Consider the following 115,343-nt stretch of genomic DNA (forward strand, 5'->3'; position numbering starts at 1 on the left):
GCCGGCGTGCGTCAAGCGCTTGTCATCGACCGGACGGACGAGCGGGGGCAGAAATATTTGTGCGGGTATGTCGTAGCGGATTCCAGCTTCGATCTGGAAGGGTTTGTGGCCCATCTGGACGCCGCGCTGCCTTCCCATATGGTGCCTTCGCGCATCATGCGCCTGGATCAATTGCCGCTTACGCCGAACGGGAAGATCGACCGTAAAGCGCTGCCTGTACCGGAAGGAAGCATTCGTGCCGAGGCTGCATACACGGCACCTCGTACTCCTGCCGAGCAAGCACTTGCGTCGGTCTGGCAGTCGGTGCTGGGCATGGATCAGGTCGGCACGATGGACAATTTCTTTGCGCTCGGCGGCGATTCGATCAAGGCCTTGCAGGTATCGTCCCGTCTTTTGCAAACGGGGTACAAGCTGGTCATGAAAGATTTGTTCCATTACCCGACGATTTCCGCCCTTAGTTTGCAGCTGCAAACGGCGGAGAGAACGGCAAGCCAGGCCGAAGTGACGGGAGAGGTCATCTTGACCCCGATTCAGCGCTGGTTCTTTGAACAAAATCCGGCCGACGTGCATCACAGCAACCAGGCGTTCATGCAGTTCTCCAAGCAAGGGTTTGATGAAGAAGCTTTACGCCAAGCGGTGCGTCAGCTTGTCGTGCATCACGATGCTCTCCGTACGGTTTACCGCCAAACCGAGAATGGCTATATCGCCTGGAACCGCGGCGCCGGGGAGAACGAAGCGCTGTTCGATCTGAAAGTTGTCGATTTCAAGGGAGTCGGCGATGTGAAAGAAGCGGTAGAGGCTAAGGCGAATGACATTCAAGCGAGCATCGATCTGGAAAACGGTCCGCTGGTGAAGCTCGGCTTGTTCCGCTGCGACGACGGCGACCACCTGCTCATCGCGATCCATCACTTGGTCGTAGACGGCGTATCCTGGCGGATTCTGCTTGAGGATTTTGCTGCCGGCTATGAGCAGGCGCTGCAAGGGCAGCCGATCCGTCTGCCGCTCAAAACGGATTCATTCCAAACGTGGGCGAAACAGCTCGCTGATTATGCGAACGGTCCGGCGATGGAAAGCGAGAGAGAGTACTGGCAGCATATCGAGCAATTGACCTATGAGCCGCTTCCGAAAGATTTTGAACAAGGCAGATCCAAGCTGAAGGACAGCGGGCTCGTGACCGTTCGCTTGACGGCGGAGGAAACCGAACAGCTGCTGAAGCAGGCACACCGTGCTTACCATACGGAAATGAATGATTTGCTGCTTGCCGCGCTTGGCCTCGCGATACAAGCTTGGAGCGGCCGGGAACGCGTGCTGGTGAATCTCGAAGGCCACGGCCGGGAAGATATTTTGCCGGATGTGGACATTACGCGCACGGTAGGCTGGTTTACAAGCCAATTCCCTGTCGTTCTGGAGCCGGGTCACGCCCAGGCGCTCGGTCATCAGGTGAAACAGGTTAAAGAAAGCTTGCGCCGCATTCCGAACAAAGGAATCGGCTACGGCATCCTGCGTTATTTGTCGGCGCCGCGTGACGGCGAGCGCTTCGCTTTGGAGCCGGAGATCAGCTTTAACTATTTGGGTCAGTTCGACCAGGATTACGAAAGCAGCGGCTCGCGGCCGTCTCCGTTCAGCCCGGGCTCCGATTCAAGTCCGAATGCAGTGATGGATTATGTCCTCGATATCAACGGTATGGTGTCGGAAGGAGTGCAGGAACTCACGATCCGTTATGGGGAAACCCAGTATAAACGGGAAACGGTAGAGCGCCTGGGCACCCTGCTTCATTCGAGCTTGCGTGAAGTCATCAGCCATTGCGTATCGAAAGAGCGGCCGGAGCTTACGCCTAGCGACGTACTGCTTCAAGATGTGACGGTGGAGGAACTGGAGCGGCTGGCTGAACATACGGCGGCGCTCGGCGAACTGGAGAATGTATACACCCTGACTCCGCTGCAAAAAGGGATGTTGTTCCACAGCCTGCTGGATGCCGATTCGGAAGCTTACTTCGAACAGGTGACCTTCGATCTGTACGGAAGCCTGAATGTCGAAGCCTTCACCCAAGGATTGGATACGCTGGTGCAGCGGAATGAGGCGCTACGGACCAACTTTATTACCGGCTGGAGAGACGAGCCGATTCAAGTGGTATTCCGCGAGCGGAAGTGTGAAGTGTACTTCGAAGATATTCGCTCGGTAAGCGATGAAGACCCGGAGAAGACGATAGCCGATTTCGTCAGCGCGGATAAAGCGAACAAGTTCGATTTGGCCCGAGGTTCTCTTATGCGCGTGACAGTTTTGCGCACGGGCGACGAGTCCTACCATGTGATCTGGAGTCACCATCACATTTTGATGGACGGCTGGTGCATGTCCTTCATGATCAAGGAAGTGTTCGACACCTACTTCGCGTTCCAGGAGAAGCAGACGCTGGAGCTTCCTCCGGTTACCTCGTACTCCCGGTATATCGAATGGCTGGAAGCTCAAGATGCCGCGAAAGCTTCGCGTTACTGGTCCGAGTATTTGGCGGGTTACGATCAGCAGACCAAGCTGCCCCAGAAGAAAACGCAGCTGAAGCAGGGCCATTTTGAAGCGGCTGAAATCGATGTGGAACTCAGCAAGGAACTGACCGGGCAAATCGAGCGGGTGGCGCGCCAGCAGCAGGTGACGCTCAATACGTTCATGCAGACCGTATGGGGACTGGTTTTGCAGGTATACAACAACAGCGAGGATGTCGTATTCGGCTCCGTCGTATCCGGGCGTCCAGCGGAAATTCCGGGCATCGAAAGCATGATCGGCCTGTTTATTAATACGATCCCGGTCCGTATTCAAGGCAAAGCCGAGGAGACGGTAGCCGATATCTTGAGAAAAACCCAGGATCAAGCGCTGGCATCGGGAGCTTACGAAACGTTCCCGCTGTTCGAAATTCAGTCGCTGAGCGAGCAAAAGCGAGACTTGATCAACCATATCATGGTCTTTGAAAATTATCCGATGGAAGAACAGATTGAGCAGGTCGTCGGCGGAGACCAAGAAGCGCTGAAAATCGCTAATATCCAGTCGCCGGAGCAAACGAACTACGACCTGGACATTACCGTCATTCCGGAAGAGCATATTTTGCTGCGGTTTACGTACAATGCGCTGACGTTCAGAGAGGAAGACATCAGGCTGATCCACGGTCATTTTGCCCAAGCACTGGAGAAGGTTGCGGCTAACCCGAACATCCGCGTGAATCAGTTGGAGCTTTTGACGGCGGCGGAAAAAGAGCAAATTCTTGGCGCGTTTAATCCGGCGCAGCCGGAAGCGGCTCCTGCGGCCGCGTTCCACCGGCTGTTCGAGGAACAGGCGGAGCGCACGCCGGAAGAGGCAGCCGTCGTGTACGAGAACGACCGGCTGACGTATGCGGAGCTGAACGAGCGGGCGAACCGCTTGGCGGCTACGCTGCGCGCAAGCGGCATCGGCCGGGAGACGATCGTCGGCATTCTCGCCGAGCGTTCGGTGGACTTGCTGGTGGCCGTGCTGGCCGTCTGGAAAGCGGGCGGGGCGTATGTGCCGCTGGACCCGGATTATCCGGCGGAGCGCGTGCGGTTCATGCTCGAAGACAGCGGAGCGAAGGTGCTGCTGACGCAAACGGCGCTGCGAGAGCGTGCCGAAGACTGGCTCGGCGAAGAGGAGCTGGCGCTGGCGGCGGTGCTGTACCTGGACGAAGAAACTTCGTACAGCGAGGAGCGGGCGAATGCGCCGATTGGCTCGGGCATGGTCTCCGGCATGCTGACGGATGCTGTGGACGACGGCGATGAGAGCCATCAGAATGTTGGCACCGACAGCTTCCATGAAGCCCGTCCGGAGGATCTGGCGTACGTGATCTATACGTCGGGAACGACGGGCAAGCCGAAGGGCGTGATGATCGAGCACCGCAGCCTGGTGAACACGGCGGCGGGCTACCGGCGGGAATACCGGTTGGATCAGTTCCCGGTGCGGCTGCTGCAGCTCGCAAGCTTCTCATTCGACGTGTTCGTGGGAGATATCGCGCGGACGCTGTACAACGGAGGCACGATGGTGATCGTGCCGAAGGACGACCGGATCGATCCGTCTCGTCTGCACTACTGGATTGAGCGGGAGCAGGTCACCATCTTCGAATCGACGCCGGCGCTGATCGTGCCGTTCCTGGAGTACGTGCACGAGCAGCAACTGGATATGAGCTGGATGGAGCTGTTGATCACGAGCTCGGACAGCTGCAGCGTGGCGGATTACCGGACCTTGCAGGAACGCTTTGGCTCGTTGTTCCGGATCATCAACGCATACGGCGTGACGGAAGCGGCGATCGACTCCAGTTTCTACGACGAGGAGCTGGCGAAGCTGCCGCAGACAGGCAATGTGCCGATCGGCAAAGCGTGGCTGAATGCGAAATTCTACATCGTGGATGCGCACCTGAATCCGGTGCCAGTCGGGGTGCTGGGCGAGCTGGTCATCGGCGGAGTCGGAGTGGCGCGCGGGTACTTGAACCGTCCGGAGCTGACGGAAGAGAAGTTCGTAGACAGCCCGTTCGCCGCGGGCGAGCGGTTGTACCGCACGGGAGACTTGGCGCGGTGGATGGAGGACGGGAACGTGGACTTCATCGGCCGGATCGACAACCAGGCGAAAATCCGGGGGTACCGGATCGAGACGGGCGAAGTCGAGGCGAAGCTGCTGAGTGTAGGTGGCGTGAAGGAAGCGGTCGTCGTCGTCAGGGAAGATCAAGAAGGTCAGAAAGCTTTGTGCGCTTATTATACAGCGGAAGAAGGCTTGACGGCGTTGGACCTGAAGCGGGCGATTGCCAGCGAGCTGCCGGGGTACATGATCCCGTCGTACTTTGTGGAGCTGGAGCACCTGCCTCTGACGCCGAACGGAAAGATCGACCGGAAGGCGCTGCCGGCACCGGAAGGGGGAGCAGGCGGAAGCCGCGAATACGTGGCGCCGCGCACCGAACTTGAGGCGAAGCTGGCCGCCATTTGGCAGGATGTGCTTGTTCGGGAGAAGGCGGTAGGCGTAACGGACAACTTCTTCGACCTCGGCGGACACTCCCTGCGGGCGACGACGCTTGTCAGCAAAATGCATAAGGAGCTAGGCGTTGAATTCCCGCTTCGCGACGTATTCCGCTACTCGACGGTTGAGGAAATGGCCGCGGCTATGGAGCGGCTGGAGATCGGCTCGTTCACGGCTATTCCGGCTGCGGAACCTAGCGAGTATTATCCGCTCTCTTCCGCTCAGAAACGTCTCTATATCTTGAACCAGCTGGAAGGAGCCGAGCTGAGCTACAACATACCGGGAGCTATGTTGCTCGAAGGAGAGCTCGACCGGCAGCGGTTTGAAGAAGCGTTCCGCGGGCTCGTAGCTCGTCATGAAACGCTGCGTACCGGCTTTGAGATGGTAAAAGGCGAAGCGGTTCAGCGAATTTACGAAGAAGCCGCCTTCCAGGTGGAATATGTGCAGATCAGCGGGGAGCAGGCGGAAGAAACGGTGCGCCAATTCGTTCGTCCGTTTGATCTAGCGAAGCCGCCACTTCTGCGGGTAGGCCTTGCCGAACTGGCGCCGGACCGGCACATTCTAATGTTCGATACGCATCATATCGTATCCGACGGCGTTTCGATTGACGTACTGATCGAAGAGTTCGTCCGCTTGTACAGCGGGGAACAGTTGGAGCCGCTCCGCATTCAATACAAAGATTATGCGGTATGGCAGCAATCGGACGAGCAGAAAGCTCAGCTTGCCAAGCAGGAAGCCTACTGGCTCGACATGTTCCGCGGAGAGCTGCCGGTTTTGGAATTGCCGACGGACTATCCGCGCCCGTCTATGCAGAGCTACGAGGGCCGCACGCTGCAATTGTTTATGGATAGCGAGAAAAGCGAGGGTCTGAAACGGCTTGCAGCCGAGAACGGCGCAACGCTTTACATGGTTCTGCTTGCTGGTTATACAATATTATTGCATAAGTATACAGGGCAAGAAGACGTGGTGGTCGGTACGCCGATTGCGGGAAGAAATCACAGCGATGTTCAGCCGCTGATCGGGATGTTCGTCAATACTCTGGCCATCCGCAGTTATCCGGCTGCCGGTAAAACGTTCCTTGACTACTTGAAGGAAATCAAGGAGACGACGCTGGGCGCTTTTGAACATCAGAATTATCCGTTTGAGGAACTGGTGGATAAGGTAAACGTAGCTCGCGATTTAAGCCGCAATCCGTTGTTCGATACAATGTTTGCTTTGCAGAATACAGAGAATTTGGAAATCCAGCTTTCCGGACTCCATTTGTCGACGTATGCCAGCGAAGAAATTGTTTCTAAATTCGATCTCAGCTTGGACGTCACGGAGATCGAGGAAGGCTTGGAATATCTGTTTGAATACGCCACTGCTCTTTATAAAACCGAAACGGTGGAGAAATTGGCCGCTCACTACTTGCAGCTGCTTGAATCCATTCTCCGCAACCCGTCGGCGACTATTGCCGAGCTGGGCATTTTGACACCGGCGGAAAAAGAGCAAATTCTCGGCGCGTTTAACCCGGCGCAGCCGGAAGCGGCTCCTGCGGCCGCGTTCCACCGACTGTTTGAGGAACAGGCGGAGCGCACGCCGGAAGAGGCGGCCGTCGTGTACGAGAACGACCGGCTGACGTATGCTGAGCTGAACGAGCGGGCGAACCGCTTGGCGGCTACGCTGCGCGCAAGCGGCATCGGCCGGGAGACGATCGTCGGCATTCTCGCCGAGCGTTCGGTGGACTTGCTGGTGGCCGTGCTGGCCGTCTGGAAAGCGGGCGGGGCGTATGTGCCGCTGGACCCGGATTATCCGGCGGAGCGCGTGCGGTTCATGCTCGAAGACAGCGGAGCGAAGGTACTGCTGACGCAAACGGCGCTGCGAGAGCGTGCTGAAGCCTGGCTTGGCGAAGAGGAGCTGGCGCTGGCGGCGGTGCTGTACCTGGACGACGAAGCGTCGTACAGCGAGGAGCGGGCGAATGCGCCGATTGGCTCGGGCATGGTCTCCGGCAAGCTGACGGATGCTGTGGACGACGGCGATGAGAGCCATCAGAATATCGGCACCGACAGCTTCCATGAAGCCCGTCCGGAGGATCTGGCGTACGTGATCTATACGTCGGGAACGACGGGCAAGCCGAAGGGCGTGATGATCGAGCACCGCAGCCTGGTGAACACGGCGGCGGGCTACCGGCGGGAATACCGGTTGGATCAGTTCCCGGTGCGGCTGCTGCAGCTCGCAAGCTTCTCGTTCGACGTGTTCGTGGGAGATATCGCGCGGACGCTGTACAACGGAGGCACGATGGTGATCGTGCCGAAGGACGACCGGATCGATCCGTCTCGTCTGCACCACTGGATTGAGCGGGAACGGGTCACCATCTTCGAATCGACGCCGGCGCTGATCGTGCCGTTCCTGGAGTACGTGCACGAGCAGCAACTGGATATGAGCTGGATGGAGCTGTTAATCACGAGCTCGGACAGCTGCAGCGTGGCGGATTACCGGACCTTGCAGGAACGCTTCGGCTCGTTGTTCCGGATCATCAACGCATACGGCGTGACGGAAGCGGCGATCGACTCCAGCTTCTACGACGAGGAACTGACGAAGCTGCCGCAGACAGGCAATGTGCCGATCGGCAAAGCGTGGCTGAATGCGAAATTCTACATCGTGGACGCGCACCTGAATCCGGTGCCGGTCGGGGTGCTGGGCGAGCTGGTCATCGGCGGAGTCGGAGTGGCGCGCGGGTACTTGAACCGTCCGAAGCTGACGGAAGAGAAGTTCGTAGACAGCCCGTTCGCCGCGGGCGAGCGGCTGTACCGCACGGGAGACTTGGCGCGGTGGATGGAAGACGGGAACGTGGACTTCATCGGCCGGATCGACAACCAGGCGAAAATCAGGGGGTACCGGATTGAGACGGGCGAAGTCGAGGCGAAGCTGCTGAGTGTAGGTGGCGTGAAGGAAGCGGTCGTCGTCGTCAGGGAAGATCAAGAAGGTCAGAAAGCTTTGTGCGCTTATTATACAGCGGAAGAAGGCTTGACGGCGTTGGACCTGAAGCGGGCGATTGCCAGCGAGTTGCCGGGGTACATGATCCCGTCGTACTTCGTGGAGATGGAGCGCCTGCCTCTGACGCCGAACGGAAAGATCGACCGGAAGGCGCTGCCAGCGCCGGAAGGGGGAGCAAGCGCAGGCCGCGAATATGTGGCGCCGCGCACCGAACTGGAGGCGAAACTGGTCGCCATCTGGCAGGACGTGCTCGGGTCGGTCACGATTGGCGTGACGGACAACTTCTTCGACCTCGGCGGGCACTCCCTGCGGGCGACGACGCTGGTCAGCAAGGTGCACAAGGAGCTGAGCGTGGACCTGCCGCTGCGCGATGTGTTCCGGCACTCGACCATCGAAGCGATGGCCGAAGCGATCAGCCAATTGGAGCGGCAGGAACACCTCTCCATTCCGGTTCTGGATAAGAGGGATTACTATCCGCTTTCCTCCGTGCAAAAACGGCTGTACATCCAGCAGCAGATGGAAGGCGCCGAGCTTAGCTACAACATGTCCGGCATGACGGTTCTCGTCGGGCGCTTGGAACGGAATCAATTCGAGGCGGCGCTCAAAGGATTGATAGCTCGTCACGAAATTTTGCGAACTGGCTTCGAAATGGTCGACGGCGAACCGGTACAACGGATTTATCCGGACTTGAAGTTTGCCGTCGAGTATACGAAAGCGACGGAAAGTGAAACGAAGAGCATCGTAGACGGCTTTGTGCGCGTCTTTGATTTGGAGCGGCCGCCGCTGCTGCGTGTGGGCTTAGTCGAATGGGAAGCGGAACGGCATCTGCTCATGCTGGACATTCATCATATCGTTACGGATGGCATGTCGATGGGCATCTTCGTCGAAGAGCTGCTGCGCCTGTATAACGGCGAGACTCTGGAACCGCTTCGGATTCAATACAAGGAATTCGCCGCTTGGCAGCAGTCCGAACCTGTAAAAGAGCGGCTGAAACGTCAGGAAGCCTACTGGCTGGACGTGCTGGAAGGCGAACTGCCGACGCTTGAACTGCCTACGGACTTTGTCAGACCTGCCGCTCGCAGCTTTGAGGGAGATGTGCTGCCTTTCAGCATCGACAAGCAGATGACCGACAGCTTGCAGCGCATCGCCGATGAGAACAGTGCCACCCTTTATATGGTGTTATTGGCGGCCTATTCAATCCTGCTCAGCAAGTACTCGGGACAAGAAGACTTCATTGTAGGCACGCCGGCTTCGGGCCGCACACATGCCGACCTGGAGCCGCTCATCGGAATGTTTGTCAACACTTTGGCGATTCGCCATTATCCGTCCGGGGAGAAGACGTTCCTCGCTTACTTGAACGAAGTCAAAGAAACGATGCTGGGGGCCTACGACCACCAGGATTATCCGTTCGAGGAGCTTGTGAAAAAGCTGCAGGCGCCGCGAGATCAAAGCCGCAATCCTGTATTCGATGTCATGTTTGTTCTGGAAACCAAGGAAGATAACGTTCAAAGCTTCGGGGATATCAAGATCGAATCTTATCCGGAAACTCATACGGTTTCCCAATTTGATCTTACCTTGGTCATTTCGTTGCTGGATGAGGGAATGAACGGGCAGTTTGAATATGCAACCAAGTTGTTTACGCGCAATCTGATCGACAATTTCGCTCAGGACCTGCTCGTGATCATCACCCAAATTTGCGAACAGCCTTCGGTGCTGTTGAAGGATATTTCCCTGAACGGGCAATCCGAACAGGAGCAAGATGTGCTAGAGGCCATTGATATTATTTTCTAATCCCTTACCCGGTTTGGGTGTATGCCGTATTTCTCTCGGTACACATCCTGCCGGGTGTTTTTTTCCAAATGAAAGGGAAAAAGGCGTACGCTATAGCAAACTTAAAGCTCTAAATATAATTTTAAAAAACCTAAATTTTTTCAAGTTGTGGTTTAAAATGCACTGCTACTCGCGCAGATAACTAGAGCGTTTACGCAGAGTGAGGGCACCGCGGCCAAAGAACTCTATATTCCTGTCGTTCGCTTCATGTAGCCTACGGAGCGAAAGAACTGTGGGCCAAATCCAAGATGGCATGCACACATCATGAGCCGCTACGCTGGCGCTGCACTATTTTAAAACTCAGGGAAATCTAAACATAGTAAAGTTTAATATTTAATTTGCCAAGTGGTTGTGTGATCACTATTATTATATAATTTTACATATAAAGGAGGTGAAAGTAAGAAAACACGGAATATGGTTCACATGAGTGATGCACTGCAACAGAGAATCGACCGACAAGCAGGTGTAGAATGCAAATATAAAAATTGTAGGAGGTAAAGTATGTTTAAGTTTAGTAAGAAAATGTTAACGGTAGTTCTTGCAGCTTCCATGAGTTTTGGAGTGTTTGCAACAACCTCAAGTGCAGCGACAGACTACTGGCAAAATTGGACCGATGGCGGCGGGACCGTCAATGCTGTTAATGGATCAGGCGGTAATTACAGCGTAACATGGAAGGATACCGGGAATTTTGTTGTCGGCAAAGGCTGGACTACTGGATCGCCCAACAGAACGATTAACTACAATGCCGGTGTCTGGGCGCCTTCCGGTAATGGATATTTGGCTCTCTACGGGTGGACGAGAAACGCACTCATCGAATATTACGTCGTTGATAGCTGGGGTACTTATCGACCTACCGGAACGTATAAAGGTACAGTGACCAGTGATGGGGGCACATATGACATCTACACAACAATGCGATACGACGCACCTTCCATTGAAGGCCAAAAAACGACGTTTATTCAGTACTGGAGTGTTCGACAGACGAAGAGACCGACCGGGGGCAACTCCACGATCACTTTCAGCAATCACGTGAAGGCATGGGCGAGCAAAGGAATGCATCTGGGGAACAACTGGTCTTACCAGGTGTTAGCAACAGAAGGATATCAGAGTAGTGGGAGCTCTAACGTAACGGTGTGGTAACCACTCAACTGCAAACTGTTCAACGAACGGGAGCGATTGGCATTTCTTCACGGGGAAAGCAGGATGAGGGCTTAAAACCGTATTACAACATAAACAAGGAAATAACGCCGGAGACAAATACTTATCTGGAAACTGTATACGAAAACCCAACGAGTTAGGAATTTGCGATATGTCTGGCAATGTAAGGGAATGGTGTTGGGATTGTTACGGAGACTAAAGGGACACGGTAGTTAATGAAACAGCGACAGTTGAGGACGAGTTCTCGTCCACGGCTGTCGCTGTTTTATGTATGAGTTAACATAATACCCAAGGTTGTCGAAATGGTGAGGAGAGGGTATAGTTTATATGTATGTATTTTGTTCGGGAAGAGGTTCATATGGCAACAATTCACGATGTGGCGTTAAAAGCGGGCGTGTCGGTCACTACAGTATCCCGTGTAATGAATAACCGGGGCTATATCAGCGAAACTACACGCAAAAAAGTGTTCGATGCAATGGAAGAGCTTAATTATCAACCGAATGAAATAGCACGATCCCTGCTACGCAAGCAGTCCAATATTATCGGCCTTATTATTCCCAATGTCTCGCATCCTTTCTTTAGTGAGCTTGCTAATCAGGTGGAGTACTATGCCTATCAGCAGGGGTGCAAGGTTCTACTCTGCAATTCACATATGGATCCCGTGAAGGAAAAAGTGTATATCGATATGTTGAAACGAAACCGGGTAGACGGCATCATTATGGGGAGTCATACCCTGGAGGTAGAAGAGTACCGACATTTGAATTCACCGATTGTGACATTTGACAGGCAGATTGACCCGTATATTCCGTACATATCTTCGGACAATTATCGCGGAGGCGAGCTGGCCACGAAGCTGCTCATTCGCAAAGGGTGCCGGAAAATTGCACATATATGTGGAAATCTGGAGCTGAACATGCTGTCCAATGAGCGGACTAAAGCATTCAAAGATGTTGTGGACAGGCATAGTATCGAGCATGTGATCGTTCAAACGGACTTGAATGTGTTCGACCAAAAGGAGTACGAGCGAATGATCTCCAAACTCGTTCATGAACATCCGGATGTGGATGGGGTGTTTGCTACAAGCGATATTATTGCCGCTTTTGCATTGAAAGAATATATCCGCGCCGGACGGCATGTGCCGGAGAATGTACGTATTGTAGGCTTTGATGACGTAAGCGCTGCTTCCTGGCTGACGCCTGAACTTACATCGGTAAGACAGCCAATTGCAGAGATCGGTAGACTGGCGGTCGAGCTGATTCGTAGACAGGCAGAGGGAGAGCAGGTACAGCCTGTTAATCGGCTGCCTGTTGAACTGATTGAACGTGCAACGACCTGAATGAAATCTGTTCCTCTAACAAGGGGAACAGATTTTTTTTAAAAGAATGTTAAAGGTTTAACATGTCAAACGATTGACAGAGATTGAATCTTTGACATATAATCCGTTTGTAAGCGTTTTATTTAAGAGTACACAGCCATTATAGAAATAGGGGGATGACAACAGTGAGGAAATTCAAAAGAGTTCAATGGATGGTAATGCTGCTTCTTTTGGTTATGGTGGTGTCTGCATGTGGCGGCTCCGGAGGAGGAAGTAATTCGGCTTCTGGAGGGGGATCAGCGGATGCGGGAAATGTGAAAATTACACTTTTGAACTCTAAAGGTGAAATCCTTTCACAACTGGAGGATGCCGCCAAGGCGTTCCAGAAAGATAATCCCGGCATCACTGTTGAAATCCAGCCGGTTCCGACCGGTGGCTCGCCTTTTGAGCGTGCCTCTGCATTGTATGCATCCGGAAACCCGCCAACCATGACCATGCTAGATACAGGTGATGTGGAGAAATTCAAGGACCGTATCCTCGACTTAAGCGGAGAGAAGTGGAATAAGGACATTGTTGAAAACGCTACCACAGCTACGACGGTTGACGGTAAAAATTACGCGTTTCCGCTGGCTGTTGAAGGCTACGGATTCATTTATAACAAAGCGGTTGTTGATAAAGCGGTAGGCGGAAGCTTCGATCCCACCACAATTAAAACTCGAAATGACCTTGAAAAACTGTTTCAACAAATCGAGGCATCCGGGAAGAAAGCATTGGTGATTTCGCCAATGGACTGGTCCCTAGGTGCTCATTATTTGCCACTTGCTTATGCAGGCCAGAACAAAGACATGGCTGAAGTGGACAAATTCATAGCATCACTGAAAGCGGGCCAGGCTAACTTGGCTACCAATCCAGTATTTAACGGACTTATGGATACATTCGACGTCATGATGAAATACAATATCGATCAGGCTTCCCCACTGGCAGGTGCTTATGAGCGTGGACCGGAGTTGCTCGGCAAAGGCGAGGTTGGCATTTGGTTCATGGGCAACTGGGCATGGCCGCAAATCAGCGGTTTTGATACCGCTAACAAAGAATATGGTTTCTTGCCTGTACCCATCAGCAACAATGCCGATGACTACGGCAATCAGGAGATTTCATCCGCTGTTTCCAAACGTATTGTCATTGACAAGGAGAAGAGTACGCCGGAACAACAAGAGGCAGCGAAGAAGTTCCTGAACTGGATCGTTTATGATGCGAAAGGTCAGGATTTCCTCGTAAACAAAGCGAACATTATCCCGGCGTTCAAAAATATTACACTGCCTGCGGCTGATCCACTTGGCAAGTCCATCCAGGATTATATTGCAAAAGGCAAGTCAGAGCAGTCGATGAGCTTGCTGCCAGCTGACCACTGGTCTAAGCTAGGATCTTCCATGCAAAAATATCTGGCGAAACAGGGCGATCGCGCAACACTGGCTAAGGAAATCGAAGACTACTGGAAAACCGTAAAATAAGGCTTATTGTCAAATTACCCGGAAATAGAGAGAGAAATCCGAAACAAAGAGAGGGATCACCATGATTGCGGAAAAAGGAGTATGGAACCGGCTACGGACACGGCTGCTGTTCACCGGGCCAACCTTGTTTGCCTTCATAACGGTAATGATCATTCCATTCTTGTACGGCATTTATTTGACGTTCACAAACTGGGATGGTATTTCCACGACACTATCGCTGGTTGGCATCCAAAACTATCTGGCCGTTTTTCGGGATATTGAGTTTTGGAAATCGTTCGCCTTGACGCTCAAATATGTATTTTATACCGTTGTTCTTATCAATGTTATCGCTTTTATGCTGGCTTATGTGCTGACTAAAGGGTTAAAAGGACAGAGCATTTTCCGGGCAGGATTTTTCCTGCCCAACCTTGTCGGCGGCATTGTACTCGGTTTTATATGGCAGTTTATCTTCAACAACGTGCTTGTCTATTTGGGACAACATGCCGACATTCAGGCGCTCAGCACGACTTGGCTGGCTGATCCTGACAAAGCGTTCTGGACACTCGTGATTGTAACCGTGTGGCAGAACGCGGGTTACATGATGGTCATTTATATTGCAGGATTGACGGGTGTACCGAATGATATTATGGAGGCTGCAAGCATTGATGGGGCGAACAGCTGGACCAGACTGCGAAAAATGGTGCTGCCCTTGATGGTTCCTTCTTTCATCGTATGTATATTTTTGTCCCTGCAACGTGGGTTTATGGTCTATGACGTCAACCTCGCACTCACAAAAGGCGGGCCGTTCAGTAGTACTCAAATGGTATCGATGCATGTGTATGAAAAGGCATTCCTTTCCCGTGATTATGGTGTGGGCCAGGCTGAAGCATTCGTGCTGTTCCTGATGGTTGCTCTCATCACTCTGCTTCAGGTTTATTTTAGTAAGAAGTTGGAGGTGGAGGCGTAATGGCAAGCAAAAAAATCGCTTCCTCCATGATCAAATTCATTGTGCTGACAGTGATACTCATATTGTTCATCGTACCGTTCGTCTTTCTGCTGATCAATTCGTTCAAGGAAAACATGGCCATTACCTCGAATCCGTTATCTCTTCCAGAGAGCTTCAATATGGCCAACTATACGAATGCATTCGATAAAATGAATTATATCGCTGCCTTCACCAACTCATTGGTTATAACAGTGTTAAGTGTCTTGTTTATCTCACTGTTCGCAGCGATGACGGCTCATTACTTTGTCCGAAACAATACCAAGTTCAACCAATATACATTTATGCTGATGGTAGCTTCCATGATCATCCCATTCCAGGCCATCATGATTCCATTGGTGAAAATTTACGGCTCACTTGATCTACTGAACAGCAAGTGGTCGCTGATTTACATGTATATCGGTTTTGGCAGTTCGCTGGCTGTTTTCATTTATCATGGATTCGTAAAGAGTATTCCGAAGGAACTGGAGGAAGCGGCGCTAATTGACGGCTGCACACGGATTCAGACATTCTTCAGGATCGTGTTTCCGGTATTGATGCCCACGACTGCCACTATTTCTATTCTCAATGTACTGTGGATCTGGAATGATTTTCTGCTGCCTTCCCTCATTCTGGTTGATCCTGAGCAGAGGACACTTCCGTTGTCCACGTACAACTTTTATGGGACCTATACAGTGGATTATGGTCCATTGATGGCAAGTTTGGTACTGACGATATTTCCGATCATTATCATCTATTTGTTCGCCCAAAAGTACATTATTCAGGGTGTTATGCAAGGTTCGATTAAATAACTGTAGGAGTAGGATGCCTTATCAAACATACTAGAGTATATACGAGAGAAAATGCTGATCAATTTATTACCCAATCGAAGCATATGCTTCGGTCGGATTATCGCTTGAACTACCATTTAATGGCTGAATTTGGCTGGATGAATGACCCGAACGGTTTCATTCAATATAACGGGCAGTATCACTTGTTCTATCAACATTACCCGTATAAATCGGTGTGGGGACCGATGCACTGGGGACACGCAGTCAGCCGCGATCTTATGAAGTGGGACTATCTGCCGGTCGCTTTGGCTCCGGACGGTGAGTTCGACCGGGACGGCTGCTTCTCCGGCAGTGCGGTTGAGCAGGACGGTAAGCTTGTCCTGATGTATACCGGACATGTTGTAACCGGGCCTGACAAGGATCAGGATTACAAGCAGTCACAGGGAATTGCAGTATCGGAAGACGGGGTGACATTCGAAAAGTGGGAGGGCAATCCGGTCATCGGTTATGACGCCATACCGGACAGGGTCAGCCGCAAAGATTTCCGTGATCCTAAGGTGTTCAGGCACGAAGATCAATACTACGTCGTTCTTGGCTCTAATGATGCCCAAGGGAACGGGCTTGTACTGCTTTACAGATCTGAAGACCTGAGAAACTGGACGTATGTCAATGTGCTGGCTGTGAGTGACGGACGCTACGGCGATAATTGGGAGTGTCCGGATTTGTTCCCGCTTGGCGGTCGGCACGTATTCATGCTGTCTCCACAGCGCATGCCTGCTCAGGGAGAAGCATACCGTAATCTGCATTCCACCATGTACGGTATAGGTGATTTCAATGCGGAGGCTGGAACATTTACGGCAGAGCAGTATGCTCAGGTAGATCACGGATTCGATTTCTATGCCCCGCAGTCAACCTTGGACGATAAAGGGCGGCGTATCATCATCGGATGGATGGATATGTGGGAGTCGGAGATGCCAACCCAGCAGGGACACCACTGGGCTGGTGCGATGAGTCTTCCGCGGGAAGCGGTGATCGACCACGACAGATTGCTGTTCCGTCCGCTTGAAGAGGTGGTAAATTACCGATCCAATCTGTTCGAACAGCGGGATATCTTGCTGACAGGCGAGCAGATCATGGAGACGTTCGGAGATAGCTACGAACTGAAGGCGGTATTTGAGTTTGAGGCTGGTAACACTGATGAATTCGGCTTGAAGCTGCGGGTGGGCGGCGAAGAGGAGACTGTACTCTCGTATCGTCCCGATGACGGTCTGTTCCGTTTTAACCGTGAGCGTGCCGGTATCGGACCGGGCGGAGAGAGAAGAGTGCCCTTAGGCTTACAAGAGGGACGTCTAGAGCTGCGGATCTTCGTCGATAAGAGCTCTGTGGAAATATTCATCGGCGACGGTGAATATGTTCTCACCGGAAGAGTGTATCCCGGAATGGAATCAACAGGTATTCGTGCGTTTGCGAGCGGAAAATGTACGATTGTCTCGTTCCAGAAGTGGGATATCCTCGCATAGAATCGCACCACAAACAGGAACCTGACCGTGGATGGTCAGATTCCTGTTTTTTTGTGGCCATTTTGCTCGTGTGATTTTAGGCGCGCTTATGTTGCAGATAAGCATCAAGATAAGCATCAATTTTTGCGAGAGCTTCTTTGGTACCGCCGGATTGCTGGAAGCTGTCATTTATTTTTTGTACGCCCTCTTTATACGCTGCGTTTGACACGACCTCATGTACGGCATCTCTTAACGTTTGTGTATTGATTTGATCCTTAGTTATTCGATAGCCAGCTTGAAGTTCAGTTAACCGTTGCGCGACCATGGGCTGATCCTTGTCCTGAGGCAGCACGACCAAGGGTACATTAAAGTGAATTCCTTCATTCACGCTGTTCATTCCACCATGAGTAATAAATACATCTGAATGACGTAATACCTCCAATTGAGGAACATAAGACGAGATGATAAAGTGCTCAGGGGCCGGGTTAATTTTCGTAAAGTCAGCTTTCTCGCCAGCTGCAATCACGACGATGCCTTCAAAATCGGAAAAAGCCTCAATGCAGGTGTTAAAAAAGTCTTCAGTGTGGTCCAGAACAGTTCCCATCGAAATATACAAAACCTTTTTATCCTGTAGTCTGTCCAGCGGGAATGAATTTTCTCCTTTACGCTCCGGAAAGCTGGGACCAATAAAAAGATGTTCATCCCCAAATTGTTCACCATTCGGTTGAAAATATTTACTCGTATACACAACATTCAAAGCCCCTGAATTGTTCATAAATTGAACCATTTCTTTGGGAGCAACACCGAATCTTTCTTTCATGAGATGAAGTGAAGTCGTGACTTGTTCATCAGGCTGAAACGGTACTTTAGCGTCGGAGCGAAAGAGATTGGCTGCCATCTGATGATTTGAAATGAGAAAAGATGGGGATGAAGAGATGCCTGGAATATTCAAATAATCTCTCACTAATTCACCGGCTCCAAATCGGTCATAGAACACTAAGTCAAATTGAATACGCTCGGACAGCTCCTGGATGATGGCTAAGATGTCCATCGAAGTCTGGATATGAATATTCATAAATGCGTTCAGTCCTGCCGGAGTGTTGGTATCAATGGAAGCAGTCCTGACCAGATCAGGATGCAGGTGAACCTTCGCTCCAACTGCTTCGAGTCTATTCTTGTATTTCTCAGTTGTAATGTAATGAACCTGGTCCCCTCGTGCTGCAAAGGCTTGCGTGATCCCAAGCGTGGGGTTTACATGTCCTTCTGCCGGAAAATTAACCATTAATACGTTTAACATCCATCCTTGCTCCTTTCCTTCTCTTTCATTTAAGATGCAGTTTTAACTGAATCTCTCAATCCATAATAACAATAATATTTATTTTTTCAAATGATATCCTTTCATAAAAATTCGCCAACACAATTCTAAACAATAAGGACAAGGGCTTGTTGACATGAAATGTGTATAACAAATATTTACCTCGTGCATAGTAAAGACGAACGCTATTTAGCAAGGGAGGTTTTTTCTAAAATGAATGTTCAAAGAGCACAAGAAATAGCGTCCTCTCCCATCATGGCAAATGTGTTGTGCGATGGGTTACCCATCTATATTCAGCATGTGAATGAACAGCGTGAGACGGCACGAATCTATGCGCTGAATAACCCGGAAGAGGAACGGGAAGTGCCTTTGTACGCGTTAACAGAACGAGATCAGACCCTTGAATAGAAAGGAGCGACATGAAAAATGAAACCGAATCAACAGAAAGAGATCGAGGCAGATCGTTTGAATTTTCGGGATCAGACGGATGATGTGGTCAGAGAAGTACCGGCCACCACGGATGCCAGCGAAGCTGTTGCAGCAATGACTTCACATATCAATAAATATGATGTGCCAGATGAGTTGGAAGAAGAATAGAGAGTGGTCAAGCGCGCACAGGATAACCTGCTGCGTGCTTTTTATATGACGCCATAATGGATAGTATCGAACAAAAAGTACTCAATGCCCAAACGTACAAGTGAAACTGCCCATGTGTACGTTTTTTTCCTTTCGTTTTTTTGTAAAATGATATATAAATGATTTTTGTTCAAACGAAATGGACCAGGCCGTCATAGCGGCATATCTTAATAAGTTGAAAAGCTGAATTCAGAATTGTAGGAGGGAATTATGAACGATGCATCTAATGTTCAGGTTCAAAATCTAAATCCGGAAACAAGTGAGAGTAAAAGTGAAGGTGAAGTTGAGAACAAGGATATTTCAAAAATATTAACGATCATATGGGTTTTTATAATTTATAGTGAGTCTGTCATTCTTCAACATTTGTTCGGTGGTTTAAATCTGCTGCAAAGTTCTTTGTTCACTATAATTATCATATTGCACATCCTCTTGTACCTGCATGCTCATCGAGTGGCAAAATATTTTTCATGGGCTTATTTTGTGATACAAGGGGGCTTGATCTTTGCAAGTGCATTTCTTCTACCTGAAAGTTTCTCCATAGTACTAGTGGGTTTAATGCCCGTTTTGGTGGGTCAGAGTATAGGTATTTATTATAAGCCGCTCAAGGTCATTCTTGTATTTTTGATCTCCTACGTTCTTTTTTGTGTGGCTGTGGTCTCTCACAATGACGGCAGGCAATTTGTGCTGTTCATCCCGCTATTTTTTCTAATTGTCGTTGTTATAGTTGCTTATGCGGTTCTTTTTCTCAAACAAGTCAAGGCACGAATCCGCACACAAAATGTTCTGAAAGAGCTTGAAATCGCACATCAAAAGGTGGAAGAACTTACAATTGCCAATGAACGACAACGCATGGCCCGTGATCTGCATGATACGCTGGCTCAAGGGCTTGCTGGGCTAATCATGCAGCTGGAAGCCATTGACGCTCATCTGAGCAAAGGAAGTACGCAAAGAGCCCAAGAGATTGTCCAACAATCGATGTCACAAGTACGGAGGACATTGTCTGATTCAAGGCGAGCCATAGACAATCTGCGTTCGAAAACGATCTCGGAAGTTGATTTTGCAGAAGCAGTGGAGGAAGAAATACAGCGATTTACAATGGCTACGAGCATTCGTGTCATACGCAACATCAAAATTAAAGCTTCAGTCCCCAGACTGCTGTTCGAGCATGGACTATTTATTATAAGCGAATGTTTAACCAATGTAGCCAAGCATTCACACGCGAATACCGTATGGATTAATATTTTGGATAACGAAGGTAAGATTGAAATTGAGATTCGTGATGATGGAAAAGGATTTGATACAGATATTATTGCCAAGCAAACAGGACATTACGGAATAATAGGGATCCATGAACGTGTACGGATGCTGGGTGGAAACATAAATATTAACAGTATATTGCAAGCAGGTACAGCTATAAAAATAGAGGCGCCTCTTACTAAAGGAGACCTATTATGAAATACAAGATTTTAATCGTCGACGATCATTGGGTCGTTAGAGAAGGGTTAAAGCTGGTGTTGGAGACCAATGACAGCTATGAAGTTATTGGTGAGGCCGGAGAAGGTGCAACTGCTCTTAAACTGATCGAGGAGCTTCAACCGGATGTCATATTACTAGATTTATATATGCCACAAATGAGTGGTTTGGAAACAATGAAAGCCCTCAGAGAAAAACAAAATGAAACACCTGTCATTATCCTGACTACCTATAACGAAGATGATTTAATGATTAAGGGACTTTCTTTGGGGGCAAAAGGATATTTATTGAAAGATACCAGCCGGGAAAACCTGTTTCGCACGATTGAGTCAGCGCTAAGGGGTGAAACGTTGCTTCAGCCAGAAATAACAGCAAGGGTGTTCGCTGCAACGAATAAGAAAGAAGCCAAGCTAGAATCCCGCGAGAGCAGCTTAGTTCTTACGGATAAGGAAAGGCATATATTAAAGTCTGTTGCACACGGTTTTAAAAGCAAGGAAATAGCATTTGATATGGGGATTTCCGAGCGTACCGTCAAAGCGCATTTAACGAATATTTATAATAAGCTTGGTGTTGATTCCAGATCTGAAGCCGTTGCTGTTTCGTTGGAACGTGGGATTTTACAGCTTTAGAGATGTTAACTGAATAGATGTCATTTCATTGCCCAGTCGTACATAAGGTGCTTGCCCCTTTGTACGATTTTTTTGTGTGTTCATTGTTATAACATGAAAAAAGAAATGAAAAAAGTTTACATGACCCACGGGTTGCTGATAGCACCTTTAGAAGAGAGAATCAGGGAGGATGACATGAAGTTGAAGAGAAAAGGAATCAGGATCATGATTACGGGGATTGCATTAGCTATAGTAGCTTCCGGTTGCTCCAGTGCAACGGAGAACTCTGTAACACAAGCAAGTCATCCGGTAAAAGTAGAGAAGCTTGTAATGAAACCTTTGGCCAATGATTTTAATCTGGCGGGAACATTGCAGGCAAGTAATGAAGCTAGTGTTTCCTTTGAAGCGGATGGACGTATATTGAACACTATGGTTGAGGTAGGGGACTCCGTAGAAAAAGGGAGCGTCCTTGCGAAGTTAGATACATCTGTCTACCAGCTGCAGCTGGATCGGGCCAAGGCAACCATGGAAAAGGCAAAAGCTGGTCTTAGCCAAGCGGAGGCTTCTGTTCAATCGGCACAGGCGGGTATTCATAGTTCACAATCCCAGGTCGATGCGGCCCAATCGAAATTGCAGGAATTGAACAATGGCGCCAAAAAGCAGGAAATTGCACAGTCACAAAATGCGGTTACTGCGGCCACCAATGCTTACAATAAGAAAAAAGCGGATGCCGCACGGACGCAAAGTCTGTTCCAGGCAGGTGCAGCATCATTGTCGGAAAATGAGAATGCACAGCTGGAATTAACGAATGCACAAAAAAGTTTAAGTGACGCACAAGAGCAGTTGTCTCTCTTGCTTGCGGGAGCCTCACAGGAACAACGTGCCCAGGCTTCAGCTGGTGTAGAGCAGGCCAGAGCAGGGCTGGAGACCGCTATGGCTACGAAGCAGCAAGGGCTAGCCAGTAAAGCTCAGGCGCAGGCTACCTACGAGGATGCATTGGCTGCTTATGAACAGTCATCCTTGTCACTTAAAAAAGCTACTTTAACCTCCCCGATCGCTGGCGTAGTCATTGAAAAAAAGGTGTCTGATGGTCAACTGGGCTCCAGTGGGAGTGAGGCATTTGTCGTCGGGAATATCAAGACCTTAAAAGTACTTCTTCCCGTACCGGACAGCGAAATCTTATCATGGAAGAAAAACCAAAAAGTAAATATATCACTCTATAATGAAATTAGAACAGGGACCGTTACTCAGATCTACCCATCAACGAATGCGAAAACGGGCAGTATTAATGTGGAAGTCAGCCTGCCTAACCCTGAACTGGATTGGAAACCTGGACAAGTCATCGGCGCATCTAAAAGTGTGAATCAAGCGGAAGCACTGTTAGTGCCTGTAGAATCCGTGATTAGCACGGGAAGTGACCCTTATATTTTTAAAGCTGTGAATGGTAAGGCCGTTAAAACCACAATTAAAGTGGGAAAAGTAACGAATAATCAATTCGAAGTTCTCTCCGGACTACAGGCAGGCGATCAAATTGTTACACAAGGAGCAGGAACCTTGTTTAATGGCGATTTAATTGGGAATGATGTGCTTGGGAAATCGGAGGAGTCATCCGAATGATTAAATATATCGTTAAAAAACAGAAAATTACGCTCATTTTCTTTGGTATGTGCATACTGCTAGGGCTTTTTAATTTTACATCGTTGCCCAAACAGGAGCAGCCTGATGTTATTCCTATGTCAGCCAGTGTTACAACCATCTATCCGGGTGCCTCACCTGAAAGAATCGAGCAAACCATTACTAAGATCATGGAACAGAAAATTAAAGCTGTACAAGGTGTCAAAACGATTTCCTCTACTTCATCGAAAGGCCAATCCAGTATTATCATAGAAGCTTTGAATGATGCGGATCCGACAAAAGTATGGGCTGATCTTCGTACGAAGGTGCAGGATGCACAATCCGAGCTTCCAGACGATGCGATGCAGCCTATAATCAATGATAGCATGACTAGCTCTTTCATTGGTTCATATGCGATCACCTCTGATAAGGTTGAGGATTTATACTCATTAAATGAATTAATGAACAAATGGAAAGATCAATTAAAAACAGTCCCCGGTATTTCGCAGGTTAATATTCAAGGAATACCTGAGCAAGAGGTACGAGTTAGCTTAGACACGCAAAAGATGCAACAATATAACATCTCCTGGGAGCAGGTTGTTCAAGCGATCAAGGATGAGAATGACAGAGTGCCTACAGGAAGTATGGATTTCAATGAGCGTACTTATCAGCTGACGGTGAATGCCTCAACGGATCCATCGATTCTAAATAACGTCCAGATTTCAAGCAATGACGATGGATTTCCGATATCTCTGAAGGATATAGGTACTGCCTCACTTGTTTTTAAAAAAGCAGCTAGTTATACGTATGTGAATACCAAGCCTGCTATTTCGATCAGTGTAAGCGGAGATATAGGAACAGATGTGCCAACGGTATCCAAAGCAACAACAGCCAAAATCAATCAACTTGCGAGCAGTTTGCCGAAGAATGTACATTTTGAGCTGCTTTTTGCCCAAAATGATCGAGTGAGTGAAATATTTGGAAACCTGACCAAAGAGATGATTATCGCTATTTTATCGGTCATTGTGATATGTACTTTAGGCTTGAATTTGCTAACTTCTGCATTTGTGGCGTTGGCCATTCCTGTTTCCATCGCCATCGGCTTTATTTTCTTGCCCATGACAGGAACTACGCTGAATCAAATTTCAGTCATCGGACTCATTATCGTGCTAGGGATATTGGTTGATGATGCCGTCGTGGTCAATGACAACATTGAACGCCGACGCTCTGAATTTGGGGAAAATGCTACAGAGGCAGCTATTAAAGGAACCAAAGAGGTATCCTTATCGATTATTACAGCTACACTAGCTACGGTTGCAGCATTTGCTCCGCTGTTATTCCTGCCGGGTAATATCGGAGACTTTATTAAACCGATCCCTACCGTTATTTCGTTAACGATGCTAGCTTCCATGATTATGTCGCTAACAATTATTCCTATTTTTCGTCAATGGTATGATCAACGCCGTAAAGGGAAACAGAGTAACCAAGCAGTTAAGCCGCCCGGGCTTCTGGGTCATCAAATCCAGTCTTTATCCAATGTGTACTCTAAAAACTGGATGCCAAGAATACTGCGGCGTCCGCTTTTAACAGCGATGATTGGTCTTATGATGGGTACGGCAGCTTATGGATTACTTGCGGTTGTTCCCATTCAATTATTCCCAGAATCCGATCAGGCGGATGCCACGATCAGCGTAACGATGCCGGAAGGAACATCGTTACAGGCAACCAATCGGGTAATTAACGAGATTGGGCTGTGGGTCAAAAAACAACCAGAAACAGAGCGGCTGTCGGCAACGGCGGGTGGAGGAGCGCCTCAGATGTACAGCGATGTTGCAGGCGGTCACGGCTCCGGGGGAGCGGTCAACGGTCAACTTGCTGTCGTTGGAAAAGAGGGACTATTCGATCTCCAGAAAACAGTGGATAGCTGGACTCATACGTTGCAAGCCAAATATCCATCTGCATTGATCAGCATTCGGGTTCCTCAATTAGGTATTCCGGTCGGCAGTGCGGTGTCTATCCGGATGAAGGGAGAAGACATTGATAAACTGCAAAACATGACAGCTAAAGTCAAAGAAATGGTTGCGGGTACCCCCGGAGCTCTAGACGTGACCGATAATATGGGGATGCAAAGCTATAATCTGAATTTCCAAGTCAACCCACAAGCCTTGGATAAATATCGGGTTAGCTATTCCAATTTGACGCGTACTCTGCTGTTAATGGGTGACGGGGTCAATGTAACGGATTTTGATACAGGTAAGGAATTGCTGGATATAAATATATACATGAATAAACCAAACGATGATCCTGAGGTATTATTCCAACAATTAAGTGTAACCAATGCAGCAAAAGAGCAAATTCCATTATCCCAGTTAGTCACGATGAAACCGGACTTTTCCATTCAGCAAATCCACCGCTATGATTTGGAACGAACGGTAACGATTTCAGCCAATGCGAATGGGCGTACAGCTACAGAACTCACTAATGACATCCGTAGCAAACTAACCCATACACAATTTGAACCAGGCTACACCTGGGAGATGGGAGGAGAAACATCCGCGCAATCTGATATTTTTACAGATTTAGGCAAATTAGCTATTATCGTTGTTTTTCTCATCTTGCTCTTGATCACGATGCAGTTTTACTCCGTCTCCACACCGTTTATTATTATGACCACTGTGTATCTGGCAGCGGCAGGCGGAATTCTTGGAAGCTTTATTTCAGGCATGCCAATTGGATTCATGAGTATTATGGGGATCATTTCACTGGCTGGTATCGTTGTGCGCAACGGTATTGTATTGATAGAGTTTATTGAAGATGCGCGCCGTGAAGGAGCTGAACTGACAGACGCGATCCTTATGGCATGTTCTGCCCGTTTCCGTCCGATCTTGCTTACTTCGCTAACTGCGATTGTGGGGATGATCCCTATCGCCACCATAGGAGAAATTCTCTTCAAACCGTTGGCAACGACCATTATCTTTGGCCTGATCTTTTCGACCATTTTAACCTTGTTTGTCGTTCCGACGCTGTATATGGTCGTAGCTCATCTGAAGCTGAAGCGGAAGCAGAAGCAGGAAAAGTCTATAAACACCGATAGCTCATTGACCTTGTAGGTAAATACAGAAAAACAATATACTTCAATATTTCTTTTAGAATACGGATTGTACATGAGGCGAAGGTCTTCATGTACGATCTTTTTATTTGTTGACATAGTCAACAAATATCAGTACTATAATTGTTGCAAAAGTCCACTAAATAGGGGGAGTTATGGTCAATATAGATGCTAATATCATAGCGGATATGAGGCGTTTTAATCGGTTCTATACGAATTTACTTGGTGTTTTAGATAGACATGTGCTGGATAGCGGATATTCCTTTACCGAGGCACGTGTCATTATAGAGATCGGGTTGATCGAGCCATGTATTGCGAATACGCTGGTCGAATCTCTTAAAATTGATCGCAGCTATATGAGCAGGATCATTGCTAAATTTTGCAAAGAGGGCTTTCTTGTTAAGGAAAATTCAACGGTGGATAATAGAACAAATCTAATTCGTCTGACACCTAAAGGAAAAACGTTCTACAACCAATTGAATGAAAGGTCTGATGAGCAAATTCTAAGATTAGTTCAAGGACTTTCAGAAATAGAGATTGAAGAATTACATGCTTCTATGTTGTTAATTCAGAAGAAATTGGATATTTCGGAGAGGATACAGAATGATACGATTTGAATGCGACTATACTGAAGGTGCCCATGAACGTATATTACAGCGACTACTGGAAACGAATGAGGAACAAACGCCAGGCTATGGTATGGACGATCATTGTGAAAAAGCCAGAGCTTATATTAAAAAGGCGTGTGACTCCGAAAATGCGGATGTACACTTTTTGGTTGGAGGTACACAGACCAATACAACGGTCATTTCTTCGATTTTGCGTCCGCATCAAGGTGTGATTGCGGCAACTTCTGGACATATTGCTGTGCATGAGACCGGAGCAATTGAGGCTATTGGACATAAAGTACTGACATTGCCAAGCGAGGATGGGAAAATCCGGGGTGAGCAGGTAAAGGAACTATACGACGCTCACTGGAGTGATTCTGCTCCTGAGCATTGTGTACAACCCGGGATGGTTTATATTTCTCAACCGACTGAGAATGGAACGATCTATAGCCGATCGGAGCTGGAAGTGTTAAGTAAAGTCTGTCGTGAATATGGTTTACCGCTGTTTATAGATGGAGCCCGCTTAGGCTATGGTTTGGTTGCAGAGGATAGCGATGTATCATTAGCAGATATAGCAATGCTGTGCGATGTGTTTTATATTGGCGGCACTAAAATTGGAGCAATGATGGGAGAAGCCGTCGTTATCCTAAATGATGCTTTAAAAAAAGATTTCAGATACATGATCAAGCAAAAGGGAGGGCTGCTGGCTAAGGGCAGAATGTTGGGCATTCAGTTTGAAACGCTGTTTGAGGACGGTTTATACTTTGAGATTTCCAAACACGCCATAGATATGGCCATGTTGCTGCAAAAAGGATTAACCGAGCAAGGGTTTTCTTTCCTGTATCATTCTACAACCAATCAGCAGTTTCCAATTATATCAGATCGCATATTACAGGCGTTGAGTGAAAAATATACTTACTCCTTTTGGGAAAAGGTTGATGATACACATACTGCTGTTCGATTCTGCACCAGTTGGGCCACAAAGAAAGAAAATATTGAAATGCTGCTTCAGGATATCAAAGCATTACAATAGAGGTCACGGATAAACGATGAGTATCATCTTGTAGAGGTAAAATAGATGATGTAATAGGCCATACTTCGTTGCATATATTGCAGCGAAGTATGGCTTTTTTGTCGTGTAAATTACCTAATCCAGGCGGCTCGCCTTTAGTTCCATGAAAGAGCAAGTAGATATAAAAATGGAAAAACAAGACAAGAGCGAATGTATAAAATTAGCGCCTAATTATTTACACTGAATACCTATCGAACCTGTTTACGGTATTGAAGAGGGGAGAGCCCGGTTATTTTTTTAAAGATTTTATTAAAATGGGAGGCATGACCGAAGCCGACATCCTCCGCAATGCTCTGGATTTTGTCTTTGGTGGTTCGCAGTCTGGTTTGAGCCGCCCTAACCCTCACGACGCGGATGTATTCGCTGAAATGAAAGCCAGTCAATTTTAGAAAGATGCGGCTTAGGTAAGCTGGACTAATAAAAAAGCAGGCGGCCACTTGTTCGAGAGTTAACGGCTCATTGAAATGATCCTGAATAAAAGACGAAATTTCTGTGATTTTCTGATGCATGGGATGAGATGAAATAAGTTCACTACGCTCGGCCGCTTCCGATCGGTGCACTAGGATAAGCATTTCCAGCAGCAAATGCTGTACACAACGCTCATGCAGAGGCTGCTTGTTCCTACATTCGCTATTCATTTGCAGGAACAGTCGTTCAACTTCGACTTGTTCTCTAGCCGGTAAGCGAAGCAACGCGGATTGCTGATACGGCGGTAGATCCAGAATGTCACGATCCTGCGGTGGGAGAAACGTCGGAGAAAAATGAATCAAAATGCGTTCTGTTTCCTCCAATTGCGTGCTGGCGGTAGAGTGTAAGTCATGAGGGAGGATGAATATCAGATCGCCCTTGCGAGCGGTGTATACCTTGCCGTTCATAAAGTAGATGCGTTCGCCCTGCAGCAAAAAATACAGCTCATAGTTCTCATGAACATGAGGTCTGGGCATAACTGTGAAGCCGGTACGGTAGATGTGATGAATGGAGAATTGTTGTTCTCCGATGATATATTTGTCTACCTTCATTTCATTCATGTGCTTCTTCCTTTGCAAATTAAGATAAGTAAGCGCATTCATATATCTATAGTATATATGACACCTGCCCACGGTAAAAGCAGAAAAGATTGATGAAAGGAGGTGAAAACACTTCTGAACGTCTCGGATCATTCCTTTATAAAAGTATGCGCTGGTGTGAAAGAAAATCTTAGGGAGGAAACAGAATATGAGCAAGCAGCGTACATGGAGAAAGGTGCTATGTAATGTGGTTGTGGGTTCATTGTTGTTGACCTTGTGCCCACCACTGATTCAAGCAGAGACTGCGGTAGGGACAGAGATGGCAAAAGTAGAAAAAATAGCGACGAATATTCCGGCGTTTCCGGGGGCTGAAGGTGGCGGTAAATATGTTACCGGTGGACGCGGAGGTGAAGTTTACGAAGTTACCACGCTGGAGGATTACGGCAAAGGTGAGCAGGTGATCCCCGGATCTCTTCGTGCAGCGGTCAGCTCCGATAATCGGACGGTCGTATTCCGGGTGGGTGGAACCATTCATCTTAAGGAGCCACTTAAAATCCTGGGCAACAACCTGACGGTTGCGGGTCAGACAGCTCCTGGGGATGGCATAACTGTAAGCGATTACACGACAGGGATTGATGCAGATAACGTCATTCTCCGTTACCTGCGTTTTCGATTAACCGACCGTTACCCCAGTGAGGATGACGCATTAGGATCCAGATATCATAAAAACATTATGATTGATCACTGTTCCTTTAGCTGGTCTGTGGATGAGGTACTGAGTCTGTACGATAACGTAAATACGACGGTACAATGGTCCATTGCGTCCGAAAGTATGCTAATGACCACGCACCAAAAAGGTCGCCACGGCTATGGCGGCATATGGGGTGGTCGAAATTCCACCTATCATCATAACTTGTTGGCACACAATGCAAGCCGCAACCCGCGTTTCCCAACCGATAAAAAACAAATCGACGCTGTGGAAATGACCAATAATGTCATTTATAACTGGGGATTTTTCTCTTCATACGGTGGTGGTGAAGGATCGTATAATGTGCTGAATAACTATTATAAGTATGGCCCCAACACATATAAGGATGTTCGCGGTCAAATCTTTGTAGACGTGGGTAGTAAAAAATATAAAACACGCATGTTTATTGGTGGCAACTACATGTACGGCAACGAATCGGTTGCTAAGGACAACTGGCAGCTTGGAACATCCATTGGATCGATTATTGACCCTTCCACTCGTTTGGCAGAGCCGATTGAAGTCAGAGGGGAATACGACAACGGGATTTCACCGGATGCGTATGGTCCATATCAAGCGACAGATGCACAGACCGCATACACTGAGGTGCTTGCTGGTTCAGGAGCCACGCTGCCAAGAAGAGATGCGGTGGACGCCCGCATTATGAATGATGTGAAGAATGGAACGGGTGCGTTTATCAACTCCCCGCGTGAGGCAGGCTGGATTTACGATGATTATAGCGTAACCAACACGGAGCTTACTGACAGTGATCATGATGGCATGCCGGATGAATGGGAACGTGCCCATGGGCTGGACCCCAAAAATGCAGACGACCGCAACGGTCAGGAGCTTGCCGGCACAGGCGAGTATGCTCATTTTGCCAAGGGCTATACGAATCTGGAAGTCTATTTAAATGATCTCATTGAGAAGCTGTCCAATGGAAGTGAGGTAGATAATCCGGAGGCCGTCGTTCAGGTGTCGGATGAAGGCGGACGTTCGCTGAAGCATAACGATATTTTGGAAGCCGGACGTGATGCGACCATAACTGCAACCGCCAAGGACCAAGATGGCATTGCCCACGTTGAATTTATCATTGACGGCAAACTTGCTGGAAAAGTAGAGAATGCGCCTTATCAAATCAGTTGGAATCATGTGACGGACGGCACCCATTACATTATTGCACGTGTGACAGACCGCAAGGGAACTGCTACATTTTCCAATCCTGTTACCATCCACGTCAACACGACTGTAACAACGGGAAGCTGGCTCAGCGAAGAGGTTGGCTCTGAGGGCAACGATGGCTATATCAAAGGGCATACTCAGGTATTAAAAGAAGATGCAAACGGCAGCAGCATACGACTGAAATCGGCGGGAGACATTGACGGTCAGGCTGATCTTTTCCATTATGCTTATCAGAAATGGGAGGGAGACGGTGAAATTACAGCCCGTGTGGAGAAGATTACTCCTGTGGATGATAATGCCGAAGCAGGTGTAATGATTCGTGAATCACTGAAGCCTGGATCAAAAATGGCCTTTATGTCTTTAGCATTTGTTAAATATGGTAAACAGGGGACTCTTATTAGTCGTGATCAAACAGATGGTAAAACCAAGCGCGCGTCAATGGAAACATTTATTACAACGCCATATTCGGTTCGTCTGGTGAGACAAGGGCAAAAGCTGACCGGATGGATATCCGCCGATGGTCTAACAAATTGGGACAAAGTGGGTGAAGCAGTCGTGGACTTTCCAGAGAATCAACCCTTACTGTTCGGGCTAGCTACCGATGCATCCAAACAACAAAACGATGTATGGAATTACAATACGTCGGAATTCAGCAATGTTAAGGTCCGCAAGCTAACAGACTCAGGAGGAACCTCTCCCACTAGTGTGGTTGTATCGACCTATGGCCCTGCTGACTATACATCTCTCCAGGCAGCTATTGATGCAGTCCCTGACAACAGCAACACAAGGACTATTATCCATCTCAAAAACGGTACCTACCGTGAAAAAATAAAGGTGAATTCCTCCAAAAAAAATCTGAGCATTATCGGAGAAGATCGGGACAAAACGATCATTGCTTTTGATGATACAGCCAAGACCATAGTGGACGGGAAAGAATTAGGAACGAGCAACAGCTATACCATGCGTGTGCAAAGTCCTGATTTTGTGATGGAAAATGTGACGGTCGCCAACACAGAAGGGACCGGGCAGGTGCAGGCTGTAGCGTTATATGCCGAAGGTGATCGTGGCAAGTATCATAATGTCAAAATTACCGGCCTACAGGATACTTTGCTCGTAAACCGTGGCAGACAGTATTTTAAGGACAGCTACATCAGTGGCAGTGTGGATTTTATATTTGGCAATGCACCTGCTGTGTTTGATAATTCGATCATACACAGCCTGCGTGCCGGATACGTAACCGCAGCTTCAACAGAAGAGAACCAGCCAGGTTTTGTATTTACTCAGTGTCGTCTGACAACCGAAGCTGGCTTGACAGGCAAGGTGGATCTTGGGCGACCATGGCGTCCTTACGCTCATGTTACTTTTTTGAAGACCTATATGGATGACCATATCAAGCCGGGTGGTTGGAACAATTGGGGTAAGGAATCCAATGAGCAGACCGCAAGATTTGGAGAATTCGACAACTTTGGACCAGGTGCAGGAAGTAGCGGGCGTGTACCTTGGGCCAAACAGCTTACAGCTGACGAAGCAAACCAGTACACTGTTGAAGCTGTTCTGAGCGGGACAGATCATTGGAATTGGCGTCTATAAATTTGATGTTCAATAGATAAGCGGGGGGATACGCTTTAAGCGTTTCCTCCGCTTATGTGCGTGTTTGTGAGCAAACTTGGATGTGGTACATACATAATCTAAAATTGAAACCATTTGTTATTATGGTAAATATTTTATATATTGAAGAGGAGATGTATTTTTAGGCGCATAACAGGTGGTAATAAACTCGAGGCTAATGTACATCTTGTTCGTAATCATCATGAAAAACCCTACAATTATTTTTAGTTGAACATATTATTATGTTGGAGGTGTAGGATGGCACGTGTGTTGGTTATGATCACGCCTGCTGAAGGCCATGTTAATCCGTCCTTAGGATTAGTGAAGCAGCTGGTTGACAGAGGTGAAGAAGTGGATTATGTGTGTTCAAAGGAATTTGGTACGAGAATTCAACAAACGGGAGCAAACCTGATCACCTATTCATTTAGTGTGGATGCATTTATTCATAATCCAGTATTAAAGCCGGCTGAATATAAACATCATTATCAATTCGTGAATATGATCGTTAAAGGTTTGATTCAACCGATTATTCCAAAGGTTATGAAAGCAATTGAAAATAAGGTGTATGATTATTTGATTTATGACTATTTGATGGGTTGGGGAGGCAAAATTATAGCAGAGAGACTGGGAATACCATCGGTATGCACGGTCTGTTCGTTTGCTTTCGTAGAGCCTCTGGGATCTGATCAAGGCTGGGATGATCATGATATAAAAGTGAGAGAGCTTTATGATGACACCATGAAAGTAGTACATCAATTAGCTGATGAGTTTCAGGTTTCCGTCCCCGCTATTGATGAGCTCGATTCACATTCCCACAGCCTAAAGGTCGTGTATACAAGCCGTTATTTTCAACCGCAAGCTGAAAAGCTGGATGATAGTTATATTTTTGCAGGTCCATCTATTGTACCTCGTAAAGATGCACCTTCTTTTCCGTTCGAACAGCTTCGTGCTTTGTATCCGCAGGTTGTTTATATATCATTGGGAACTATTCTTAATAGAGATTTGGAGTTTTATAAGCTTTGCTTTGAAGCATTTCGTGATTTGCCTGTGCAATTTGTACTTTCATCAGGCCAATATGCGGAGATGGAATTATTGGCAGACAATATCCCGGACAATTTTATGATCAAGCCCTATATTCCGCAGCTGGAAATGCTCCAGCGTGTAGATGCCTTTATTACACATGGGGGAATGAACAGTGCAAGCGAAGCCTTGTATTACAACGTGCCGATGGTTCTGGTTCCCATGACATCGGATCAACCGATCGTGGCCAATCGGGTACAAGAGCTGGGAGCGGGTATTGCTGTGAATAAAAATGAGCTTACACCCGCTATCTTAAAAGCTGCTTTAGCAGAGGTTTTAAATCAAGCCATCTATAAACAACAGGCTCATGTAGTTGGCCAATCACTACGTCAGGCTGGCGGCTATACGTATGCGGCAGATGCAATTATGAGTCGTTTCTCTACTATAGGAAAATAGGATGCGAGAAAAATAGGGTGCGTGTGCGGAGGCTTACGATGTAACCAATCTGGACCATGCATGGTATGATAGCATAACAAAGCAGCACGTAAACGGACTTCAGGTTCTCGTCCAGATTACGTGCTGCTTTTTGTATTGGTGCTGTCCTATAGACTGTGATTTCTTTCTTGTAGAGCAGCCGAGTTGTCAAACTCTAATTTTTTTGAAATCGCGAGCAGACCAAGGCAACAGAGAATCAGGAATAAACATACCCAATAGGAGTTTCGATAACCCATCCATTGAGCGAACAATCCGCCCATCAAGCTCCCCGCCAGTCTTCCGATTGTTGTTGCATTGGAATACAGTGTCGAGGCATATCCGGGCAGAGATGGCAACAAATCCTGCATATAGCTGATACCAATGGCTGATATCACTGCAACAAAGAAGGCTAGAAGAAGCTGTCCCACGAATAGCTGCCACATCTCCGTAGACATAAGGACGAGGAGATAATAGACAACGCCTGTTAGAGCCCCTAAAAATATAAGCAAACGGTTGGAGTATTTGGCTGCTAGTACGCCCAGCATGAGCATCAAGGGTATCTCTAAGATTGCGCAAATACTGGATACTAGGGCAACGTCATTCGTGTCACCTTTTAAATTGTGGATGATGAACAAGGAAATGTTCAAACTATTCATCCAGTGAGACGTATAAAGCAGAGTAAGAACTAGAAAAGGAATCAGAATTTTAATATTTTTATGTAATGTAATGTGATGAAGTGAAAGTTGATCCTTATTTTTAGCTTGAACAGGAGGCTGCTTGATAAAAAAGAATAGAAGAACGGCAATAAGTACAAAAATAGAGGTCGTACCGACAAAAATACCTTTAAAGCCCGTATGTGAAATCAAGAAGGAACCAAAGAGCGGTCCGGTAATAAAGCCAAGAGAAAACATAGAACGAAGCGTTGAATTCGCAAAGGCATGATCCGCAGATTTACTGCGATCTACCGCCTCACGTGCACTGGCAAATAACTGTGGCATCCCAGGGGCGCCAATCGCCGTAAAGACAGTCATATAAATAAAAAGCACATAAAAATTTTGGATTACAAGATATCCTGCAAAGGCTATGGCATTAAATAACGTACAAATCACTAAAATTTGTTTGCGATCTAACCCGGTATCGGAGCGTTTGGCAATAAGGGAGCTTATCCATATACCACAAATCAAAGTCACCGCTGTAAACACACCAAAGGTTCCCACAGATACGCCAAGTGTACTTGTAAAATATACAGCTAAAAAAGGTGCACTTATAGAAATAGCCATACCTTGCAATAACATACAGATCATAAATAGCGGGTAGTTAGGGATAAAGAAAAGATTTTGAATACGCTTTAGCATTTCATTTTTACACCCCTTTAGATTTAGAAGCAGAACTTACATACCTATCCAACCAAAACTATATATGACTTTAGCATAATTTGTATATTTACATTGTATAAAATATTATAAATTATTTTCACTGAAGCGTTCTATGAACTGCTTGATCAGATCATTCAATGTTCCAGCGGCCTTCGTAGGAAGGCGGTGATCGGCTTTTTTAATGAAAACAAGCTCACTCTTCGGTATTTGCTGATGCAATATGTTGGCATAAGGATGAAAGTGTTTATCCTCTTCACCATAAACGAGCAGGACAGGAAGATGGATTTCCCCGAGCCGTGAGGTACAGTTATACTTCAAGCTGTAACGATAATATTGTTCGACATTCCCGGGATGGCTCTGCTTCGCATCGTTGAATAACTTACGGAACAAAGATAGCTGTTTCGTTTGTGACCAAGCAATCGAAAGCGCAATCGTACCGACTGCGCCGATTTTGGAAAGAGCAGTGCCCCAAGAAATTTTGTTTCTTAGGCGCCAATCGTTTACTTCCGACATTCCACTAATAACAATGCCCCCCCATGCCCGATCTGGATAAGTCAGGAGGAATTCAAGTACTATCGAGCCACCGGTAGAATATCCACACAAAAATACTTTATCCAAGCTCATCCGGTCCATCAAATGCTTAATATCCTGGACGATGAGAGGGTAAGTAACCGTTTGTTCGGAAGGCTGACTTTTACCGTGTCCTCTGATATCAAAAGCTACAGTTCGAAAATCGGGCGATAGTCCTTGGATTTGGTATATGAAATTTAAGCTTGTGAGTACTGGAGGGTGAATAAATAGGATGGCCATTCCTTCACCGGAATCAATATAGTGCATCGAGTATCCGTTTATGCTTGTAGTAGTCATTGTTATTTTCCCCTCCCATTGAAGATTTTGGTTTTACTAAAAAAAACAACTCGTGATAAAAAAAACATTTTCGGAATCGTTTTAAGACCCTACAATCATAATCCTGATCTCTAAACAATTGAATATATTCTTTTTCATTACGAATATACTCTCCGTTGTCGTACCATTTCATAAACCAGTTACATAGCGGTTTTTTCTTGGATAAACATGGTTCCATAACGACAATGGTTCCGTTAGGTTTTAGGATTCTTTGGAATTCCTTCATGTAACTTGATATTTCATCCGAAGAAATGTGGTGTAATACAGCGATAATAAGTATGTAGTCGAACGACTCATTATCAAATGGCAAATTATTACTATTAAATACTTGAAATGCATGGTGGCTATATAATCGCTTTGCATAATCAATTCGTTGGGCGTCAGGATCAATTCCAACATAATACAACGGGTTAAACATGGAGCAATTTGCCCCAGTACCACAGCCAAAATCCAGTACAGTTTGGCTATCAAAGGAAAAATGGGAATGCACATGATCATGGATATATTTTTTAGTAAACCACTTTGGACGGACAAACCAATGATACAGTCTAGGTGAGAACGGGATGTTAATGGGAGTTCACCAGCTTTCTAATTATTCGAGTCACTAGAAGTAATTTGGCATATTAGATTAAAAAAATTCATTTCGGAATAATTTTTTTTAGTGTAAGCAAAAATAAAAAAATCAAGGGAATTGTGTTTTTCAAAGAAAGGGATACACAAATGGGAATAAAGTATAAAATCACGATTGTACTAGTGCTAAGTTTAAGTTTACTAATCGTCGGTTGCAGGGCGGACTCCAGTCAACAGCTAAATCAACAAAGCATCAAGTCCCATATCCCAGTGAATAATAAGGCCAAACCGGTCATATTCATCATGATTGATTCTTTAATGGATAAGCCTTTGCAGGATGCGATTCAAGAAGGCCGTGCTCCGGCAATGCAATATCTCCTTCATCAAGGGCAATATTTCCCACATGTAGTGAGTTCATTTCCCACGATGTCTGTGACCATCGACAGTACCTTATTAACGGGGACGTATGCAGACCAACATCATGTGCCCGGACTTGTGTGGTACAGCGACTCAAGGAAACGTATGATTTTCTACGGAAATGGTGCCAAGGAAGCCATAAAGATAGACCAACTGCAAGTATTTTTAGATGCCATTTACCAATTAAACCAAGTTCACCTGAACAAAAAAACGAAAACCATCCATGAGGAATTGGCTGATAAAGGGGAAGAATCCGCGTCCATCAATGCTATTGTTTTTAGAGGAAGAACGAAACATGCCCTCAAAGTGCCTGACTTCATAGCGAATAGCAGTAGAGTACCAGAAAAAATGATAGTCACAGGACCTAAATGGTTATCCTATGCAGCTCTGGCACAATTGAATCCGAAAAATAGCTGGAACACTCCTATGTGGAAAAAATTTGGGATGAACAACGAATTTTCCGCAAAGGATACCGCTTTTTTAATCAGCCAGAAAAAACTTCCAGATGTAACTATCGCCTACTTCCCAGAGAATGATAATTTGGCGCATAGAAAGGGTCCCACTCAACTAAAGGGAATTGAAAAAGCGGACCAAGCACTGCAAACTGTGTTGAACACATACGGTTCGTGGGAAGAGGCTGTAAACAGTGCGATATGGATTGTCATGGGCGACAGTGCGCAAAGCGCTGTATATGATGATCGACAGGCAGCGACTGTTGATTTAAGGTCTCTTTTAAGCCATTACCGTATTGCAAAATTAAATCAACCCGTAAGAAGTGATGACCAGATCGTGATTGCCGCTAATGAACGGATGGCCTATATCTATGCAATAAACGATAACGTAGAGTTATCCGATGTGGTGAAGTCTTTACAAAAGGAGAACAAGCTCGACATTATCGCTATGAAAGATGGTACAAACCATATTCATGTTACAAAGGGAAAAAATGGTAGAGTGTTTTCTTATAATCCCGGTGGGAAATTTACCGATGAATATGGACAATCATGGACATTATCGGGCGAAACGAATCTTGTAGATATTACGATAAATAAAAATCGGATCAAATATGGAAAATATCCAGATATTTTGGCGAGGCTACACGGGGCAATGAATTCGCATGAGGGAAGATATGTTGTCGTCACGGTCCAACCGGGATACGAACTCGTCAGCGAAAGTTCCCCTACCCACATCGGAGGGGGAGCCCATGGATCGCTGCACGAAAAAGATTCCCTTGTTCCACTAATTATTTCTGGAACGAATACACGGCCCAAAACTCTGCGAATTGTAGATATAAAAGATTGGATTCTGCAATTGGTGAACAAATAAGTATTGAGCGTTCTTGATATTAAAATTGAGCTCTATTAGTATGTAAGCATTAGTTATATAATCGAAAGGGGTCACACCTTGGATCAACTAGGTTTGTAGCCGATTGCATTTTGTGGGTCGGATTCGTCAGCCTGTTCATGCTAAAGACCGTTCCGTTTATCTTTCTCAAGGGATAAACGGTTTTTATATAAGTATATGTTTATAAGGTAATGTAATGGAGGTTTTTAGAACATTGATTTTTTTGGCATGCATTATATTCTTAGTCACTTTAGTATTGGTCATCTGGCAGCCTAAAAATCTGTCCATTGGGTGGTCTGCGTGCGGCGGTGCCATACTCGCCTTGGTGGTGGGGGTAGTGGATTTGCATGATGTTTGGGAAGTTACTCGAATGGTCTGGAATGCAACACTAGCTTTTGTCGCCATTATACTGATTTCATTAGTCCTTGATAGAATTGGTTTCTTCGAATGGGCAGCACTTCACATGGCACGGCTAGCCCGTGGAAGCGGAACCCGGATGTTTGTCTATGTGAGCCTGCTGGGTGCCGTAGTTGCTGCCTTTTTTGCCAATGACGGCGCGGCTTTAATTTTGACACCAATTGTACTGGCGATGGTTCGGGCACTGAAATTGGATGAAAAAATGGTATTTCCTTTTATCATAGCGAGCGGATTTATTGCAGATACGACATCGCTTCCGCTTGTAGTCAGCAACCTCGTCAATATTGTGTCAGCCGATTTCTTTGGAATCAGTTTTATGGAATATGCGAGTCGTATGATTGTACCTAATCTGTTTTCCTTAGCGGCTAGTATCGTGGTACTGTATCTCTTTTTTCGCAAAAAAATTCCTAAAACGTTTGATGCGACACAGTTAATCGCGCCTGCAAATGCGATAAAAGATTCAAAGATGTTCCGTATGTCCTGGGTCGTTCTCACAATATTGTTGGTTGGCTACTTTGCATGCGAATTTTTTGACATTCCCGTCTCGGTGGTGGCTGGTATTATTGCCATCCTTTTCTTGCTGATGGCTAGAAGAAGCCCTGTGGTACCCATGAAAGAAGTCATCAAGGGAGCTCCATGGGCCATCGTATTTTTCTCTATCGGGATGTATGTGGTGGTGTATGGTCTGCGTAATGCCGGTTTGACGGATCTGCTGTCCCATGTGATTCAAGCGGCTGCTGATCAAGGTATGTTTGTAGCTACCATGGCCATGGGTTTTATTGCGGCGATTATCTCGTCGAGTATGAATAACTTGCCCACGGTCATGATTGATGCACTTGCCATTAATGCCACTCATGCAACCAGTATGGTCAAAGAGGCACTGATTTATGCTAACGTCATTGGGTCGGATCTTGGACCAAAAATAACTCCAATCGGTTCATTAGCCACATTGTTGTGGCTACATGTACTTCGTTCCAAAAACGTAAAAATTTCTTGGGGCACTTATTTCAAAACAGGCATCGTCTTAACTATTCCTACACTTTTTATTACCCTGCTGGGCTTATACCTATGGTTAATCATTTCATAATAGAGCATTAAAGAATTTATATATCTATGCGAGGGGAAAGAGATCACCGATTTGTATCGCTAAAGGTTCAAGCTATTCACTACATTGATATTTAGAATGATGTGCTTGATAATAAGTGATTATCGGACGAGACAAGACAAAGATACCCAAAAGTGAGGGACCTGAAATGGCGACAAAATTATATTACACCGCTCCAAATTTGACGGAGTGGGACACTCATATTACACAGAGCATGGAAAGAGACGGAGCATTTTTTGTTATGCTTGAGGAAACGGCCTTTTATCCGCATGGCGGAGGTCAGCCGTGTGATACAGGAACGATTCAGGGCATCCGTGTATTAGATGTTGTTCTGGAGGATGGGGACATTTGGCATCAGGTAGAACGTTTGCCGGACGAGGAAAAAGTGGCCTGCCAATTGGATTGGGAGCGCAGATTTGATCATATGCAGCAGCATAGCGGACAGCATTTGCTGTCAGCAGTTTGCCTGGAGCTGTTGGGTGCGCGTACAGAAAGCTTTCATATGGGACAAGAGTACGCCACAATTGATGTCAACTGTTCGGAAGTAACATCTGCGCAGCTATTGGCAATCGAACAGGAAGTAAATCAGCAAATCTACAATAACCGCAGTATAAAAAGTTATTTTGTTACCCATGAGCAATTGAAGGACATTCCGCTTGTGAAAATGCCTAAAGTGACGGAAAATATTCGGATTGTTGAGATCGAAGGCATTGAATATAATGCTTGCGGTGGTACACATGTGGCTCAGACCGGGGAAATTGGAATGATTAAATGCTTGAAATGGGAAAAGCAAAAAGGGATGACGAGAATCCATTTCAAATGTGGTGCTCGCGCACTCCACGACTTTAATGATAGTGTTCGGATTTTGGACGTGTTATCTGCGAAGTTCAATACTGGGCGAAAGGATATTTTGACTCGATTCGAAAAGTGGGAGCAGGAGTATAAGCAGCTCAAGGCGCAAGTAGAGCTCCTACAAGAGGAAAATGCATCGTACCAGGCGAAAGAGTTACTGTCTGCTGTACAGGGGCATGTTCTTGCTCATGTGTTTGAACAAAAATCCATTCAGGAGATGCAGCAATTGGCTGCCAAGTTGACCGCTGAGCATGATTTGCTTGTTTTATTTGCCACAACGGCCGAAAATAAAATCATTCTGGCACACAACGGTTTCCAATCCATTAGCTGCGGAGCGTATTTAAAGGAAAATCTGGGCGCGTTTCAGGGCAAGGGGGGCGGTAGCAACCAGTCTGCTCAGGCAGCATTTTCGTCCCGCGAGAACCTCTTGAATTTCTTTGAAACGGCCCAGCGGCAGTTCATTCAGGGCTAATGTAATGGAGGATTAGTGACGAAGCGGCAGCTTCCACTTTTCCTCTTCTGTAAATAAAATGAAAGAAAAAATAAGTGCAACAACAGCGCCCCAAATGGCTTTATCCCCAATCGTCAAAGTCAGAAATCCCCCCAGCAAAGCTCCTAGCAAGAAGGCTGCCAGGATGACACCATAGCGCATCGCTCGAATGGCAGCGTTCGTGTCCTTGGTCGTTATGGCGACATACATAGCCTCTGTAGCTGATCGGAGATTACCGGTGCTGACCGTGGAGGTGTACGGCACATCAATGAGCTTGCGGAAGGAAGTCATTTGTACGGAAGCGACGAACGAGACGATCACCACCACTACCGTATTGGGAACTCCTTGCGGAATCAGTCCCACGATGAAAAAAATTGCGATTTCCAGTAAAAGAATAGCGCGGGTCCAGTCCGGAGTTAAACGGTGGGTTGATTTTCGTTTAATCCCTTCAGCAACAAAAACGCCCAGTGAAAAGGCGATCAGGGGCGGGATATAGGATAACGCCTGAATCCAGTGCCCCTGAATGACCTTGACAGCCAGCAGCACGATATTGCCTGTCTGTGCGTTGGCGAAAACACCGCCTCTTCCAACAAAGGTATATGTGTCCAAAAAGCCCCCTACTAATGATAGTAAGGCGCCCAGTCGCAACGATTCGGACGTTACCTGATGTAAATGGATTTTGCCTTTCATAAACACGGCATATAAGCCTCCTATGCTAAACGTCGATTCTTTAAAGCTAACACGAAAATCCAGGACCATACAATTAAATTAATCACTTAAGCATGAAAATGACACAAAGAAGCCACATCAGGTCCCATACAATAGAAAGGACGTGATGCGGCTTGTTGGAGTGCTGTTTAAAGTGCCATCTGAAATTCGAGAATGTGCTTATTGCAGAGCTTGAACGAGGGCTCTACCAAACTCCTGTGCACCATCTGGACCGTCGGCTGTAATAATATCGCTATGCGCAACGACATGATGAGCGACATATTCGGCTTGATGCGCTTGGAGCTGGTCCTTTTGTACATCCACTGGATAGCATGTAGCTGTTCTGCCAGAGAGCAGTCCGGTTTGAGCCACAGCTACAGAGCCTGCACAGATGCCAGCCACTAAAGTCTTTTGCTCATGAGTTTGTTTCAGCAGAGCTTGGAGATCTGCATTATTCCACAGATGATCATTCGTTCCTGATCCGCCGATTACAGATACCAGATCATAGTCAGCCAGCACAGCGTCTGTAAAAACAAGATCAGCCGTCGCTTTACCATTGTAGTCACCCACGATTTCGCCTGTTTTTGTACTGGCTAGTGTCACGGTAACACCTGCTTGCTCTAGCGCTTCCTTTGGTTTAAACAATTCATCCTCATTAAAGCGCTCTGGGGGTATAATAAAAAGAGCCTTTTTACTCATACTCTATTCCTCCTTGAATGTGTAACGTTATTTACTATTGTAGGGTGGCTTCGTCAGGCTGTGAAGAATGCACTTTCAAGTACGGAGGTTACCTGCAGGTTACTATTAATGTGCAAGATCATGATGATTTAGAAGGAGTTAATTGATATATGTCTGATACGCTGAGAGACGAAATACGGGAGAAAATTGTAAACGGAGACTACAACTGCGAAAAGGAACTAACGCTATCTGTGCTAAGCGGGAAATGGAAGGTCGTTATTTTATGGCATTTGGGTGTGGAAGGGCCGCACCGGTTCAGTGACCTGCAAAGGTTGTTTCCGAAGCTGTCGCATAAAGTGCTGACCAACCAACTGCGGGAGTTGATGGAGGACGGTATTGTGCACCGGGAAGTGTATCCCGAAGTGCCCCCAAAGGTGGAGTATTCGATGACTGCGCTGGGGATGACGATTTTACCGATTGTGGAAATGATGTATGAGTGGGGGAAAAAACGGGTGCAATCGATCCGTGAGGAAATGCAACGCAGCAGTGAGGGAAACGTTTAAATTCTGAATGCGATCTAAGAAGGACCTTTAACGCTCCGTCATATGAAAAATAGAACGCCTTGCACGATAAGTACGAATTGTACCTAGGGCAAAGGCGTTCTTTGCTTCAATATGAATCATTGCTGTTCAAGTGCTGGTAGAACCTCAATCCAGCGTGTAGCCCAAGTACCGATATGGTCAAATAAAGGAGCTAAATCGCGTCCCTTATCCGTAAGGGAGTATTCAATCCGTACAGGCTTCTCAGGATAAACCATACGTTGTATGATTCCTTCTTCCTCCAGCTCTTTCAAACGGTCCGAAAGGACCTTTCCACTTAAATTAGGAATTGAATTCTCAATAGCGACGAAACGTTGCGGACCATTCGTTAGTTGAAATACGATCAACACCGTCCAACGCTTGCTCAGTAGCTCCATAGCCTTTTCAAACCGTGGGCACATCTGCGGAATGTTCATGTGATCACCTCATGCTCCTATTATTAACGATTCACTGTTAAAAGTAAATGATTTTACTTTACATAAATTTATTACTTGACGAAATGGTATGATATAAATATACTTTGTTACATAAAGTAACTTGTTAGCTTTGCTACGGAGCTTAAGATATTAATACTTAAAATTTGAACATAATTTGATATTATTAATGACGTAATTAAATGAACAGATACGAACTAATCGTTGAGGTTATGGTTTGGGCGCAGGGGGAAGTCGGATGAAGCTGGAATGTGAAGTGTGCGTAGTTGGAGGGGGGCCCGCAGGGACTTTGTTATCCTGTCTACTGGCGGAGCAGGGTGTTTCGACGATATTGATTGAGCGGCAGAGCGTGCCCGGAAAGGCTTTCCGCGGTGAAATTTTAAACGATGAGGGTCAGGAAGTGATCCAAAAGCATAAGCTGCTCGAACAAATTCATGAGGATCATATTCTCGCCTCCACAAGAATCGAATATTGGCAGCATCAGCAGCAGATCAAAACGGTCGAGCCAGCTTCAATCCATGGTAATGTGGGAGTGCATATTCCACAACCTCGATTTTTAGAGGCGCTGCTCAAACAGGCGTCCACCTACGAGTCCTTCCGTTGCCTGGCAGGTACAACTGTGACTGCGTTGGAAGGTGACAGCGAGCAGGGATACACGGGCTTGACCGCCCGCGATAAGAACGGTCATGAGATTACGATTCACAGTTCTTTGATTGTGGGAGCAGACGGACGCTATTCGACTGTACGCAAGCTGGCGGAGATGCCTGTGACGAACATTCGCCACGGCTATGATCTGCTATGGGCTAAAATCGCGGCACCTGCCGGGTGGGAGCCCGTCACTCGTCTGGCACTGGTCAACGGAGGCCAGTTGGCTTTATTTTCACAGGCTGAGGGCTATATTCAAATTGGCTGGAATGTGGAGGAGGACAGTTTTCTCACCCTGTTTAAGCAATCTTTTGAACCATTTATACAATTGTTTACGGAGGCTTTTCCGGATTTGAAGCATAGTGTGCATGATCACATTCGTTCATGGAAGGACTTCGTACCGTTGGATATTTTCAGCAGCCGCAGTGACATATGGGCACAAAACGGACTGGTCCTGATTGGAGATGCGGCGCATACCATGACACCTACGGGAGCTTTTGGCTTGAACGCTGCTTTGAAGGATGCCGATGTGCTGGCCAGTGAGCTTCTTCGTTTACGCCAGCAGGTATATACCGCAGAAGACCTAAAGGTTTTCGAAGACGGACGACGACAGGCTGTCACCGAGCTTCAGGAGCGTCAACTGACCATGGAATCCACGTTTCATGAACATTTCTTACACATAGTTCAATGATGTAACACCCTGACAACAACGATTAGCCTGAGAAATACAGGATATTTCATATATAAAGTTTATATAAAGGATGGTGCAGAGGGATGAACCAAAAAGATGTAGCTACGCTACTTAACGATAAAATTCAAACTATTCGTGGAAAGCAATCTTCGACGATTTTGGTAGGACCGATCAAGCTGCCAGTTAATTTGGAAGGGGAAACGATTGTTTTTCAATGGTATTGCTGGTTGCCTGTACGGGATGAGGAAGATCGTCAGGACTTACTGAATGCCAATGCTGAGACGATTGTGAAGCGATTGTCCACACTGAATTTGGCGGAGGGACAACAATCAAGTGTATTGGTGTACGGTGATCTCGAGCAGTCAGAAAATGCATTAGTTCGCATGCATAGTATTTGCCATACTGGAGATATTTTTGGTAGCAAGCGCTGTGACTGCGGATTTCAACTCCACCAGTCGATGAAAATGATTGTGGAACATGGAACAGGTGCATTGTTCTATCTAGCAAATCATGAAGGTCGCGGGATCGGTTTGTTTAGTAAAGCCATGGCTTATATTCTGCAAGAAGAAGGTATGGATACCGTCGAAGCCAACCATCAGTTGGGTTTTGAAGATGATACACGCAATTATGCGGATGCCATTAGTGTGCTTCAGCACTTGAGACAAAAACCAGTAACTCTGATTACAAATAACCCTAAAAAGCTGGATGCCTTGAAGAAGTCAGGTATGAATGTGGCGGGACGTATGCCGCTCTGGGGCGATGTGTCGCAATATAATGAACGGTATTTGAATACAAAAGTAGAACGATCCGGCCATTTGCGGGATTCCGATCTCAGGGAGGTTCTATGAACACTCACGAAAAATATATGCGTCTGGCACTGGAAAATGCCAGAAGTGCCAAAGGGCAAACAGAGCCGAATCCGCTCGTTGGATCAGTCATTGTCAATAATGGCCGTATCGTTGGGATCGGCGCTCATTTGAAGCCTGGCGAGCCCCATGCCGAGATTCATGCATTGCGTATGGCAGGGGAACATGCTCAGGGAGCGACGATTTATGTAACGCTGGAGCCATGTTCCCATCACGGCCGGACAGGCCCGTGTGCGGAAGCGATTGTGAAGGCTGGCATTCGTCGGGTGGTGATTGCAGCACTGGACCCGAACCCGCTGGTTTCTGGCAGAGGGGTACAAATTTTGAAAGATGCAGGCATTGAGGTCATAGTCGGAGTATGTGAGCAGGAATCCATCCGTATGAATGAAGTGTTCAATCAATATATCGTGAACAAGCGTCCTTTTATTACGATCAAATCGGCAGTAACGCTGGACGGTAAAATTGCAACGCGAACCTCTGAAAGCAAGTGGATCACATCTGAGGCTGCACGAGAGGATGTGCATCGTCTTCGTCACGAGCATGTAGGCATCCTGGTCGGTGTACAGACCGTGATTCATGATAATCCTCAGCTTACGACTCGTCTACCAGAAGGACGGAATCCGATTCGTATCATTCTGGATAGTAAGCTTCGTATTCCATTGGATGCTCGTGTTATTACAGATGGAGAGGCGCCTACCTGGATATTCACAGGGCGGACTTACGATGAAGGCAAGCGAAGCCAGCTAGAACAGCTTGGTGTGAAGGTATACCCGACACAGGATGAATATAGTGATCGGGTCAACCTACCGCAAATGCTGGACATTCTGGGGGCGGCGGAGGTCTCATCGGTATTCGTGGAAGGCGGGGCCGAGGTGAACGCTTCGTTCGTGCAGCAAGGATTGGCAGACAAGCTGGTGTTGTATATAGCGCCGAAGCTGGTTGGAGGGCGCTCCGCCCCGGGCTTTCTCGGGGGAGAGGGCGTGTCTGCGATGAGCGACGCGGTGGCATTGCAGGACTTGAGCGTGACGCAGGTTGGCGTGGACTGGAAAATAGAAGGGTATTTTGGGCGAGGGAAATGAGTGAGTTGTTTCGGGTGGAGAAGGAGGCTCCGCGAAGGGGTTGATCTTCCGATCGCTACCGCTTCTCCAGATTCAACCCCTCCGCTCCGCTGCTACCCACCGCAAAGTCACTCATTTTTCGAAATGGTGTGTGGAGCATGGGAAGGGCAAAAGGACTTGAAAACTCAAAAGCTAATATACTTAAAGAACAGAGGATCTGAAGGGCTAAAAGGCCTGGAGGGTTCTTTTTTTATATATTAAACGGTTAGTAGGATGAATGATTAATGGGGTGAATAACTCATAAGGTGAATGTCTTATGGGGTGAAACCAGATAACATAATTACACAATATTTGGGGTTTTCGTCCTGGTTCCTTATGTATTTTTAGATACTTTCGCCTCGTTTAGTTGAAATATAGAAATATAAGGATTGACCTGGAAATAGAGATCAAGCACAATGAAGTTGAATTCAGCTTGGAAGAAAAGGGGAAAGGCTTGCAGGGAAAGGGATAAGAGAATTTAAAGGAGGATGTTGGTTGTGAAAAAAATGATATTATGCTTGTTAAGTGCCAGTCTGATGTTTTTAGCTGCACCGGTTTCTACTAAAGCCTTTTCGGGTGAGGTCACACAAGGAACAGGCTCATATTCAACCATACTACCTGCCGGAGCAGCTACACCGCAAAATGAAATTTATAAGACAGCGAATGTAACCAGCCCAATGCCTACCAACGACTGGTGGAGCAGTCTGGCCTGGGTGCCCTACTCCGAGGCTCAATATCCGCATCCACTTGCCTTGAAAAATCAGCAAAACGGTCTGCGCATCTTTAACCCAAGCGGTAAAATTACGGTCAATCCGGGATACATCGCAGGCTGGATGGATGATGTGAACGATTTTACCATTGGTCATTCTGTAAGCGCTTCATTTCCAGATGCCAAGGTGGATGGTTTCAGTGATTGGTTTGTCAAATCCTTATTTCAAAACGACAGCAACAAAATGAGCGCTACCTATGGACATGGCTCCCCCTATGTTTTTTTTGAATTTGGCGGCGGCAATCCGAAGCTCTCGTTCAATGAGGTGCCAGAGGTCTGGTCCGGCTCAGCTACCTCCCCAGTGCTTGGCATTACTATCAATGGCTCACACTATGGTCTGTTTGGTCCTTCCGGCAGTACCTGGTCTGGTCTTGGATCGAGTACTCTGATCAATCAATTAAACGGGAAAAGCTATTTTACAGTGGCGGCTTTGCCTGACAATACAACAGCGACCTTGGACAAATTTCAGCAATATGCCTATTCTTTTGTTACAAACTCCAAAGCAGAGTACAGCTACAACGAAGCTTCTTCCGAGGTAACAACCACCTTTACCGTTACAACAACCACGAAGCAAGGTACACAAGCGGGCACTATTTTTGCCTTATATCCACATCAGTGGAAAAACTCATCACAGTCCCTGCTGGGCTACACGTACAATTCTGTACGCGGCCAGATGAAAACGGCGGAAGGTGCTTCTTTTCAAACAAAGATGAAATTTACAGGGGTACTCCCTTCTTTGCCCGATTTGGGATCTTATGATAAAAATAAGCTGTACAGCTATATAGACGAGGCGAAAGCGGAAGTCTACTCTGGAGACAAAGACACGTACTGGACTGGAAAACGTTTGGGCAAGTTGGCAGCGCTGGCGCCAATTGCCGACCAGGTTGGCAATACCGCAGCAGCGACCCAGTTCCGCAATGAGATCAAAAGTCGGCTGCAGGATTGGTTTAAGGCCAGTGACAGCTCAGGAAAGCTGAAAAGCTCTAATCTATTTGTGTACAACAGCAATTGGGGGACATTAATCGGTTATCCCGACAGCTTTGGCAGTGCGGTAGAATTAAATGACCATCATTTCCATTATGGATACTTTATTAAGGCTGCGGCCGAAATTGCACGGGTAGACAAAAGCTGGGCATCCAATTCACAATGGGGACAGATGGTGCAGCTGCTCATTCGCGACATTGCCAATACTGACAGATCTGATTCGAAATTTCCGTATTTACGTAATTTTGATCCCTATGCTGGTCACACCTGGGCTTCCGGTCATGCTAAATTTGGCGACGGCAACAATAATGAATCCTCCTCGGAAGCGATGAATGCTTGGGCCGGTTTGATTTTATGGGGCGAGGCGACGGGAAATACCCAAACTCGTGATCTGGGCATCTATCTATATACAACGGAAATGAATGCGATTAACGAATATTGGTTTGATGTACAAGGCACAAACACCCCTTCAGGGATGCAAAGCGCGACGGCAAGTATGATCTGGGGTGGTAAAACGGTGGGGAATGCAACATGGTGGACCAATAACCCCGCAGAGGTGCACGGTATCAACTGGCTGCCGATTACCTCGGCTTCCTTGTACCTGACACAATATCCGGAATATGCGGCTAAAAATTTTAGCAATCTGCTGCAAAAAAGCGGAGGGAATTTCAGTCCGTGGGAAGATATTGTGTATATGTACAGGGCGATTTCGGACCCGTCCGATGCCAAGGCCAAATTCAGTGCACGCGTAGCGACGATGACACCGGAAGCTGGGAATTCCAAGGCGAATGCCTACCACTGGATTTATAATTTGGATGCTATAGGCAACATCGACCGCAGCGTCACCGCCAATTCACCTATTTATGCCGTATTTCATAAGAACGGTGTGAAAACCTATGTGGCCTACAACTTTACAGACCAGGTCAAAACAGTAACCTTCTCAAATGGACACAGTATTACCGTGCAGCCGAACAGCTTTAATACCGGAAATGGAAACGGCGGCGGCAATCCGCAACCTGATACAGAAGCTCCATCAAGCCCGGTAAATGTGCGAGCTACGACCAAAACGGCTTCGGCGGTCACTCTGGAGTGGGAGGCAGCCACAGACAATGTTGGCGTTACGGGGTATATCGTGTATAAGGACGGGGCTCAGGCGGCAAACATAAACGGTACTTCCGCTTCAATTACAGGACTGGATGCAGCTACTACTTACAGCTTTACCGTTAAGGCTCAGGACGCAGCCGGTAACTTATCTGCAGCCAGTCAAGCTGTTTCGGTAACTACAGAGCCAGCATCTGGCGGCAATGAGGGAGGCGGAGAAACGGAGGATTACACTGTACGGTCCCGCTTTGTCAGCGATCATGAAGCACTGCTTCAATTTACCCCTAAAACAGCCTCCGCCTATGTTGACGTGCATTATACTTTATCAGGTGGACAACAGCTCAATTACCGGATGACCAACAACGCTGGTGTTTGGGAACAGCGAGTTACAGACCTCTCCATCGGGAAGGCCGTCAGCTATTGGTTCACCTATGAAAAGGCGGGGTTGCAATATGAGACTCCTTCATTCAGCTATACCCACCAGACTGCAGCTACAACAACAGGAGTTTCCGAGTTTCTGCTACCGACGCGTTGAACACCTCCCAACCCGGGCTTGCTCCTGAATAAATAAAATTTTGGATGATATAAATATAGAGGAGATACAGGTATGACAGAGTTTTGGGAATCCAGTTTTATAGAAAATCAAATGATGTGGGGCTTTGAACCTTCAGACTCAGCAATCCTGACAAAGGACTTTTTTCTTGCAAAGAACGTTAAGGATATATTGATACCTGGTATTGGATATGGTAGAAATGCCAAGGTTTTTGTTGATAACGGAATAGATGTAACAGGTATTGAGATTTCAAAAACAGCGATTGATTTGGCGAGACAAAAAGAGCTTAATATCAGTATTTTTCATGGCTCCGTAACGGATATGCCTTTTGATAACAAACTTTATGACGGTATATTTTGTTATGCCCTTATTCACTTATTGAATAAGCGTGAGAGGGAAAAGTTTATTAACGATTGTTATAATCAGTTAAAGCCAAACGGATATATGGTTTTTACGACGATTTCAAAAGAAGCCCCGATGTATGGAAAGGGAAAGCAACTGGATAAAGACTATTACGAGATCATGGAAGGGGTAAAAATGTTTTTTTATGATGCTGACTCGATAAAACAAGAATTCGGCAAATATGGACTAATAGAAATTTCCGAAATTGTTGAGCCACATAAAAATATGGAAAGTAAACCTCCATTCAAATTTATCATGGTAAAATGTCAAAAAGAGCTATAAGGTGAATGGTAAGAGAACGACACGAGGGAAGCAGTTATGCTTCCTCCGTGTCTTTTTTTGTTTTTTATGGGGTCGTAATACTTTCGCCATGTTCGTGAATGCAAGGGTGCGTAATAATGATAAAGGCTGATGCAGGAAGATATTACCGAGGCGAGGATTTCCAATGGTCCCGCAGTGCCTGCCCTGATCGGGTCAGGTATCCTGTGAATCTGATGCATCCACCAACATTAAGGGTTCGATTCCCAATCGCCTTCCACGCGACTTCTGGTAGAGTATTCGAATGATCGAATAAAACAATGAAAAGACCCCAATAAGAGCATCCCATGTCTGGTCTTGATGACAGATACCGGGGCGATGGCTATGCGGCCAGCGGATACCGGAGAGAGTAAGCGCCGACAGGACCCGAGGCGTCGGGAATACGGATTCACAGTCGATGTTGGGCTGGTGAATTCCATCCCCGGAACACGGGAACAGGCGGCCCCTTTCTTTTTCCTTAAGCTTGGCCCCGCCCTCCACACCGGAGGGATGCTCTGCAAGGGTCCACCCCCTGCTACAACAAATAAAAATAAATCCTCATTTTAAAAATGTGTTTTGACTCAACGTGCGAATAAGCGGAGCGGTCCGTTTGAATCTGGAGAAGCGAAGCGTTCGCCTTTGTCCCTGAATTTTAACCCTATAAGGGGTTCATCAAATCCAAAAATTCAGGGGCAACAGCGATCGGAAGATCAAATGGAACGTGGAGCCGCTACACGCGGAAAATGTACATTTTTAAGTTGAGGATTTTTAACACTAGGAGTGATACGATGTTTAAGAAGATAACAATTAAAGCCGATGAGCGCGGACTGCTGTTCAAAAAAGGAAGCTATCACAAGTTGCTGCACCCAGGGACTTACCTATTGAAGACATTTCAGCAGGAAGCCGTTGAAATTTTGAATGTAGCTGAATCATTTTTTGTACCAGATCATGATATTCGTCTGTTTTTGACAGATCCTCTATTGCTGGAGCAATTGACTGTCATTGATGTAGAGGACCATGAATATGTGTTGCATTATGAGGACAATCGGTTTGTAGAGCTGCTGACAGCAGGGAAATATGCATTTTGGAACATGCTCAAGGAGCATCGTTTTGTTCGTGCAGATACGCGGCAGCCTGCAATTGATAAGGCTTTGGGGCAAGCCTTCTTGTCCAAGACACCGGGCTTCTGGAAAGCCCTTCAGGTGGCCAGTCATGAATTGGGCTTTTTGTATTACGATAATGTGCTGCAAGGTGAACTAAAACCGGGCAAATATTATTTTTGGTTGTCCACGGTGAATACAGAGATCAAAACACTAGATATGCGACAGCAGCAGATGGACCTGATGGGTCAGGAAATCATGACAGAGGACAAAATCACGCTGCGCCTTAACTTCGTCTGTCAGTACCGTATCATCGACCCGCTGCGGGCATTGGAATTTCGGGCATACGAGGAGCAAATGTACATTACGCTTCAACTGTTGTTGCGTGAATATGTAGGCACAATGAAGCTGGATGATTTGCTGAAAATGAAGCAGGAAATTGCGGAATATGTCTTGACTCGACTAAATGAGCAGAGCGACGAATATGGGGTGACTTTTACGTCAGCAGGGGTGAAGGATATTATTTTGCCGGGGGATATCAAGGATATCCTGAATACGGTGCTGTTGGCAGAGAAGAAGGCGCAAGCTAACCTCATCACACGACGTGAAGAGACGGCATCCACTCGTAGTCTGCTCAATACGGCCAAGCTGATGGACGAAAACGCCACCCTCTATCGTCTCAAAGAGCTGGAATTCATGGAAAAAATCTGCGAGAAGATTGGTACGATATCGCTGACTGGCGGAAATACGCTGCTGGAGCAGCTAAACACATTAGTTCATATGAAAGAGGGACAAGGACTCCAATAAAGGAAAATACTCCCGAACGATGAGGTAAGCTGGTTCAAGGTTCGGGAGTATTTATTTAGTTCGTTTTGGTGGATGCGAGAAAAGCGTCCATATCAATCACCGGAATGAGAGCACCCCGATGCTCCATCACAGTAGGAAACAATTCGCGTTGCCATTCTTCCTCGTTGCTTTGTAGCTGACTGTCTTCAGCAGATGCCGTATCCTCCACCTGATCGACAAGCAGTGCAATCTTCGCACGACTGAGCAAAATCATTTTGTCCTCGGAGGAGTCGCTTGATGCGGGAAGAAGCAGTTTTTTGCGTAGATTAAGGATTGTAAATACGTCGCCACGAATGGTCACCATTCCTTCATGCCATGCTTCGGAAAAGGGGAGCGGCGTCCCTTTTTTGGCATTCATGACTTCTTCTACTTCCAGAAAGTTTATCGCGAACTTCTTGTCCGCCAGACTGCACACAATAAATTCAGACATAGCAATTCTCCTTACATATTTAGATAAGTCCACTACAAGTTGTGAACTGGCGGTAAATTGGGTTAACTATTGCGTTTTGACAGATGGAACGATAAAGTGGAGGATGCGGTAAAATGGTTTTAGTTAATCACAGAATATCACAAACGAGCAGTTAAATCTTCCAAAATAACAGCCTAACGGACAAAGCGTGGCTTCGAGTTTCCCTACATATATAGTGTTGGGGCTAAGGCTATGTCCGACGGCACTACATTTTAAGATAAGCGGGTTGAGGTAGAATGGATCATGAAAAGCAGCGATTAAGTATCGAGGCAGCCAGATTATACTATCTGAACGATTACAGTCAGCAAGATATCGCGGTCAGACTTGGGGTTTCACGTCCTACAGTATCGCGGTTACTTCAGGCTGCCAAGGAACAGGGATACGTGCGGATCAGTATTGTGGACCCGATGGAGGATATGGACGCGCTCGGAGAGCAGGTGAAAAAGAAATACGGGCTGGATACCGTGCTGGTCTGTTATTCGCCATTAAATGAATATCAGGAGATCAAGAAGCATATTAGCAAAAAAGCAGCCGATTATTTGCATGAAACGGTACAGGATGCTGATATTATTGGAGTGACATGGGGAACAACCATGCATGCGGTGGCGCTTCATCTCCAGCAAAAGCAGGTCAAGGGAGTCGAGGTGGTTCAGCTCAAAGGAGGCGTAAGCCATTCACATGTCAACACTTATGCCGTGGAAACCGTAAATTTGTTCGCAGAAGCCTTTAACACCATAGCTCGGTATTTGCCGCTGCCCGTGATTTTCGACAGTCAAGCTGTTAAGAGAATGGTCGAGAAGGATCGGCATATCCAGCGTATCATTCAACTTGGCAAGCAGGCGAACATTGCGGTGTTTACGGTGGGTACGGTCAAGGAGGATGCGCTGCTGTTCCGATTAGGATACTTTAACCATGAAGAGCAGAAGCTGCTGCAAAAAATCGGCAAGGGCGATATTTGCTCGCGCTTTTTTGACGATGAGGGCAACATATGCAGTCAGGAAATCAACAGCCGTACCGTTGGAATTGATTTACCTGAGCTGCGAAAGAAGGAGAAGTCCATCCTTGTAGCTGGAGGTCAGCGCAAAGTAGAGGCCATTCGGGCATCACTGCGTGGCAAGTATGCGAATATCTTGGTGACGGACCAGTTTACGGCACAAGCGCTTTTGCAATAGAACATGTTGGCCTCAATTCAATTAAACATGGTTACGGCGTGTGCCTACAGGGTAACATGAATTGTAGGTGAACGGCCTGTGTACAAGCGTGAACATAATTTCAAAATGTGTTTTACATATGTTCAGAGCCGTGCTATGATGATCTCATCACAGAGAAATAAACGATTCATTTTCTTCACACTATTTATTAAATGAAGGAGCTTTTAGATATGAACATTGCAGCATTAATCGACCATACATTGTTGCGTGCAGATGCGATGAAGGATGAAATTACAAAACTGACTGCTGAGGCAAAAAAATACCAGTTTGCTTCCGTATGTGTGAATCCGGCGTGGGTAGCTTATGCAGCTGAACAGCTCGCAGGCACAAACGTGGCTATCTGTACGGTTATCGGGTTTCCACTGGGAGCCAATACATCGGCAACGAAAGCGTTTGAAACGAAAGATGCTATTGCTAACGGTGCAACTGAAATTGATATGGTTATTAACATAGGCGCTTTGAAGGCGCGCGATGTACAGCTCGTCGAGCAGGATATCCGTGCGGTTGTAGAAGCGGCTGCGGGTACACTGGTCAAAGTGATTATCGAAACCTGCCTGCTGACAGACGAAGAGAAGGTACTAGCGTGTGAGCTGTCCGTCAAAGCTGGAGCGAATTTTGTGAAAACTTCGACGGGTTTCTCTACAGGTGGAGCTACTGTGAAAGACGTAGCCTTGATGCGCAAAACAGTAGGACCTGATATTGGTGTCAAAGCTTCTGGTGGCGTACGCAGCCTGGAGGATGTGCAAAAATTAGTAGAAGCTGGCGCAAGTCGGATCGGTGCAAGTTCCGGTGTGAAAATCATCGAGGGCGAGCAATCTACATCTTCCTATTAAGTTTATTTTAAAGTCATGGAGGGATTCGCAATGAAGGATCAATTGATTCAGAAAGCGCTTGAGGCGCGTAATCAGGCATATGTTCCGTATTCGAATTTTCAAGTGGGTGCTGCGGTTCTCGGAAGCGATGGCACGATTTATCACGGATGCAATGTGGAAAATGCCTCCTACGGCTTATGCAATTGTGCAGAGCGGACAGCGATTTTTAAAATGGTATCCGAAGGCTGCCGAAAAATTGATTCGATTGCGGTTGCAGCTGATACGGAAGGGCCTGTGTCTCCATGTGGGGCCTGTCGTCAGGTCATTTCCGAATTTGCTCATCAAGATACCAAAATTTATCTGACAAACCTTCATGGCAATACGGAAGAGTGGACGGTGGATCAATTACTGCCGGGTGCCTTTCGACCTGCGGATCTGGGGAAATAAAAAAAAGAATGCCTCTTTGGGGCGCATTCTTTTTGTGGGCAATGTAAGCGCTTAATGTAATGAGGGGGAATTGAAATGAAATATGTAATCGCTTTGGTGGGATTGCTTGTTGTATTTGCACTTACTTACGTTGCCAGCAGTGACAAGCGTAAAATCAGGTATCGTCCGCTGATAGTTATGGTTGTTCTGCAAGCAGCGCTTGCTTTCGTATTGCTGAATACAGAGATTGGTGAAATTCTAGTTAAAGGTTTTGCAAAAGGTTTTAATAGTCTGATTGGTTATGCTATGGAAGGGATTAACTTCGTTTTTGGCGGAATTGCGAATGAAGGAGCAGCACCGTTCTTTATCGGTGTACTGCTGCCAATCGTGTTCATATCCGCGCTGATTGGGATTTTACAATATGTGAAAGTGCTTCCTTTTATTATTAAATATATCGGGCTTGTCTTGAGCAAAGTAAACGGAATGGGTAAACTGGAATCCTACAACGCTGTAGCTTCGGCTATCTTGGGTCAATCCGAGGTGTTTATTTCCGTTAAGAAACAAATTGGTCTGCTGCCAAAACACCGGCTGTATACATTGTGTGCATCTGCGATGTCTACGGTGTCCATGTCGATTGTGGGAGCCTACATGCAAATGTTGAACCCCAAATATGTGGTTACCGCATTGGTGCTGAACCTGTTTGGCGGCTTTATTATCGCTTCCATTATTAATCCGTACAAGATTGAGAAGGAAGACGATTTACTGGAGGTTCAAGAGGAAGAGAAGCAGTCCTTCTTCGAAATGCTCGGGGAATATATAATGGATGGTTTCAAGGTTGCTATTACGGTAGCCGCGATGCTGATCGGTTTTGTGGCGCTGATTGCCATGGTTAACGGCATTTTCTCCTGGTTGTTTGGTATCAGCTTTCAGGCGCTGCTTGGCTATGTGTTTGCACCGTTCGCCTTTGTTATGGGGATTCCGTGGAACGAGGCAGTGCAGGCAGGCAGCATTATGGCTACCAAGCTCGTATCCAACGAATTTGTGGCTATGCTGGATCTGACCAAGCAAACAGGCTTGTCCGAGCGTACGATCGGGATCGTATCGGTATTCCTCGTATCCTTTGCAAACTTCTCGTCCATCGGTATCATTTCCGGGGCTGTGAAGGGTCTGCATGAAAAACAGGGAAATGTAGTGGCCCGTTTTGGTCTGAAGCTGTTGTACGGGGCGACGCTGGTTAGCGTGCTGTCGGCAACGATTGCAGGGTTGTTTTTGTAAAAAAAACAGCGAGTCAGGAAAGGATTTTTATAATGTCTAAATTTAAACGGATTCACTTGGTCGTTATGGACTCGGTTGGTATCGGCGAAGCACCGGATGCTGCCCAGTTTGATGATTACGCTGTAGATACACTTGGTCATATTGCACGCGAACGCGGCGGTCTGAACATGCCGAATATGGGTAAGCTCGGTCTGTCCAACATTCGTTCCATAGAAGGTGTACCAGCGGCCGATAAGCCACTCGCGTATTACACCAAAATGCAGGAAGCCTCCAATGGCAAGGATACGATGACAGGTCATTGGGAAATCATGGGCTTAAATATTGCAGTTCCTTTCCGTGTATTCCCGGATGGGTTTCCAGATGAGCTGATTCAGCGCATTGAGGAGCATACAGGCCGCAAAGTTATTGGCAACAAGCCAGCCAGCGGCACGGAAATCATTGATGAGCTGGGCGAAGAACATGTAAAAACCGGCGCACTCATCATCTATACCTCAGCGGATTCAGTACTGCAAATTGCAGCGCATGAGGAAGTTGTACCTTTGAAGGAGCTCTATGAGATCTGTGAGTTCTGCCGTAAAATCACGCTGGAAGATCCGTACATGCTGGGTCGCATTATTGCCCGTCCGTTCATAGGTGAGGCAGGGAACTTCTCTCGTACCTCCAATCGACATGACTATGCGCTCAAGCCATTTGGTCGCACCACAATGAATGAACTGAAGGATGCAGGCCTGGATGTAATCGCCTTGGGTAAAATTTCTGACATTTATGACGGCGAGGGTGTAACGAAGGCAGTGCGCACAGTGTCCAATATGGATGGCATGGATAAGCTGGTGGCTACGCTGGACGAGGAATTCACCGGATTAAGCTTCTTGAATTTGGTGGACTTTGATGCTGTATACGGCCACCGTCGTGATCCGCAGGGATATGGTCAAGCCTTGGACGATTACGATGCCCGTCTGCCCGAGGTATTCGCCAAAATGACCGATGACGACCTGTTGATCATCACCGCAGATCATGGGAACGACCCAACCTATCGCGGAACGGATCATACCCGTGAATATGTGCCTTTGCTGGCTTATTCCCCTCGTTTTGCAGCTGGAGGCAAGGAACTGGCAGTTCGCAAGACGTTTGCGGATATTGGAGCGACAGTAGCGGATAACTTTGGTGTAAAACTGCCTGAGCATGGAACTAGCTTTTTAGCAGAACTTCAGTAATCTAGACGCTAGCAACGAAGGCAGTCAAGATTATTGGTAACGAAATGAGTAACGATATCAGCATGGACAAATGGGACGGAGGAATAAAAAACATGAGTGTACACATTGGAGCCAAACCTGGAGAGATTGCAGAAACAATTTTGCTGCCAGGAGATCCGCTACGGGCGAAATTTATCGCTGAAACATATCTGGAGGACGTGACCTGCTACAACGAGGTGCGCGGAATGCTCGGATTCACGGGAACGTACCAAGGCAAACGCCTGTCTGTACAGGGAACCGGGATGGGGCTGCCTTCCATCAGTATTTATGTCAACGAATTGATTAGCGAGTATGGGGTGAAAAACTTGTTCCGCGTGGGTACATGTGGCGGAATGAAGGAGCATGTGCACGTTCGTGACGTCATTTTAGCACAGGCATCCTGTACAGATTCCGGCATGAACCGCCATATCTTTGGCGGCTACGATTTCTCCCCGATTGCCAGCTTCCCTCTCTTGAAGGGCGCTTATGATCGCGGGGTTGCCAAAGGATTGAACATGCATGTCGGCAACGTATTCAGCTCAGACAGCTTCTACCGTGATGACAAATCAGTGGTACAAAAGTTGATGGAATACGGTGTGTTGGGTGTGGAGATGGAGACTTCGGCTTTATACACGCTGGCAGCCAAGTTTGGCGTAAACGCACTGACCATTCTGACGGTAAGTGATCACTTGCTGACAGGCGAAGAAACGACAGCAGAGGAACGGCAAACCACGTTTAAAGAAATGATGGAAGTTGCACTGGATACAGCAGTATCCCTGTAAACGATCATACGCACAGTGAGGAGAAATGACATATGAGAATGGTAGACTTGATTGAAAAAAAACGTGATGGAAAAGAACTGAGCACTGAGGAAATTAACTTTATTATCCAAGGCTATACTCAGGGTGAAATTCCTGATTATCAGGTCAGTGCATTGGCGATGTCTATTTTCTTCAAAGATATGAACGAACGGGAACGTGCTGATTTGACTATGGCAATGGTTCATTCAGGAGATACGATTGACTTGTCCGCGATTGAAGGTGTAAAGGTCGATAAGCACTCCACTGGCGGTGTGGGTGATACGACAACACTGGTACTGGCTCCGCTCGTAGCAGCCTTAGACATTCCGGTAGCGAAAATGTCAGGTCGCGGCCTCGGGCACACGGGCGGAACGATCGACAAGCTGGAGGCCATTGCAGGCTTTCACGTAGAGATCACCAAGGATGAATTCGTAGATTTGGTGAATCGCAGCAAAATTGCGGTCGTCGGACAAAGCGGCAACCTGACACCTGCGGATAAAAAATTGTATGCCTTGCGTGACGTTACAGCAACGGTAAATTCGATTCCGTTGATTGCCAGCTCGATTATGAGTAAGAAAATCGCTGCCGGCTCTGATGCCATCGTACTGGATGTCAAGACAGGTGCGGGCGCATTCATGAAAACAGTAGAAGATGCCAAAGAGCTGGCACATGCCATGGTAAGTATCGGGAACAATGTGGGTCGCAAGACCATGGCAGTTATTTCCGACATGAGTCAACCGTTGGGGCTGGCTATCGGGAACTCACTGGAAGTTAAAGAAGCGATCGATACATTGCGCGGCGAAGGACCCAAAGATCTGGAAGAGCTGTGTATGGCTTTGGGCAGTCAGATGGTATTTTTGGCCGGAAAAGCAGACTCTCTCGAAGACGCTGAAGAAAAGCTCAAAGAGGTCATTCTCAATGGCAAAGCACTGGAGAAATTCAAAGAGTTTATTGCGAACCAGGGCGGCGACGCTTCTGTAGTGGATCATCCTGAACGCCTGCCGCAAGCGCAGTATCTTATTGAAGTGCCTGCAAAGCAGGACGGTGTGGTAGCTGAAATCGTAGCTGATGAAATCGGTACTGCCGCGATGCTGCTGGGAGCAGGCCGTGCGACCAAAGAATCCGAGATTGATTTGGCTGTCGGCTTGATGCTGAACAAAAAAGTCGGCGATGCGATTCAAAAAGGCGATTCACTGGTTACAATCCATGCGAACCGTGAAGACGTGGACCAAGTAATAGAGAAAATCTACGCGAACATCCGTATTGCGGATCATGCGGAAGCCCCCGTGCTGATCTACGGAACGGTGACAGAATAATATGTAAGCTGTATTTGCGGCTTATCTAGATAGAGAGCCATCGTATGGATTCCTTTGAACAAGTTTGAAAAATATGACAGCCAGACTCATAATAGATTATGAGTTTGGTTTTTTTTATTGTCAGGGCGCAGGACAGCACAGAGGAGGAGAGACATGTTCCGATTATACAGCGATGTTCGTGGGACAGCTTATGAAAGACTGATTGATTATGCTATGGAACGGGCAGATACGTTTATGCTAGGCGTACATAAGTGGGTAACTGAGGATGAGAATGGAGTCGCTGATAAGGATGTTCTGTTCGAGAAATTGTTACAGCAATTGAATCCTTTTTTGCTGTCCACGAACTCCTATGATGCAATAAGGGAGAATCATTCGATTGCCTACACACCGGGAACATTTTACCGGTACCAATGCACGCCTGAGGCTGGAAAAGTATTAAAGCAAGCGGCGTCCAGTCTGTTTTCCTGGGTACATCCGAAATTACCAGAAGATTTGTGTTTCCAGAATGCCGATGGAGAGGATTGGATCATTAACATAGCTCACGAACGAATCGGTAGATTGAACATGGATAAAGAAGATGCAGATGAATTAGAAAAGCTTATCCCCGGTGTGTTTATTCACAAACCTGAACATCATGGCAATATAGATATGTTTTTGAACGATGCTATTCGGCATCAACCGGATCGAGTGGAGCTCATGCGGTATGGCTTGACGGAGATCCCGGAACGGATTAGAGAATTGCGTTATCTGAAGCATTTGACTATCTTTGAACAGGATATACGAACACTACCGTCTGCTTTGTTTGAATTGGAATCATTGGAGTCACTGACGATTCAAGTAGCAGATTTGGAAGAGCTACCTGCTGACATTGCCAAGTTATCCCGACTCAAAAGCCTAAGAGTCAGCTGTGGATGCTATGATCGCCCGGCACCAGACTACAAGGTGATCCCCAAGGAGGAACTGGCATTCCAAAATGTACCTCCTGCAATCGGAGAGCTGCATCAACTGGAGTATCTGGATATCTCGTATAGTGGAATCCGTACGCTCCCCCCTGAGATACAAAACCTGAGGAATCTGCGTTCCTTGGACATTGTGAACGGATTGATTGAATCGGCACCCGAATTTATATATACCATGACCTGGCTGGATCGCTTTCTTATAGAAGATAAGCCGTTTCATCTGTGCAATCATGGTGACGACTGAATTCATACGGCGTAGCTTCAGCATATTTTGTGTAGGAGGGATATGAAATGGTGGAAAAATGGGTTTGGATGGGTGTGGCGGGGGTGATCGTAGGTTATGTCGCTTTTGCCAATATGAGAGTCCTCCCGTCATCAACCATCACAGAAGTAAATCAGAGTCATTCGACGGTTCCACTTAGTATACAGAGTGAGCAAGGAGAAGCAGCAAAACGCATTGTACATGATCAGGAGATGAATTTTGGAGGACAAGGACAAACAGAATTTAGATTTGAAGAGGGGCGTAAGCTGTACATCAGTATCAAGAATACAGGAAAGCAACCCGTACGATACAAGCTCAACAGTTCGAATGGATCAGACTTGCAAGGCACAACGAGCGGGTTTTCTAGCCGAACGTTACAGCCGGGAGAACGCCACGATCTGCTGTTTATCAAGCCAGAGGGGCAGAATGAAGCTGCAAATGGCTCCTTGAAAGAGCTGATTTTGAAAGTAAGTACGGACGATGGATCACGAGGAAGCGTTAAAACCTTCGCATATATTACACTGTAAGCTCCTTCCTGAATGGGCACGACATGCGGTCATTAGTCTACTTATGTTACAATAGAACGGTTGAAGACTTAATGAACAGAATAGGTCAGAGTAGAAAGCAGAAAGGATGACCCGTTGTGCCCAAAAAACATGAATCCGATAATCACAAAATGTCACGGAGGCTGTCACTTACAGCCATTTTACTTACACTTACATTTGTAGCTCTTACAGGCTGCGGCCAGGATAATAATGCTGAACCGAGTGATGCTGGAGGCAGTACAAGCATGATCGAGAACAGTGCTGGAGGCAATCAGAACGGTTCAGCCCAAAGTGACAAAGCAGTTAAAGAGAGCAAGAGTGCAGAAAACAGCGGTACTGATGCGCAAAAGTCAGCTCCTTCCGCCCCAGCTACTTCATCAGATACATCTTCTTCTCCTGCAGCGCCCAATGCATCTCAAAATCCTTTTGAGGTAGCAGGTATTCAAGATCCTAAAGCGTTTTTGGACACATTCAAAGCGTTGCAGAAGGCTGTTGCCGACAATGACAAGGAGAAGGTAGCCAATTATATTTTGTACCCTCTGCGTGTCAATGATAGTGAAAAGTCGCTAACGATTCCGAACAAGAAAGATTTTCTGGCTAAATATGATCAGATCTTTACGGACGCGATTCGTGAGGCGCTAGTGAACCAAAAGACAGATGATTTGTTTGTTAATTATCAGGGAGTTATGGTGGGATCGGGTGAGCTGTGGCTGAGAAGAGCTACGGACAATCCGAAGCAATTTGGAGTTTTTTCGATCAATCTTGAAACGGTAGCCAACTAAGTCGTATTCCACGTGTACCCATGCCCTCTAGGCGGTCGGGAACGTATACAATGTTTCTGACTGTCCCCCCCTTGAAGAAAGAAAATTATAGATCATCCCATACCAAAAAAAGGTTTGACATCCCTCATAAACTCTCGTATTATATCCCTATAACTCATTAAACAGGTAGGAATTAAAGAATTAAAGTATGAAAGTATAACCTCGCCATTCTGGCGGAGAACCTCTAGGAACAGCAGGCAGACACTGTACACGCGACAGGTTTGACCTATCAGGGCTGCATCAGGGAATTCTCCGCCCTTTTTTTTGATTGTGTCTGTAAATAACAGGCGTAAATGAATGTGTATTTACAAATTACATAGAATGAGGGGTGTCTTGATGAAGAAGAAACACAAAATTCGGCTTATTCTCGGACTATCTTTGGTTTTAACAATGATGCTAAGTGCTTGTGGGGCAAGCAAGGAAGGGACGCAGGCGGATGGTAGCTCTGCTTCTGGCTCCAGGGAAGTGGAGTTGCTCAATGTTTCTTATGATCCGACCCGTGAGTTGTATGAAGCATATAATAAAGCGTTTGCCGCCCATTGGGAGAAGGAGAAAGGGCAGAAGGTCACGATCAAGCAATCCCACGGAGGATCTGGCAAGCAAAGCCGCTCTGTACAGGACGGACTGGATGCAGATGTGGTTACACTGGCCCTGGGCTATGATATTGATGCGTTACAGGAAAAAGGGCTTGTTAAAGAGGGATGGCAAAGTAAATATGAGCATAACAGTTCCCCGTACACATCAACCATCGTGTTATTGGTACGTAAAGGGAACCCGAAGGGGATCAAGGACTGGGACGATTTGATCCGCGGCGATGTGCAGGTCATTACACCGAACCCTAAAACATCGGGCGGAGCCCGCTGGAACTATCTTGCAGCCTGGGCCTATGCGCTCAAAAAGAACAATAACGATGAAGCCAAAGCCCAGCAGTTTGTACAGGAGCTGTATAAGCATGTGCCGGTACTGGATAGCGGAGCACGTGGAGCGACGACGACTTTCGTAGAGCGTGGAATTGGCGATGTGCTGATCGCTTGGGAAAATGAAGCACTGCTCTCTGTGAAGGAGCTAGGTGCGGATAAATTCGATATCGTATATCCGTCGATCAGTATTGTGGCTGAACCTCCGGTAGCGGTAGTCGATAAGGTGGTAGATAAAAAAGGTACACGCGAGGTGGCGGATGTGTACCTGAAATATTTGTACAGTGAAGAAGGGCAGACCATTGCTGCCGAAAATTATTATCGCCCAACATTGGAGAGTGTGACGGCAAAGTTCAAGGATCAATTTCCTAAGCTGGAGCTCGTAACCTTGAAGGATGTATTTGGGACATGGAAAGAGACACAGCAAAAGCATTTTAGTGACAAGGGTATTTTTGACCAGATTTATGTACCTGGTAGTTCATAACATAAGTGGAGTGTAAAGACGAGTGATCGGTAGGCGCGAGTGCCATAGTCAAAGGATGCAGAGAGGGATGGACAGAACATGAGTCAAATGCAAGCCACCCGAAAACGCGTACTTCCCGGATTCGGGTTAACAATGGGTTATAGTGTACTGTATCTCAGTCTGGTGGTGCTGGTGCCATTATCAGCACTGCTCCTCAATTCAACCGGGCTGACGTGGGAGAAATTTTGGGACGTGGCGACTGATGCCAGGGTGCTGGCTTCCTACAAGGTGAGCTTTTTGTGTGCCGCAGCCGCGGCGCTGATCGATCTGTTTCTCGGATTTTTGATCGCCTGGGTACTGGTGCGTTATGAATTTCCGGGGAAACGAGTTTTTGATGCGGTCATTGATCTGCCCTTTGCTTTGCCCACGGCGGTGGCAGGGGTTGCGTTGACCGCTCTATATGCACAGAACGGCTGGATCGGCTCACTATTCGAACCGCTTGGGTGGAAAATGGCATACTCACAGACGGGGATTACGCTCGCGTTGATGTTTATTGGCATTCCGTTCGTCGTACGGACAGTTCAGCCGGTGCTGGAGGAGCTGGACAAGGATGAGGAGGAGGTGGCGGCTACGCTGGGAGCGGGCAGATGGCGTACCTTCCGCAGCGTTATTGTGCCGGAACTGGTACCGCCACTGCTGACGGGTTTTGCGCTTGCCTTTGCCCGCGGCATTGGCGAGTACGGCTCTGTCGTCTTCATTTCTGGCAATATGCCGATGAAGACCGAGATTGCTCCGCTGCTCATTATGTCCAAGTTAGAGCAAAATGACTACGCAGGAGCTACGGCGGTGGCGTTGATGCTGTTGGTCATTTCATTCGTGTTGTTATTCGTGATTAACAGTTTTCAGCGCTGGTCGCGGCGCCGTGCAGTCTAATGTAACTGTCTAATGTAACTGTCTAACGTTAGCATGCAGACAGCAGAGGCCTGCGCATTAAACCCCGTGTTCAAGGAGGGATACATCATGTCACAAGCGATAACTGGGCAGGAGCTTGCTTCTGCACCAGTGCCTTCATCCGCACCGCCCAATAGGGTTACAACTGAAGCCCCTTGGGTAAAGTGGACGCTCATTGGTGCTGCTTTTTTAGCTTTGCTCTGGGTGTTGGTATTGCCGCTAATCGTCGTGCTTACCGAAGCACTCAAGCAGGGATGGAGCGTATACATTGAGGCGCTACGGGACCCGGATGCCATGTCTGCATTACGGTTGACGCTGCTGGTGGCAGCGATAACGGTTCCGCTGAATACGGTATTTGGTGTAGCGGCCGCCTGGCTGATCACAAAATTTCATTTTCGCGGCAAAGGTGTGCTGGTCACCTTGATTGATTTGCCCTTTGCGATCTCGCCTGTCGTCGGAGGCCTGATGTATGTATTAGTGTTTGGCGCACAGGGCTGGCTTGGGCCGTGGCTGGACGAGCATGATATTAAAATTATATTTGCTTTGCCGGGCATTATTTTGGCAACGCTGTTCATTACATTTCCTTTTGTGGCGCGCGAGCTTATTCCGCTGATGGAAGACCAGGGGCAGCAGGAGGAGGAAGCGGCGGTCACGCTGGGTGCGCGCGGCTGGCGAATTTTCTGGAAAGTGACGCTGCCGAACATCAAGTGGGGTTTGCTGTATGGCATTATTCTGTGTAATGCGAGAGCCATGGGCGAGTTTGGTGCAGTGTCCGTCGTCTCGGGACATATTCGGGGAGAGACGAATACACTTCCGCTGCATGTGGAGATTTTGTATAACGAGTATCAGTTCTCGGCATCTTTTGCAGTGGCCTCGTTGTTGCTGCTACTTGCTTTGGCAACCTTGGTGCTTAAAAGCTGGTTTGGACGCAAACGCGTGCATTAATTAATAATTGTGTATATGATCCAACAGGGCCTCTCTTTGTGTCTATCGTCTGTTAACGGCGAGAAGATGGGAAGAGAGGCCCTTGTTCTAAGGTGGCTTATATGGATAATAAAATGATCATATCAAGGCACGTTGGTGTGCCCAAGAGGAGCGAAGGGAAATATGAAACATCCGTTTCAGTCCTACCGTCAGTTGTTTCCGGTGCTGTCCTCACATATCCATGTAGGGAGCTGTTCCCAGGGGGCGATATCGAGACCGGTTTCCGCTGCCATTGAGGAATATCATCGAAGCTTGCTGCAACACGGTCTTAACGGCGACCTATCTATGGCACGTTTGGAAGAAGCCAGAGGGCATTTTGCCAAGCTCATCGGGGCGGAGCCTGACGAAATTGCGGTGATGTCCTCAGCCTCTGAGGGGATTGCTGGTGTGGCTACTGCCCTTCCTTATGTACCGGGAAAAGAAGGGATTGTGTATGCAGATACCGACTTTCCGACGGTAGGACACATCTGGCAGGCACAGGAGATGTTTCGTGATCATATTTGCTGTATCCCTTCTACGGAGGGAGAAGTAACCATAGAGCAGTATGAGGAGCATGTTACGGAGAATACTGCACTTATTATGGTGTCCCATGTGAATTATACCAACGGATTTCAGCAAGATCTCAAATCCATTGCACATATAGCTCACCGAAATCAGGCGTTACTGTTCGTGGATGCCTATCAGTCTGCAGGAATGATTCCGGTGGATGTAAAGGCGATGGGCATAGATATTCTGGTCGCGGGAGCACGCAAATATATGCTGGGGATACCGGGAGTGGCTTTTCTTTATATAAGCAAGGATCGAATAGAACGCTTCAAGCCTCGTCTTACGGGCTGGCTCGGACAGGAGCCCGCCTCCCGGTTTGATATTGCTCATCCGGTTCCGGCAGCGGGAGCCCGCCGCTTTGAGACAGGATTACCTTCCTTCATTAGCATTTTTGCCGCTAATGCAGCCTTAAAGCTACTGTTGGAAATTGGGGTCATGAACATTCAGACCTATATGAATGAACTGTTGGACTTTTCTGTTGAATATGGACGAAGCAAAGGGCTACACATACGCATACCTGATCGAGGAGGCACTTTACCAAGTCTGCTCGCTGTTGAAGTAGCCGATGTGTCGGCGGTAGAGAGGCGTTTGCGGAGCCGAAATATGATTGTGTCGGCACGAAAGGATATTATTCGTTTGGCTCCGCATTTTTACAATACGGCAGAGGAAGTCCGGCGGGTCATAGACGAATTAGCTGGGAGTTGTTGAACAGCAAAAGCCTCTTCCGAGTGAATGGGAGCATAGCAGGTCCCTTTTACACCGGAGAGGCTTTTGTTGATTTAGAGACTTTTAATTACACGATCCGTTTGCGCAACCAGCCGGATACCAGATCCGTCAAAATGATTAAGACTACAATGCCGAGTAAAATGACGCCTACACGGTTCCAGTTGCGCATTTGGAGTGCAAACAGCAGCGGAGTACCAATACCACCTGCACCAACCAGACCGAGCGTGGTTGCGGACCGGATGTTAATTTCAAAACGATAGAGCGAATAGGAAAGAAACTGTGGAATCACCTGCGGCAGCACGGCGAAGAAAATGACCTGCCAACGGTTGGCACCGCACGCGATCAGAGCTTCCTGCGGCCCGTGATCCACACTTTCAATCGTTTCTGAGAAAAGCTTGGCCAGCATGCCAATGGAGTGGATGCCGAGGGCAAGCACACCTGCAAACGAGCCGGGACCTACGGCTTTAATGAATAGAATGGCGACGATCATTTCGGGAAATACCCGGATGACACTAAGTACAAACTTCCCGCTACCTGATAAGGGGCGTAGACGGCTCATATTGCTGGATGCCCAAAAGGCAAACGGCAAGCAGACAAATGCGGACACGAAGGTTCCGAGCACTGAAATAACCAGCGTATCCAGCAACCCACGCAGCAAATCCTCCCCCTCAGGGATGTAGACAAACGACCAGTCGGGATGAAGGAAACCGTCCAATATCGCGACAGAGACGCTTTTGGCCGTCCCCTGTAATCCTTCAAACTGCATCCCGCGAAAAGCCCAAATGTAAATGATAATTAGCAGAATAGCTAACGCCCAAAAGCGCAGGCGGGAGCCAATAGGTCTGCGAAGCGTAGGATCATTCATAATAACTTCCTCCGTAGCAGGTTACTGCCGTAATCAATCGCAAGGACGATGACGAGGGTCAGTAGAATAATAATGCTTGCCCGGTCATATCGGAACAGCCCAAGGGAACGGTCAAGCAGCAGACCGATGCCGCCAGCGCCAACGAGCCCCAGAACAGATGCTGCACGCACATTAACCTCAAAGGTATACAGCAAGTACGACACAAAATAAGGCAATGCCTGCGGAACCACACCAAAGGCGATAACTTGAATGCGGCTTGCACCAACAGCAGTCATAGCCTCCAGTGGTCCGGGATCAATGGCTTCAATCGCCTCAAAGGTCAGCTTGGCTATGATCCCGAAGGAGAAGAAGAGCAGGGCAAGCATCCCTGCAAACGGTCCGATGCCGAATACAGCCACAAAGATCGAGGCAAACAGCAAATCGGGAATCGTCCGTACCAGATTCAGGATCGTGCGCATCGGCAGCGAGATCAGCTTGCGCGGCATCACATTATAGGCGCACAGCAACGCGACAGGGATTGCTAATATGGCTCCCAGTGTCGTGCCGACAATAGCGATCTGGATCGTTTCCAGCATCGGTTTCCAGATGGTAGGCAGGTAACTCCAGTCTGGAGGAAACATTTCCTCCAGCAATTTGCCCATTTCCGGTAAGCCAACGATCAATTGGTAAGGCGTGGCATCTGTATGAATGGAGCAGGCTACCAGCACCACGATAAAAATCATCCAGGTGGCGTAACGCTTGTAACGTCCTGGCAAAGGTGGCCCTGCGGGCGGTTTGCCAGACTGCGGCGGTCCAGCAGATGGTGATGGTTGCGTCGAAGAGAGCGGCTGGACAGTAGAGTCGGGCTTCATGATCCCACTCCCAGCAGTTCATCATGCTTGATGGCCCGGCCGTAGATCTCCGCAAAGGCTTCATCCGTAGCTTCCTCCGGTGTGCCGTCAAAGACGACCTCTCCAGCGCGTAATCCGATGATCCGTGTTGCATATTCGCGCGCCAGATCAATGAAATGCAGATTGACAATGGTCGTAATCTGCATTTCACGGTTGATTCGCTGGAGATCGTCCATCACCTGGCGGGTGGTCAGCGGATCAAGCGACGCGACAGGCTCGTCTGCCAGAATGATTTTAGCCTCCTGCGCCAGAGCACGCGCGATGGATACACGCTGCTGTTGGCCACCGGACAGCTCATCGGCTCGGCTGTAAGCTTTTTCGCGGATGTTTACGCGTTCCAGTGCGGTTAGTGCCAGTTCGATATCTTCCTTCGGGAAGAGACCGAGAATGGTCCGCAGCGTCGAATGATAACCAACGCGTCCGGAAAGTACGTTGCGAAGCACCGTCGAACGCTTAACCAGATTAAAGCTTTGAAAGATCATGCCGATATCACGGCGAATGCGCCGCAGCTCGCTGCCTCCGGCAGATGTGACAGACCTGCCGCCTACAACGATGTCGCCAGACGTGATGTCATGCAGTCGGTTAATGGAACGCAGCAGGGTGGACTTACCCGCACCGGATAAGCCGACAATGACGACCATTTCTCCCTCCTGAATCGTCAAATTAATATTATTCAACCCTTTGGTGCCGTTCGGGTATGTTTTCGATACGTTTCGAAATTCGATCATATGCTCCCAACTTTCTCCCTGATGGGGTGGAATGAAAACAACACCGCCATGAATACATGGACGGTGCTGCCCTGTCATTCGTAAAGCCTGTTTCGTACCTGTTACTTTACCGCTTGGCCGACAGCTTCGGCGTATTCACGCACAGAGTCGAAGTTTTTATCGTCGCCCTTCTCATAACCTACATGGGTGTAAATTTCTTTAATGATTTCGCCGCCTTCAGGATCGTTGGCAATGTCAATAAAGGCTTGGGCGATTTTGTCTCTCCACGTTTGATCCATATCGGAACGTACGCTGACGGTGTCATTTGGAATTTTAGCTGTGTAATGAATGACACGTGTCTTTTCAAATACGTCCGGGATTTCCTTCTTCACTGTGTTACGTGCATCCTGGAAGACAGCGACAGCATCAACCTGACCATTCAGCAGCGCCAGAATAGCAGCGTCGTGGCCTTTGATCGTCACACCCTGCACATCTGTGTCCGGGTCCACGCCAGCTTTTTTCAGCTCTGCTGCGGGGTACACATAGCCTGCGGAGGAGGTTACATTTTGCCAGCCAACCTTCTTGCCTTTCAGATCAGCCAGACTTTGAATTGGAGAATCCTTTTTCACCACGATCATTGCTTTATAAAAGTTTACTTTTTCAGTCGTGTCCTTGCCTGTGGCATCTTCAATGCCATAGCGTTGAGCTTGCAGGAGCAAGTCGGCCGCTTTACGGTTATCGTGTGCCAGTACATAAGCATTAGGCGGAAGGAACCCTACATCTACCTGTTTGGAAGACATGGCTTCCACAATCGTATTGTAGTCAGGAGATACGGTTACTTTCACCGGGATTCCGAGTTTGTCCCCCAGCAGTTTTTCGAGCGGTTTAGCTTTGGCTTCGAGGGTATCTGCATTTTGAGAAGGAACGAATTGTACCTTTAACTCCTTAGGGACATAGGCTGTGCTTTCGTTTTTAGAGCCATCTGTACCCGGAGTGGAGGCGCTGTTGTTATTGCTTGCATTTGAGCCACAAGCGGCTAAACCCGCTGCCAGTGTGAAGGTCATGCACAAGGTCAGTGCTTTTTTGAACAAAATAATTTCCCCCTAAACATCGTAATAACGAAAATTTAAAAAACCTGTAAATTCAGTGACAAACCAAATCTTAACAGCTAGTCCCACAGGTAGGGTAAAAAGCACTCCTGACTTTGGTAAAAATGATGTAAAATTTATCATTTGCTAAAGAACATAAGCGGTATTTATGCGAATTGCTTATTTTAACATTCTCTTAACAGTGCTTTGTTAGACTTATTCAAGCTCTATGACCGAAGCTGAGGGAGAGAACAAGATTGGATATTTTGGACGTTAATGATAAGACAGGGCGGGAATATGCAGGTGCTGTGAAGGTGAAATTCCGCATTATGGTTACCACCGATCTGCATGTTAGCTTGTGGAATTATGATTATTATACAGATCAGGAAACACTGCATTACGGTCTGGCGCAAACCGCTAGTCTGATTCACACGGCTCGGGCAGAAGTGCCCAATCACCTGCTGCTGGATAACGGAGATGTGATTCAGGGGAATCCGATGGGAGATTATGCTGTACAGCGGCTCCAACGGGACCCAAGCGAGGTGCATCCCGTCTATAAAGCAATGAATCTGCTGGGGTATGAGGCAGGCAGTATTGGTAATCATGAATTTAACTATGGGTTGGAATATTTGCAGACTTGCCTTCGAGGAGCACAGTTTCCTTATGTGAATGCCAACATCTATATAGCGGGAGAGGAAGAACAAAACTACTTCACGCCTTATCTATTGCTGGATAAGACGGTAGAGGATGAAGCAGGCGGTAAGCATCTGCTGAAGGTGGGAGTCATCGGCTTTGTGCCTCCGCAAATTATGCAATGGGACAAGGCATGGTTGGAAGGAAAACTTATCGTCAAAGATATGCTGGAAGCCGCCAGACGGTTTATTCCAGAAATGCAGGCGGCTGGAGCCGACCTCATTATTGCTATGCCTCATGCAGGCTTTGAGGATATTCCCGAAACCCCCAATATGGAAAATGCGGTGCTGCATCTGAGCAGGGTGGAGGGGATCGATGCCATTGTGTTTGGTCATGCACATAAAGTATTTCCTGGCCCTTCGTTTATAGGTATGACAGGTGTTAATGCAGAGCAGGGCACCATTCATGGCATTCCAGCAGTAGAGCCGGGCTTCTGGGGAGATCATCTGGGTATCATTGATCTGGATCTGGCTCTTATTGGAGGAAAGTGGCAAGTGGCTGCATCTGCTGCCGAGGTACGCCCGGTGTATGACCCGATACGCAAGGAAGCACTCGTCCAACCAGATACTGCTATTCAGCAGGTGGTAGCAGATGAACATGCTGGAACCCTGGATTATATTCGTGCACCTGTAGGTCGAACGACGGTAGCAGTGAACAGCTTTTTTGCCCAGGTGATGGATGACGCTTCGGTGCAGCTCGTAAATGATGCACAAATTTGGTATGTGAAACAGCAGCTACAAGGGAGCGAGTATGAGGGGTTGCCCGTTCTGTCGGCAGCAGCTCCTTTTAAAACAGGGGGCAGATATGGTCCGGCGTATTATACCGATATTCCCGCAGGGACGATGGCGATCAAACATATCGCCGATCTGTACAATTTTCCGAATACGCTGCATGTCGTTCGACTGAGTGGGGCAGAAATTCGGGAATGGCTGGAGTGGTCTGCCGGTCAATTCCGGCAAATTGATCTTTCGGCAGAGGAGGAGCAAGAGCTGATTAATTCTGAGTTTCCAAGCTTTAATTTTGATATCATCGATGGCATCGAGTACCAGATTGATGTAACACAGCCAGCCAGATATGATGCTGCCGGGGAACTAAAGGACCTAGATGCGCACAGAATCATTCATATGTCTTTTGAAGGGGAACCGATGGATTTGCAGCGGAGTTATCTGGTTGTTACGAATAACTATCGCGCGTTCTCCTCTGCGTTGGTTAATCCAGGTGGGGAGCGAATTGTACTGGCTTCACCGGATGAGAACCGGCATGTGCTGACTGAGTATGTGCGGCATATGAAGACGTTGACGCCAAAGGCTGACGGTCACTGGTCCCTCGCCCCATGGTCGGGTCGTCCACATGTGACGTTCCTAACCTCGCCGCAAGCAACGCATGTCGCCAATGCTTATTCTGAGTTGCTTTATGAAGGGCTGACGGTAGAAGGATACGCTAAGTTTGCTCTTGATTTTCGGTGATTCTAAATCATTTTGCAAGTTGTGATCTTCTAAGTCCACAGCATCAAAATAATAGAGAAAGACTGTCTCTCAGGGACGGTCTTTTTTCATAAAACAGATTTAAAATCGTACGAAACTCGTGATTTTGTATGTCCTGAGTCGTGTTTAAAGTTATTGACCTCTCGTATAATTAGACATATACTTTGATTAAACAAATTTTGGTTTAAAAGGTAATGAAAAAGTCACCATCATTCGTTTGAGGGGGTGTCCCTTTGGAAAAAAACACCACGATCCGCGCACAGATAGAAAAGTATATTCAAAGTGAAGGTATTTCGATGCAATGTTTTGCAGATGCTTCCAAGGTAAATCCGGGTACACTTAGCGGTATACTTAACCGAAACCCACCACGGCCTATTTCAGTTAATCAGCTTGATCTGATTACTGAGGCGATGGGATTGGAAGAAGGATCTTTGTTCGAGATGTATGTAGATGAGTGTTTTATTCATTCCTTGCCCCACTGGAGAAGGTTGCGTCCATTTCTTCTTCGTTGCTCAGAGTTGAACAAGCTGGACTGTATACGCAGTGTGCTGGGCTATTTGATGGACGATTTATCGAATATTCCGGCTATTTTTGAGACTGCAGAAGCGATGTTTGAGGATGGCCGACATGAAGCCTCCATGCTTTTGTATGATTGTGTTATTGAGAGTGAGAAGTATACCCACTCCGAACGGTTGGCGATTAGCTATTTTCGCATATTCCAGATTCAGATTAAGGATAACCAACGGAACTTGAAGGCTGCTGTACAATTCCATTTATACCGTAGTCGTCTACCGGAAATTTATGCACTGGAAGGCTTACATATGCTATCTCAAGTGTTTGCTTTAAAAATGCAATGGTCCGAGATGGAAATGTATGCGGACGAGCTAAGAGAGCTGGCGCAGGCATTGTATCGCAATCGGAACCGTTTTGGAGATGAGCACCTGGAGCTGCTTAAGCCGCTCGTTTATTACTATGCTCAAGGGCATCTGCTCAAGGCCAGCTGCTATGAGTTTCAGGGTAGATATGAGGAATCCAAGCAATGGATTGAAGGTTATGCAGATTTGAGCTGGTTTGAGGGTCTGGACGAGGAAGGCTGGAAAGTAGTCAACCTGCATCGTGTATATGCACAGGGCAACAGACTTTGTATTGAAATCAAAATGGGCAACACTTCTGCAATCTATGAATATATTACTTACCTGCGCGAGCATCCGGATGAGACATTGGAAGGCTTGAATACGTTGCTCGAATCAGCGAATCGGTTTGGTTATTTCGTAGATGCCGAGCTGGAGCTGTTCAGCCAGCAACTCAAGAGTTTCTGGGAGCTTGCCCCGGAACAATGGGACACACATTATCGCAAGCACTTTAATGCATTTCGCTTTGCCTCCTTTTGTAAGGTGTATGCGGAATATTATTTTCGAAAAGGCGATTACCCCGAAGGGTTGGAACAAACACTACATTGCCTGCAACTGTCTGTCGATAACAGCTATACCGAGCATATCATTGGTTGTATGGCTTTATTTGAGCAGCACCGGAATTTTGCTACCCCAAGACAGCAGCAGTTGTATCAGAGTTTTTGCCTCGGCGTACGGGCAAATGAAAAAAATCATGCCTATGATCACAGTACGGGTGGGTATTTATAAGTCTAAATTTCATTCAAATTCTTCATATAACACGTACTTACGAGGATGTTCTCATTTCAAAGGGGGATATTCTCGTTTTTTAGCTGTTGCTGGTTCTTGTGACTTTTCGTATGGAAAGGACTGTTTTGCGCGTTGACAAGTTTCGCATGCAGGATTAGGATAAATGCAGCACAGAAAGTGAAGGAGAGCATGTACTAATGACGATTCCCAAAACACTAACGATAGCCGGCTCCGACACAAGCGGCGGAGCAGGTATTCAGGCGGACCTGAAAACCTTTCAGGAGCTTGGCGTATATGGCATGACTGTACTGACTACCGTAGTTGCGATGGAACCTAAAACTTGGAACCATCTTGTATATCCTGTTGCGTTGGACGTGGTTGAGGCGCAGCTGCGTACTGTATTGGAAGGTATCGGTTTTGATGCAATGAAGACCGGGATGCTGGGTTCTGTAGATATCATCGAACTGGTTGCCAGCCATTTGAAAAAGCATGATCTGAAACGGATTGTGATTGACCCAGTGATGGTCTGCAAAGGCACGGATGAAGTGCTTCAGCCGGAAAATACAGAGGCCATGCTGGAATTGTTGATTCCTGGCGCTGATCTGGTAACACCGAACTTATTCGAGGCTTCACAGCTGGCGAAGAAAGGACCGATCACGACACTGGAGCAGATGCAGGAAGCGGCTGCTATTATCCACGAGCGTGGTGCTAAGCATGTGCTGATCAAGGACCGTGGCAAAATTCGCGCAGGTAAAGCGATGGATCTGCTGTATGACGGAATCACTTTTGACTGGTTTGAAGCGGATGTTGTACAAACCAACTTTACCCACGGTGCAGGCTGTACCACTTCGGCTGCGGTAACGGCTGGTTTGGCACAAGGGCTGACTGTACGTGAAGCTGTGGATCAGGCCAAGAAATTCATTACACAGGCCATTGAAGGTGGTTTCAAGTTAAATGAATTTGTCGGTCCGACCCTGCATGTGGCACACCGTTTGCAAAATCAATAAAGGTACGAAGGTCTGCGATCCTAGAGATACTTATAAATCTCCATTAGACTGGATATATATTAGATTGTTTTTTACAGTGACTTTTTGATATATAGCGTTAGATTAGGCTCAAAAGCCGCAATACATGGTATTGCGGCTTTTGAGGTTGTATTATTTTGGAATTCCAGCTTCCAGTTTGGTCTAATCGTACTGTATAATAGGCATCAGATTTATTACATTAAAGGGGGAAACGAAGCAATGACATTATTCAGCGAAATGGCTTACAGCCGACCAGAGCAACCTGAAATTGAACAGCGGTTTAAAACGCTGTTGCAGCAGTTTCGTGAAGCGGACAGTGTAGAACGTCAAAATGAAGTTATTCATGCCATTAACAAGCTGCGCAGTAACGTGGAAACGCAATTGCAATTGGTGGAAGTTCGGCACTCCATTGATACGGAAGATGCGTTCTACAAAGCGGAGCAAGAGTACGCTGATGATTTCATGCCGGTTATCCAAGAGTATGTAACCGATTATTACCGGGCGTTGGTGGAGTCTCCATTTAGAGCTGAGTTGGAGAGCCAATGGGGGAGCCAGCTTTTCAGTATTGCCGAGGTGGCGCTCAAGTCGTTCCACCCGGATATCATTGAGGATTTGCAGCAGGAAAATAAGCTGACTTCGGAATATGCCCAATTAATTGCCTCAGCGAAAATCCCGTTCGAGGGGGAAGAACGCACATTGTCACAGCTCCTGCCATTTGAAATGGCAACCAACCGCGAGACACGCAAACAGGCCTCCGAGGCCAAGTATCAATTTATGAGTGAGCATGAGGACGAGCTGGATCGAATTTATGATGAATTGGTCAAGGTACGTACGCGCATGGCACACAAGCTGGGCTATGACAACTTCGTAGAATTAGGCTATGCCCGCTTGGGACGTACAGATTACAATGCAGAGATGGTAGCCAATTTCCGCGAGCAGGTGCTGAAGCACATCGTTCCTCTGGCAACCAAGCTGAAAGAGCGCCAACGCGAGCGGATCGGAGTAGATCAGCTCCGTTATTACGACGAGGGCTTCAACTTCTTGTCAGGCAATCCTACGCCAAAAGGTGACCCGGACTGGATTCTTCGTAATGGAGCGCGTATGTATGAGGAGCTTTCACCGGAAACACATGAATTTTTCAGTTTTATGGTCGAGCGTGGACTGATGGATTTAATCAGTAAAAAAGGCAAGCAAAGCGGAGGCTACTGTACATTTTTGAGCGAATATGGCACGCCATTTATTTTCTCCAATTTTAATGGGACATCCGGTGATATCGACGTATTGACTCATGAGGCAGGTCATGCCTTCCAGGTCTATGAAAGCCGACATTTTGAAATTCCCGAGTACCACTGGCCAACCATGGAGGCGGCTGAAATTCATTCGATGAGTATGGAGTTTTTCGCATGGCCTTGGATGAAGCTGTTCTTCGAGGAAGACACGGACAAATATCACTTTGAACACCTATCTTCATCGTTGCTGTTCGTGCCTTACGGCGTAGCCGTAGACGAATTCCAGCATGCCGTATATGAACACCCGGATTGGACACCGGCCGAACGTAAAAGTGCATGGCGTTCCATTGAACGGAAGTATAAACCGCATCTGGATTATGAAGGCAACGAGTACCTCGAAAAGGGCGGTTTCTGGCACAAGCAGGGACATATTTTTCAATCTCCGTTCTATTATATTGACTATACACTGGCACAATTGTGTGCATTCCAGTTCTGGAAACGCATGGGTGAAGACCGCGCAGCAGCATGGAAAGATTATTTGAAGCTGTGTCGTGCCGGAGGAAGCCGATCCTTTACCGGATTGGTTGAGCTGGCTGGATTGATCTCACCGTTCCAAGACGGCTGTATCGCCTCTGTGATCGGAGAAATCGAAGCATGGCTGAACAGCGTGGATGATAAAAAGCTATAAGCACAGCCCAAAAGGGTATTTCACTTACCTGTCTAGCTGAAAAGCTCGTAGATGAGATGCTTTTTTTAATGAAAGCAGAGCAGTTGCACGAAAAAAGCCGGGAACCTCTACATGATGTAGAAGTCCCGGCTTTGTGTTTATTTTAGAGTAAATATAACTCTATTCATGTTTGGTGTTGAGTGGTTTGAGATTGGCTTCAATTGATGCACGGCGCGGCTCCAAGAATGGAGGCAGTGCCAGAGATTCGCCCAGAAACTCCAGTTCCTCGTCGGTGTCAAAGCCAGGTCCATCGGTAGCCAATTCAAACAGAATGCCGTTCGGCTCACGGAAGTACAAGGAACGGAAATAAAAGCGATCTACAAAACCAGAGTTGGAAATTTGTAGCTGACCAATACGCTCTACCCACTGTTTGAGCTCTTCTTCGGTTTCAACACGGAAAGCGACGTGATGCACACTGCCGCGTCCTGGTCGCTCTTGTGGCAGATCGTTGCGCTCTTCCAGATGAACTTCAGTTCCTGTACCGCCTTCACCTGTTTCGTAGATAACCACATCCGGTTGTCCGGCAACAGGGGAAGGGTAGGAGCCCTTTTTGCGGAAGCCCATAACCTGTTCAAGAATAAGAATGGTATTCTCCGCTTTGGGAATGGTCAGATGAACCGGACCAAGTCCAACGATGCCGTATTCCGCAGGGACAGGGCTCTTCTCCCAAGGCGTGCCGCCGCGCATTCCGTGATCATGCTCATCTGAAACGAGGAAGAAGCGTTGTCCTTCAAAATCCTCGAACGAAAGCGCCAAGCGTCCTGCTTGATCTATAATTTCGCCATGCTTCACATCCAGCTGCTCGAAGCGGTTTTTCCAATAATTCAGAGCCTTGTCGTTCGGTACACGTAGGGAGAGCGCCGAAATGCTGTTATTCCCTGTACGCGTTTGTCCAGCATGTGGAATTTCAAAGAAAGTGACTTCCGTACCCGCGGTTCCGCGCTCATCTCCGTAAAAGAGGTGATACACACTAACATCGTCCTGGTTCACTGTTTTCTTAATCAGCCGAAGCCCCAATACCTGAGTATAAAATTCAACATTTTTAGCCGCTGCTGCTGTAATCGCCGAAACGTGATGCAATCCTAACAGTTTCATATTATTTGCCCTCCTTGGTTTTTATATGATTAGGTTTTTCAAAGCAAAATAAACCGTCGGTGTAAATTTTTCTTTATATTTATTATCTTGATATTAAGATATATTATTTTTGATTGTTTGTCAACATGAATTACGATCTTGCTACAATACAGTTTCGTGACGGACAAAAATTGAAATTCGAAATAATGCAAAAGCAGATACAATAAGGCTCAATATAGCCCAAAGTAGATAGAATGAATTTTATTATAAAAGGAGTTTACTAAATGTATACGGATAAGGATTTAACGATTAGGCCCGTTAGAGAAGAAAACCTACATGCCCTTTGGACGTTAACTTTTAAGGAAGAAGCACCGGAATGGAAGCAGTGGGATGCACCCTACTATGAACATAAGAAGCTTTCTTTTGAGGAGTATTTAAAAGAGAAGGAAAAGCGAATCGGACAAGATGACTTTTGGCTCATTGAAGTGGAAGGCAAGGTCATTGGATCCGTGAGTTACTACTGGGAGCATAAGCCGTCTCAGTGGCTTGAAATGGGGATAGGTATCTATGATTCGGGGTATTGGAGTGGTGGCTATGGTACGAGAGCACTTCGATTGTGGATCGACCATTTGTTTAATACATTGCCTCTAGTAAGAGTAGGCTTTACAACCTGGTCAGGAAACCATCGGATGATGAAGGTCGGGGAGAAGCTGGGCATGACCCTCGAAGCCAGGCTTCGCAAATGCAGATATTATAATGGAAAGTATTATGATTCGATCCGAATGGGGCTTTTACGGGAAGAGTGGGAAGTGTGATTAAAATATAAAGTATAGAAGACTCGCAAGAAGGATCTTTTTTCAAAGAATCCCATCTTGCGAGTCAAAGTTTCAATGATTTGAATCGATCATTTTTGGAATGCGAAAGGTTACTGAGGACAATCGGCAAAAATAGTTAGCAATTCATCAGCATTTGGTCCAGTATCAACTTGTTGGGCAACGACTTTTCCATCTTTAATATATGCTAATGTTGGAGTAGCTTGTAAATTGATGTGATCTCTAAGAAATTGCCGAATGGCTGGTCCCCAGTCCCCACCATCCAGATTGTAATAATAGATGGGTTGTGATATACGCACAGAAAATTCTTTTAAAATGGGAGAGAATTCACGACAATCGGAGCAACTAGGTCTACCAATATAAAGGTAAAAACCTTCTCCCGAGTTGAATTTGTCCATGGTTTCATTCGCATTAAGTCTAGGTAAATCTTTTACATCATTCTCGTATTCTTCAACAGTCGGAATATTTTTATTTTGTTCTATAGTCGTAAAATTCTTATGTTTTGCAGCATAGTTAGTATCATTAGCAATGAAAAAGCTTGTCAAACACATACAGAATATAAAAGCTAGTTTGAACGGTAGAAATTTTCGGTTTTTTATCATAAGAAACCTCCACATTAATTTTTTGCCTGATACTAATTTTACGGACATATAATATTATTTTGATTATCACCTTCTTAAAATATTTATACGGAGCCTTAACAGACTATTGAGATTAATTGCTTCAGATAGCCTGTATTCTTAAGCTGTAGTTAATCTATGAATAAGGTTACTACAGTTGATCTACGTAAAAATATTACTGTAATAATCAGCGCATATTGTGTCATTTTGCGTCTTGCTGAATACTCTAGTAACTCGTAATTATAATGGTCAGCATTGAATTTTTAATACATTTTTATCGAAAATTTGCTTTTTATAGCATGAAATTGGTTATTTTATCACTTACACATTCTATATCAAACTAAAGTGCTAATTTATATATAGCATTCTACAAATTTGATAGGATAGGTGAAGACTATGTTTAACAACAAACAAGCAGTCATAATTGATACTGGAATGGATATGACGAATCAAAGTTTAAATAAACATGTTATAGATGGAGTGAGATTTCAATTTTCAGGAAACGAAATTATCGAGGATAATGATTTTCAGGATGACCATGGGCATGGAACATCTGTGGCAGATACGATTATGCAAGTTTTTAGTGAGGCTCAATTTTACATCATAAAAATAGCAAATGAAGAAGGGAAAACGAGTACTAGACTCTTGCAGATGGCGTTGAAGAAATGCCTTAATCTGAATATTAAATATATATGCATAAGCATTTCGGTTACTTCAGAAGGATACTATCAGCAACTTAGCCAAATTACACAGCAGTTAGTAGATCAAAATAAACTTATTTTTGTATCTGTAAAAAATGGTAGTCAGAGTAGTTATCCAGCTAGTCTGCCTACTGTCATTGGTGTAAATGGGCAAATATTTTGTTCAATTGAGTCATTTTTGTTTTCAAAAAGTAAAGAGATCCAAGCCGTATTTGATGAAGCTCCAATTTTTGTCTATACACTTGCCGAACGATTTGCCTTTTTTAAAGGTACCTCTAAAGCGAATGCTCTTTGTGTGGGGAGAAGTATGCAACTGATCTCTTCTGAGGTGACGAACTCTGTCATTTATAATAAAGATATCACGTTTTCAGAGGTTAATGATATTCTTGAACGCAGTGCTTTGGAATATGAGGTGACAGTACCTAAATTTAAACCCATCCTTGATGCTGACATTGATAGTAACTTAGTAAAAAAATTTGGCAAGTCTATAGAAAAAGCGATTTATGAAACCACTAATCTTGAAATTGACATCCATACTTTATATAAAGTTCCTTTTATTTGTGAGTTGACGGGAATAACTTTTAAAAATTTTGATTATTTTTGGAATATATTAGAAAAAGAGTTGAATCATACCTTAAACGATTATCACAATATACATATATTAAATGTATGTTCTCTCGCTGCATTGTTGAAATACTTGGAGGAGCTAGGTATTTAATCAAATTAAGCTGTTTGAAATCTATATTTTTAGTATTTAAATAAAAATATAAAAATGTATTTATTTAGAAAAAAGAGTTGATTATAGAAAACTTGAAATGGTATACTATATATGTAATTAGTAAGCGCTATATAATAAATAAGGTCAACTTTGAAACTCCATAATAAACCCAGCAAAGAGGGGATTGGAATTGTGCTGGGCATGACCGGAAATCATATTGTTCCTTGCAACTGAGAATTAATTCATTGATGTGAAGTTCATAAGTTAACTTATACACGATACTTTACAATTAAGAATAATTAATGTATGTAGGGATGTGATTGGATGTTAAACATTGCTCTGTGTGATGATACAAATGTAGAACTGGCCCGGGTGGAGAGGTTTACGTTAGAATATCCCTTTACTAAAGTAGAAGTAGATACTTTTGGAAGTGGGCAAAAGTTGCTGCAATATGTAGCTAAGAATAAAACGGAATACAATATTTATCTGCTTGATATTGAGATGGCGGATATGGATGGCATTAGTTTAGCCAAAAAGGTAAGAGAGTTTGACAATAAAGCTGTAATTATCTTTGTAACCAATTATGACGAATACATGCCAGATGTATTTAAAGTACAAACCTTTGATTACATACTGAAACCTGTGAATAAAGAAACCCTTTTTGAGGTTCTTCAAAGAGCTGATCACTATTTACATAGTTCACATAGTTATTTTGAGTTTAGCTATGAACGAAATAAGCTCATTATAAACGAAGATGAAATTATGTACTTTGAGAAAAGTGGAAGGGCTGCTCATATTTATACAGAGACAAAAGAATATAAGTGTAATCAGACAACTTCACAAATACTTGCTCAACTTGATCCGATGGCTTTCACTCAGATTCATGCTTCGTATATCATTAACCTGAAATACGTTGTGGGAATAAAATGCGAAAATATTATGATGAAACGGATCGTAAATGGTGAAATTCAGGAAACTTATTTGGAACTACCGATCAGTAGAAAGTATAAAAAAGATTTTAAACAAAAAATGATGAATTATATGAGGAAGAGATTCTAATTGGAAAGAGTCATGTTTGATTTTATACTAAATTCTTTTGATATTTTCATTATAAGTAGATTTCTGAATAAAGTTTTATTTACTAAAAAGGGACTTTCGACGGAGAAAATCTGGCTGTTTACGATTGCATTAATAGGTCTGACAGTAGTCGGTATGTACTTTTTGAAAACAACATTTGATGTTATGCTAAATGTTATTCCAGTGTTCACTATACTTTGTTTTTACCCAAAAAATCATATAACAACAAAACTGTGTTGGGGTACAGTTGTAATTGCAATTGAAATCTTATCTGTAGGAGTATGTTGCGCCATCATGAATGTTTGTTTTCCAAATGTACTCCTTACATCAGATAATGTATCTTATTATTACGAAACGGGTGCTCTCCTCTCAGAAATCAGTAAATTTTTCTTTTTTTTAGGGGTCCCTTTACTTTTTAAAATAGATGTTTATAAAAGAGAAACTACTCTGCATTATTTATACATGTGTTTGTTTGCAGTTCCTATCATAACTCTTTGCATGTTGTGCAGTCATTTTGATTTGATTTTAAGATCAGGTAAGAACCCAAATGAGTGGTTAAGTGTAATTTCTATGATTGGTGTTTTATCAATCAATATCATCATGTTAATTATTTATGAACAATTAAGCCGAATGTACGGCGAAATGATAGAGCAGGAATTATTAAACTTCAATCTTAAAGCAGAAAATAAACACTATGATAATCTGGAGAAATCGCAAAAAGAAATTCGGAGAATCAGGCATGATATGAGAAATGAACTGTTGACCTTAAAAGGATTGCTGAAAGAAAATAATGTTGAGGCAGCAGAGGGGTTTATAGAAGAAATTCTCTCAGATATTAAATGTACTGAAACTCAGAAATATTCACCGAACAATGTACTTAATTACGTACTCACCGAGAAAATAAATTTGGCTACTAAAAAAAGCATTGTAGTGAGCATTGATAGTTTTCTTCCAGAAAAATTTTCTCTAAATAATAATATTATAGCCGTTGTATTTGGTAATTTGCTGGATAATGCAATAGAGGGCTGTGACAAGGTAACTGAAGGTAAGAAAACAATGGATATAAAAATAAAATATCATGCAAAGCAACTTTATATAGAGATTTCCAATACGTTTAATCCGCTGTTTGTAAATAGTAATTTTATAAGTAATAAAAAGAATAGAAAAAATCACGGTTTTGGATTGAAAAGTGTCAAGCAGATTGTAAAAGAAAACTCAGGAATCCTGGATATAAGGACCGTGGAAGACCGGTTTTGCGTCAATATTATTTTATGGGACTTAGAATAGGAATCGAATTCGTGAAAGGGCGTAGACGCTTATGCAGCTACGTCCTGCTCCTGCATTACAACAATATTTGTTCATATTTACTCCCTAGTTCACTATCATGTGTAATTAATATAATGGTATGGTTGTACTTTAGATCATCTAATAGATCAATAAAGTTCTTTTTTACAACACCATCTAAATTTGAAGTGGGTTCATCAAAAATTAATACTTCTTTATTAGTATAGATATTCCGCAGTATCGAAATTAATTGCTGTTGCCCTCCTGATAAAGAAAAATTTTTACCGATTATTTGATCTTTTTTACTTTCTTCGATAAATTTCTTGGTATCCAATAATTCAATATATGAATTCAGTTGCCTCATAGGGATGCCTGGTTGCCCCAAAGTTATATTGTTAAAGATCGTATCTACATACATGACGGGTTCCTGGAAGCATATGCCTATTTTGCTGATAATATCTTTACGTTTCCATTCTCTCATTTCCTTTTCGTTCACTAAGATATCACCTGTATAATTACAATTAATCTTGGTGAGTAATTTTAATAGTGTGCTTTTTCCTGCCCCGTTGCGTCCTGAAAGGCAAAAAATATGATTTCCATGAACAGAGAACGAGACATCGGATAGCACTTTTTCCAAACCGTTATAGCTATAACTTACATTTTTAAATTCTATGTCCATTTTATTTCACCTCTTCAGCTCTTATAATCGACTCAATTCTTTCGATGGATACTTTTGCCTGCTTCCAAGCGGCCACATAGTTTGTAACACTTTTGATCGGACTTATGATCTGATTTGAATAATAAACAAATACCGTCAGTACTCCCATACTTGTTTGGCCTTTCATTACTAAAATTGTACCCATCCCCAAAAGCAATACACTTCCAATAGAGGTAATGACAGAAGGGACAGTGGAAGCTACGATAATTGTATTGCTTCTCTGTCTATAAGCTTCAAGTGACTTTTCCTCTAAAGGCATGTACCTTCCCAAAATATAGTCTTTTATATCCATTCCAATAGAATACAGAAGTGTTCCAAGCGTATGCCTAATATAAGAAATAGAGTCATCATAAGCATTCATGACTGCTTTTGTCTTTTGAGTAATCCTTTTATTAAAGAATATTTGACTAATCATTGTTAAAAGCATGATTAAAAATACAAGTGTAAATAATTTGTAGTTGAAAAAAAGCAATACAACACAAATAACAATGAGAAAAAGTAGGTTTGATATTAGCATGGGGATACCATTGGATACTAATCTTTCGATGATTCCGATGTCATTAATAAACAGGGATAATAGCTTATCGTTGTTTGAAGTAATGGTCTCACCTGGCAAAACGAAAAATTTTTCTAATAAATTTTTTTTCATAGCATAAGAGATTCTTTTTCCTAATTCGGCAAAAATGAATTCACAAAGTAAACTGCATAGGTGAGATAGAATAAATAAGCCTGTTGCTATTCCTATAAACTTCACAATTAAGGAGAGATCTTTGGATATTAGTCCAGAATCAACAATCTTACTTATGTATTGGGGAATTATCATGCTAAGTATTGTATCTAAAGCTTGAAAAACTAAAATAAGTACAATAAAAAGATAAAATTTATGAACTTCTTTAAAAATCCAATTATATTTTCTAAGCATAAATTTCCATTCCGCCCTTCTGATACAAATATATAAAGAAGCTACTTCTCATTCTACAATCGAATATCTAATAATTATATTTATGGTATAAATGACCTCTTTAATGTCGTGAAATACATCTATGTATACGTTTTTTACGGATGTAGCGCAACTTTCTCTCATCCCCTCAAATACTCTAAAGAATCCATTGTTATTTAACTCTGATTATTATCAATTTATGGCATTAAAACATTAGATTATGACATAACAGTAAATATCAGAACAATTCATGATCTATTTAATAGAATGGAAAATGAATTTGGGATGTATGAGAGGAGAAAAAATCATGGTATATGTTTTAAATCCTTACTCACGTGAACTATTTCATAATCATCAAGTCATTATCGCGAATACAAAATCAGGAGCTTTTTTGAAAACCTCTAAATCTTATTATCTTGTGCTGAAGGATATGGTTAATAATGGGGAAATTGAGTCGTTATTAAATCCTACAAAAAGTTCTCAACATGCTGATGTTATTCATAATTTAACAAGTCTCTTTTATGAATTGGTGAATATCAAATGTATTCTAACCGAAGAACAATTAACAAATATTCATGAGGAGGTCTTAGATGTTGTTTATCTAGGATTAACAAATAGATGTAATTTACACTGTAAACATTGCAGCGCTTCAGCGGATGCTCATTTTACCGATGCACTAACAACTGAAAAAGTGAAAGAAATCATTGATCAGATCGTCGTTCTTAAACCCCAAGCCATCAATGTTACGGGAGGAGAGCCTATGATGCGATTAGATATCATGGAGCTTTTGGCGTACATAAGGCAAACATTCAATGGAGTCATTTTGCTCTCTACCAATGGCCTTTTTATTACCCCAACTAATGTGGAGCAATTGATTAGGTATGTAGATGAATTTTCCCTTAGTTTGGACGGTTATGATGAAGAAACTTGCAATCAAATTAGAGGCAAAGGTGTTTTTAGTAGAGTTCTAAAAAGTATAAAACTAATGCAAAGTAAAGGAGTGGAGAATATCGCATTATCAATGGTTATTACAAAATATAATTTTAATGGAGGTGAAGATAAATTCCTTGATTTGTGTGAAAAATTAGGTGTTAAACCTATTGTAAGAATCTTAACATCCGCTGGAAGGGCTGGAGAGAATAGTGAAGAGATTTTTCCCGAAAAACCTTTTGTAGATGATCTGACCTCTCAAGATGTTACCTGTCGACTTTGTTCACCAGGAAAAAGGGAAATATTTATTGGGGGAAATGGTAAGATTTATCCTTGTGGAGGATTGATGGAGTCTGATGATTTTGTTTTAGGAGATGTATTTGATGATAATTTAATTGAATTAATGGCTAAAGGCAATCAAAAAGCAGATCATAATAAAATCGGATGTGTAAGACCATGGGAATTTGAACCCTGTAAGAACTGCAACGTTAATTTATTTTGCCATCACTGCATTAGCAACATCTATTATTTGCATCAAAACCAAGAGTTGTTCGATACCATTTGTCAAAAACAAAAGAAACAACTTCAAGAATTAGTCTGGAATGGCTGAATATCTAAATGAGGAGAATAATGACATGAATTTCACATATTGGGTAACCGAAGATTGTAACTTGAGATGTAAATATTGTTATGTAAGCAAAGCCCCAAAAACGATGAGTAGGGAAACAGCGGCAAAAGCTATTGACTTTACAGAAAAAAAAATTGCTGCAAATCCTTTGGATCCTACTGATAAAATACGCATAGCATTACATGGAGGGGAACCATTGCTTAATTATCCGGTCATTCAATATCTTGTAGAAGAATTAAAACAAAAAATTCATGGCGATATTTCTTTTACAATGACGACAAATGGAACCATTTATAATCAGGAGATGCTTGATTATGTTTCTGAAAATATCCAATTAACAGTTAGTTTGGATGGGAAGCAGGAAAGTCACGATATCAACAGAATATATAGAAATGGGAAAGGAAGTTTCAATAGGGTGATTGAAACCCTTGATTACATTAATCATCAATCGCATTTTTTTCGAGTAAGAATGACCGTTACACCTAATAATGTTTCATATTTTGCTGACAATTATATTTTCCTTTTTGAAAAAGGATATCCGATTGTCAGCTTTGCGCTAGATGAAAGTGATCTGAATTGGAATAAAGAGCTTATGAAAGTTTATCAAAAAAATCTTAACGAAATATTTTCATATATGGTGAATAAGGATATCACCAAAGCACAGTATTTTTTATATAATTTCAAAAACGCCTATTTTCGGCCAAGAGGGACGTGTGATGGATGTCATACCAGTTTTCACATCTCCAGTGCAGGGAATATCTTTCCTTGTATTTTTACCGTAGGACGAGAAGAATTTTCCATGGGAGACGTGTTTTCCGATATAATTGAACAGCGTTTATCCAATTTAGACGTAATCAATCAAAAGGACCAAGGAGCTTGTATAAAGTGTGCTATGTATAATAATTGTCGCAGCAAAATATGTAAAATTATTAATAAAATCCAAACTGGAAATTATTATGAATCATCACCTGTATTTTGTGCAACTCAAAGAATACACTATTCAATAGTGAAGGAGTATGAATATATATTAAAAAACTTCGAGCTTCTTCTTTCTACCCACTGAACTATTATGCTGTTTATTCGTGGCTTAATAATCGTATTTTGGCTCTAGAGTCACTAGATTTGATTTTGAAGAAATGTAGTTTTCTGAGGAGAATCCTGCAAAAACCTTAGATGGGTTATGACCTGGAAAAAAGGAATCTGTGAATCAAAAAGTAGTCCATCCTCAGATGAGGGCGGTGATATTATCCCCTTAGGTAGACAGTGTTAAAAGAGCACATGTATGATGTGATCTGGCACTATTTTTCTAAAGGGGATTTTTGTCATGGCCATTAAAGGACACGAGTTTAGAGTATAACACCAGAGTTCAAATTGAAGGTGGTACGTATGCATTTTATCTGTTTTCTCATTATTATAAAAAATTTAAGGGAGGTTAGAGAACGGGGACTAATTATAGAGGTGAGTAAATAAGAAATGACCTAGCCAGAAGTTTTTGCTAGGTCATTTCTTTTCTTGACTAGGAGGTATTTATTCTGCTGTTCGCAGTCGTTCTACGATAGTTTTCCTGTCGCTCAGAGAATAAATAGCGAGAGGAAGACATATCCCAAGAGCGAGCAGAACAGGCAGCACGAGGATCAGCGGCCAGATAATAAATTTATAACTCATAAACCATATTTGAGTACTCAAGGGTCTCGCAATCAAGACAGAAAATAGGCTTCCTAATAAGATGGAGCATATGCTGGTGCCGAGTACATAGTACATCCCCTCATATACAAGCATTGTTTTTAATTGTTTATTAGTCATGCCAATGCTTTGTAGTATAGCAAATTCTTGATGGCGGGTCAGAATACTAGTTAGAAGCGCGTTTACAAAATTAACAATGCCAATCACACCAATAATAATACTGAGCGTACCGCCGATCATCAAAATTGTTTTTTGCATACCTGAAAGCTCGGCAATTGAGGTGAATTTGGATTTATAATGCATCGTTGGCTCCTTTATTTCGGTATAGTTCTTTAAGAAGCTCTCCATCGTTTTTTCTTTACTATCGGATACATTAAAGGCATAACTCATCACCACAGGCTTCTTCACAAGCGTTTTGTAGATATCCGCCGGGAGATAGAAGTCAGTATAACTAGCAACGGCTACACCAGAATTGGATGATTTTACGCCAACATGACCAAGCACTGTGAATTCATGGCTAGTATACTCCTGGGCATTTGCTGTGTCCATATGGTTATGAAGAGTAACCTTTTCACCTACTTTGTATACGGATAGTTCCATTTCAGGATTATCGTAATCGTCTAACCTGACCCCTTCCAAAATATACTTTCCCGAAGCTAGCTTGTCATAATCAAGTTCACCATCAATTAATTTTAGTCGGTGAAGGGGGAGATCTTCAAGCCCGTACACTATTGCAGATAAGTTGCCGCGAGCGTCAGGAGTGACGATTTCCCCGTACAACTTCTTCCCCTCTTTGTTCTCTTTATGCTCGATAGCGAATAGATTGCTGCCACTGTACAATCGTCCACCTTCTTCAAAACCGGGTTGTGCCTGTACGGCCTGAATATAGCTTTCCGTCGTCGCATTGTCAGGGCCTGTGAAATGTTCTTGAAAATAATTAGCATGTGCAATTAGAAAGTCAGTGTCATGACTTTTAGACACATACTTATTCATATCCAGACTTTGGGATAATGTAAAAGTAGTATTCAGTAGCACTAGACCTAGAGAAAGGCTAAGCAGCACCAAAGTAGTCCGCTTCTTATTGCGGCCTAAGTTGGCTCGAGCCATCAGCGGCATTTTAGCACCGTTAGTAGATTTTTTTAGTTTTTTCTTATCCTTTTTAGTAGCTCCGTCTACGTATCTTACTGCCTCGATCGGAGACACAGTCGCCGCAATTCTACTAGGCTTATATGCACTGATCATAACTGTCATGACTGCAAACAGAGCGGAGTCGATAAAAATCCATGGGCTGGGGGATAGGGTTACCTCTGCGTGCCTATAATTGTTCATAAGCAGCAGAGGGATAAGCGATTTGCCGATACCAAAACCCCCGAGCAAGCCGATGGGAACCCCGATCAAGGAAAGAAATAATGCCTGTCTATGAATAAGCCTACGGAGTTGACTACTGCTTGTGCCGATGGTTTTTAGAAGACCGTAGAAACGAATATCACGCATCACCGAGATTTGGAAAATATTATAGATGATCAAATAGCCAGTAAGCATGATCAGCAACAGACCTCCAGCTAGGACAAAAACGGTTTCAGGGTCTGAACTGAAAGTGTTGGAAAGATACGCCCAATTCATAGAAGTTTCAATGAAGTTCGGTGCATTTTTGTCAAGGGAATAACCACTTTCTGTAATCACTTGATCAAGTTTTCCCTGGATATTCGAGCTGTTATCGAACATGATAACTGCATTGATGGTTCCGGTCATATCATGATCCTGCTTATATGTGTAGCGTAATTCTTCGGCATGGGCATCCACATAAGCTTTAGAAGCATAAATTTGACCTCTGTCTATCATGGCGGCGGGGTCACTCTTCCACCAGCCGGAGAGGATAAATTCACGCTGTACCATTTTGCCGTGAACCTCAAGCTTCAAGGTCAATGGGGAGCCCTCTTTCAGGGGGATACCCAGTAACTGTAAGGTGCTAGAGTCCGCGATAACCTCATTTTCTGCCACCGGTTTGTGGCCTTTTTCTAGCTCAATCAATCCTAGCTTTAGCCCTACATCGTCATGATACCAGAACTCCGCACGACGCTTTAAAAATTGCTCGTTTGTCACCTTTCCACTTAACAGGCGGCTATATGCTATCTCTTTAATAAGAGGGTGGTTTTTGATGTGATTAAATTCCTCATCGTTGATATATTTGAGATAACCCTGCCCTGCCCCACCAGCCTGTCGCATCGTTGCCTGCTGGAAACTTTCCATCGCGCCAATCCCCATAGTAAACACAGATGTAAATAACAAAGTGGTTAAGGCAATAGCGATAATCGCAATAATATTGCGGATTTTATTGGCTTTAAAACTTTTATCTGATAAATTACGAACCGCCTTACTGTTTTTTATTTTGATCATCGGGTCGCACCACCTACTATTTTACCGTCCTCAATGCGGATGATGCGATCTGCCATCTGCGCGATTTCTTCATTATGAGTAATCATCACCATCGTTTGGGCGAACTGTTGGCTGGATACCTTGATCAACCCTATGACATCCAGACTGGTTTTACTGTCCAGGTTGCCAGTAGGCTCATCAGCCAAAATAATAGCTGGTTTCGTCGCCAGTGCTCTCGCAATGGCTACCCGCTGCTGCTGCCCTCCCGAAAGGTTACTCGGTAGATTGTTTAATTTGTTCTCAAGCCCCAGCGTATTCGTAATTTGGGTCAGATAGGCTTTGTCCGGTTGATTCCCATCCAGTTCAATGGGGAGCACAATATTCTCATAGACATTTAAGACTGGAACTAGATTATAATTTTGAAACACGAAGCCAATCTTTCTTCGGCGAAAAATGGTTAATTCTTCATTTTTTAAAGAATAGATATCCTTGCCGTCAACGGTGACGTTTCCGCTTGTAGGCCGATCCAGCCCACCAAGCATATGCAGAAGGGTGGACTTCCCGCTGCCGGATGTACCAACGATAGCCACAAATTCCCCAGTGCCTACCTCCATGTTGACTCCATCCAACGCATGAACCTCAGTATCTCCATTACCGTAAGTTTTTCTTAGTCCTCTGGTTTCTAATATCTTCATTTGTTTGCTTTCCTCCCAATAAAAATATCTGCATCGTATTTGCTTACAACACAAATTTTATTATAATACCTCTTTCTTTCTACAATCTTTCTGAAATCTAACAGAATTGAAAGATTATTTGAGTGAGAGTAGAAAGATTAATTTGTGACGGGTGGTGGGAAATGTAGGAGGGACAGACTCCTTCTGAGATATCTGTTTTTTGGTGCCTCTGCTTGAACTCAGCCGGAATCTAAGTAATTTTTGGTCTAATACATTCGCTTACTTGGCTTCATTGTATTTCGTGGGATGAGGCTTGTACTGAGCGACTGTATACGAAAGTAACCATTTTTTTTTCATGTTATGCCGGGTAAATCAATAAGTGCAATTATTTATTTTGCAAAAGTGAGACTTCGCGGTGTTGTTGGAAAAACACGAATAATGAATAAACGTGAATTTACGGCCTTGTTTTAGATAACAGAATGGATATAAACAGTGCATAAGCCACTAATTATGCCAAATAACATACTGATTTTTACAATAGAATATTTAGAGGTATTTTTAATGATATTTTAATAGTGAAAGGAGGTGGAATTAACATGGAAAAAATCGAGGTTTTAGATAATATGGATTTTGAAATGGAAGTACAATGTAATCCAAATGATTGTCATTATGATTGCATCGAACCCAGTGGACATTGTAGCTCTAATAACTGGCAAGGTTTTTGAAAGATGATTTTGCCTAACTAAGTATTAGTTGACCAATGAAAAGGAAGAAGTAAGAACACTTCTTAGCTTGTCTAGTGTCCTCGTCTTTTGAGATGAGGGCACTTTCTTTTGTATTATATCTGGGAAAGTAGAGTAGTGCCTCTGGATGTAAACATTGTATAAGCCACGATTATGCCAAATAACATACTGATTTTTACAATAGAGAATATTTAGAGGTATTTTTAATGATATTTTAATAGTGAAAGGAGGTGGAATTAACATGGAAAAAATTAAAGTTTTAGATAATATGGATTTTGAAATGGAAGTCCAATGTCCAGCCGATAATTGCAGTTATGATTGTCTCGAACCCAATGGACACTGTAGCTCTTATACCTCGATATGGATGTGAAAGAATTATTTTGTCTAACTCGGTATTAGTTGACCAATGAAAAGGAAAAAGTAAGGAACACTTCTTAGTTTGTCTGGAGCCCTCGTCTTTTGAGACGAGGGCACTTTCTTTTGCATCATATCTGGGAAAGTAGAGTATTGCCCCTATACCTCTAGGCGATTCAGGTGGAACACCCTTCTTCGAAATCACATTTTTGTTTTTCTCCCAGACCCAAGCTATTACCAAAGATGAGTTATGCATTGACAATTATGTTTAAGGTCTAGAGTATATACAATTTTATCTATGGAGGCACGATTCTTTACTATCCAGTACCTGAGCACAATATTTTTCGTAGACATTCAAGGCAGGCATCAGATAATAATCTTAGAAAACGAAGCCGATTTTTCGCTGCAGAAATTGGTCAATCTTTGTCTTACAGGGAAATATATCCTTGCCATCAATCGTGATGCTTCCGTTTGTTGGACCATCAAGTTCACCCAGCATATGAAGAAGGGGAGACTTGCCACTTCCGGATGTACCGGCGATAGCGACAAATTCACCGAATTCCACCTCCAGCTTCACGCCATCTAGGAGGCATGAACAGCGGTATTCCCATTACCGTAATGTTTCCTTATTGCCTGAGTTTTCAATAGGTCCATATACTTTCCTCTCCAAAAAAATGTCTGGATCGTAGTCATCTACAGTACAGACATTAACACACTGATCTTTCTACATTTCTGAAATCAGAGGAGTTGAAAGAATTAAGTATCCATAGAAAGAAAAATAGAGAAGGTAGAACCACGGCCGTAGCGTGATCGTACCTTGATGTAACCCCCTCCGCAGCGATGATTTCTCTAGCTAAAAACAGACCAATCCCGACGCCCTCCTGCGAGTTAACAGTAGGGGAGCGATAGAAGCGGGTAAAGATCTTCCCTTGTTCTTCTTCTGCAATGCCTATGCCGCTATCAGTAATATCAATTCGGCAAAACAATTCGTATGCCGTCACTTTTATATCCATGTTTCCGCCTGTCTCTGTATATTTTATAGCGTTATCCATAATGTTATAGACAGCTTCACTGGTCCACTTTAGGTCAAAATAAGCATGAATAACGGTGTCCTCCCTAGAAACTGAAATCCCTTTGGCATCTGCTTTTGGCGTTATTTGCTCCAGTGCAGCATCAAGGAGCTTATGAACAGATTCTCGCCTTGGCGCTACCGTGATAATCCCCGTTTCAAGCCGCGATGTTTTCAACAATGCCTGAATCAGGAAGTTAAGCTTTTCGGCCTGTGCAGATAGAGCTTTCACACAAGTGGAGGTATCCTGTGATAGTTCGTATTCGCTAAGTAGTTGGGAATAAAGCAGGATGTTGGCCAATGGTGTTTTCGTTTGGTGTGAAATATCGGAAATCAGCTCATTTATTTTATTCTTTTCAGCAAGCAGATTTTTGGAGGACACGGAACAAATGGAAAGAAATCTCACAAATTTAGCTTCTATTGAAGAAAGAACGGATTCATCAAAGACATCCTCCGAGAAGCTGCCATTTAGCGCAGCATCCAGCATGTTCTCAATAGTTTTCATTGTTTTTTGGATGCTCCTGCGATACAGCATAATAGCACACACAGCAGTGCATACAGCAGCGACGGCAATTCCAATACATATATATAGGAGTGTTGTCATTTCAACGCCCATGTGTAGCCCAGCCCATACACCGTTTTAATATATTGTGGGGAGGAAGGATGATCCTCGAGCTTGTCACGTAGCCTTTTTATCGTAACTGACAAGGCATTTTCACCTACATATTCAGCCCCGTCAGTCCAGATGCTGTCTATCAAGTGATCACGCGAAACGGTATTTCCTCGATTGTTGATTAGGATGCGCAATAATTTTTGCTCCGTTTTACTTAGTTCAATAGGTGTACCATTCTTAATAAATTCCATTCTCTCGAATGAAAAAGAAAAATTGTCTAGCTGAATGGAGTCTGCAAGCGAGTATCTGGATTTCTTTAGCTGAACGCCAACTCTTGCTCTCAGTACCATCAGACTGAAGGGCTTAGTGATATAGTCGTCAGCACCCAACTCAAGACCAGTGACGATATCTGTTTCCATATCATTTGCTGTTAGAACGATGACGGGTATCATTGTTTTTTTTCGTATATGGGTTAAAAGGTCGAGTCCACTTCCATCCGGCAAATTTACATCAAGAATCACTAGGTCAAAAGCAGTGATGTTCAATTGTTCTTTTGCAGCAGCAATGTCATACGTTTGTGTAAATACGTTGTTAGGTTCTTTAAGGGCAAGAATAATACCGTTACTCAAGGCGATATCATCCTCGACGATTAATATGTGATTCATCATTCTCCTCCTATTTTTTTGATTCATCAAGTTAATGAATCCCCAATTCCAAGAATTGCTTACAGTAAAAATGAGAAAAGGGTAATCCTAAATCTTCCATCTCTATTTTACAGGATATTGCTCTTATTTGCTCATTCACTCTTCAGACTATTCAGGTTTTACTAACACCTTTTTTGACATGGCTTATTCATTGCAAATAATTTGACAGATACAATATCACTGCTATAATTTATCCTAGTTGTTTTTGATAATGATTATCATTATTGGAGGGGAGGACAGGGCCGAAGCTTGGTACGAGTTATTGGACAGGCTCCCTTAGTTAGAGATGAAATTGCGCTATTTAATATTAGCTTTTCTGGTACTGGCCTTCGCCTCGGTGTTCATCGGTGTTCATGATGTGACTCCACTTGATTTGTTCCACTTAACCAACGATCAAGCGCAGGTGCTCCTGATTAGCAGATTTCCACGTTTGATCAGCATCATTATCGCAGGGGCGAGTATGAGTATCTGCGGGCTGATTATGCAGCAGCTTACCCGGAATCGGTTTGTTTCGCCCACCACCGCAGGGACGATGGATGCGGCACGATTAGGTGTGCTGATCGCCATTATGGTGTTTGGAACGGCGGGATTTTGGACGAAGATGCTGACGGCTTTTGGATTTGCTCTAGGGGGAACGCTGATTTTCATGAAGATATTGGATAAAATCCGTTTCAAGGACCCGGTATTTATCCCGCTTGTTGGTCTGATGTTTGGGGGCATTTTAAATTCGGTGACGACTTTTTTTGCCTACAAATATAATCTGATCCAGGGCATTTCTTCGTGGATGCAGGGGGATTTTTCTCTAATCATGAGTGGCCGCTACGAGATGCTGTATCTTAGTGTTCCTTTGGTTGCGTTGGCGTACATATATGCGAATCGTTTTACAATTGCAGGTATGGGTGAGGATTTTGCAGCCAACTTGGGCGTACATTACAAGCGCACCGTCAATGTGGGTTTGGTGATCGTGGCTTTGGTGTCCTCTGTTGTCATCTTAACCGTCGGGACAATTCCCTTTTTGGGGCTGGTTGTACCCAATCTGGTCAGTATGTACATGGGGGATAATCTGAAAAAGAGCCTGGCTCATACAGCGATCTTGGGCGCCGTTTTTGTGCTGTTTTGCGATATTTTGGGACGGGTGATCATTTACCCATATGAAATTTCTGTAGGGCTTACGGTTGGTGTGATCGGGAGCGCGTTGTTCTTGTATTTGCTGCTGAGGAGAAGGGCTTATGAATCCTAAATTAAAAATCGGAATATTAGCCGCTGCCGCGCTTGTGTTGATTGCTGCTTTTGTGTTTATCGATCTTCCGCACACCTGGCATTACGCGTTGCCGCGACGATTGAAAAAGGTCGCAGCTTTCATTCTGACAGGTGGCTCCATTGCTTTTGCGACCGTTATTTTCCAGACGGTTACGAATAATAAGATTTTGACTCCGGGTATTATCGGGCTGGATTCACTGTATATGCTGATTCAGACGACGATTATTTTTGCATTTGGTTCCGTCCCATTGATTTCGACCAGCAAAGAATTAAACTTTTTGCTGTCAGTGGGGATGATGGTGTTGTTCGCGGGATTGCTATACAAGTTAATTTTCCGCAAGGATGGACGGGGAATTTATGTACTTCTGCTGATCGGTCTGGTGTTCGGGACGCTGTTTAACAGTCTGTCTACCTTTATGGAGGTACTGATTGATCCGAACGAATTTGCGAAAATTCAGGATAAGAGCTTCGCCAGCTTTAGTAATGTAAACACCGAACTGTTATGGCTTTCTGTATTCGTGCTTGTGCTCGTATTTGCTTATGCGTGGAGATTTATTAAGTACCTGGACGTGCTGTCGCTCGGACGGGAGCATGCGATTAATTTAGGTCTCCCTTACAGTTATATCATCAAAAGATTGCTAATTATTGTAGCGATTCTCATCTCCATATCTACGGCACTTGTTGGACCGATCACATTTCTCGGATTAATTGTGGCCAATGTGGCTTATCAGGTGATGAAGACGTATCAGCACCGTTATATTATTCCGGCCTCCATCTGTGTTAGTGTCATTGCTTTGGCAGGGTGCCAACTGCTGGCGGAAAGAGTATTCGATTTATCGACAACAGTCAGCGTCATTATTAACTTTATCGGGGGGTGTACTTCCTGTACCTTTTGCTGCGGGAGAATAAATCATGGTAGAAGTCAAAAACGTAACCAAACGCTACGGGAATAAAAATGTGGTGGAGCAGGTGTCCGTCACTATACCTAAAGGCACCATTACCTCCTTTATTGGACCTAACGGCGCTGGGAAAAGCACCCTGTTGTCGATGATCAGTCGCCTAACAGATAGTGATGAGGGAGAAATCCTCATTGACGGACAGGCCGTGAGCCTGACCAAAAGTGAGGAGCTAGCCCGGAAGATATCCATTTTAAAACAGACTAATGATGTCAACATCCGCTTAACCGTGAAGGAACTGGTCAGCTTCGGCCGTTTTCCGTATTCCAAGGGCAGATTGAACAGCGAGGATCGCAAAATGGTAGAGCAGTCTATGGCCTACATGGGACTGGAGGATATGAAGGACAAACATATTGATTTGCTCAGTGGGGGACAGCGGCAGCGGGCGTTTATTGCTATGATTCTGGCACAGGACACGGAATACATACTGCTGGATGAGCCGCTGAACAATTTGGATATGAAGCATTCGGTTCAGATTATGAAGACGCTGCGCAATTTAGTGGATGATCTGGGCAAAACGATTCTGGTGGTGCTTCACGACATTAACTTTGCTTCCTGCTATTCGGACCATATTGTCGGGATGAAGAATGGCAGATTGCTGAAACAAGGAACGGCTGACGAGATGATAGATAGTCAGGTATTAAAGGATTTGTACGATATGGATATTCCGATTCAACAGCTCGGTGATCATAAAATTTGTGTGTACTTCACTTAGGGGGAATGTAAAATGAAGAAAAATTTGATGTTTTTAACACTGATACTTGCACTGGTACTGATCGTATCGGCCTGTGGCAAAGCGGCTCCGGCAACACAGGAAGCGACTGGCGATGGCTCCTCAACTGCAACAACGGAATCCAAAACTGTATCGGTCAAACACGCACTGGATGAAAACCCGGTCCAAGTCAAAGTCAATCCGAAGAATGTCGTTGTTTTTGATTTTGGTTCATTGGATACGCTCGATAAGCTGGGCGTAGACGTTGCGGCGGTAGCGCAGCAGGATCTTCCTACGTATTTGAACAAATATAAAGATTCCAAATATGCAAGTGCTGGCACGCTGTTTGAGCCGGATTACGAGAAAATCAGTGATCTCTCTCCTGAACTGATCATCATTGGTGGCAGACAAGCTGATGCATATAAAGAGTTGAGCAAAATTGCACCCACGATTTCGATGGCTGTAGACACCAAGGATTATATCAATTCCTTTAAGAAAAACGTTGAAACGCTGGGGCAAATCTTCGACAAAGAGGAAGCTGCCAAACAAGAACTGGCTGCGATTGATAGCTCCATTAAGGCTGTACATGACAAGGCTGTAGCGAGCAAGGCTAAAGGATTGATCGTACTGACAAATGAAGGAAGCCTGAGTGCATACGGCTCACAATCCCGCTTCGGTATCATTCATGATGCTTTTGGCGTAACTCCTGTAGATCCTGGCATTAAAGTATCGACGCATGGACAAAAGGTTTCTTTTGAATATGTACAGCAAAAAAATCCTGATTATATTTTTGTCGTTGACCGTGGGGCTGTGGTGGTCGAGGAAGGCAAGGAACAGGTTACAGGTAAACAAACCATTGAGAATGAACTGGTGAAGAAAACCAATGCATATAAAAACGGTCATATTGTATACCTGGATCCTAACTACTGGTACCTGTCAGGTAATGGTCTGGAATCCGTATCTGAAATGATCAAGGAAATAGATGCTGCACTGTAATGCATACATTTACATCATGGGGGACTATGTAGGATGAAAGGTCATGTAGATGAAATTTCATTAGATGGGTATCTTGTGCACGTCTATACACCTCCCGTATCTGTGAATCATAATGAGCTGTATCCTGTGCTGTATGTACAGGATGGCAGCTCTTTATTTCTAAGCGGGTTGGATGAGCTGGAAAGAGGTTTTTCTACGGGAGAGCTGCCCCGTGTAATGCTGGTGGGCATTCAGCCTGTGAATCGGCTGAATGATTATACGCCTTGGGAGGCAGCTGCTTTAGTAGAGGGAAGACCTGCTTTTGGCGGTGGCGGAGATGCGTATCTGACGTTTGTAGTTACAAAAGTAATGCCATACGTCGAGGCAAAATATCCAGTGCAAACTGGGTTGGAGCATACAGGGATGATTGGTGCTTCGTTGGGTGGACTGATTTCCATGTATGCAGCCTTCCGTTATCAGCATATATTTGGACGTATTGGTTCGATCTCGGGTTCGTATTGGTTTTCCGGTATGATCAATTACATGCAATCTGCATCATTTGGCACTGTAATGGCTGGGACACACCGTATATATATATCTGTTGGGACCCGTGAAGGTGAAGGGAAGACGAATGTACAAAAAGATATGGTTCCGTTGACCCTCCAGGCATACGAGGTGCTGCTTGCGCATGGTTTTACGGAACGTGAGGTACGGCTGATCAAAGTTGAGGGAGCCGTGCACCACATAGATCACTTTCGGCACCAGTTTCCCCGTGCCGTTAAGTGGTTGCTTGAATAATGTTTTAAGATTGGTTTTTAATCATAAACGCCAAAGGAAGAGATATGGCATCTCGATCCTTTGGCGTTTATTTAGATAGCATTCGGATGAGTGGCTGATTTAACGTATCTGAATTTCCAGAGGCTGCGGAAATCCCCGGGAATGTCCTCCATAATCCACGATCTCAAAAGTAAGTGGCTGCGGATACTGCTCATGGTTTGAAATTACAAATCCGTCCAGGCCGGTACCTGCATCAGCCAGTATATGTCGCTGTCCCCTGCCGTCAATGAACGTATTTGCCATTCGAAAATAGAGGCCGCCTGAGTTTTCCGTAAACTGGTATCTTAAAAACAAACGAAGTCGCTGATGTGTCGGATTATTAATATATTGATCGAGTTTAATGTGTTTATCCGGAGATTTAACGATTGTTTTGGTTATCGTATTAAGAGTAATAAATACGCTTTTATCCGGTTTCAATCGAAGGCTACTAATATTGAGCCAAATCTGTTTATGCTCTGAGAAAAAGCTGCTTGTAAAGTAATAGATTTGTCCTTGCTTGGTCGTAATGGTGCGATCGTATTTCAGTAGGTTTTCATAGGATGGATGGGCAGAACGGTTAACTTGGCTGGAAACCAGACTCATAAAAAGATCTGTATCTATAATCTCCCGTCCCCCTGTAGGTTTAAAGCGAATCTCCACATCCGTTCTTAACGGTGTCCTGATGAGCCGCCGCAGCTCGATATGCTGGTCTTCGACGGCAATGTCCCGGTTGAGATCTTTCACTTCGCGCAGTGCAGCATCCGGTCCTGGCTTCAAAGTCAAGGGAATGCTAAAGTGTTCTGCCTGGGGCTTGACAGAAGAACCTTGTCGGGCCTGAGCCTGCCAGACTGCGGACAAGGTTAGTGCGTTGGGGATTTGCCCCGGCTGTTCAAAATCAAAGACCATAACGTTGGAGACCACGGTCTGATCAGGACCAGCCTTGCTGCGGGTATCCCAAGTAAAGGAACCATCTAACGGCTTGCCATCCGAACCAAGCAGCCGTGGTTTGACATTGCTTTGCAGCTGCAAGGGGGATTTGGAGCCTTTATTTTCAGCCGTATATAAAATAATAATCCGCTGGCTATCCGTAGCCATTCCATCAATGGTTACCTTATAATCTCCGGATATAAAGCTTTGTTCTACTGGCCAATAGATATCATGTGCTGCTGCTTGCTGAAGCGCGAGTGTAAAGTTGTCCTGCTCACCGAAAAGACGACTTACATAAGTCGGGATTTCATGGTGTCGTTGCACCGGCTTTGTCGCCGTTTGCGGTGTCAGCCAATGCCGGGTTCCCCAGATTCCGCCCCCGATACACAAGGCGAGCAGAACAACGGCTATGATTTTTAGCCTGCCTGCAGGTATGGACCAAAATCCTGTGCCCCGAAGGGGTTTATCTCTATTGGCCCGCTGTATACCACGCCGCATAGCCAGATTCATCGCTTCGTCAGACACTTGTTGGGCAGCTTGTTTGGCCTCCTGTACCTGCTGCTTGAACCACAACTCCTCTTGATCAGCCATGCTGTATTTCACCTCCATGATGGATTTTGTGCCGCAGCTGCTTCAGCCCTTGATGCAGCCAGGTCTTGATGGTTCCTTCTGATCTGCCAAGTACCTTCGCAATTTCGGGTACGGTCATGTCATCGTAATATCTCAGCAGGAGGGCTTGCCGATATTTGGGTTTAAGGCGGCTTAGGGCTTGCTGCATGTCCAGCTTGCTGTCACTTACCATTTCGGCAACCCCTTCCGTGACAAGAACAGGAATCTGGGAACGGCGCCGTTTTTGCCGCTTGAGTTCTTCCATACAGCAGTTCATCAGAATACGGATGATCCATGGAATCAGCGCCGCGGGATCCCTCAATTTGCTGCATTGGGACCATGCACGGTAAGTGGCTTCTTGAAGCATATCCAGTGCATCTGCTTCATTACGCAGGTAGCTGTATGCAATGCCGTAGAGTCGTCGGTTGTGTCTGGTGATCAAGGTGAAAAATGCATCCTCATCCCCTTGGCAGGCGGACTCTGCAAGTTCTTTGTCTTCCATGCGGACCTCCCTTTTTTATCTGCCATGTCCGGCCGGTTCATGGGCATCTATAGATAAGGATGGATTAAAGAGCCCAAAACGTTTTATTTTTTTACTGGATGAATTTACCTCCGCACTAATGAGCCGGTTCAAGTTTGGTTTGGGCCGCTTGAATACGTATAATAAAGAAATATCCAATATCTGATGTTACATAATAACGAACGTAAGGGGGAGACAACCATGAAAAAAAACCGCCTGGGATCTTCGGATTTGCTGGTAGGTGAGATTGGCTTGGGATGTATGTCGGTCGGTACGGAGGAGCAGCAAGCCGTTTACTTGATTCATGAAGCGTTAGACAGGGGTGTAAATCTGTTGGATACGGCCGATTTGTACCAGCATGGGCGCAATGAAGAAATTGTAGGGTCAGCAATCCGTGGACGGCGGCAGGATGTCATCTTGGCGACCAAGGTCGGCAATCGGCGTATACCAGGGCAGGAGGGATGGGAATGGGACCCATCCAAGAAATATATCCTGTCAGCCGTTAAAGAGAGTCTGCGCCGCCTGGGAACGGACTATATCGACCTGTATCAGTTGCACGGAGGGACGATTAACGATCCGATAGACGAAACGATTGAGGCTTTCGAACAACTGCAACAGGAGGGCGTTATCCGTTACTATGGTATTTCCTCCATTCGTCCGCATGTCATCCGTGAATATGTGGAACGCTCGAATATCGTTAGTGTTATGAATCAGTATAGTTTACTAGACCGGCGTGCAGAGGAAGAAGTATTGTCTTTGCTGCAGGAGCGGGGAATTAGCGTGATTGCACGTGGACCCGTGGCGAGCGGTGTATTGGCTGACAAGGGGGAAGAAAAGGCGGTCAAGGGATACCTAGACTACGAAGAGGCAGAGCTACTGGACGTGCGCAAGCAATTAAAGGCATTTGCAGGACCGGAGCGTAGTATGGAGCAGACGGCAATCCGTTATAGCCTGTCTCATCCGGCTGTCGCTGCTGTGATTCCGGGTGCAAGCTCTTTGGGACAATTGGAGCATAATATTTCTGCAGCAGATATTGCACCGCTAACTGAGCATGATCGAGAGACGCTACAGCAAATCAGCCGAGCCAATCGTTATGACGCGCAATACCGCTGATCCGAGCATAATAGAATAAGTGAAGTACACACTCGAACATGTACTCATCCCAGTTGCAATATATACAAGAATCATTACAATATAGGAATAAGACTGATTTATCATTCATATGTGAATGTGAAGATATTATCAATTCACTCTAGGAGGGACCAATAAATGGAACGCATCGAATCTGAGCAGCAATATCAGGATTTAATTAACGGTGACGGTCTAACCGTCGTGAAATTTGATACCAGCTGGTGTCCAGATTGCAAGACGCTGGATAAATTTATGGACGGCATTATGAAGGAGAACGCGGATAAGCGTTTCTTTGCGCTGGATGCCGAGAAGTTTCAGCCGATTGCTGAACAAAATCAAGTACGCGGCATTCCGAGCCTGCTCGTGTTCCGTAATGGCGAGAAAATTGCTCATTTGCACAGCAAATACGCCAAAACGCCAGCTCAAGTTTCGGAATATCTGACTACGCTGGAATCTAAACAGTAATCAGTACGCATGGTAGATCTAGATCAGGATGATCTATTGAAGCCCGCGAAATAGCAAAAGGGATATCCAAGGCTGACCTTAAGGCCACTTGGATATCCCTTTTTGGTTGTAGGATACCAAACAATGATTACAAAATAATGAAAAAGAACACAGCTGCCAGCACGAAACGATAGATGGCAAACGTAGTCAAGCTCAAGCGTTTGAGCAGACCGAGGAACGTTTTGATTGCCAGCATACCGACGATAAATGCAGTAATAAAGCCGGCTGCGAACACCGGGAAATCACTCATAGACAGATGATCCATACTTTTAATCATATCAATCCCTGATGCACCCAGCATGACCGGAACAGATACGAGGAATGTAAATTCTGCGGCTGCCGTATGGCTTACACGTGCGAATAGGCCCCCAGACATAGTTGAGCCTGAACGAGAGAAGCCTGGCCACAGAGCTAGGACTTGGAACACACCGATGGTAAAGGCTTGTTTGTACGTGATCTCATCCAACGTATGTGATCTAATAGGCGGATGGAATTTTTCAGCCGCGATCATGAGCAAGCCCCCGATGACCAAACTGTACAGAACCGTTTCAGGACCAAACAAGTATTGCTTGATTACATCACGGAACAGTACACCAATTAATCCCGCAGGGATCATGGCTAAAATAATATGTAACAGGTTTAGACGTGGCTGGGATGAGATTTTGCGTCTGAAATCAAACAGGCTGAGGAATCTGCGCCAGTATAATACAACGACCGCCATCACAGCACCTAATTGTACGATAACCTCAAATGTTTTGACCGTATCATTCTCGGTGTTCAACCCTAGAAGATCAGCCGTAAGGATCATGTGACCCGTCGAAGAGACCGGCAAAAACTCTGTCAGCCCTTCAATAATTCCCATAATAATAGATGATAAAATATCCAATTTACTAGCTCCTCCTTACACGCATGTAGGGCAAACAACCTGAGTCGTTTGCCCTAAAAATATGTCATTTCAGTAGGAGTGAACGCAAGTGCCAAGTGCAGTATGCTAGTCGCTCAGATCACAAAGGTTCACTCCTGGGAAGAAGTGTCCGATTCCGACTCCATTTCCGAGGTCGGGGATTTGTGGTGTAAAATAATTTCCACCCGACGAATACGATTTTTACCCATTTCACGAATGATAAATTTCACATCATCTTCTATGAATTCCTTGCCCTGTCTCGGTTCCGGAACCCGGCTATACACCCACCCTCCGACAGTATCCACGTCTTCATCGTCCAATGCCAAGCCCGTCAGATCACTCAGATCGGAAAGCATCACTTTACCATCCATCAAATAACTGTTCTCCGTCAGTTTCTCGATTTCCTTCCGTTCATCCTTATCAAATTCGTCCCGGATTTCGCCGACAATCTCCTCCAAAATGTCCTCAATGGTAATCAAACCAGAAGTTCCACCATATTCATCGACCAGGAGAGCGATATGAACCTGCTCCTTCTGCATACGTTTCAGCAGCGTGTTGACGGGGATAACTTCCGGAACGGTCAAGATCGGTTGAATCAAGCTATCGAAAACAAGCTCGGGATTGCGATCATACTCAAGGAATAGCTGCTTGGTATTAATCATACCAATGATCTGATCCTTGCTGTCTGTCGCTACCGGAAAACGGGTATACTGTTCTTCGTGAATAGTCTGCATGTTTTCTTTGAGCGAGCGATTCGTAAACAAGCATACCATATCTGTACGTGGCACCATAATTTCTTTGGCAACGGTCTCGTCAAAAGCGAAGATACGATTCACGTAGCCATATTCGGTGTTATTGATCTTACCACTTTCCACGCTTTCGGACAAAATGATCTGAATTTCTTCCTGAGAGTGCGCTTCTTCATGCTCACTAGCCGGTTGAAGACCAAACAGACGAACCAGGCGATTGGCCGAGCCGTTAAGGAGCCAGATAAACGGATACATAATCCGGTTAAACCACACGATGACTGGAGAGGTTAACAAGCTGACAGCTTCCGCTTTGCGGATCGCCAATGTTTTGGGAGCTAGTTCGCCGATCACCACGTGCAGGTAAGTTACAATGACAAATGAAATAATAAAGGCCAGGATATGTGAAAACTCCCCATTGATGTTGAGCTGTTGAAAGAGAGGCTCCAGCAGTTTGACTACAGTCGGTTCACCGAGCCAACCGAGTCCTAACGCTGTAATCGTAATACCAAGCTGACAGGCAGACAGATAGCCGTCCAGATTATTGACGACTTTTTGTAGCGCCAGTGCGTTTTTACGGTTCTCCACCACCAGCTGATCTACTCGGCTGGAACGGATTTTAATAATCGCAAACTCGGTAGCCACGAAGAAAGCACTAAATAAAATCAACACCGCAAACAAAAATAGACTGACACCTATACCCATATAATTTTCACTCATCCCTTTTTCGTTCAATTTTTTTAGGAACTCTATTTTGAGTTCACTTGAACTTATTTTAAGAACTTAAAAGAAAATATACAAGGTTCATATGGAATCGTAGCAGGTCACATACCTCTAATTTACACGAAAAATAAGGCATAAAAGAACCCGCACGGCTCATTGCTTCACTTTACAAGCCTAGTTTAAGGGCGTATGATGAGTTCAAATGAACTTGAAATGTAACAAAGGGAGGAAAGCAGATGGAGTCTTTTACCCTCACTCGCCGTGATATGGCCCATTTGCTGCTGGCCATGGAAGGTCGCAGCGAATTGCAGCCTTTGGCTGTTCTCCAAGACGCTTGGAGGCGCACTCATAGCCATCTTGCCCGTTCCGGTAGCACCATGCCGACATTTCTATATACCGAAGTGACGCCTGTGCTGGATAAAATCATCAAGGGCAAGCACAGCGCAGCCTTTTCGCTGCAGGAAATTGTTTCTCTAGGCCAACTGGTAGAATATAGTCATGTCTCACTCGCCTCTATGCAAAATTGGGTCAAACGTGATTTTAAGGAGTTTCTCGGCGCTCCGAAGATCGGCAAAAAATACTCAGTCAACCAGGCAGCCATATTGCTTATCGTGGAAGATTTAAAATCGTGTCTTGATTTTGAATCCATCCGTCAGCTATTTCATATCCTGTTCCAACAGCCTGAAGATGATACGGATGATCTGATTCAGCCGGTCGATTTGTACGCTGCATACTCAACTTTATTTGAAGAACTGGATGCGAACGGAGACCAACTGCTTGATGTGGCAGGAGCAGGGTATGCCAAAGACAACGGAAATCCTGCTACAGGACAGAAGCGTCAGGAAGCTGCCACAGAAGAATTGCTGGTACAGGCGGCAGATCAATATACTTGTCGTTTACAGCACTTGACCCCCAACCAGTGTGAAGCAGTGCGTAATACTTTGCTGGTGGCAGCGGTATCGGTGCAAAATAGTTATTTTTTGTCGATGGCGCGTCGGTATGTGAATGCGACATTATTTTTGGATTTTCAAGGGTAGATCAGGATTGGCGTAAGAAGCCGATCCTATTTTTTTTCTCTTTTTTGAGGATTGTCTACCCTTTTGGAGACTGAAAAAGTATACAAAAGAGGTATATACACTCAAACGCTGTCAAAGATACAATAAACATATATAATCCAGCAATTGGAAAAACTTTGAATATCTCTTCCAAAGCATCTGGATACACACACAGGAGGTAATGGCATGTCCGATGTCTCCATCATCATTTGTACCCGCAACCGGATCGAAGACCTGACACGCTGTATACAATCTATTGCTGCACAGCAGCAATTGGAGCATACAGCTGTAGAACTGCTGATTGTTGATGACGGCGATATTTCCGACCAACAGATTGAACAGTACCGTCACATGGTATCCGGATTGCCTCAAGGTGTTCTCAAATATTATAAAAAAAGTCGTCCCGGCGTTTGGTTATCCCGCTATGAGGCCTTGTCTCTCGTGCGGTATGATATTGTGCTGTATTTTGACGATGATGCCGAACTGGACGATAAACTCTATATCCGGCGCTTGCTCGATACCTACGAACAGGATGAAACGATTGTAGGTGTTGGAGGGATTGCAAAGGGACTACATTCAAGCCGGGCAGGAAAGCTGCTTGGCGTTTTGACTTTTCAGATGTCTTCTTCCCTTGGCAAGCTCTCACCCAGTAGTCTGGCAGGTTCTTTGCTGCGTTGGAGCGAAGCAACCGAGACATTTGACACTGAATTTTTCCATGGCTGCAATATGTCATTTCGGAGGGATGCGCTTCGGGACATGAAGCCGTATCCGTGGATGACCAGCTATGCGGTGGCTGACGACTTGTACATGTGCCAGTTAGCGAGCCGTTACGGCAAACTGGTGATTAATCCTGACTTAAAAATCATCCATCATGAATCTCCAAGCTCGCGCGATAAGGCGGGCAAAGTAGCCAAGGCGACAGCAATTAACCACTATTATTTTCTTGCCCTGAAAAAGGCGGGATTTATCCAGTATGGAGCTCTTTTATGGACCTTAACCTACTTGATGCTCAAAGAAACGCTGCGCCGTAATTTTAACGCAGCAGATGGATACAAGCAGGGGGTGTTGTTCATTCTGAACCCGCGTAAGCAAAAATATAACGAATATTTAGGCCCGGCGGTTCAGTAATCTGCTTTATACACATTGACAGGATAAAGGGGGAGTATGATGTTAAGCTTGTCCATTGCTCTGTGCACCCGCAATCGGGTTGACGATCTGACCCGATGCATCAATTCAATTGCCATGGGGGAGCACCAGAGGCATGTGAAACCGAGCTGTGGATTATTGATGACGGAAAACTGCCAAAGCATGTGCTGGAACGTTATGAGCGTCAGTTGGGCAGAGCGGGAATTGCCTACCGATATCATCGTAAGGAGCAACCCGGACTGTGGTTATCACGTGTAAAGACGGTGGAGCTTGCCCAAGGTGACATCATTTTGTTCCTTGACGATGATGTTGAGCTGCCAAGCAACTACTTGAATGAGTTAATGCGCACCTATGAGGCGTATCCGCAGGCAGCTGGTGTTGGAGGCATAGCACAGGGAATGAATAACAGTTTCATGGGTACGATTCGCTGCTTGCTTTCGTTCCAGCAATCCTTGTCCAAAGGAAGATTGTCCCTCAGCGGTCAGTCTGGCTCGATGTACAACTGGCATAAGGCCAAGAAGACGTTTAAGACCCAGTTTTTTCATGGTTGTAATATGTCATTTCGCCGTGATGCGATTCTAAGTCTGGAGCCGGTACCTTGGTTGCAAAGCTATAGCGTCGGCGAGGATTTATTACTTTCCCGTATCGCCATGAAAAGCGGTCCATTGTATATTAATCCGGCGCTTACGCTGCTTCATCACGAATCGCCGTCCTCGCGCGACAATATGGAACAGGTTACTTATATGCGGGTGATGAATCATATTCATCTACTACGTGACGAGGGGTCTGGGCCGATCGGTTATGCAGCACTATATTGGACGACGTTGTATCAGATTTTGAGGGAAAGACCCAAAAAAAATCATAAAGCCATTCAAGGCTATAGAAGAGCACTGAAAGAGATTTTCTCAAGTACGAAGGAGCCTGTTAGCGGAGGACAGTTGTCTGAACGCAATTCCAAAAAAACAGTAGGCTGATGGAGGTGCGTCAAAAGACGCGATGTGAGCATAGAGACGAGAGGCTTAATAAGGAACAGGAGTTGGACGTAACATGAGCACATGGACAGCAGCAAGGAAAGTATTCACGGGTGACAGTCTCGCCAAAACGATCATGCGCACGAGCTTTAATAATTTTTTTGTGCTAATCGTCACGACCCTGACTTCCATCCTGACCGCACGTATGCTCGGAGTAGAGGGGAAAGGTGAACTGGCGGCTGTTCTGTTCTGGCCTACGCTGATCGGCAGTGTATTGAGCTTCGGCTTGCCAACATCGTTAATTTATAACCTCAAGAAGAAAACAGGCACGACGGAAGAACTGCTGGCGTTGTCGCTCTGGATTCAGTTGCCTGCCAGTCTGTTGGCGGGAGCGGTGGCCTGGATATGTATGCCGTTGTGGCTGAATGGCTATGGTGCAGACATCATCCAACTGTCGCAGATTTATTGTGCGGCAGCAGTACCGTTAGCGGTGCTTACAGCACTCACGACGGCATTATCGCAAGGACTGGATCGATTTAGCGTATATAACGGCCTGTTGTTTTACTATCCGTTACTGAATTTCATCGGTCTAGTGACCCTGTGGCTGATGGGCTTACTCAATGTGCAACTGGCGGGGGCAGTGAATTTTGCTGCGAGTTTCCTTGCGCTCATGTGGGCGTTCCTCCGTTTGCGCAAGCATATGAATTTGCGCGCATTTCGTCCGTTGACCAGCCGCCAAGTGCTGCGCCCTTATTATAGCTATGGAGCGCGGGTGTACGGGATGGAGTTGATGGGGACGCTGTCCACACAAACGGACAAAATCGTCATTGTGGCGCTGCTGTCACCCAAAGCGTTCGGTCTGTACTCTGTTGTCTACGCCTTGTCCCGTGTGTTCAATGTGGTGCAAAATGCCGTCACTAATGTAACCTTCCCGAAGGTGACAGGGATGGAACACAGCAAAATTGTCGAAACGGTGGGTCGTGCTTTTCGCATCTCTATGGCTGCGATGCTAATCGTCATTGTACCGGCTCTCTTCATTGGACGATACATGCTGGGATTGCTGTACGGTCCCGCTTTTCTGGAAGCATCGCTAACGTTCTACCTGCTGTCATTGGAATGTATTATTGGTGGTGGCTCATGGATTTTGGCTTCGGCCTTTAACGCACTCGGTCGTCCGGGACTGGTACTGTTCCGGCAAATTGTAGCCTATGCGATCACCGTTGGTCTGTTTTTTATTTGTACACCGATCTTCGGTCTGGACGGCATTGCTATTGCTCTGCTTGTAGGTGCTTGTGTACGGTTGGCGTTCTCGCTGTTCTCGTTCCCCATGTTTTTCAATGTTCCGCTATCCCGGATCATTTTTGATAAAAGTGATATTACATTTGTCTTACAGACTATACAAAAGAAGCGCAGGAAGGGAGAACTGAAAGATGCCGAATTCGCATCCCATGGCTAAACTGAAAAATAAGCTTAGCGTCATTCTCGACGTAGTCCCTCAAGGTTCGAATATTATTTATGTCGATTATCCCGTCTATAATAACGGTGGGGATGTACTGATCATGAAAGGCACCGAAGCGTTCTTTAAGGATAATGATATTCGTGTCCGTGCCCGTTATAGCGCCATGGATATTCCCGATCAGCTTCATATTCCGGGCGACTGGATTATCGTATGCCACGGTGGTGGCAACTTTGGCGACTTATATTCAAATCACCAAAATTTGCGAGAACGCATCGTTCGTGATTTCCCTAACCACCGAATTGTTATCATGCCGCAGACGATCCACTTCCAGTCTGAACAGAAGGCTAATGAGGTGGCTGCCCTGTTTAATGCTCACCCGGATCTACATATGTTTGTGCGGGATACACGCTCTTATCAGTGGGCTAAGGATAAGCTGAACCAGTGCAGCATCACATTATGTCCTGATATGGCGCACCAGCTTTGGCCATTAAAGCCAACTACGGAAACCGTTAAGGATGTACTGTACTTCCTGCGTACGGATATTGAAACGGTGGGGGGGCAAAAGAAATTCGATGACGAGGCTGATGCCTCTCACCGTCTGGACTGGGATACTTTATTCACTCCGCTGGAAGTGAAGGGGATCGTCTATTTCCAAAAGTTTTACCGTCTGAATAAGAAAATTGGTGGCCCGTTACCTACCCGTACATTCTGGTACAAGTACACCGACCATCTCATGAACAAGGCGGTTACGCTGTTCAGTTCTTACCGCGAGGTTCGCACTTCACGGTTGCACGGTCACATTCTGGCCTGTCTGCTTGATATGCCGCATGTTGTCATTGACAATTCTTACGGCAAGAATTCGCAATATTATAATACCTGGACACAGCCGAATCCGAAGGCAAAGCTGTTCAGTGAAACACCTGAAGCATTAGAGCAGCCGTCTTAATCGTAAGAAAAGCTAGTTAGAGACCTCCTGAACACTTCATTGGTTTAGGAGGTTTTTGGTTCAGTACTACAAAGAGCATAAGTTTAATTTAATTAGATAAACAATTAAGGTAATGAATATTTTAATGACTTAATCTATAAGAGAGGATATTTTCGCTCTATTTTGACAATTCATTTCATGAATAGATATAATTTATGGGATAAAACTTGCAGAAAAGCGCGGAATTCTCCAGCTTTTGCTGTACATCACATGATCGTATATTTATTTAAATGAATCGAGGCTGACGAATGAGCAATCAATCGATGGACATGCTTCTCACGAAGGATATCGTGCGTGAAGGGGAACCGATTTTGCGCAAAAAGGTTGATCCGGTATGTCTGCCGCTGTCTGAAGAGGATCTTCAACAGATGCAATGGATGCTGGATTATCTGAAAAATAGCCAAAATGAAGAGCTGGCCACCCGCTATGAGCTGCGCCCGGGTGTAGGGCTATCCGCCAACCAGGTTGGGTTAAATAAAAGAATGTGTGCTATTTATTATGAAGACGGAGACCAAACGGTAGAATACGCCCTGTTTAATCCGAAGCTGGTCAGCCACTCTACATCCATGATTTACTTGGAACAGGGGGAGGGATGCTTGTCTGTAGATCGGTATATACCCGGATATGTACCGCGTTACGAGAAGATTCGCATCAAGGCCAATTTGCCGGACGGAACTCAGGAGCTGTTAACGTTTAAGGGTTATGCAGCGATTGTTGTACAGCATGAAATGGACCATCTGGATGGCATTATGTTCTATGACCGTATCAACCCGGAAGATCCGCATAAGCTGCCACAGGGAGTGCATATCGAACCTTTTGTACGTAAATAGTTCGTGATCTGTAAAGTGTGGTGACTCCGTTCACCACCTTTTTATTTTGCAAGAAAATATGGATATAAATGTTGTGAAGCTTTAAACTGAAAATATGTAAGCGCTTATTTCGCGGGAGGGATGGCATGTATCGTGGAGTCCGGCATCTGATGAATAATATGCGTATGCGGAATAAGCTGCTCTTCTCCTACGTACTGATTGTCATGATCCCAGTGCTGGTGGTGGGCGGCTGGGTTACTTTTTATTTACGAGAGCAGGCACTGGACAGTGCGATTGCCCAGACGGTAAATAATGTGGAAAAGATTAAGAGCCAGACAGCAAATTTACTACGTGTGCCAACAGATATTTCAAATGGGCTGATGTTCGATAAAAGGCTAAAGGAGATGGCGAACCGTCGTTATCCCGGCATGGTGGAGCTCATGAATGCGTACCATCAATACAAGGATTTTAATGAGTACACCCAGCAATATAGAGAGGTTGCTACTATCCGGTTCTATTCGTACAATCCGACGTTGGTCAACAATCTGGAGTTTATTCCTGTGGACTCTAACATTGAGCGGCAGCCATGGTTCCAGGAGGCTTTGAAGGGGACGGCGATTAACTGGTTTTACATTCAGGATAAGGAGGATACCCCGGTTAATCGCCTCAGCCTGGTACGGCAAATTCCTTTTCCCGAATACAATTCCAAGGGAGTTCTGATGATTGCACTGAGTCAGACCGAGTTGAATCATATGCTAAGCAAGGAGCCCTTTGAAACATTGATTGCGGATCGTAACGGGATTGTGGTCGCAGCTACCCATCCACAGTCGGTAGGTCAGACGTTGACCGATTTACATTTAGGCTTTGATGTCCAGCGTGCAGGTAAGGGGATATATGAAGCAAAAATCAACGGAACGTCCTCGAACATTATTGTGGATGAGCTGCTGCCAACCTCAAGTGTGAGCGGATTGACAATTATTTCGGTGTTTTCCACGGAACATATCGTGCAGGGGGCGAACCGGGTCAGCCTGATTGGCGCATTATGTGTACTAGCGGTACTCATCATGGCGCTGATTCTGATTACCATCATTTCCTGGCTTATTACCAAACGGCTCCAGCGGTTGAGCTATGAGCTGGGCCAGGTAGCGGCGGGTGATTTTCATGTAGTATCCAGTGTGGAGGGAAGGGACGAGATCGGTGATTTATCGCGCCGTTTCAACTACATGGTAAGTAGTATCCGCCAGCTTATGGCACAGGTCTATGAGACGAGTGAGCATAACAATAAGCTTGAATTGGCACAAAAGGATATCAAGCTAAAAATGATGGCAAGCCAAATTAATCCGCATTTTCTGTTTAACGCGTTAGAATCCATTCGAATGAAAGCACATTTGAATGGGGAAGCAGAGATTGCAACGACGGTCCGTTTGCTTGGCAGGCTGATGCGCAGGAATCTGGAGATTGGCAGTGGTAAAACAACCGTATTACAGGAGCTGGATATGGTTCGATCCTATTTGCAAATTCAGCAGTTCAGGTTTGGGAATCGTTTGGTCTATGAAGTGAATTTGGAAGAAAGCGCGAAGGAGATGTCGATTCCTCCCTTAATCATACAACCGCTAGTGGAAAATGCAGTTATTCATGGCCTAGAAAATAAGGAAGATCCAGTTACCGTGAAGGTAGATATCACAATAGAACAAAGAGAACTGCACATTAAAGTGGCTGATGATGGAATTGGCATGAAGGAAGAACAACTGACCCGTCTGTTGGCTCGGATCACGGGTACGGAGGAGCCGGAAGGGAGCAGTATTGGTCTGCGTAATGTTCATCAACGTCTGACATTGATGTATGGTGAACGTTATGGTCTGCATATTGAAAGCGCATTACAGGTAGGAACAACCGTATACTTTTCCATACCAAGGGAGGAAGCGTCGAATGTATAAAGCGATGATTGTAGATGATGAGCCTGCGATTCGTGAAGGACTGTCTTCCATTATTGACTGGGGGGATTGTGGCTTTCGCATCGTCGATACGGCAGAGAACGGACGCGAGGCTCTGGAAAAGTTCGGAGAGCATCGACCGGAACTGGTCATTGTAGATATTCGTATGCCTGGGATGAGTGGATTGGAGGTTATACAAAGCATACGCCAAATGAATGGGGAGCCGTTTCACTTTCTCATTTTAAGCGGATATGCAGACTTTAATTATGCTAGGCAAGCCATGGGATTCGGGGTGGATGGTTATCTGTTGAAGCCGGTTGATGAGGAAGAAATGACGTTAGAGCTGAAACGAGTACGACAAAGCATTGAGAATGAAAAGGGAGATGGAAAGTGGGGGAGTCCATCTTCGCATGAGCGCGATTGGATTGAAGCACTGTTGTTTCCGGTTCATTCAGAGCACCCTCGGGATAATGTAGAACCCAGCCATCGTGCATCCAAGCAAGCTGATCACCAAAGCGGCGCTGGAAAGCATGGACAACAGCCAGCGTTACCAGCATTGGACTGGAGTAGCTATCAGGTGATTTTGCTGGATTTGCGTATACCTGACTGGGATCGGCAAGCCCGGCAGTTGGCAGCAAAGCA

The 115,343-nt window shown here is 45.4% G+C and carries 91 protein-coding genes and 3 pseudogenes (2 of these 94 running past the window's edge); 68 read left to right on the forward strand and 26 right to left on the reverse strand.

The genetic code is table 11. The features are described 5' to 3' along the window. From BN1546_RS14880 to BN1546_RS14915, 8 genes and pseudogenes are all read left to right on the forward strand, one after another. Positions 1-9,768 carry the 3' portion of a non-ribosomal peptide synthetase gene (locus BN1546_RS14880; RefSeq protein WP_090738104.1) on the forward strand. It extends 9,171 nt beyond the left edge of the window, so the window shows 9,768 of its 18,939 coding nt (coding positions 9,172-18,939); its start codon lies beyond the left edge, outside the window; its stop codon occupies positions 9,766-9,768. Between the two features lie 540 nt (positions 9,769-10,308). Further along, positions 10,309-10,947 carry a glycoside hydrolase family 11 protein gene (locus BN1546_RS14885; protein WP_013373220.1) on the forward strand — a complete coding sequence of 213 codons (639 nt, stop codon included), beginning with the start codon at positions 10,309-10,311 and terminating at the stop codon, positions 10,945-10,947. 112 nt (positions 10,948-11,059) lie between these two features. Then, positions 11,060-11,161: pseudogene (locus BN1546_RS14890) on the forward strand (SUMF1/EgtB/PvdO family nonheme iron enzyme); the annotation flags it as partial. Between the two features lie 135 nt (positions 11,162-11,296). Next, a complete protein-coding gene (locus tag BN1546_RS14895; protein ID WP_090738106.1) occupies positions 11,297-12,301 on the forward strand; it encodes a LacI family DNA-binding transcriptional regulator in 1,005 nt (334 codons plus the stop codon). Between the two features lie 164 nt (positions 12,302-12,465). Then, positions 12,466-13,791 (forward strand): ABC transporter substrate-binding protein, encoded by a 1,326-nt coding sequence (locus BN1546_RS14900; protein WP_013373217.1) that lies wholly within the window; start codon positions 12,466-12,468, stop codon positions 13,789-13,791. 61 nt (positions 13,792-13,852) lie between these two features. Beyond that, entirely contained in the window at positions 13,853-14,737 is an 885-nt protein-coding gene (locus tag BN1546_RS14905) for a carbohydrate ABC transporter permease (RefSeq protein ID WP_013373216.1), read from the forward strand. After that, positions 14,737-15,564 (forward strand): carbohydrate ABC transporter permease, encoded by an 828-nt coding sequence (locus BN1546_RS14910; RefSeq protein WP_090738108.1) that lies wholly within the window; start codon positions 14,737-14,739, stop codon positions 15,562-15,564. Before BN1546_RS14905 ends, BN1546_RS14910 begins: the two co-directional genes overlap by 1 nt. Positions 15,565-15,647: 83 nt before the next feature. Next, on the forward strand, positions 15,648-17,063 hold the full coding sequence (locus BN1546_RS14915) for a glycoside hydrolase family 32 protein (protein ID WP_090738110.1): 1,416 nt from the start codon (positions 15,648-15,650) through the stop codon (positions 17,061-17,063). A 76-nt stretch (positions 17,064-17,139) separates the two neighbouring features. Here the strand turns inward: BN1546_RS14915 and BN1546_RS14920 are convergent, their stop codons facing one another. Further along, positions 17,140-18,339: a macrolide family glycosyltransferase gene (locus tag BN1546_RS14920; protein ID WP_090738112.1), complete on the reverse strand. Its 1,200-nt coding sequence runs from the start codon at positions 18,337-18,339 to the stop codon at positions 17,140-17,142. Positions 18,340-18,570: 231 nt separating this feature from the next. Between BN1546_RS14920 and BN1546_RS14925 the strand changes: the two genes are divergently transcribed. From BN1546_RS14925 to BN1546_RS14955, 8 genes are all read left to right on the forward strand, one after another. After that, the gene (locus BN1546_RS14925) at positions 18,571-18,765 is read left to right on the forward strand and encodes an H-type small acid-soluble spore protein (protein WP_013373211.1); all 195 of its coding nucleotides are present in this window, start codon (positions 18,571-18,573) and stop codon (positions 18,763-18,765) included. An 18-nt stretch (positions 18,766-18,783) separates the two neighbouring features. Continuing rightward, the gene (locus BN1546_RS27335) at positions 18,784-18,954 is read left to right on the forward strand and encodes a hypothetical protein (RefSeq protein ID WP_013373210.1); all 171 of its coding nucleotides are present in this window, start codon (positions 18,784-18,786) and stop codon (positions 18,952-18,954) included. Between the two features lie 249 nt (positions 18,955-19,203). Further along, positions 19,204-20,448 carry a sensor histidine kinase gene (locus BN1546_RS14930; protein WP_025674659.1) on the forward strand — a complete coding sequence of 415 codons (1,245 nt, stop codon included), beginning with the start codon at positions 19,204-19,206 and terminating at the stop codon, positions 20,446-20,448. Further along, positions 20,445-21,095: a response regulator gene (locus tag BN1546_RS14935; RefSeq protein ID WP_025674660.1), complete on the forward strand. Its 651-nt coding sequence runs from the start codon at positions 20,445-20,447 to the stop codon at positions 21,093-21,095. The genes BN1546_RS14930 and BN1546_RS14935 overlap by 4 nt, the downstream gene beginning before the upstream one ends. A gap of 174 nt (positions 21,096-21,269) precedes the next feature. Then, positions 21,270-22,691, forward strand: a complete 1,422-nt coding sequence (locus tag BN1546_RS14940) for an efflux RND transporter periplasmic adaptor subunit (protein WP_025674661.1) — start codon at positions 21,270-21,272, stop codon at positions 22,689-22,691. After that, positions 22,688-25,798: an efflux RND transporter permease subunit gene (locus tag BN1546_RS14945; protein ID WP_090738114.1), complete on the forward strand. Its 3,111-nt coding sequence runs from the start codon at positions 22,688-22,690 to the stop codon at positions 25,796-25,798. The genes BN1546_RS14940 and BN1546_RS14945 overlap by 4 nt, the downstream gene beginning before the upstream one ends. A gap of 154 nt (positions 25,799-25,952) precedes the next feature. Then, the gene (locus BN1546_RS14950; RefSeq protein ID WP_013373204.1) at positions 25,953-26,414 is read left to right on the forward strand and encodes a MarR family winged helix-turn-helix transcriptional regulator; all 462 of its coding nucleotides are present in this window, start codon (positions 25,953-25,955) and stop codon (positions 26,412-26,414) included. Next, a complete protein-coding gene (locus BN1546_RS14955) occupies positions 26,401-27,438 on the forward strand; it encodes a threonine aldolase family protein (protein WP_090738116.1) in 1,038 nt (345 codons plus the stop codon). The genes BN1546_RS14950 and BN1546_RS14955 overlap by 14 nt, the downstream gene beginning before the upstream one ends. A 227-nt stretch (positions 27,439-27,665) precedes the next feature. Here BN1546_RS14955 and BN1546_RS14960 read toward each other — a convergent pair whose 3' ends face one another. Beyond that, positions 27,666-28,505, reverse strand: coding sequence for a helix-turn-helix transcriptional regulator (locus BN1546_RS14960; RefSeq protein WP_090738119.1), 840 nt, complete (start codon positions 28,503-28,505; stop codon positions 27,666-27,668). A gap of 187 nt (positions 28,506-28,692) precedes the next feature. Between BN1546_RS14960 and BN1546_RS14965 the strand changes: the two genes are divergently transcribed. Together BN1546_RS14965 and BN1546_RS14970 are read left to right on the forward strand one after the other, a co-directional pair. Continuing rightward, positions 28,693-32,001, forward strand: a complete 3,309-nt coding sequence (locus BN1546_RS14965; RefSeq protein WP_090738121.1) for a pectinesterase family protein — start codon at positions 28,693-28,695, stop codon at positions 31,999-32,001. Positions 32,002-32,277: 276 nt separating this feature from the next. Next, a complete protein-coding gene (locus BN1546_RS14970) occupies positions 32,278-33,495 on the forward strand; it encodes a macrolide family glycosyltransferase (RefSeq protein ID WP_090738122.1) in 1,218 nt (405 codons plus the stop codon). Between the two features lie 146 nt (positions 33,496-33,641). Here BN1546_RS14970 and BN1546_RS14975 read toward each other — a convergent pair whose 3' ends face one another. From BN1546_RS14975 to BN1546_RS14985, 3 genes are all read right to left on the reverse strand, one after another. Further along, the gene (locus BN1546_RS14975; protein WP_090738123.1) at positions 33,642-34,868 is read right to left on the reverse strand and encodes a sugar efflux transporter; all 1,227 of its coding nucleotides are present in this window, start codon (positions 34,866-34,868) and stop codon (positions 33,642-33,644) included. 105 nt (positions 34,869-34,973) lie between these two features. Beyond that, the gene (locus tag BN1546_RS14980) at positions 34,974-35,756 is read right to left on the reverse strand and encodes an alpha/beta fold hydrolase (RefSeq protein ID WP_090738125.1); all 783 of its coding nucleotides are present in this window, start codon (positions 35,754-35,756) and stop codon (positions 34,974-34,976) included. After that, the gene (locus BN1546_RS14985; protein ID WP_369690602.1) at positions 35,713-36,366 is read right to left on the reverse strand and encodes a class I SAM-dependent methyltransferase; all 654 of its coding nucleotides are present in this window, start codon (positions 36,364-36,366) and stop codon (positions 35,713-35,715) included. The genes BN1546_RS14980 and BN1546_RS14985 overlap by 44 nt, the downstream gene beginning before the upstream one ends. 149 nt (positions 36,367-36,515) lie before the next feature. Here BN1546_RS14985 and BN1546_RS14990 point away from each other — a divergent pair, with 149 nt between their 5' ends. The 3 genes from BN1546_RS14990 to BN1546_RS15000 all read left to right on the forward strand — a co-directional run bounded on the left by BN1546_RS14990 (position 36,516) and on the right by BN1546_RS15000 (position 40,969). Next, on the forward strand, positions 36,516-38,105 hold the full coding sequence (locus BN1546_RS14990) for an alkaline phosphatase family protein (protein ID WP_090738129.1): 1,590 nt from the start codon (positions 36,516-36,518) through the stop codon (positions 38,103-38,105). 232 nt (positions 38,106-38,337) lie between these two features. Continuing rightward, entirely contained in the window at positions 38,338-39,627 is a 1,290-nt protein-coding gene (locus tag BN1546_RS14995) for an arsenic transporter (RefSeq protein ID WP_090738131.1), read from the forward strand. 166 nt (positions 39,628-39,793) lie between these two features. Beyond that, a complete protein-coding gene (locus tag BN1546_RS15000) occupies positions 39,794-40,969 on the forward strand; it encodes an alanyl-tRNA editing protein (RefSeq protein ID WP_090738133.1) in 1,176 nt (391 codons plus the stop codon). Between the two features lie 12 nt (positions 40,970-40,981). Here the strand turns inward: BN1546_RS15000 and BN1546_RS15005 are convergent, their stop codons facing one another. Together BN1546_RS15005 and BN1546_RS15010 are read right to left on the reverse strand one after the other, a co-directional pair. Next, positions 40,982-41,683 (reverse strand): YoaK family protein, encoded by a 702-nt coding sequence (locus tag BN1546_RS15005; RefSeq protein WP_040102818.1) that lies wholly within the window; start codon positions 41,681-41,683, stop codon positions 40,982-40,984. A 192-nt stretch (positions 41,684-41,875) separates the two neighbouring features. Next, positions 41,876-42,394, reverse strand: coding sequence for a DJ-1/PfpI family protein (locus BN1546_RS15010; RefSeq protein ID WP_090738135.1), 519 nt, complete (start codon positions 42,392-42,394; stop codon positions 41,876-41,878). Positions 42,395-42,543: 149 nt separating this feature from the next. Here BN1546_RS15010 and BN1546_RS15015 point away from each other — a divergent pair, with 149 nt between their 5' ends. Next, the gene (locus tag BN1546_RS15015; RefSeq protein ID WP_013373187.1) at positions 42,544-42,936 is read left to right on the forward strand and encodes a winged helix-turn-helix transcriptional regulator; all 393 of its coding nucleotides are present in this window, start codon (positions 42,544-42,546) and stop codon (positions 42,934-42,936) included. Between the two features lie 116 nt (positions 42,937-43,052). On the opposite strand, the gene BN1546_RS15020 is transcribed toward BN1546_RS15015, so the two are convergent. Further along, positions 43,053-43,388: a winged helix-turn-helix transcriptional regulator gene (locus BN1546_RS15020; protein WP_013312049.1), complete on the reverse strand. Its 336-nt coding sequence runs from the start codon at positions 43,386-43,388 to the stop codon at positions 43,053-43,055. A 256-nt stretch (positions 43,389-43,644) separates the two neighbouring features. Here BN1546_RS15020 and BN1546_RS15025 point away from each other — a divergent pair, with 256 nt between their 5' ends. The 6 genes from BN1546_RS15025 (at position 43,645) to BN1546_RS15055 (ending at position 52,718) form a co-directional block, all read left to right on the forward strand. After that, a complete protein-coding gene (locus BN1546_RS15025) occupies positions 43,645-44,742 on the forward strand; it encodes an FAD-dependent monooxygenase (RefSeq protein ID WP_090738137.1) in 1,098 nt (365 codons plus the stop codon). Positions 44,743-44,825: 83 nt separating this feature from the next. Next, complete coding sequence (locus BN1546_RS15030; protein WP_040102821.1) at positions 44,826-45,590, forward strand: GTP cyclohydrolase II; 765 nt, start codon at positions 44,826-44,828, stop codon at positions 45,588-45,590. Further along, entirely contained in the window at positions 45,587-46,687 is a 1,101-nt protein-coding gene (gene ribD / locus BN1546_RS15035; RefSeq protein WP_090738138.1) for a bifunctional diaminohydroxyphosphoribosylaminopyrimidine deaminase/5-amino-6-(5-phosphoribosylamino)uracil reductase RibD, read from the forward strand. The genes BN1546_RS15030 and ribD overlap by 4 nt, the downstream gene beginning before the upstream one ends. Positions 46,688-47,211: 524 nt before the next feature. Then, on the forward strand, positions 47,212-50,094 hold the full coding sequence (locus BN1546_RS15040; protein WP_141651602.1) for a glycosyl hydrolase: 2,883 nt from the start codon (positions 47,212-47,214) through the stop codon (positions 50,092-50,094). Between the two features lie 72 nt (positions 50,095-50,166). Then, positions 50,167-50,796, forward strand: a complete 630-nt coding sequence (locus BN1546_RS15045) for a class I SAM-dependent methyltransferase (protein ID WP_090738143.1) — start codon at positions 50,167-50,169, stop codon at positions 50,794-50,796. Positions 50,797-51,599: 803 nt separating this feature from the next. Beyond that, a complete protein-coding gene (locus BN1546_RS15055) occupies positions 51,600-52,718 on the forward strand; it encodes a slipin family protein (RefSeq protein ID WP_090738145.1) in 1,119 nt (372 codons plus the stop codon). A 55-nt stretch (positions 52,719-52,773) separates the two neighbouring features. Here BN1546_RS15055 and BN1546_RS15060 read toward each other — a convergent pair whose 3' ends face one another. Continuing rightward, on the reverse strand, positions 52,774-53,187 hold the full coding sequence (locus BN1546_RS15060) for a chemotaxis protein CheW (protein ID WP_090738147.1): 414 nt from the start codon (positions 53,185-53,187) through the stop codon (positions 52,774-52,776). Positions 53,188-53,462: 275 nt separating this feature from the next. Here BN1546_RS15060 and BN1546_RS15065 point away from each other — a divergent pair, with 275 nt between their 5' ends. From BN1546_RS15065 to BN1546_RS15130, 14 genes are all read left to right on the forward strand, one after another. Beyond that, positions 53,463-54,398: a sugar-binding transcriptional regulator gene (locus tag BN1546_RS15065; RefSeq protein WP_013373178.1), complete on the forward strand. Its 936-nt coding sequence runs from the start codon at positions 53,463-53,465 to the stop codon at positions 54,396-54,398. 209 nt (positions 54,399-54,607) lie between these two features. Continuing rightward, on the forward strand, positions 54,608-55,270 hold the full coding sequence (gene deoC / locus BN1546_RS15070) for a deoxyribose-phosphate aldolase (RefSeq protein WP_090738149.1): 663 nt from the start codon (positions 54,608-54,610) through the stop codon (positions 55,268-55,270). A gap of 30 nt (positions 55,271-55,300) precedes the next feature. Next, the gene (locus BN1546_RS15075; RefSeq protein ID WP_016820386.1) at positions 55,301-55,696 is read left to right on the forward strand and encodes a cytidine deaminase; all 396 of its coding nucleotides are present in this window, start codon (positions 55,301-55,303) and stop codon (positions 55,694-55,696) included. A gap of 75 nt (positions 55,697-55,771) precedes the next feature. Then, entirely contained in the window at positions 55,772-56,950 is a 1,179-nt protein-coding gene (locus BN1546_RS15080; protein WP_013373175.1) for a NupC/NupG family nucleoside CNT transporter, read from the forward strand. A 32-nt stretch (positions 56,951-56,982) separates the two neighbouring features. Next, positions 56,983-58,164: a phosphopentomutase gene (gene deoB / locus BN1546_RS15085; RefSeq protein ID WP_090738151.1), complete on the forward strand. Its 1,182-nt coding sequence runs from the start codon at positions 56,983-56,985 to the stop codon at positions 58,162-58,164. A 92-nt stretch (positions 58,165-58,256) separates the two neighbouring features. Further along, positions 58,257-58,964 carry a purine-nucleoside phosphorylase gene (deoD, locus tag BN1546_RS15090; protein ID WP_013373173.1) on the forward strand — a complete coding sequence of 236 codons (708 nt, stop codon included), beginning with the start codon at positions 58,257-58,259 and terminating at the stop codon, positions 58,962-58,964. A gap of 32 nt (positions 58,965-58,996) precedes the next feature. Further along, positions 58,997-60,298 (forward strand): pyrimidine-nucleoside phosphorylase, encoded by a 1,302-nt coding sequence (locus BN1546_RS15095; RefSeq protein ID WP_090738152.1) that lies wholly within the window; start codon positions 58,997-58,999, stop codon positions 60,296-60,298. 153 nt (positions 60,299-60,451) lie between these two features. Beyond that, a complete protein-coding gene (locus BN1546_RS15100) occupies positions 60,452-61,501 on the forward strand; it encodes a leucine-rich repeat domain-containing protein (RefSeq protein WP_090738154.1) in 1,050 nt (349 codons plus the stop codon). 47 nt (positions 61,502-61,548) lie between these two features. Further along, complete coding sequence (locus BN1546_RS15105; RefSeq protein ID WP_058711520.1) at positions 61,549-62,046, forward strand: hypothetical protein; 498 nt, start codon at positions 61,549-61,551, stop codon at positions 62,044-62,046. A 116-nt stretch (positions 62,047-62,162) separates the two neighbouring features. Continuing rightward, the gene (locus BN1546_RS15110; RefSeq protein ID WP_090738156.1) at positions 62,163-62,846 is read left to right on the forward strand and encodes a hypothetical protein; all 684 of its coding nucleotides are present in this window, start codon (positions 62,163-62,165) and stop codon (positions 62,844-62,846) included. Between the two features lie 375 nt (positions 62,847-63,221). Next, a complete protein-coding gene (locus tag BN1546_RS15115; RefSeq protein WP_090738158.1) occupies positions 63,222-64,286 on the forward strand; it encodes a sulfate ABC transporter substrate-binding protein in 1,065 nt (354 codons plus the stop codon). A gap of 78 nt (positions 64,287-64,364) precedes the next feature. Continuing rightward, positions 64,365-65,198, forward strand: a complete 834-nt coding sequence (gene cysT / locus BN1546_RS15120) for a sulfate ABC transporter permease subunit CysT (protein ID WP_058831045.1) — start codon at positions 64,365-64,367, stop codon at positions 65,196-65,198. 87 nt (positions 65,199-65,285) lie between these two features. Beyond that, complete coding sequence (gene cysW / locus BN1546_RS15125; RefSeq protein ID WP_040102832.1) at positions 65,286-66,161, forward strand: sulfate ABC transporter permease subunit CysW; 876 nt, start codon at positions 65,286-65,288, stop codon at positions 66,159-66,161. 162 nt (positions 66,162-66,323) lie between these two features. Continuing rightward, positions 66,324-67,454, forward strand: a complete 1,131-nt coding sequence (locus BN1546_RS15130; protein ID WP_090738160.1) for an aminotransferase class V-fold PLP-dependent enzyme — start codon at positions 66,324-66,326, stop codon at positions 67,452-67,454. An 85-nt stretch (positions 67,455-67,539) separates the two neighbouring features. Here BN1546_RS15130 and phnE (BN1546_RS15135) read toward each other — a convergent pair whose 3' ends face one another. The 4 genes from phnE (BN1546_RS15135) to BN1546_RS15150 form a co-directional block, all read right to left on the reverse strand. Next, entirely contained in the window at positions 67,540-68,337 is a 798-nt protein-coding gene (phnE, locus tag BN1546_RS15135) for a phosphonate ABC transporter, permease protein PhnE (protein ID WP_025674718.1), read from the reverse strand. Next, positions 68,334-69,188 (reverse strand): phosphonate ABC transporter, permease protein PhnE, encoded by an 855-nt coding sequence (gene phnE, locus BN1546_RS15140; protein WP_058831047.1) that lies wholly within the window; start codon positions 69,186-69,188, stop codon positions 68,334-68,336. Before phnE (BN1546_RS15140) ends, phnE (BN1546_RS15135) begins: the two co-directional genes overlap by 4 nt. Next, complete coding sequence (phnC, locus tag BN1546_RS15145; RefSeq protein ID WP_025674722.1) at positions 69,185-69,955, reverse strand: phosphonate ABC transporter ATP-binding protein; 771 nt, start codon at positions 69,953-69,955, stop codon at positions 69,185-69,187. The genes phnE (BN1546_RS15140) and phnC overlap by 4 nt, the downstream gene beginning before the upstream one ends. 101 nt (positions 69,956-70,056) lie before the next feature. Continuing rightward, positions 70,057-71,025 carry a phosphate/phosphite/phosphonate ABC transporter substrate-binding protein gene (locus BN1546_RS15150; RefSeq protein ID WP_013373161.1) on the reverse strand — a complete coding sequence of 323 codons (969 nt, stop codon included), beginning with the start codon at positions 71,023-71,025 and terminating at the stop codon, positions 70,057-70,059. 254 nt (positions 71,026-71,279) lie between these two features. Here BN1546_RS15150 and BN1546_RS15155 point away from each other — a divergent pair, with 254 nt between their 5' ends. The 4 genes from BN1546_RS15155 (at position 71,280) to BN1546_RS15170 (ending at position 77,781) form a co-directional block, all read left to right on the forward strand. Next, complete coding sequence (locus BN1546_RS15155; protein WP_058831048.1) at positions 71,280-73,181, forward strand: bifunctional 2',3'-cyclic-nucleotide 2'-phosphodiesterase/3'-nucleotidase; 1,902 nt, start codon at positions 71,280-71,282, stop codon at positions 73,179-73,181. A gap of 251 nt (positions 73,182-73,432) precedes the next feature. Then, entirely contained in the window at positions 73,433-74,839 is a 1,407-nt protein-coding gene (locus BN1546_RS15160) for a hypothetical protein (protein ID WP_013373159.1), read from the forward strand. A gap of 197 nt (positions 74,840-75,036) precedes the next feature. Continuing rightward, a complete protein-coding gene (gene thiD, locus BN1546_RS15165) occupies positions 75,037-75,846 on the forward strand; it encodes a bifunctional hydroxymethylpyrimidine kinase/phosphomethylpyrimidine kinase (protein WP_016820369.1) in 810 nt (269 codons plus the stop codon). Between the two features lie 237 nt (positions 75,847-76,083). Further along, complete coding sequence (locus BN1546_RS15170; RefSeq protein WP_058831049.1) at positions 76,084-77,781, forward strand: M3 family oligoendopeptidase; 1,698 nt, start codon at positions 76,084-76,086, stop codon at positions 77,779-77,781. Positions 77,782-77,940: 159 nt separating this feature from the next. Here the strand turns inward: BN1546_RS15170 and BN1546_RS15175 are convergent, their stop codons facing one another. Continuing rightward, complete coding sequence (locus BN1546_RS15175; RefSeq protein WP_013373156.1) at positions 77,941-78,915, reverse strand: ring-cleaving dioxygenase; 975 nt, start codon at positions 78,913-78,915, stop codon at positions 77,941-77,943. Between the two features lie 263 nt (positions 78,916-79,178). Between BN1546_RS15175 and BN1546_RS15180 the strand changes: the two genes are divergently transcribed. Continuing rightward, entirely contained in the window at positions 79,179-79,709 is a 531-nt protein-coding gene (locus tag BN1546_RS15180; protein ID WP_090738162.1) for a GNAT family N-acetyltransferase, read from the forward strand. A gap of 110 nt (positions 79,710-79,819) precedes the next feature. Here BN1546_RS15180 and BN1546_RS15185 read toward each other — a convergent pair whose 3' ends face one another. Next, positions 79,820-80,329, reverse strand: a complete 510-nt coding sequence (locus BN1546_RS15185; RefSeq protein ID WP_090738164.1) for a DUF6568 family protein — start codon at positions 80,327-80,329, stop codon at positions 79,820-79,822. 414 nt (positions 80,330-80,743) lie between these two features. On the opposite strand from BN1546_RS15185, the gene BN1546_RS15190 reads away from it, so the two are divergent. The 3 genes from BN1546_RS15190 to BN1546_RS15200 all read left to right on the forward strand — a co-directional run bounded on the left by BN1546_RS15190 (position 80,744) and on the right by BN1546_RS15200 (position 84,130). After that, on the forward strand, positions 80,744-81,766 hold the full coding sequence (locus tag BN1546_RS15190) for a S8 family serine peptidase (RefSeq protein WP_090738166.1): 1,023 nt from the start codon (positions 80,744-80,746) through the stop codon (positions 81,764-81,766). A 324-nt stretch (positions 81,767-82,090) separates the two neighbouring features. Beyond that, positions 82,091-82,825, forward strand: a complete 735-nt coding sequence (locus BN1546_RS15195; protein WP_016820363.1) for a LytR/AlgR family response regulator transcription factor — start codon at positions 82,091-82,093, stop codon at positions 82,823-82,825. Further along, positions 82,826-84,130 (forward strand): sensor histidine kinase, encoded by a 1,305-nt coding sequence (locus BN1546_RS15200; protein WP_090738168.1) that lies wholly within the window; start codon positions 82,826-82,828, stop codon positions 84,128-84,130. 55 nt (positions 84,131-84,185) lie between these two features. Here BN1546_RS15200 and BN1546_RS15205 read toward each other — a convergent pair whose 3' ends face one another. Beyond that, a complete protein-coding gene (locus tag BN1546_RS15205) occupies positions 84,186-84,806 on the reverse strand; it encodes an ATP-binding cassette domain-containing protein (RefSeq protein ID WP_058831054.1) in 621 nt (206 codons plus the stop codon). 1 nt (position 84,807) lies between these two features. Next, complete coding sequence (locus tag BN1546_RS15210; RefSeq protein ID WP_058831055.1) at positions 84,808-85,767, reverse strand: ABC transporter transmembrane domain-containing protein; 960 nt, start codon at positions 85,765-85,767, stop codon at positions 84,808-84,810. 325 nt (positions 85,768-86,092) lie between these two features. Between BN1546_RS15210 and BN1546_RS15215 the strand changes: the two genes are divergently transcribed. Next, positions 86,093-87,325, forward strand: coding sequence for a radical SAM/SPASM domain-containing protein (locus BN1546_RS15215; protein WP_058831056.1), 1,233 nt, complete (start codon positions 86,093-86,095; stop codon positions 87,323-87,325). 25 nt (positions 87,326-87,350) lie between these two features. Continuing rightward, the gene (locus BN1546_RS15220; RefSeq protein WP_058831057.1) at positions 87,351-88,406 is read left to right on the forward strand and encodes a radical SAM/SPASM domain-containing protein; all 1,056 of its coding nucleotides are present in this window, start codon (positions 87,351-87,353) and stop codon (positions 88,404-88,406) included. A gap of 464 nt (positions 88,407-88,870) precedes the next feature. On the opposite strand, the gene BN1546_RS15225 is transcribed toward BN1546_RS15220, so the two are convergent. Both BN1546_RS15225 and BN1546_RS15230 read right to left on the reverse strand, forming a co-directional pair. Then, a complete protein-coding gene (locus BN1546_RS15225; RefSeq protein ID WP_090738170.1) occupies positions 88,871-91,423 on the reverse strand; it encodes an ABC transporter permease in 2,553 nt (850 codons plus the stop codon). Then, on the reverse strand, positions 91,420-92,097 hold the full coding sequence (locus BN1546_RS15230; protein ID WP_058831059.1) for an ABC transporter ATP-binding protein: 678 nt from the start codon (positions 92,095-92,097) through the stop codon (positions 91,420-91,422). Before BN1546_RS15230 ends, BN1546_RS15225 begins: the two co-directional genes overlap by 4 nt. Positions 92,098-92,672: 575 nt before the next feature. On the opposite strand from BN1546_RS15230, the gene BN1546_RS27885 reads away from it, so the two are divergent. Continuing rightward, positions 92,673-92,801, forward strand: a complete 129-nt coding sequence (locus tag BN1546_RS27885) for a hypothetical protein (protein ID WP_255305375.1) — start codon at positions 92,673-92,675, stop codon at positions 92,799-92,801. 751 nt (positions 92,802-93,552) lie between these two features. Here the strand turns inward: BN1546_RS27885 and BN1546_RS27890 are convergent. The 3 genes and pseudogenes from BN1546_RS27890 to BN1546_RS15250 all read right to left on the reverse strand — a co-directional run bounded on the left by BN1546_RS27890 (position 93,553) and on the right by BN1546_RS15250 (position 95,520). Next, positions 93,553-93,750, reverse strand: a complete 198-nt coding sequence (locus tag BN1546_RS27890; protein ID WP_058831061.1) for an ATP-binding cassette domain-containing protein — start codon at positions 93,748-93,750, stop codon at positions 93,553-93,555. Positions 93,751-93,929: 179 nt separating this feature from the next. Then, positions 93,930-94,846: pseudogene (locus BN1546_RS15245) on the reverse strand (sensor histidine kinase). Then, entirely contained in the window at positions 94,843-95,520 is a 678-nt protein-coding gene (locus tag BN1546_RS15250) for a response regulator transcription factor (RefSeq protein ID WP_058831062.1), read from the reverse strand. The pseudogene BN1546_RS15245 and the gene BN1546_RS15250 overlap by 4 nt, the downstream one beginning before the upstream one ends. A 325-nt stretch (positions 95,521-95,845) precedes the next feature. Here BN1546_RS15250 and BN1546_RS15255 point away from each other — a divergent pair, with 325 nt between their 5' ends. The 5 genes and pseudogenes from BN1546_RS15255 (at position 95,846) to BN1546_RS15275 (ending at position 100,260) form a co-directional block, all read left to right on the forward strand. Beyond that, entirely contained in the window at positions 95,846-96,799 is a 954-nt protein-coding gene (locus BN1546_RS15255; RefSeq protein WP_058831063.1) for an ABC transporter permease, read from the forward strand. After that, a pseudogene (locus BN1546_RS15260) lies at positions 96,789-97,738 on the forward strand (iron chelate uptake ABC transporter family permease subunit). Before BN1546_RS15255 ends, BN1546_RS15260 begins: the two are co-directional and overlap by 11 nt. After that, positions 97,732-98,490, forward strand: coding sequence for an iron ABC transporter ATP-binding protein (locus tag BN1546_RS15265; RefSeq protein ID WP_090738173.1), 759 nt, complete (start codon positions 97,732-97,734; stop codon positions 98,488-98,490). The pseudogene BN1546_RS15260 and the gene BN1546_RS15265 overlap by 7 nt, the downstream one beginning before the upstream one ends. A 12-nt stretch (positions 98,491-98,502) precedes the next feature. Then, the gene (locus BN1546_RS15270) at positions 98,503-99,483 is read left to right on the forward strand and encodes a siderophore ABC transporter substrate-binding protein (protein WP_090738176.1); all 981 of its coding nucleotides are present in this window, start codon (positions 98,503-98,505) and stop codon (positions 99,481-99,483) included. Positions 99,484-99,516: 33 nt separating this feature from the next. Then, positions 99,517-100,260 (forward strand): alpha/beta hydrolase, encoded by a 744-nt coding sequence (locus tag BN1546_RS15275; protein ID WP_090738178.1) that lies wholly within the window; start codon positions 99,517-99,519, stop codon positions 100,258-100,260. Between the two features lie 99 nt (positions 100,261-100,359). On the opposite strand, the gene BN1546_RS15280 is transcribed toward BN1546_RS15275, so the two are convergent. Further along, a complete protein-coding gene (locus BN1546_RS15280; RefSeq protein WP_090738180.1) occupies positions 100,360-101,796 on the reverse strand; it encodes a DUF1499 domain-containing protein in 1,437 nt (478 codons plus the stop codon). After that, positions 101,789-102,316, reverse strand: a complete 528-nt coding sequence (locus tag BN1546_RS15285; RefSeq protein ID WP_058711505.1) for an RNA polymerase sigma factor — start codon at positions 102,314-102,316, stop codon at positions 101,789-101,791. Before BN1546_RS15285 ends, BN1546_RS15280 begins: the two co-directional genes overlap by 8 nt. Positions 102,317-102,535: 219 nt before the next feature. Between BN1546_RS15285 and BN1546_RS15290 the strand changes: the two genes are divergently transcribed. Beyond that, the gene (locus BN1546_RS15290) at positions 102,536-103,447 is read left to right on the forward strand and encodes an aldo/keto reductase (protein WP_090738182.1); all 912 of its coding nucleotides are present in this window, start codon (positions 102,536-102,538) and stop codon (positions 103,445-103,447) included. 156 nt (positions 103,448-103,603) lie between these two features. Continuing rightward, positions 103,604-103,930: a thioredoxin family protein gene (locus BN1546_RS15295; RefSeq protein ID WP_013373129.1), complete on the forward strand. Its 327-nt coding sequence runs from the start codon at positions 103,604-103,606 to the stop codon at positions 103,928-103,930. A gap of 127 nt (positions 103,931-104,057) precedes the next feature. Here BN1546_RS15295 and bacA read toward each other — a convergent pair whose 3' ends face one another. Then, positions 104,058-104,855: an undecaprenyl-diphosphate phosphatase gene (gene bacA, locus BN1546_RS15300; protein WP_013373128.1), complete on the reverse strand. Its 798-nt coding sequence runs from the start codon at positions 104,853-104,855 to the stop codon at positions 104,058-104,060. A 128-nt stretch (positions 104,856-104,983) separates the two neighbouring features. Further along, positions 104,984-106,354, reverse strand: a complete 1,371-nt coding sequence (locus tag BN1546_RS15305) for a hemolysin family protein (protein ID WP_013373127.1) — start codon at positions 106,352-106,354, stop codon at positions 104,984-104,986. Between the two features lie 224 nt (positions 106,355-106,578). Between BN1546_RS15305 and BN1546_RS15310 the strand changes: the two genes are divergently transcribed. The 8 genes from BN1546_RS15310 to BN1546_RS15345 form a co-directional block, all read left to right on the forward strand. Then, a complete protein-coding gene (locus BN1546_RS15310; RefSeq protein WP_058831066.1) occupies positions 106,579-107,379 on the forward strand; it encodes a DUF1836 domain-containing protein in 801 nt (266 codons plus the stop codon). Between the two features lie 204 nt (positions 107,380-107,583). Further along, complete coding sequence (locus tag BN1546_RS15315; RefSeq protein WP_016820344.1) at positions 107,584-108,525, forward strand: glycosyltransferase family 2 protein; 942 nt, start codon at positions 107,584-107,586, stop codon at positions 108,523-108,525. A 95-nt stretch (positions 108,526-108,620) separates the two neighbouring features. Then, on the forward strand, positions 108,621-109,517 hold the full coding sequence (locus BN1546_RS15320) for a glycosyltransferase family 2 protein (RefSeq protein WP_255305376.1): 897 nt from the start codon (positions 108,621-108,623) through the stop codon (positions 109,515-109,517). A 73-nt stretch (positions 109,518-109,590) separates the two neighbouring features. Next, a complete protein-coding gene (locus BN1546_RS15325) occupies positions 109,591-110,970 on the forward strand; it encodes a lipopolysaccharide biosynthesis protein (protein ID WP_013373123.1) in 1,380 nt (459 codons plus the stop codon). Then, positions 110,945-111,919: a polysaccharide pyruvyl transferase family protein gene (locus BN1546_RS15330; RefSeq protein ID WP_064963580.1), complete on the forward strand. Its 975-nt coding sequence runs from the start codon at positions 110,945-110,947 to the stop codon at positions 111,917-111,919. Before BN1546_RS15325 ends, BN1546_RS15330 begins: the two co-directional genes overlap by 26 nt. A gap of 287 nt (positions 111,920-112,206) precedes the next feature. Continuing rightward, a complete protein-coding gene (gene def, locus BN1546_RS15335; protein ID WP_016324730.1) occupies positions 112,207-112,788 on the forward strand; it encodes a peptide deformylase in 582 nt (193 codons plus the stop codon). Positions 112,789-112,913: 125 nt separating this feature from the next. Further along, positions 112,914-114,704 (forward strand): cache domain-containing sensor histidine kinase, encoded by a 1,791-nt coding sequence (locus tag BN1546_RS15340; RefSeq protein ID WP_090738184.1) that lies wholly within the window; start codon positions 112,914-112,916, stop codon positions 114,702-114,704. Then, positions 114,697-115,343: the 5' end (the start) of a response regulator transcription factor gene (locus BN1546_RS15345; RefSeq protein ID WP_090738186.1), read on the forward strand. It continues 1,003 nt past the right edge of the window; the window shows 647 of its 1,650 coding nt (coding positions 1-647); the start codon lies at positions 114,697-114,699; the stop codon falls past the right edge of the window. The genes BN1546_RS15340 and BN1546_RS15345 overlap by 8 nt, the downstream gene beginning before the upstream one ends.

The organism is Paenibacillus sp. Mc5Re-14 (assembly GCF_001049835.1).
GTDB lineage: Bacteria > Bacillota > Bacilli > Paenibacillales > Paenibacillaceae > Paenibacillus > Paenibacillus polymyxa_C.

Coding starts and splice junctions, on each gene's coding strand:
- BN1546_RS15080 (WP_013373175.1), top strand. CDS start 55,772: ATGAAATATGTAATCGCTTTGGTGGGATTGCTTGTTGTATTTGCACTT.
- BN1546_RS15055 (WP_090738145.1), top strand. CDS start 51,600: ATGTTTAAGAAGATAACAATTAAAGCCGATGAGCGCGGACTGCTGTTC.
- BN1546_RS15195 (WP_016820363.1), top strand. CDS start 82,091: ATGTTAAACATTGCTCTGTGTGATGATACAAATGTAGAACTGGCCCGG.
- BN1546_RS15225 (WP_090738170.1), bottom strand. CDS start 91,423: ATGATCAAAATAAAAAACAGTAAGGCGGTTCGTAATTTATCAGATAAA.
- BN1546_RS15295 (WP_013373129.1), top strand. CDS start 103,604: ATGGAACGCATCGAATCTGAGCAGCAATATCAGGATTTAATTAACGGT.
- BN1546_RS14915 (WP_090738110.1), top strand. CDS start 15,648: ATGCTTCGGTCGGATTATCGCTTGAACTACCATTTAATGGCTGAATTT.
- BN1546_RS15330 (WP_064963580.1), top strand. CDS start 110,945: ATGCCGAATTCGCATCCCATGGCTAAACTGAAAAATAAGCTTAGCGTC.
- BN1546_RS15325 (WP_013373123.1), top strand. CDS start 109,591: ATGAGCACATGGACAGCAGCAAGGAAAGTATTCACGGGTGACAGTCTC.
- BN1546_RS15310 (WP_058831066.1), top strand. CDS start 106,579: ATGGAGTCTTTTACCCTCACTCGCCGTGATATGGCCCATTTGCTGCTG.
- BN1546_RS15170 (WP_058831049.1), top strand. CDS start 76,084: ATGACATTATTCAGCGAAATGGCTTACAGCCGACCAGAGCAACCTGAA.
- thiD (WP_016820369.1), top strand. CDS start 75,037: ATGACGATTCCCAAAACACTAACGATAGCCGGCTCCGACACAAGCGGC.
- BN1546_RS14885 (WP_013373220.1), top strand. CDS start 10,309: ATGTTTAAGTTTAGTAAGAAAATGTTAACGGTAGTTCTTGCAGCTTCC.
- BN1546_RS14945 (WP_090738114.1), top strand. CDS start 22,688: ATGATTAAATATATCGTTAAAAAACAGAAAATTACGCTCATTTTCTTT.
- BN1546_RS14990 (WP_090738129.1), top strand. CDS start 36,516: ATGGGAATAAAGTATAAAATCACGATTGTACTAGTGCTAAGTTTAAGT.
- BN1546_RS15015 (WP_013373187.1), top strand. CDS start 42,544: ATGTCTGATACGCTGAGAGACGAAATACGGGAGAAAATTGTAAACGGA.
- def (WP_016324730.1), top strand. CDS start 112,207: ATGAGCAATCAATCGATGGACATGCTTCTCACGAAGGATATCGTGCGT.
- BN1546_RS14980 (WP_090738125.1), bottom strand. CDS start 35,756: ATGACTACTACAAGCATAAACGGATACTCGATGCACTATATTGATTCC.
- BN1546_RS14935 (WP_025674660.1), top strand. CDS start 20,445: ATGAAATACAAGATTTTAATCGTCGACGATCATTGGGTCGTTAGAGAA.
- BN1546_RS15100 (WP_090738154.1), top strand. CDS start 60,452: ATGTTCCGATTATACAGCGATGTTCGTGGGACAGCTTATGAAAGACTG.
- BN1546_RS15280 (WP_090738180.1), bottom strand. CDS start 101,796: ATGGCTGATCAAGAGGAGTTGTGGTTCAAGCAGCAGGTACAGGAGGCC.
- BN1546_RS15030 (WP_040102821.1), top strand. CDS start 44,826: ATGAACCAAAAAGATGTAGCTACGCTACTTAACGATAAAATTCAAACT.
- BN1546_RS15265 (WP_090738173.1), top strand. CDS start 97,732: ATGGTAGAAGTCAAAAACGTAACCAAACGCTACGGGAATAAAAATGTG.
- phnE (WP_058831047.1), bottom strand. CDS start 69,188: ATGAAGCCCGACTCTACTGTCCAGCCGCTCTCTTCGACGCAACCATCA.
- BN1546_RS15205 (WP_058831054.1), bottom strand. CDS start 84,806: ATGGACATAGAATTTAAAAATGTAAGTTATAGCTATAACGGTTTGGAA.
- BN1546_RS15105 (WP_058711520.1), top strand. CDS start 61,549: ATGGTGGAAAAATGGGTTTGGATGGGTGTGGCGGGGGTGATCGTAGGT.
- BN1546_RS15010 (WP_090738135.1), bottom strand. CDS start 42,394: ATGAGTAAAAAGGCTCTTTTTATTATACCCCCAGAGCGCTTTAATGAG.
- BN1546_RS14965 (WP_090738121.1), top strand. CDS start 28,693: ATGAGCAAGCAGCGTACATGGAGAAAGGTGCTATGTAATGTGGTTGTG.
- BN1546_RS15215 (WP_058831056.1), top strand. CDS start 86,093: ATGGTATATGTTTTAAATCCTTACTCACGTGAACTATTTCATAATCAT.
- BN1546_RS15285 (WP_058711505.1), bottom strand. CDS start 102,316: ATGGAAGACAAAGAACTTGCAGAGTCCGCCTGCCAAGGGGATGAGGAT.
- BN1546_RS15270 (WP_090738176.1), top strand. CDS start 98,503: ATGAAGAAAAATTTGATGTTTTTAACACTGATACTTGCACTGGTACTG.
- BN1546_RS15275 (WP_090738178.1), top strand. CDS start 99,517: ATGAAAGGTCATGTAGATGAAATTTCATTAGATGGGTATCTTGTGCAC.
- BN1546_RS27885 (WP_255305375.1), top strand. CDS start 92,673: ATGGAAAAAATCGAGGTTTTAGATAATATGGATTTTGAAATGGAAGTA.
- phnE (WP_025674718.1), bottom strand. CDS start 68,337: ATGAATGATCCTACGCTTCGCAGACCTATTGGCTCCCGCCTGCGCTTT.
- BN1546_RS15190 (WP_090738166.1), top strand. CDS start 80,744: ATGTTTAACAACAAACAAGCAGTCATAATTGATACTGGAATGGATATG.
- BN1546_RS15075 (WP_016820386.1), top strand. CDS start 55,301: ATGAAGGATCAATTGATTCAGAAAGCGCTTGAGGCGCGTAATCAGGCA.
- BN1546_RS15255 (WP_058831063.1), top strand. CDS start 95,846: ATGAAATTGCGCTATTTAATATTAGCTTTTCTGGTACTGGCCTTCGCC.
- BN1546_RS15095 (WP_090738152.1), top strand. CDS start 58,997: ATGAGAATGGTAGACTTGATTGAAAAAAAACGTGATGGAAAAGAACTG.
- BN1546_RS15020 (WP_013312049.1), bottom strand. CDS start 43,388: ATGAACATTCCGCAGATGTGCCCACGGTTTGAAAAGGCTATGGAGCTA.
- BN1546_RS15290 (WP_090738182.1), top strand. CDS start 102,536: ATGAAAAAAAACCGCCTGGGATCTTCGGATTTGCTGGTAGGTGAGATT.
- BN1546_RS14955 (WP_090738116.1), top strand. CDS start 26,401: ATGATACGATTTGAATGCGACTATACTGAAGGTGCCCATGAACGTATA.
- BN1546_RS15315 (WP_016820344.1), top strand. CDS start 107,584: ATGTCCGATGTCTCCATCATCATTTGTACCCGCAACCGGATCGAAGAC.
- ribD (WP_090738138.1), top strand. CDS start 45,587: ATGAACACTCACGAAAAATATATGCGTCTGGCACTGGAAAATGCCAGA.
- BN1546_RS15060 (WP_090738147.1), bottom strand. CDS start 53,187: ATGTCTGAATTTATTGTGTGCAGTCTGGCGGACAAGAAGTTCGCGATA.
- BN1546_RS15185 (WP_090738164.1), bottom strand. CDS start 80,329: ATGATAAAAAACCGAAAATTTCTACCGTTCAAACTAGCTTTTATATTC.
- BN1546_RS14895 (WP_090738106.1), top strand. CDS start 11,297: ATGTATTTTGTTCGGGAAGAGGTTCATATGGCAACAATTCACGATGTG.
- BN1546_RS15000 (WP_090738133.1), top strand. CDS start 39,794: ATGGCGACAAAATTATATTACACCGCTCCAAATTTGACGGAGTGGGAC.
- BN1546_RS15065 (WP_013373178.1), top strand. CDS start 53,463: ATGGATCATGAAAAGCAGCGATTAAGTATCGAGGCAGCCAGATTATAC.
- BN1546_RS14930 (WP_025674659.1), top strand. CDS start 19,204: ATGAACGATGCATCTAATGTTCAGGTTCAAAATCTAAATCCGGAAACA.
- deoC (WP_090738149.1), top strand. CDS start 54,608: ATGAACATTGCAGCATTAATCGACCATACATTGTTGCGTGCAGATGCG.
- BN1546_RS15115 (WP_090738158.1), top strand. CDS start 63,222: ATGAAGAAGAAACACAAAATTCGGCTTATTCTCGGACTATCTTTGGTT.
- BN1546_RS15175 (WP_013373156.1), bottom strand. CDS start 78,915: ATGAAACTGTTAGGATTGCATCACGTTTCGGCGATTACAGCAGCAGCG.
- BN1546_RS15220 (WP_058831057.1), top strand. CDS start 87,351: ATGAATTTCACATATTGGGTAACCGAAGATTGTAACTTGAGATGTAAA.
- BN1546_RS14975 (WP_090738123.1), bottom strand. CDS start 34,868: ATGCTAAAGCGTATTCAAAATCTTTTCTTTATCCCTAACTACCCGCTA.
- BN1546_RS14925 (WP_013373211.1), top strand. CDS start 18,571: ATGAATGTTCAAAGAGCACAAGAAATAGCGTCCTCTCCCATCATGGCA.
- BN1546_RS15045 (WP_090738143.1), top strand. CDS start 50,167: ATGACAGAGTTTTGGGAATCCAGTTTTATAGAAAATCAAATGATGTGG.
- BN1546_RS14970 (WP_090738122.1), top strand. CDS start 32,278: ATGGCACGTGTGTTGGTTATGATCACGCCTGCTGAAGGCCATGTTAAT.
- BN1546_RS14920 (WP_090738112.1), bottom strand. CDS start 18,339: ATGTTAAACGTATTAATGGTTAATTTTCCGGCAGAAGGACATGTAAAC.
- BN1546_RS14960 (WP_090738119.1), bottom strand. CDS start 28,505: ATGAATGAAATGAAGGTAGACAAATATATCATCGGAGAACAACAATTC.
- BN1546_RS15025 (WP_090738137.1), top strand. CDS start 43,645: ATGAAGCTGGAATGTGAAGTGTGCGTAGTTGGAGGGGGGCCCGCAGGG.
- BN1546_RS14940 (WP_025674661.1), top strand. CDS start 21,270: ATGAAGTTGAAGAGAAAAGGAATCAGGATCATGATTACGGGGATTGCA.
- phnC (WP_025674722.1), bottom strand. CDS start 69,955: ATGATCGAATTTCGAAACGTATCGAAAACATACCCGAACGGCACCAAA.
- BN1546_RS14950 (WP_013373204.1), top strand. CDS start 25,953: ATGGTCAATATAGATGCTAATATCATAGCGGATATGAGGCGTTTTAAT.
- BN1546_RS15340 (WP_090738184.1), top strand. CDS start 112,914: ATGTATCGTGGAGTCCGGCATCTGATGAATAATATGCGTATGCGGAAT.
- deoB (WP_090738151.1), top strand. CDS start 56,983: ATGTCTAAATTTAAACGGATTCACTTGGTCGTTATGGACTCGGTTGGT.
- cysW (WP_040102832.1), top strand. CDS start 65,286: ATGTCACAAGCGATAACTGGGCAGGAGCTTGCTTCTGCACCAGTGCCT.
- BN1546_RS15040 (WP_141651602.1), top strand. CDS start 47,212: ATGATATTATGCTTGTTAAGTGCCAGTCTGATGTTTTTAGCTGCACCG.
- cysT (WP_058831045.1), top strand. CDS start 64,365: ATGAGTCAAATGCAAGCCACCCGAAAACGCGTACTTCCCGGATTCGGG.
- BN1546_RS15180 (WP_090738162.1), top strand. CDS start 79,179: ATGTATACGGATAAGGATTTAACGATTAGGCCCGTTAGAGAAGAAAAC.
- BN1546_RS14905 (WP_013373216.1), top strand. CDS start 13,853: ATGATTGCGGAAAAAGGAGTATGGAACCGGCTACGGACACGGCTGCTG.
- BN1546_RS15130 (WP_090738160.1), top strand. CDS start 66,324: ATGAAACATCCGTTTCAGTCCTACCGTCAGTTGTTTCCGGTGCTGTCC.
- deoD (WP_013373173.1), top strand. CDS start 58,257: ATGAGTGTACACATTGGAGCCAAACCTGGAGAGATTGCAGAAACAATT.
- BN1546_RS15320 (WP_255305376.1), top strand. CDS start 108,621: ATGCATCAATTCAATTGCCATGGGGGAGCACCAGAGGCATGTGAAACC.
- BN1546_RS14910 (WP_090738108.1), top strand. CDS start 14,737: ATGGCAAGCAAAAAAATCGCTTCCTCCATGATCAAATTCATTGTGCTG.
- BN1546_RS27335 (WP_013373210.1), top strand. CDS start 18,784: ATGAAACCGAATCAACAGAAAGAGATCGAGGCAGATCGTTTGAATTTT.
- BN1546_RS15210 (WP_058831055.1), bottom strand. CDS start 85,767: ATGCTTAGAAAATATAATTGGATTTTTAAAGAAGTTCATAAATTTTAT.
- BN1546_RS15250 (WP_058831062.1), bottom strand. CDS start 95,520: ATGAATCACATATTAATCGTCGAGGATGATATCGCCTTGAGTAACGGT.
- BN1546_RS15230 (WP_058831059.1), bottom strand. CDS start 92,097: ATGAAGATATTAGAAACCAGAGGACTAAGAAAAACTTACGGTAATGGA.